General features: G+C 69.7%; 88 protein-coding genes and 1 tRNA gene (2 of these 89 running past the window's edge). 50 read left to right on the plus strand and 39 right to left on the minus strand.

Annotated features, from left to right (window positions below):
- Together TR33_RS19505 and TR33_RS19510 are read left to right on the plus strand one after the other, a co-directional pair.
- Positions 1-569, plus strand: partial view of an aspartate kinase gene (locus TR33_RS19505; RefSeq protein WP_014910675.1) — the 3' portion only. It extends 703 nt beyond the left edge of the window; 569 of the gene's 1,272 nt are visible here — the last part of the coding sequence; the start codon falls outside the window, past its left edge; the stop codon is at positions 567-569.
- On the plus strand, positions 566-1,627 hold the full coding sequence (locus TR33_RS19510) for an aspartate-semialdehyde dehydrogenase (RefSeq protein WP_042284614.1): 1,062 nt from the start codon (positions 566-568) through the stop codon (positions 1,625-1,627). Before TR33_RS19505 ends, TR33_RS19510 begins: the two co-directional genes overlap by 4 nt.
- A 103-nt stretch (positions 1,628-1,730) precedes the next feature.
- Here the strand turns inward: TR33_RS19510 and TR33_RS19515 are convergent, their stop codons facing one another.
- Positions 1,731-2,456: a GntR family transcriptional regulator gene (locus TR33_RS19515; RefSeq protein ID WP_014912880.1), complete on the minus strand. Its 726-nt coding sequence runs from the start codon at positions 2,454-2,456 to the stop codon at positions 1,731-1,733.
- 348 nt (positions 2,457-2,804) lie between these two features.
- Here TR33_RS19515 and TR33_RS19520 point away from each other — a divergent pair, with 348 nt between their 5' ends.
- Positions 2,805-3,173: a PLD nuclease N-terminal domain-containing protein gene (locus tag TR33_RS19520; RefSeq protein ID WP_017536052.1), complete on the plus strand. Its 369-nt coding sequence runs from the start codon at positions 2,805-2,807 to the stop codon at positions 3,171-3,173.
- Between the two features lie 241 nt (positions 3,174-3,414).
- A complete protein-coding gene (locus TR33_RS26695) occupies positions 3,415-3,576 on the plus strand; it encodes a sensor histidine kinase (protein ID WP_159068805.1) in 162 nt (53 codons plus the stop codon).
- 73 nt (positions 3,577-3,649) lie between these two features.
- On the opposite strand, the gene TR33_RS19525 is transcribed toward TR33_RS26695, so the two are convergent.
- Both TR33_RS19525 and TR33_RS19530 read right to left on the minus strand, forming a co-directional pair.
- Positions 3,650-3,829 (minus strand): DUF397 domain-containing protein, encoded by a 180-nt coding sequence (locus tag TR33_RS19525; RefSeq protein ID WP_017536051.1) that lies wholly within the window; start codon positions 3,827-3,829, stop codon positions 3,650-3,652.
- Positions 3,826-4,095 (minus strand): Scr1 family TA system antitoxin-like transcriptional regulator, encoded by a 270-nt coding sequence (locus TR33_RS19530; RefSeq protein WP_267880667.1) that lies wholly within the window; start codon positions 4,093-4,095, stop codon positions 3,826-3,828. Before TR33_RS19530 ends, TR33_RS19525 begins: the two co-directional genes overlap by 4 nt.
- Before the next feature lie 290 nt (positions 4,096-4,385).
- Here TR33_RS19530 and TR33_RS27295 point away from each other — a divergent pair, with 290 nt between their 5' ends.
- Entirely contained in the window at positions 4,386-4,790 is a 405-nt protein-coding gene (locus TR33_RS27295; RefSeq protein ID WP_234305891.1) for a helix-turn-helix domain-containing protein, read from the plus strand.
- A complete protein-coding gene (locus TR33_RS26700; RefSeq protein ID WP_042284618.1) occupies positions 4,730-5,005 on the plus strand; it encodes a hypothetical protein in 276 nt (91 codons plus the stop codon). The genes TR33_RS27295 and TR33_RS26700 overlap by 61 nt, the downstream gene beginning before the upstream one ends.
- Positions 5,006-5,012: 7 nt before the next feature.
- Here TR33_RS26700 and TR33_RS19545 read toward each other — a convergent pair whose 3' ends face one another.
- A complete protein-coding gene (locus tag TR33_RS19545; protein ID WP_042284619.1) occupies positions 5,013-5,384 on the minus strand; it encodes a DUF952 domain-containing protein in 372 nt (123 codons plus the stop codon).
- Between the two features lie 588 nt (positions 5,385-5,972).
- Here TR33_RS19545 and TR33_RS19550 point away from each other — a divergent pair.
- From TR33_RS19550 to TR33_RS19610, 13 genes are all read left to right on the plus strand, one after another.
- The gene (locus tag TR33_RS19550; protein WP_026124961.1) at positions 5,973-6,830 is read left to right on the plus strand and encodes a 3-hydroxyacyl-CoA dehydrogenase family protein; all 858 of its coding nucleotides are present in this window, start codon (positions 5,973-5,975) and stop codon (positions 6,828-6,830) included.
- Positions 6,831-6,881: 51 nt separating this feature from the next.
- Complete coding sequence (locus tag TR33_RS19555) at positions 6,882-7,901, plus strand: HAD-IIIC family phosphatase (RefSeq protein ID WP_234305902.1); 1,020 nt, start codon at positions 6,882-6,884, stop codon at positions 7,899-7,901.
- Between the two features lie 31 nt (positions 7,902-7,932).
- Positions 7,933-8,187: a phosphopantetheine-binding protein gene (locus TR33_RS19560; RefSeq protein WP_017534292.1), complete on the plus strand. Its 255-nt coding sequence runs from the start codon at positions 7,933-7,935 to the stop codon at positions 8,185-8,187.
- Positions 8,180-9,328, plus strand: a complete 1,149-nt coding sequence (locus tag TR33_RS19565) for an acyl-CoA dehydrogenase family protein (protein WP_042284621.1) — start codon at positions 8,180-8,182, stop codon at positions 9,326-9,328. Before TR33_RS19560 ends, TR33_RS19565 begins: the two co-directional genes overlap by 8 nt.
- 60 nt (positions 9,329-9,388) lie before the next feature.
- Entirely contained in the window at positions 9,389-19,456 is a 10,068-nt protein-coding gene (locus TR33_RS19570; protein WP_234305892.1) for a non-ribosomal peptide synthetase/type I polyketide synthase, read from the plus strand.
- Positions 19,453-20,700, plus strand: coding sequence for an ACP S-malonyltransferase (locus TR33_RS19575; RefSeq protein WP_042284624.1), 1,248 nt, complete (start codon positions 19,453-19,455; stop codon positions 20,698-20,700). Before TR33_RS19570 ends, TR33_RS19575 begins: the two co-directional genes overlap by 4 nt.
- Positions 20,697-25,268: an SDR family NAD(P)-dependent oxidoreductase gene (locus TR33_RS19580; protein ID WP_042284625.1), complete on the plus strand. Its 4,572-nt coding sequence runs from the start codon at positions 20,697-20,699 to the stop codon at positions 25,266-25,268. Before TR33_RS19575 ends, TR33_RS19580 begins: the two co-directional genes overlap by 4 nt.
- A 36-nt stretch (positions 25,269-25,304) precedes the next feature.
- Positions 25,305-29,945 (plus strand): SDR family NAD(P)-dependent oxidoreductase, encoded by a 4,641-nt coding sequence (locus TR33_RS19585; protein WP_042284627.1) that lies wholly within the window; start codon positions 25,305-25,307, stop codon positions 29,943-29,945.
- A 5-nt stretch (positions 29,946-29,950) separates the two neighbouring features.
- The gene (locus TR33_RS19590; RefSeq protein ID WP_234305893.1) at positions 29,951-36,799 is read left to right on the plus strand and encodes a non-ribosomal peptide synthetase; all 6,849 of its coding nucleotides are present in this window, start codon (positions 29,951-29,953) and stop codon (positions 36,797-36,799) included.
- A 90-nt stretch (positions 36,800-36,889) separates the two neighbouring features.
- Positions 36,890-40,177 (plus strand): non-ribosomal peptide synthetase, encoded by a 3,288-nt coding sequence (locus tag TR33_RS19595; protein ID WP_042284631.1) that lies wholly within the window; start codon positions 36,890-36,892, stop codon positions 40,175-40,177.
- Positions 40,161-46,130, plus strand: coding sequence for a type I polyketide synthase (locus tag TR33_RS19600; protein WP_042284634.1), 5,970 nt, complete (start codon positions 40,161-40,163; stop codon positions 46,128-46,130). Before TR33_RS19595 ends, TR33_RS19600 begins: the two co-directional genes overlap by 17 nt.
- A gap of 20 nt (positions 46,131-46,150) precedes the next feature.
- A complete protein-coding gene (locus TR33_RS19605) occupies positions 46,151-46,888 on the plus strand; it encodes a thioesterase II family protein (RefSeq protein WP_108914158.1) in 738 nt (245 codons plus the stop codon).
- A gap of 32 nt (positions 46,889-46,920) precedes the next feature.
- The gene (locus TR33_RS19610) at positions 46,921-47,661 is read left to right on the plus strand and encodes a methyltransferase (protein ID WP_042284735.1); all 741 of its coding nucleotides are present in this window, start codon (positions 46,921-46,923) and stop codon (positions 47,659-47,661) included.
- 74 nt (positions 47,662-47,735) lie between these two features.
- On the opposite strand, the gene TR33_RS19615 is transcribed toward TR33_RS19610, so the two are convergent.
- The gene (locus TR33_RS19615) at positions 47,736-48,500 is read right to left on the minus strand and encodes a TetR/AcrR family transcriptional regulator (protein ID WP_234305894.1); all 765 of its coding nucleotides are present in this window, start codon (positions 48,498-48,500) and stop codon (positions 47,736-47,738) included.
- A 329-nt stretch (positions 48,501-48,829) separates the two neighbouring features.
- Here TR33_RS19615 and TR33_RS19620 point away from each other — a divergent pair, with 329 nt between their 5' ends.
- The 6 genes from TR33_RS19620 to TR33_RS19645 all read left to right on the plus strand — a co-directional run bounded on the left by TR33_RS19620 (position 48,830) and on the right by TR33_RS19645 (position 54,213).
- On the plus strand, positions 48,830-49,747 hold the full coding sequence (locus TR33_RS19620; RefSeq protein WP_234305895.1) for an ABC transporter ATP-binding protein: 918 nt from the start codon (positions 48,830-48,832) through the stop codon (positions 49,745-49,747).
- Positions 49,740-50,540: an ABC transporter permease gene (locus tag TR33_RS19625; protein ID WP_014911462.1), complete on the plus strand. Its 801-nt coding sequence runs from the start codon at positions 49,740-49,742 to the stop codon at positions 50,538-50,540. The genes TR33_RS19620 and TR33_RS19625 overlap by 8 nt, the downstream gene beginning before the upstream one ends.
- Before the next feature lie 10 nt (positions 50,541-50,550).
- Positions 50,551-51,558, plus strand: coding sequence for an NAD-dependent epimerase/dehydratase family protein (locus tag TR33_RS19630; RefSeq protein ID WP_017534304.1), 1,008 nt, complete (start codon positions 50,551-50,553; stop codon positions 51,556-51,558).
- An 80-nt stretch (positions 51,559-51,638) separates the two neighbouring features.
- Positions 51,639-53,000, plus strand: a complete 1,362-nt coding sequence (gene ccrA / locus TR33_RS19635; protein WP_042284638.1) for a crotonyl-CoA carboxylase/reductase — start codon at positions 51,639-51,641, stop codon at positions 52,998-53,000.
- Between the two features lie 89 nt (positions 53,001-53,089).
- Positions 53,090-53,428, plus strand: coding sequence for a helix-turn-helix domain-containing protein (locus tag TR33_RS19640; RefSeq protein WP_014910002.1), 339 nt, complete (start codon positions 53,090-53,092; stop codon positions 53,426-53,428).
- A 17-nt stretch (positions 53,429-53,445) separates the two neighbouring features.
- Positions 53,446-54,213 carry an ImmA/IrrE family metallo-endopeptidase gene (locus tag TR33_RS19645; RefSeq protein WP_017534305.1) on the plus strand — a complete coding sequence of 256 codons (768 nt, stop codon included), beginning with the start codon at positions 53,446-53,448 and terminating at the stop codon, positions 54,211-54,213.
- A 150-nt stretch (positions 54,214-54,363) separates the two neighbouring features.
- On the opposite strand, the gene TR33_RS19650 is transcribed toward TR33_RS19645, so the two are convergent.
- From TR33_RS19650 to TR33_RS19670, 5 genes are all read right to left on the minus strand, one after another.
- Positions 54,364-55,464, minus strand: a complete 1,101-nt coding sequence (locus TR33_RS19650) for a hypothetical protein (protein ID WP_042284640.1) — start codon at positions 55,462-55,464, stop codon at positions 54,364-54,366.
- 163 nt (positions 55,465-55,627) lie between these two features.
- On the minus strand, positions 55,628-56,911 hold the full coding sequence (locus tag TR33_RS19655; RefSeq protein ID WP_014912256.1) for a dihydrolipoamide acetyltransferase family protein: 1,284 nt from the start codon (positions 56,909-56,911) through the stop codon (positions 55,628-55,630).
- 10 nt (positions 56,912-56,921) lie between these two features.
- Complete coding sequence (locus TR33_RS19660; RefSeq protein WP_014908958.1) at positions 56,922-57,935, minus strand: alpha-ketoacid dehydrogenase subunit beta; 1,014 nt, start codon at positions 57,933-57,935, stop codon at positions 56,922-56,924.
- 16 nt (positions 57,936-57,951) lie between these two features.
- Positions 57,952-59,055, minus strand: coding sequence for a pyruvate dehydrogenase (acetyl-transferring) E1 component subunit alpha (pdhA, locus tag TR33_RS19665; RefSeq protein WP_042284642.1), 1,104 nt, complete (start codon positions 59,053-59,055; stop codon positions 57,952-57,954).
- A gap of 499 nt (positions 59,056-59,554) precedes the next feature.
- Positions 59,555-60,232: a GntR family transcriptional regulator gene (locus TR33_RS19670; protein WP_014911282.1), complete on the minus strand. Its 678-nt coding sequence runs from the start codon at positions 60,230-60,232 to the stop codon at positions 59,555-59,557.
- 740 nt (positions 60,233-60,972) lie between these two features.
- Here TR33_RS19670 and TR33_RS19675 point away from each other — a divergent pair.
- The 3 genes from TR33_RS19675 (at position 60,973) to TR33_RS19685 (ending at position 64,661) form a co-directional block, all read left to right on the plus strand.
- Positions 60,973-61,728 carry a phosphatase PAP2 family protein gene (locus TR33_RS19675; RefSeq protein ID WP_036568029.1) on the plus strand — a complete coding sequence of 252 codons (756 nt, stop codon included), beginning with the start codon at positions 60,973-60,975 and terminating at the stop codon, positions 61,726-61,728.
- 186 nt (positions 61,729-61,914) lie between these two features.
- Positions 61,915-63,963, plus strand: coding sequence for a heavy metal translocating P-type ATPase (locus tag TR33_RS19680; protein ID WP_042284644.1), 2,049 nt, complete (start codon positions 61,915-61,917; stop codon positions 63,961-63,963).
- 413 nt (positions 63,964-64,376) lie between these two features.
- The gene (locus TR33_RS19685; protein ID WP_014908637.1) at positions 64,377-64,661 is read left to right on the plus strand and encodes a hypothetical protein; all 285 of its coding nucleotides are present in this window, start codon (positions 64,377-64,379) and stop codon (positions 64,659-64,661) included.
- Positions 64,662-64,867: 206 nt separating this feature from the next.
- Here the strand turns inward: TR33_RS19685 and TR33_RS19690 are convergent, their stop codons facing one another.
- The 11 genes from TR33_RS19690 to TR33_RS19740 form a co-directional block, all read right to left on the minus strand.
- On the minus strand, positions 64,868-65,740 hold the full coding sequence (locus TR33_RS19690; RefSeq protein ID WP_042284646.1) for a polyphosphate polymerase domain-containing protein: 873 nt from the start codon (positions 65,738-65,740) through the stop codon (positions 64,868-64,870).
- A complete protein-coding gene (locus TR33_RS19695) occupies positions 65,737-66,336 on the minus strand; it encodes a DUF4956 domain-containing protein (protein ID WP_014912105.1) in 600 nt (199 codons plus the stop codon). The genes TR33_RS19690 and TR33_RS19695 overlap by 4 nt, the downstream gene beginning before the upstream one ends.
- Positions 66,337-66,449: 113 nt before the next feature.
- Entirely contained in the window at positions 66,450-67,109 is a 660-nt protein-coding gene (locus TR33_RS19700) for a response regulator transcription factor (protein ID WP_042284648.1), read from the minus strand.
- Positions 67,106-68,737, minus strand: coding sequence for a sensor histidine kinase (locus TR33_RS19705; protein ID WP_014911494.1), 1,632 nt, complete (start codon positions 68,735-68,737; stop codon positions 67,106-67,108). Before TR33_RS19705 ends, TR33_RS19700 begins: the two co-directional genes overlap by 4 nt.
- Positions 68,727-69,101: a superantigen-like protein SSL4 gene (locus TR33_RS19710; protein ID WP_014912455.1), complete on the minus strand. Its 375-nt coding sequence runs from the start codon at positions 69,099-69,101 to the stop codon at positions 68,727-68,729. The genes TR33_RS19705 and TR33_RS19710 overlap by 11 nt, the downstream gene beginning before the upstream one ends.
- Positions 69,102-69,253: 152 nt before the next feature.
- Positions 69,254-69,658 (minus strand): type II toxin-antitoxin system VapC family toxin, encoded by a 405-nt coding sequence (locus tag TR33_RS19715; protein WP_017534309.1) that lies wholly within the window; start codon positions 69,656-69,658, stop codon positions 69,254-69,256.
- The gene (locus tag TR33_RS19720) at positions 69,655-69,885 is read right to left on the minus strand and encodes a hypothetical protein (RefSeq protein ID WP_014911946.1); all 231 of its coding nucleotides are present in this window, start codon (positions 69,883-69,885) and stop codon (positions 69,655-69,657) included. Before TR33_RS19720 ends, TR33_RS19715 begins: the two co-directional genes overlap by 4 nt.
- 184 nt (positions 69,886-70,069) lie before the next feature.
- Positions 70,070-70,606 (minus strand): DUF1062 domain-containing protein, encoded by a 537-nt coding sequence (locus TR33_RS19725; protein WP_017534310.1) that lies wholly within the window; start codon positions 70,604-70,606, stop codon positions 70,070-70,072.
- 294 nt (positions 70,607-70,900) lie between these two features.
- On the minus strand, positions 70,901-71,572 hold the full coding sequence (locus TR33_RS19730) for a response regulator (protein ID WP_014913384.1): 672 nt from the start codon (positions 71,570-71,572) through the stop codon (positions 70,901-70,903).
- Between the two features lie 286 nt (positions 71,573-71,858).
- A complete protein-coding gene (locus TR33_RS19735) occupies positions 71,859-73,379 on the minus strand; it encodes an amidase (protein WP_017534311.1) in 1,521 nt (506 codons plus the stop codon).
- Positions 73,380-73,405: 26 nt separating this feature from the next.
- Entirely contained in the window at positions 73,406-74,434 is a 1,029-nt protein-coding gene (locus tag TR33_RS19740) for a D-2-hydroxyacid dehydrogenase (protein ID WP_014912812.1), read from the minus strand.
- A 326-nt stretch (positions 74,435-74,760) separates the two neighbouring features.
- Between TR33_RS19740 and TR33_RS19745 the strand changes: the two genes are divergently transcribed.
- From TR33_RS19745 to TR33_RS19760, 4 genes are all read left to right on the plus strand, one after another.
- The gene (locus TR33_RS19745; protein WP_026124966.1) at positions 74,761-75,243 is read left to right on the plus strand and encodes a DUF3830 family protein; all 483 of its coding nucleotides are present in this window, start codon (positions 74,761-74,763) and stop codon (positions 75,241-75,243) included.
- Between the two features lie 95 nt (positions 75,244-75,338).
- Complete coding sequence (locus TR33_RS19750; protein ID WP_014910575.1) at positions 75,339-76,178, plus strand: maleate cis-trans isomerase family protein; 840 nt, start codon at positions 75,339-75,341, stop codon at positions 76,176-76,178.
- An 88-nt stretch (positions 76,179-76,266) separates the two neighbouring features.
- A complete protein-coding gene (locus tag TR33_RS19755; protein WP_014911557.1) occupies positions 76,267-77,013 on the plus strand; it encodes a maleate cis-trans isomerase family protein in 747 nt (248 codons plus the stop codon).
- Positions 77,014-77,109: 96 nt separating this feature from the next.
- Positions 77,110-77,808 carry a GntR family transcriptional regulator gene (locus TR33_RS19760; RefSeq protein ID WP_014911865.1) on the plus strand — a complete coding sequence of 233 codons (699 nt, stop codon included), beginning with the start codon at positions 77,110-77,112 and terminating at the stop codon, positions 77,806-77,808.
- Between the two features lie 66 nt (positions 77,809-77,874).
- On the opposite strand, the gene TR33_RS19765 is transcribed toward TR33_RS19760, so the two are convergent.
- The gene (locus TR33_RS19765; protein ID WP_017534313.1) at positions 77,875-79,338 is read right to left on the minus strand and encodes an NAD-dependent succinate-semialdehyde dehydrogenase; all 1,464 of its coding nucleotides are present in this window, start codon (positions 79,336-79,338) and stop codon (positions 77,875-77,877) included.
- Between the two features lie 160 nt (positions 79,339-79,498).
- Here TR33_RS19765 and TR33_RS19770 point away from each other — a divergent pair, with 160 nt between their 5' ends.
- From TR33_RS19770 to TR33_RS19780, 3 genes are all read left to right on the plus strand, one after another.
- Positions 79,499-80,752 carry an aspartate aminotransferase family protein gene (locus TR33_RS19770; protein WP_042284650.1) on the plus strand — a complete coding sequence of 418 codons (1,254 nt, stop codon included), beginning with the start codon at positions 79,499-79,501 and terminating at the stop codon, positions 80,750-80,752.
- Positions 80,753-80,911: 159 nt separating this feature from the next.
- Positions 80,912-80,987 (plus strand) — tRNA-Arg (locus tag TR33_RS19775).
- A gap of 103 nt (positions 80,988-81,090) precedes the next feature.
- Positions 81,091-81,297, plus strand: a complete 207-nt coding sequence (locus TR33_RS19780) for a hypothetical protein (protein WP_152472843.1) — start codon at positions 81,091-81,093, stop codon at positions 81,295-81,297.
- 290 nt (positions 81,298-81,587) lie between these two features.
- Here the strand turns inward: TR33_RS19780 and TR33_RS26960 are convergent, their stop codons facing one another.
- Complete coding sequence (locus tag TR33_RS26960) at positions 81,588-81,998, minus strand: hypothetical protein (protein ID WP_199806161.1); 411 nt, start codon at positions 81,996-81,998, stop codon at positions 81,588-81,590.
- Between the two features lie 361 nt (positions 81,999-82,359).
- Positions 82,360-82,512: a helix-turn-helix domain-containing protein gene (locus TR33_RS26965; RefSeq protein WP_014910387.1), complete on the minus strand. Its 153-nt coding sequence runs from the start codon at positions 82,510-82,512 to the stop codon at positions 82,360-82,362.
- A 154-nt stretch (positions 82,513-82,666) separates the two neighbouring features.
- Here TR33_RS26965 and TR33_RS19800 point away from each other — a divergent pair, with 154 nt between their 5' ends.
- Entirely contained in the window at positions 82,667-82,909 is a 243-nt protein-coding gene (locus tag TR33_RS19800) for a hypothetical protein (protein ID WP_042284741.1), read from the plus strand.
- 25 nt (positions 82,910-82,934) lie between these two features.
- Here the strand turns inward: TR33_RS19800 and TR33_RS19805 are convergent, their stop codons facing one another.
- Positions 82,935-83,426, minus strand: a complete 492-nt coding sequence (locus TR33_RS19805; RefSeq protein ID WP_042284657.1) for a hypothetical protein — start codon at positions 83,424-83,426, stop codon at positions 82,935-82,937.
- A gap of 936 nt (positions 83,427-84,362) precedes the next feature.
- Here TR33_RS19805 and TR33_RS19810 point away from each other — a divergent pair.
- Genes TR33_RS19810 through TR33_RS19835 form a run of 6 tightly spaced genes read left to right on the plus strand, consistent with a single transcriptional unit; the run spans position 84,363 to position 89,135 of the window.
- On the plus strand, positions 84,363-84,665 hold the full coding sequence (locus TR33_RS19810; RefSeq protein ID WP_017534318.1) for an urease subunit gamma: 303 nt from the start codon (positions 84,363-84,365) through the stop codon (positions 84,663-84,665).
- Complete coding sequence (locus tag TR33_RS27570; RefSeq protein WP_017534319.1) at positions 84,662-85,195, plus strand: urease subunit beta; 534 nt, start codon at positions 84,662-84,664, stop codon at positions 85,193-85,195. Before TR33_RS19810 ends, TR33_RS27570 begins: the two co-directional genes overlap by 4 nt.
- Entirely contained in the window at positions 85,192-86,901 is a 1,710-nt protein-coding gene (locus TR33_RS19820) for an urease subunit alpha (RefSeq protein WP_017534320.1), read from the plus strand. Before TR33_RS27570 ends, TR33_RS19820 begins: the two co-directional genes overlap by 4 nt.
- A gap of 8 nt (positions 86,902-86,909) precedes the next feature.
- The gene (locus TR33_RS19825) at positions 86,910-87,626 is read left to right on the plus strand and encodes an urease accessory protein UreF (RefSeq protein WP_017534321.1); all 717 of its coding nucleotides are present in this window, start codon (positions 86,910-86,912) and stop codon (positions 87,624-87,626) included.
- Between the two features lie 40 nt (positions 87,627-87,666).
- Positions 87,667-88,368, plus strand: a complete 702-nt coding sequence (gene ureG, locus TR33_RS19830; RefSeq protein ID WP_042284743.1) for an urease accessory protein UreG — start codon at positions 87,667-87,669, stop codon at positions 88,366-88,368.
- Positions 88,365-89,135 (plus strand): urease accessory protein UreD, encoded by a 771-nt coding sequence (locus TR33_RS19835; RefSeq protein WP_014909026.1) that lies wholly within the window; start codon positions 88,365-88,367, stop codon positions 89,133-89,135. Before ureG ends, TR33_RS19835 begins: the two co-directional genes overlap by 4 nt.
- 54 nt (positions 89,136-89,189) lie before the next feature.
- Here TR33_RS19835 and TR33_RS19840 read toward each other — a convergent pair whose 3' ends face one another.
- Genes TR33_RS19840 through TR33_RS19855 form a run of 4 tightly spaced genes read right to left on the minus strand, consistent with a single transcriptional unit; the run spans position 89,190 to position 94,266 of the window.
- Entirely contained in the window at positions 89,190-89,879 is a 690-nt protein-coding gene (locus TR33_RS19840; protein ID WP_014909806.1) for an ABC transporter ATP-binding protein, read from the minus strand.
- Positions 89,863-91,635: a dipeptide/oligopeptide/nickel ABC transporter permease/ATP-binding protein gene (locus tag TR33_RS19845; RefSeq protein ID WP_042284661.1), complete on the minus strand. Its 1,773-nt coding sequence runs from the start codon at positions 91,633-91,635 to the stop codon at positions 89,863-89,865. The genes TR33_RS19840 and TR33_RS19845 overlap by 17 nt, the downstream gene beginning before the upstream one ends.
- Positions 91,628-92,671: an ABC transporter permease gene (locus TR33_RS19850; protein WP_042284665.1), complete on the minus strand. Its 1,044-nt coding sequence runs from the start codon at positions 92,669-92,671 to the stop codon at positions 91,628-91,630. Before TR33_RS19850 ends, TR33_RS19845 begins: the two co-directional genes overlap by 8 nt.
- Positions 92,659-94,266 carry an ABC transporter substrate-binding protein gene (locus TR33_RS19855; RefSeq protein WP_042284667.1) on the minus strand — a complete coding sequence of 536 codons (1,608 nt, stop codon included), beginning with the start codon at positions 94,264-94,266 and terminating at the stop codon, positions 92,659-92,661. The genes TR33_RS19850 and TR33_RS19855 overlap by 13 nt, the downstream gene beginning before the upstream one ends.
- 196 nt (positions 94,267-94,462) lie before the next feature.
- On the opposite strand from TR33_RS19855, the gene TR33_RS19860 reads away from it, so the two are divergent.
- Complete coding sequence (locus TR33_RS19860) at positions 94,463-94,777, plus strand: ArsR/SmtB family transcription factor (protein ID WP_020379952.1); 315 nt, start codon at positions 94,463-94,465, stop codon at positions 94,775-94,777.
- 157 nt (positions 94,778-94,934) lie between these two features.
- Here TR33_RS19860 and TR33_RS19865 read toward each other — a convergent pair whose 3' ends face one another.
- From TR33_RS19865 to TR33_RS19905, 9 genes are all read right to left on the minus strand, one after another.
- Positions 94,935-96,626 (minus strand): choice-of-anchor I family protein, encoded by a 1,692-nt coding sequence (locus TR33_RS19865; protein ID WP_042284669.1) that lies wholly within the window; start codon positions 96,624-96,626, stop codon positions 94,935-94,937.
- 128 nt (positions 96,627-96,754) lie between these two features.
- Complete coding sequence (locus TR33_RS19870) at positions 96,755-99,544, minus strand: DEAD/DEAH box helicase family protein (protein ID WP_042284670.1); 2,790 nt, start codon at positions 99,542-99,544, stop codon at positions 96,755-96,757.
- Between the two features lie 54 nt (positions 99,545-99,598).
- Positions 99,599-101,953 (minus strand): FtsX-like permease family protein, encoded by a 2,355-nt coding sequence (locus TR33_RS19875; RefSeq protein WP_042284672.1) that lies wholly within the window; start codon positions 101,951-101,953, stop codon positions 99,599-99,601.
- Positions 101,950-102,675 (minus strand): ABC transporter ATP-binding protein, encoded by a 726-nt coding sequence (locus TR33_RS19880; protein WP_017534329.1) that lies wholly within the window; start codon positions 102,673-102,675, stop codon positions 101,950-101,952. The genes TR33_RS19875 and TR33_RS19880 overlap by 4 nt, the downstream gene beginning before the upstream one ends.
- Positions 102,672-103,196: a PadR family transcriptional regulator gene (locus TR33_RS19885; protein WP_014908322.1), complete on the minus strand. Its 525-nt coding sequence runs from the start codon at positions 103,194-103,196 to the stop codon at positions 102,672-102,674. The genes TR33_RS19880 and TR33_RS19885 overlap by 4 nt, the downstream gene beginning before the upstream one ends.
- Positions 103,197-103,354: 158 nt before the next feature.
- Entirely contained in the window at positions 103,355-103,816 is a 462-nt protein-coding gene (locus tag TR33_RS19890; protein ID WP_017534330.1) for a hypothetical protein, read from the minus strand.
- Between the two features lie 428 nt (positions 103,817-104,244).
- Positions 104,245-104,991 (minus strand): hypothetical protein, encoded by a 747-nt coding sequence (locus TR33_RS19895; protein WP_014908656.1) that lies wholly within the window; start codon positions 104,989-104,991, stop codon positions 104,245-104,247.
- A 146-nt stretch (positions 104,992-105,137) separates the two neighbouring features.
- Positions 105,138-105,899 (minus strand): L,D-transpeptidase family protein, encoded by a 762-nt coding sequence (locus tag TR33_RS19900; protein ID WP_014913200.1) that lies wholly within the window; start codon positions 105,897-105,899, stop codon positions 105,138-105,140.
- A gap of 123 nt (positions 105,900-106,022) precedes the next feature.
- Positions 106,023-107,222: a DUF418 domain-containing protein gene (locus tag TR33_RS19905; protein ID WP_017534333.1), complete on the minus strand. Its 1,200-nt coding sequence runs from the start codon at positions 107,220-107,222 to the stop codon at positions 106,023-106,025.
- 326 nt (positions 107,223-107,548) lie between these two features.
- On the opposite strand from TR33_RS19905, the gene TR33_RS19910 reads away from it, so the two are divergent.
- From TR33_RS19910 to TR33_RS19935, 6 genes are all read left to right on the plus strand, one after another.
- Positions 107,549-108,544, plus strand: coding sequence for a dihydroxyacetone kinase subunit DhaK (locus tag TR33_RS19910; RefSeq protein ID WP_017534334.1), 996 nt, complete (start codon positions 107,549-107,551; stop codon positions 108,542-108,544).
- Between the two features lie 14 nt (positions 108,545-108,558).
- Entirely contained in the window at positions 108,559-109,197 is a 639-nt protein-coding gene (locus TR33_RS19915; protein WP_193789607.1) for a DAK2 domain-containing protein, read from the plus strand.
- Between the two features lie 114 nt (positions 109,198-109,311).
- Positions 109,312-110,055 (plus strand): SDR family oxidoreductase, encoded by a 744-nt coding sequence (locus TR33_RS19920; RefSeq protein WP_036568032.1) that lies wholly within the window; start codon positions 109,312-109,314, stop codon positions 110,053-110,055.
- A gap of 144 nt (positions 110,056-110,199) precedes the next feature.
- Positions 110,200-111,006: an ABC transporter permease gene (locus TR33_RS19925; protein ID WP_042284674.1), complete on the plus strand. Its 807-nt coding sequence runs from the start codon at positions 110,200-110,202 to the stop codon at positions 111,004-111,006.
- The gene (locus TR33_RS19930; protein WP_042284677.1) at positions 110,999-111,859 is read left to right on the plus strand and encodes an ABC transporter permease; all 861 of its coding nucleotides are present in this window, start codon (positions 110,999-111,001) and stop codon (positions 111,857-111,859) included. The genes TR33_RS19925 and TR33_RS19930 overlap by 8 nt, the downstream gene beginning before the upstream one ends.
- A 3-nt stretch (positions 111,860-111,862) precedes the next feature.
- The gene (locus TR33_RS19935) at positions 111,863-112,870 is read left to right on the plus strand and encodes an ABC transporter ATP-binding protein (protein WP_042284679.1); all 1,008 of its coding nucleotides are present in this window, start codon (positions 111,863-111,865) and stop codon (positions 112,868-112,870) included.
- 217 nt (positions 112,871-113,087) lie between these two features.
- Here TR33_RS19935 and TR33_RS19940 read toward each other — a convergent pair whose 3' ends face one another.
- Positions 113,088-114,842 (minus strand): GAF domain-containing sensor histidine kinase, encoded by a 1,755-nt coding sequence (locus TR33_RS19940; RefSeq protein WP_042284683.1) that lies wholly within the window; start codon positions 114,840-114,842, stop codon positions 113,088-113,090.
- Between the two features lie 313 nt (positions 114,843-115,155).
- Between TR33_RS19940 and TR33_RS19945 the strand changes: the two genes are divergently transcribed.
- On the plus strand, positions 115,156-115,343 hold the start of the coding sequence (locus TR33_RS19945; protein ID WP_017534341.1) for a hypothetical protein. Its footprint extends 643 nt past the window's final position; 188 of the gene's 831 nt are visible here — the first part of the coding sequence; it begins with the start codon at positions 115,156-115,158; the stop codon falls past the right edge of the window.

The raw sequence follows: 115,343 nt of genomic DNA on the forward strand, positions 1-115,343 counted from the left end.
AGAAGACCGGAACGTGGATCGTCTCGGAAGTCGAGGAAAGCGAAGGCATGGAACAGCCGATCATCTCCGGGGTCTCCCACGACCGGAGCGAAGCCAAGATCACCGTCGTCGGCGTCCCCGACAAGGTCGGTGAGGCCGCCACGATCTTCAAGGCGCTCGCGGACGCCGAGATCAACATCGACATGATCGTCCAGAACGTGTCGGCGGTCTCCACCTCCCGCACCGACATCTCCTTCACCGTGCCGAAGGACTTCGGCAAGCAGGCCGTCTCGGCCCTGAAGAAGGTCGAGGAGCAGGTCGGTTACGACTCCCTGCGCTACGACGACAAGATCGGCAAGGTCTCGCTGATCGGCGCCGGCATGCGCTCCTACCCGGGTGTGACCGCCCGCTTCTTCGACGCGATCGCCACCTCCGGCACCAACGTCGAGATGATCTCCACCTCGGAGATCCGCATCTCGGTCATCGTCGAGGAGGACCAGGTCGACGCCGCGGTCCAGGCCGCGCACAGTGAGTTCCAGCTCGACGCGGACCAGGTCGAGGCTGTCGTCTACGGAGGTACCGGCCGATGAGCAACCGTCTTCCCACCCTCGCCATCGTCGGCGCGACCGGTGCCGTCGGCACCGTCATGCTCGACATCCTCAGCAAGCGTGAGAACGTGTGGGGCGAGATCCGTCTGATCGCCTCCCCGCGCAGCGCCGGCAAGGTCCTGCGCGTCCGCGGCGAGGACGTCGTGGTCCAGGCCCTGGCCCCCGAGGTCTTCGACGGCGTCGACGTCGCCATGTTCGACGTTCCGGACGAGGTGTCCAAGGAGTGGGCGCCGATCGCCGCCGCCCGCGGCGCGGTCGCCGTCGACAACTCCGGCGCCTTCCGCCTGGACCCCGATGTCCCCCTGGTGGTGCCCGAGGTCAACGCGGACCAGGTCCGCAACCGCCCGCGCGGCATCATCTCCAACCCCAACTGCACGACCCTGTCGATGATCGTGGCGATCGGTGCCCTGCACCGCACCTACGGCGTCAAGGAGCTCGTGGTCTCCTCCTACCAGGCCGCCTCCGGCGCCGGCCAGGAGGGCATCGACGTCCTGCGCGACCAGATGGCCAAGGCCGGCGGCGACCGTTCCCTCGGCGACACCAAGGGCGACATGCGCGAGGCCGTCGACGAGCTGGGCCCGTTCCCGGCCCCGCTGGCCTACAACGTCGTGCCGTGGGCGGGTTCGCTCAAGGACGACGGCTGGTCCTCCGAGGAGCTCAAGGTCCGCAACGAGTCCCGCAAGATCCTGGGACTGGAGGACCTGCGCGTCTCCGCGACCTGTGTCCGCGTCCCGGTGATCACCACGCACTCGCTGGTCGTGCACGCGACCTTCGACCAGGAGGTCACCGCGGACGCCGCCCGTGAGCTCCTGGGCGGGGCCGAGGGCGTCGAGGTCCTGGACGACCCGGCCAAGGGCGAGTTCCCGACCCCGAACGACGTGGTCGGCACCGACCCGACCTGGGTCGGCCGTATCCGTCAGTCGCTCGACGACCCGAAGTCGCTCGACCTCTTCCTGTGCGGGGACAACCTGCGCAAGGGCGCCGCGCTGAACACCGCGCAGATCGCCGAGGTCGTCGCCAAGGAGTTCACCCAGGCCTGACCCGGTCGTCTCGCGTGTGAAGCGGTAAGAGCGGTGGCCCCTCTCCCAGCGTGGGGGAGGGGCCACCGCCTTCGTCGTTTCCGCTTCGTGGTCGGGGCCGCCGCTATCCGCGGATACGCGGGCGGCCGAGGGACAGTTTGTAGAGGAGACGGCACTGTTCGGCCGCGCCGATGAGGTCGGAGGTCTCCACGGGCCGATCACCGCTGAAGTGGGTGCGCTCGACCACGAGGACGGGTACCCCGGGAGCGGAGTCCAAGAGGATGGCCTCGGAGTCGTGCAGCGCGCGAACGCCGACCTCCTCCACGACCCGGTCCACGGGGTAGCCCGCCGCGCCGAGCCGTTCGAGGGGACCGACGTCGGCGGCGTCGAACGGTGTGCGCAGGGTGCCCGCGGTGAGGACCGCGGGTTCCCAGGAGCGATGCAGGGTGACCGGTCGGTCGGCGGAGAGCCCACGTGAGGTGGTGCGGTAGACCGGGTCCCCGTCGCGGAGCCGCAGCCGTGCGCCGAGACGGCCGGAACAGCGTTCCTGTTCGGTGCTGATCCGCTCACGTCCCAGCCGCCCCAGGCCGGAGCCCGAGGTGGCGTCGGTCCGGGACAGTCGGAAGATCTCGGGGACGGTGCGGACGAAGTAACCGGAGCCGGGTCGGGACTCGACGAGGCCCTCGGTCACCAGGAGCCGCAACGCGGTGCGCGAGATCTGCTCGCTGACCCGGTACGTGCGCGCCAGGCTGGTGCGGGAGGGAAGCCTGGCCCCCGGGGCCATCTCTCCGTCGAGGATGGGTCGGCGTAGTTGTTCGGCCAGCCAGAGATATCGGGGTTGCCTGGCCACCGGTCACCCGACCTTCGAGGTCGGCGGCCGATACGCCCGAGCCGTTCTCGAAGGGGGTCGGTGGTCGAGGATGTCAGGGGCCCGGTGGTCGCCGGTGCCGACGCCGGGCCTGAGGGAGGGAGTGAACCTGCCAGATCGCCGAAGCTCGCCCATGGTTCCAGTAAAGCAGCGGAAAAGCCTGGTGGGGGGTGCTCTCGGAAAGTGATCGTCCCTGCTCGGGTCGGGGGCGGTGGTGGACACGGGTGGAACGTGGCCGGGGAAACGCCCGAAACCAAAGGAATGTACGCTCCTGACCACCCCGATTATTACCCTATGTATTGAGGCAACTACGCATTGCTTGGGGGAGTCATGTTCACGAACCTGTCGGAGCTGTCGCGTCTGGCGGAACCGGGTGGCCGGGAGATCACCTGGCTGGGCGGTATCGCCGGCGTCCTCGTCCTGATCGTGTTCCTGGCCGTCCTGGTGCTGGTGATCGCGGCGATCGTCTCGACGTTGATGGACGCCGACACCTCCGGCGGCGGAAAGCTGCTCTGGGTGGTCCTCATCCTCTGGTTCCCCCTGTTCGGGGCGATCGCCTGGTTCGTGGTCGGGAAGAAGGGCCACCTCAACCGGCTCCTCGGCATCGACAAGGGGAAGGCTCGACACACGATTCCCACCAGTGTCGGCCAGCACAGCAACGTCGCGCCGCCCGACCAGACCGGGCTCGGCAACGCCTGACGCGACTCGCCCGGGCGAGCGTGTAGAGGCCCCGGGGCGGAGGGAGGCCTTCGCCCCGGGGCCTCGTCGTGTCGGCGTGTTCTGTCCACAGCCTGTGGGCAGAACACGCGGAGTCTTGACGCACCCCTGGCCGAGCTGCCGGTGGAGGTGAGGGCGACCATGCGAAACGCATGGTGAAGTCATGCGGAGTGCCCTTCTCCGGGCAAAGGAGAAGGGGAGAGGCTCCCGGAGAAGGTGGATCGTGCTGTCGGTGGCCGACGATGGGGCCCCGGTGACGGGGGAGATCGTGCCGGGCACGGGGTTGAGGAGCATCGCCGAGCGCTGTGCCCGTCTCGGCGGGGAGATGAGGGTGGAGGCGGATCAGGGCGGTCGGTTCACCTTGACCTGCCGCGTCCCCGGGTGAAGGCCGGTTTTATCCGGCGGCCGACAACACGACGCCCCCGGCTGGTGCCGGGGGCGTCGTGGGTTCTGGTGGTTCAGGCCTGCTCGATGTGGGTGGTGGTGAGCAGGGCGGTCCATTCCTCGGTGGGGAAGGAGAGGTGGCCGAGGTCCCTGTTCTGGGTGTCTCGCATGTGCACGATGGTGGGCGTCTCCCGGACCTCGACGCAGTTATTGGTTCCGCCGCTGTACGACGACTTGTGCCACTGCTGATTCATGCCTTGTCCAACCTCTTGATCTCTTCCCGCACACGCTCTATGGAGCTGTCCGGGGCCGGCGCCACGGCTTGGAGCGCGGCGAACAGCATCCGGCGGTGTGCCACCTCGTCGGCCTCGGTGACGGACTGTCCTTCGCGGGCGTTCTCCACGTACCCCGAGTCTGGATTGTCCTGCGTCACGAGCACGCTGAAAGCTCTAGCGTTTCCTGGGTGCTTAGGGACATCCAGAGGGGCCACCTGAAGGTTCACGCGCTCCCGCTCCGCCAGTTTCGTGTTGTGTGCTCAGAATCCTTCGTGATTCCACACTCATGTTCGATGTCGCTCACAATCACGTTCGCACTTACGCCCATGTGACCAGGTCATCCATCATGTGAGTGTGCTTCAGGGAAGGTCTCCCGTGGAGGTCGGTGCGCTGTGAGAAAGAACGTGAAATGGATTCTGAAAGAGTCGAAAGTGAGCGATATCGGGGTACTCCGAAGTCGAGTGGAGGGTTTCCCTCAACTGATTTCTAAATCCGGTGGCCTGGTGTCCCGACGGTCCCTCTCGGGGGTATCCGCATGAAGAGTTCCAGCGATCGAGGCAAGGGGAACCCGGGTAACCCGCAGGGAGGTTCCGAGGAGGAGTGGGCGCGGTTCGGGCTGCGGGTGAGGGAACTACGGGAAGCGGTCGGGCTCAGCGTCGGTGACCTGTCCACCAGGGAGATACGTGAAGGCTCCACGGTCCAACGGATCGAGAAGGGCGACACCGACGTCCCCCTCTACCTCGCCGAGTACCTGGACCGAAGGCTCAAAGCCCAGGGAAGCCTGGTCAACGCCTGGGCGCGCACGAAGCCCGACATCCATCTGGCCACCGGCGGCCGTCCCCATGACCGGTCGAGACCGCCACCCTGTGTGCGAGCGAGATGGTCACCAACCCCAGGCTCGCCCACCGCATCGAGCACGGGATCCTCCCGCAGTGGATGAACGTGGCGCGGGAACGCCGGGAGCGCGAGGTCGCCGCCATGAACGCGGCGCCCCCGCCGCCCCTGCCTCCACAGACCCTGACCCCACCCCGCCGGGCACGAGCACGGGGACGTCACCGGGCCCCGAGCCGATGGTGCCGCCGGCAGGCCCTGCTTCAGGGAGCGCTGTCGATGCTCGGGGCGATGATCGCCCCGAGCGTCGGGCCCTTCCCCTGAAAGCACCTCAGGTCTGCTCCGGGTGCCTCTCCAAGGCGGTGTAGGTTCCCTGGGCGTCGCGGACCGGGCGCAGCACCTCGGTCACGGCGGCGCGGGGGATCGGCCCATAGACATGGGGGAAGAGCACCTCCGCGCCGACCCCGGGCGGGGGAGCGGGGTCGGCTGCCTCCCAACGGACCTCGGCTTCGAGGCGATCCGTATCGACCGCCAGGACCACCATCGGCTCCGCGGTCCGCGTATAGAACCGGTTCGCCACCGCGAGCATGGTCGGCTCGTCCGGAGAGGCGTGCAGGAACCCCTCGGTGGCGAGCGACTCCGCCTCGATGTCCCCGCCGGCGCGCCAGTGGGACAGTTCGGTCAGGTGCAGGATGCGAGTCATGAGCCGGACGCTACACGTTCGGGTGCGGCCCTGACGTGGGGTCCGCTCGCCCCCGGCGGTCCAGAAGTGAGCACGGGCGTCGGTGCATCGGGGCGCGTTCTCCGGTCGGACGGTGGAGGGAGAACCCCCTGCCCGGCCGCTTCGGACGCGCTCGAACCAGCTGATAACGCAGGTGGAGGCGTGATTCACGTCTCGCCGTCCCACTCCGTCGGAATCCCGGTCCAGGGACGGTCGCCCCGTTCGCTCTCCCCGAAAGGACACGGGTCGAGGTTTCCACATCTCGGAGTCACTTCTCGGACATTTGCTCGACTCAAGGGGGGATCGTCACTCGGCGTCATAAGGGGAATTCCTTATGTAATTCCAATAATTGACGATCCTGGATTGTCGCGGTCCGCGTGCCCAGGGCCAGCGATAACTCCCGCAAGAGCGTCTGAATCACGCTCTGGAAGATCAATTCAAACCGAAGGAGTCTTGAATCCTCTCTTCCCTGGCGCAGTGGACGACGCTAGGCTGCCAATCGCCGAGTGAGGGTTTCGCGGGGCGTCATTGGAACAGTCGCATGATCCTGCCAAGGGAGGTGAGGTGGCGATGTCCGTTGTCGGGATCATTGGATCCGGAGTGATGGGTAAGGACGTGGCCGTTACTTGCGCCGCCAGCGGGTATAACGTGGTGCTTTACGATCACGACCCCGGTGTTCTCGGGGCGGCCGAAGGTGACATACGCACCCTCGTAAGGCGTTACCGGATGACGGCTCCAGAAGATCCTCGGTGGCGTGACAAAGGCATTCCCGACCGTATTCGTATCACCGATGACATGGCGGAGTTCGCCGGGGCCGACCGGATCATCGAGAATGTCGTCGAGGACGCCGCCGTCAAGGAGGAGGTCCACCGCGAGCTGCGGGAGGTGTGCGGGGAGGGCCCCCTGATCGCGGTGAACACCAGCTGCGTCTCGATCACGAGGCTCGCGGCCCTGGCCGCACGGCCCGAGTCGGTGATCGGCATGCACTTCATGAACCCGGTACCGCTCATCGAGTGCGTGGAGCTCGTGCGAGGTCACCACACGTCCGACGAGACGGTGAAGCTGGCCGAGGGTTTCGTCGACTCGCTGGGGAAACGGCCCGTCGTCGTGCGCGATAGCCCCGGGTTCGTCTCCAACAGGCTGTCCCACCTGTTCATGAACGAGGCGGCGTTTCTCGTTCAAGAAAGGGTCGCCGACCCTGAACAGATCGACGAGATATTCACCTTGGGCTACGGGCACAAGATGGGGCCGCTCGCCACCGCTGATCTGATCGGTCTGGATACCGTCGTCGACTCTTTGCGGGTTCTGTACGACGATCTACAGGATCCGAAGTTCCGCTGCTGTCCGCTATTGAAAAAGATGGTCGACGCCGGACTGACCGGTCGTAAGAGCGGACAGGGTTTCTACACCTACGGTGTTTCTCGTTGAACGTGAAAGTCATGTGACGGTTCGCGCATGGGAGTGAAGCAGTCGGTGAAGATGGCGAAATGTGTCGTGTGGGATCTCGACGATACGCTCTGGAAGGGAACCCTCTCATCGGGTGACGAAGTGGTTGTGGATCCGCGGATTCTCGAGACCGTCAAGACGCTGGACGAGCGCGGCATCCTACAGTCCATAGCGAGCAAGAACAACCACGACGACGCCATGCGCAAACTCGAGGAATTCGGTCTCGCGGAGTACTTTCTCCACCCGCAGATCAACTGGAACAGCAAGTCCAGTTCCCTGACCGAGCTTCAGGCGAAGCTGAACATCGGTCTGGACACCTTCATCTTCATCGACGACCAGGAGTTCGAACGTGACGAGGTCGCCTTCGTTCACCCGGACGTCGAGACGATCGACGCCGCCGACCGGTTCCTGCTGACGGACCTGCCGCGGTTGTCCCCGGTCCACGTCACCGAGGACGCGAGGCGCAGGCGCCTGATGTACCGGGAGGGCGAACAGCGCGACCGGTCCGAGCTCGCCTTCCAAGGACCCCACGACGAGTTCCTGCGCAGCCTCGACATGGTCCTCGACATCTCCCCGGCCGGAGGGGACGACCTGCTGCGTCTGGAGGAGCTGACCCACAGGACCAGCCAGCTCAATTCCACCGGCATCCACTACTCGTACGACGAACTCGAGAAGCTCATCGACGATCCGGGCCATGACCTGTGGGTCTGTGAGCTGACGGACCGCTATGGCTCCTACGGCAAGGTCGGGATGGCGCTGGTGGAGAAGTCCGGCGACCAGTGGACGATCGCGCTGCTGCTCATGTCCTGCCGAACGGTCTCCAAGGGCGTCGGAACGGTGCTGTTGCAGTTCCTGGTCAAGCGGGCCGCGGAGCGCGGAGCCCGCCTCTTCGCCAGGTTCCGGCGTACGGACCGCAACCGCCAGATGCTCCTCACCTACCGGTTGGCGAACTTCCACGTCGTCTCACGTGACGGAGTGGACCACCTGTTCGAGAACGATCTCGAGATCGTCCGTGACTACCCCGACCACGTAAGGGTGAACGTCGATGCATGACAGCGGAACACCGGTCGATGCGGCTCCCGACATGGATGTTCGCGAGAGCATCCGGGGCTACATCAAGGACAACATCGCCTCGCTGGGCGAGGACGGCCTTCGAGACGACGACAACATCTTCGAGAAGGGTTTCGTCACCTCGATGTTCGCCATGCAACTTCTGGCCCACATCGAGAGCGCCTTCGACGTCGAGGTCCCCGACGAGCACCTGAACCTGCACCGTTTCAGCTCGGTCGAGCGGATGGCGGAGATGGTGTCGGAGCTGAGAGCGGTGCGCCGTGAGTGACCGTTCCCCGGATTCCGTCCTGAAGCGGGCCGAGGCCTTCGCCGTGGAACTGGCGCCCCGCGCAGGTGAGTTCGACCGCGAGGAGCGGCTTCCACGCGAGGTCGTCGAGCGGATGGCGGACGAGGGTTTCCTCGGAGCGACGGTCCCGGTCGAGTGGGGCGGCCTGGGCCTGACCCCGATCGAGTACGGCGAGCTCACCGAGATCATCGGCAAGGCGTGCGCTTCGACCCGCGCGCTGCTGACCGTTCACGCGTCCCTCGTGGCCCAGACCCTGGCCGGCAGGACGTCCCGAAGGATCAAGGAGAAGTACCTGCCCGACCTCGCGCGAGGCCGGAGGATCGCCTGCTTCGCGTTGTCGGAGGCCGAGTCCGGGTCCGACGCGGGGTCCGAGGCCGGAGGGATGTCCACGAGGTACACGCGGAAGGGCGACGTGTTCCTTCTGAACGGCCGCAAGAAATGGATCTCCTTCGCCGGGATCGCCGATGTATTCCTCGTCTTCGCCGTGGACAACGGCGTCGTCAGCGCCTTTCTCGTCGACCGGGACATGCCGGGGGTCGAGACTTTTCCGATGTCGGGGATGCTCGGAAACCGGGCTACGCACATGGCCGAGATCGTCCTCTCCGACGTAGAGGTCCCGGCTGAGAACCTCGTTTCGGGAATCGGTGCGGGATTCGCCTTCGTCGCCAATACGGCACTGTTCCACGGGCGCTACAGCATCGCCTGGGCGGGTGTGGCGCTCGCGCAGGCCGCCCTGGAGGAGATGTGCACGTACGCGGTCCGGCGTCGCCAGTTCGGCAGCAGGATCGGGTCGTTCCAGCTGGTACAGGGGATGATCGCGGACGCGGTCACCAGCGTGTCCGCCGCACGCGAGCTGTGCGTGAGGGCCGGGAGGCTGAGCGCCGAACGCAGCCCGGACGCGATCGCGGCGACGAACATCGCCAAGTACTTCTCTTCGACCGCCGCCTGCCGTGTCACTTCGAACGCGGTTCAGGTGCTCGGTGGGAACGGGTGTTGGAACGGATATCCGGCCGAGCGTCTTTTCAGGGAAGCGAAGATTCTGGAGATCATTGAGGGGACCTCGCAGGTGCAGGAGACGCTCATTGCTGATTTCGGTCTCAAAACTTTTTCCAGGAAAGGTTGACTCGGGAAAGATGTACAGCTTCTGCTTTCTGGTCGCCTCCGGGTACGGGCGGCGGTGTCGATGACGACTCCATGGGTTCTGAGCGCACCGAGTAAGAGGGCCCTGCGCGATCGCGCGACACGGCTCCTGAGGAAGGTCGAGAAGGGGACGGCCGGTTCCTCGGACGCGGCCGACTCCCTGGTGTCGACGCGCCCGGCACGCGCGCACCGGGCCGTCCTGCTGCCCCGCGGAGACGACTGGCGGGAGCCTTTGACCGCCGTGTCCAAGGGACACGAGGACCCGCGGGTGGTGTGGGGCGTCGCCGACCGTGACGAGCGGCCGGTGTTCATCTTCCCCGGGCAGGGCACGGTCTTCCCGGGGATGTGCGTCGACCTGTTGGAGGCCTCTCCCGAGTTCGCCCGGCGGATCGGCGAGTGCGCCGACGCTCTCGCCCCGCACGTCGACTGGTCCCTCGTGGACGTCCTGCGCGGCGCGGGCCCGGAGTCGGAGCTGCGGCGGCCCGACGTCGTGGAACCGGTCCTCTTCTCGATCATGGTCGCGCTGGCCGGCCTCTGGCGCTCCCATGGCGTCGAGCCGGCGGGTGTCCTCGGTTTCAGCCTCGGTGAGATCGCCGCGGCGTGCGTGACGGGTGCTCTGCCGCTGGACGAGGCCGCGCGTGTCGCCGTGCTGTGGAGCAGGGCGCACGTCCCGATGGTGGGCCAGGGCGGTATGGCGATGGTCGGACTGACCACCGAGGAGGTTCATGAGCGTTTCGGTTCCGGCGGATCCGACGCCATCGACGTCGCCGGGGTGTTCGATGCCCGTTCGGTGGTGATCGCCGGCACCGATCCGGCCGTCGACCGCATCGTCGAGGACCTGCGCGACGAGGGGATCTACGCCCAGAGGCTGTCCGTCGAGTTCCCCGCGCACTCTCCAAGGGTCGAACCGCAACGCGAGTCCCTGCTCGCCTCGCTCGGTCGTGTCTCCCCGCGGGAGACGGAACTCCCCTTCTACGCCGGTACCACCGGTGGACGTATCGACACCGCGGAGCTGGACGCCGAGTTCTGGTACCGCAATCTACGCAGTCCGGTGATGTACGAGCGGGCGGCTCGTGCCGTGCTCGCCGACGGCCACCGGACACTGGTGGAGCTCAGCGCCCACCCGGTGCTCGTTCGTCCCACGAAGGAGGTCGTCGCGGATCTCGGGAGCGACGCGCGGGTGATCGGCACCCTGCGTCGTGACCGTCAGGGGGCGTCCCGTTTCGTCGTCTCCCTGGCGGAGGCCTGGACGCACGGGGCGCCGGTCGATTGGAGCCGACCGCTGCCGGTGGACGACGACGCCACCGGGCCGACCGTGTCCACCGGGTCGGACGCGCCCTCCGAGCCGGTCGCGGCCGGCAGTGAGCTGGTCGACGCGATCGTCTCGTACATCGTCGGCGAACTGGAGGGCGGGTCCGCCGACGACGTCCTCCTGGACCCGGCGCTGCGCGAAGCGAACCTGTTCTCCCTCGGCCTCGACTCGATCCGGTTGGTCTCCCTACAGGCCAAGCTCGAGCGCAGGCTCGACATTCGCCTGGAGAGCACGTGCATCATCGACCACCCCGAGCCGATGGCGTTGGTCGAGGAGATACGGCGGACGCTCGATCCCCCCGACCGGGCGAGGGAACCGGCCCCCCGTCCGTCTCCGTCCCCCGCTCCGGCGGCGTCGGGCGGACCCGTCGCGATCGTCGGTATGGGGATGCGGCTGCCCGGGGGCATCGACGATCGGCGACGGCTCTGGGACGTGCTCATCGAGAAGACCGACGTCGTGGAGCCGATCCCCGAGGACCGATGGGCGCAGAGCTCCTTGGACACCGCTGAGGTGACCACCACGCAGGGCGGCTACCTGCGCGACGTCGACCGGTTCGACCCGGCGTTCTTCGGTATCTCGCCGAGCGAGGCCGAGCTGATCGACCCGCAGCAGCGGCTGCTCCTCGAGCTGACCTGGGAGGCCTTCGAGGACGCGGGCCTCGACCCGTACGCCGCGGGTACCGCCGGCCGGGTCGGAACGTTCGTCGGCATCTACAACAACGACTACCGCCAGGTCGGGCAGGACCTCGGATACTCCCACGAGGCGTACACGTACACCGGCAACATGGCCAACGCCGCCGCCGGGCGTATCTCCTACACCTTCGGTTTCCGGGGCCCCAGCATGGCGATCGACACGGCGTGCTCGTCCTCGTTGTACGCCCTCCACCTGGGCGGTCAGGAGCTGAAGCGGGGCGGATGCGACCTCGTCGTGGCCGCGGGCGTCAACCTGATCCTCAGCCCCGAGGGGCACCTGTCGTGGTCGAGGCTGGGCGCCCTGTCGCCATCGGGCCGCTGCCGCAGCTTCGACGACGGGGCCGACGGCTACATCCGCAGTGAGGGTGGCGTCGTCGTCATCCTCAAGCGGCTGGCGGACGCCGAGCGTGACGGCGACGACGTCCTCGCCGTCCTGCACGGCTCCGCGGTCAGCCACAACGGTCGCGGCGGCGGATTCACCGTACCCAGCAGCGTCGCCCAGAGCCAGGTGATCAGGGACGCGATGGCCGAGGCCGGGGTGGGGGTGGAGGACGTCTCCTACGTCGAGGCCCACGGATCCGGAACACCCATCGGTGACCCTCAGGAGATCAACTCCCTGGCCAGGGTCTTCGCGGGCCGTACGGAGAAGGTCGGCGTCGGCAGCGTCAAGTCGAACCTGGGGCACCTGGAGTCCGCCGCGGGCATGGCGGCGCTCTGCAAGGTCGTGACCAGCCTCCAGCACGGGCGTCTGCCGGCCACACTGCACTTCCGCGAAGGAAACCGCCTCATCGACTGGGACGACGCCCCGGTCGAGGTCATCACCGATGACGTTCCATGGGAGCCCTCGAACGGGCGCCGTGTGGCGGGGATCAGTTCGTTCGGCGTCAGCGGGACCAACGCCCACGTCATCGTCGCGGAGCACGAGAAGCGGCGGGAGGAGACACGGCCCACCCTCGGCGCTTCGGACACACCCCGTTTGCTGCCGGTCTCGGCGAATTCCGCCGAGGCGCTCCGCAGCGGGCTGCGCGGTCTCTCCGACTGGAGCGCCCAGAGCACGGCGGACCTCGGCGACGTGGCGCACACGTTGGGCAGGCGGCGCGGCCTGAAGTACCGGAGGGCCCTGGTCTGCGCCTCGATGGAGGAGATGCGGACCGTCGCCGGAACGGAATCCGCCGGAGAGATGGTCAAGGCCGACCCGCACGGGTCGGGGCCGGTGTTCATGTTCTCCGGTCAGGGGACGCAGTACCCGGGCATGGCCCGTGAGCTCTACGACCACGCGGAGGAGTTCCGGCGCGAACTGGACGAGCTCGACCGGGAGTTCCGCAGGGTCGCCGACATCTCCCTCCTGGAGGTCATGTTCGCCGAGGAGGAGGACGAGCGCTTCCGGTCGCCGATGTACACCCAGCCGATGATCTTCTCGGTCGGGTTGGCGCTCGCCCGATACTGGGCGAGCCGGGGCGTCACCCCCGCCGCGGTCATGGGCCACAGCATCGGCGAGTACGCCGCCTCCTGCTTCGCGGAAGCCATGAGCCGCGAACAGGCCGTCGAACTGGTCGTTCACCGGGCGCGCGTGGTCGCGGACTCTCCGGCCGACGGTTCGATGGCGACCCTTCTGTGCTCCGCCGAACGGGCGAGGGAGCTGCTCGCCTCCGCCCCGGACGTCTCACTGGCGGCCGTGAACTCCTCGGAGAACGTCACCGTCTCAGGCCCGGCCGACAGCCTGGCCGCGGTCCTGAAGGCCGCGCGTCGGAACCGCGTCTTCGTGGAGCGGCTCGACGTGTCGCATCCCTTCCACTCGGCACGGATGGCCTCGGCGGCGGAGAGCCTGCGGGATCGGATCCGCGGATGGGACTTCGACGCCCCGTCGATCGAATGGATCTCCACGCGGACCGCGAGGCCGGTCGAACCCGGTTCTCCGGTCGACGCCGACCACTGGAGTCGGCACATGGTCGAACCCGTCCTGTTCAAGGACGCCGTGGCCTGGGCCGTCCGGGCGGGTCTGCGTACCTTCGTCGAGATCGGCGCCACGGCGACGCTGGGCGGGCTCGTCGCCCAGGAGTTCGGTGACGACGTGGTGGTCCTCCCGAGTCTGCGCAAGGGCAGGTCCGACGTGCGGCAGTTCCTCGAGGGCGTCGGCCGGCTGTGGGAGCTGGGCGCCGAGCTCGACCTCGGCCGACCGTCGGGCACGGGGCGGCTGCTCCACGACCTACCGCACACCCCGTTCGACAGGCAACGGATCTGGTATCGAGACCGCACCGGAGAGGGTGGCGCGACCGTGGACGTCCGAGCCGACGACACCGTGACGGCCGACGTCACGCCGAGTGGTCCGACGAGCGGCTCCGCGGGGGACACCGCGGCCGTTCCCGCCGACGCCCCCCGCAGGCACGCCGAGGAGAAGGCCGTGGCGGAGGTCATCACGCGGGCGCTGAGCGAGGTCACCGGCGTGGCGACCTCGGAACTGGACCCGGACGTGGAGCTGTTCTCGCTCGGTGTCGACTCGCTCATGCTCGTGCAGCTCGGCAAGCGCATCGAGAAGCACTACGCGCTCGACATCCCGATCACCACGTTCTTCGAATCGCTCCACACGGTGGGACGGGTGACCGACTTCGTCCTGCGGAACCGTCCGGAGCCCGAACCCTCCCCGGAACCGGCGCCGGCGCCTTCGGTGCCGTCCGTGCCCGATCCGCGGCCGGGCGAGGCGTCGTCCCCGCCCGTCGCCGGGCCGGGCGGTACCTCGGCCTCCGGGATCGAGGCGGTGGTCCATTCCCAACTGGCCCTCATGCGGGAACAGCTCCAGGTGCTCGGGGGCACGGCGCCCGCTGCCGGCGCGGCCGGCGCACCGGAGCCGGACCTCGAGGCCGTGCCGCGGCGCCGGGCGCCGGGCAGGTCTCGCAAGGTCGGCGCGTACACCAACAACATCTCGCTGAGCGGCAGCAGGCTCACCGAACGGCAGCGGCGGTTCATCGCCGACTTCGTCGCCCGTTACACCGCCAGGACCGCGGGGTCGCGGGCCTATGCCGACTCCCACCGCCGGCACATGGCGGACTGGATCAACTCGCTCAACTTCGACACGGACCTGAGGGACACCTCCTATCCGTTGGTGTCCTCCCGCTCCCAAGGCGCCGCGTTCTGGGACGTGGACGGCAACCGGTACGTCGACACCGGGATCGGTTACGGCGTCCACTTCTTCGGACACCAGCCCGACTTCGTCGTACGCGCGGTGCGCGAGCAACTCGAGTCGGGGTTCGAGCTGGGCCCCCAGAACAGGGTCGCCGGAGAGGTCGCGGAACTGATCCACGACATGACCGGTGCCGAACGGGTCGCCTTCTGCAACACCGGTACCGAGGCGGTGATGGTGTCGCTGCGGCTCGCCAGGGCGGTCAGCGGACGGGACAAGATCGTACGGTTCACCGACTCCTACCACGGCGGTTCCGACGCGGTCCTGGCCGAGAGCGACGGAACCGATAGCGTTCCGCTGACCATCGGTATCCCCCCGGCCATGGTCGAGGACACCGTGGTTCTCCGCTACGGGGCCGAGGAGTCGCTGGAGCGCATCCGCCGGCAGGGCGGTGACCTGGCCGCCGTGCTGGTGGAACCGGTGCAGTCCCGCAATCCGGGCCTGCGACCCGCGGAGTTCCTGCGCGAGCTCCGACGGATCTGTACCGAGCACGGGATCGCGCTGATCTTCGACGAGATGATCGTCGGCTTCCGGCTCGCACTGGGCGGAGCCCAGGAGTACTTCGGGGTCGAGTCCGACATCTCGCTGTACGGCAAGCTCGTCGGCGGCGGTATGCCGGTGGGCATCGTCGCCGGCAAGAGCACCTATCTCGACGCCGTCGACGGTGGAGGGTTCTCCGACGCCGACGATTCCCGGCCGGCGGTGCCGACGACCTTCTTCGCCGGAACGTTCTGCAAGCACCCCTTGACCATGGCCGCCTGCCGTGCGGTGCTGACCTTCCTCAAGGAGAACGGCGAGGAGCGGCTCGCCGAGCTGAACAGGTTCACGGACGACTTCGTGCGGAGGGCCAACGACTTCTTCGATCGGGAAGAGGTACCGATCCGGCTGTCGCACTGCGCCTCGATGTACAAGTACGAGAACGTGGCGCAGCGCGACATGGCCCTGATGACCCTGACCACGAACCTCTTCTTCAAACTGATGGCCCACCACGGCGTGTTCGTGTGGGAACGCCGGTCGGGGTACTTCTCGCTGGCCCACACCGAAGAGGACAAGGAACGCGTCCTCGAGGCGTTCCGGACGGCCGTGCGGGAGATCCGGGCCGGGGGCTTCGAATTCCGGCGTTCGCGGTCGGTCTCCCGCTCCGGTTCCGACGCGGTGGGCACCGGGACGGAGCCCGCGGCCACGCGGAGCGGGCCCCGATCCATGGCGCTCTCCGCGGAGGAGAAGCGGGTCTACGTGAACTCCCGTATGCGTGGCGGGAACGAGGCCTACCAGGTCCCGGCCCGCCTCCACTTCGACGGATCGCTGGACCCGGACCGGGTGGACGCGGCCTTTCGCGCCATCGCCCGAAGGCACCCCAAACTGCGTAGCCGCTACGAGATCGATTCCGGAGACGTCGTCTGCCGTGTCCTCGAGGACATCGATCCCGAGGCCCACCTCTTCGACGGGGCGGGAACGGAGGAGATCGCGGACGTGATGAACGCTCCGCTCGACATGACCCGGGCGCCGCTGTGGCGCTACGGCATCGTCGTCGGCGAGGACGGCACCGATGACCTCGTCGTCTCGTTCCACCACATCATCGTCGACGGCCGGGGGTTGGAACTGATCATCGGCGAGCTCGCCGACCATCTGTCGAACGGGCGTCCGACCGACACCGAGGAGCCCGCGGGCTACGAGGAGTACGTACGGATCCGATCCGAGCTGCCCGATCGACCCGATTACCAGGACCACCGGCGGTGGTGGCTCCGCGAGTTCGAGACACCGCCCCCTCCCCTCGCGGTCCCGACCGACGAGCCCCTCCCCGCCATCAACGACTTCAGCGGGGGCCACCACTACACGCGCATCGACCCCGAGGTGCACGAGGCGGCCACGAAGGTCATCCGCGAGCACCGGACGACACCGTTCTTCTTCTACCTGTCGTTGTGGTCGGTACTGCTGGCCAGGACGAGCGGCGAGAGCGACCTGTGCGTCGGAGTGCCGTTGGATCAGCGTTCCCTGGGCTCCTTCGAGGGCACGGTCGGGATGTTCGCCCAGTCGCTGCCGCTGCGGCTGAGGCCGGACTCCGGTACCCGCCTGTCGGATCACCTTCGGCGGGTACGCGACACGGGTCTCGCCGCGATCGAACACGCGCACTACTCCTACGAGACGTTGATCGAGGAGTTGGACCTGGAGCGCGACCACGGACGCAACGCCCTGTACGACACGATGTTCATCTACACGAACGCCCGGGGGCGCGCGCACAGGTTCGGTGATCTCACCGCCACCACCGAGGACTTCGGCATGCGCGGCTCGATGCTCGCCCTGACCCTGGAGATCACCGAGCGCGACGGTGGTCTGTTCGTCGACCTGAACCACTCCGGCGTGTTCGGCGAGCGGAGAATCGCCGATCTGATGGCCCGGTTCCACGCACTCGTCGCGCAGGCCGTGCGGGACCCCGATCGCAGGATCGGTGAGATCCCGCTGATCGACGACGACACGACGGAGCGGCTCCTGTCCTGGGGCTCCGGTCCGCGTACGACCGACGTGCCCGGCCTCGCGGAGCTGTTCGACCGGGTGTTCACCGAGCACGCCGACCGTCCGGCGATCCGTTTCCAGGACGAGGTGACGACGTACGCCCAACTGTCCGAGAGGGCCGGGCGGCTCGCCGCCCTGCTCCGTGACTCCGGGGTCGAAAGGGGGGATCCGGTCGGGCTGCTGCTGCCGCGGTCGCCGGACCTCGTGGCCGCCATGCTGGCCGTCCACCGGGTCGGTGCCACCTGGCTGCCGTTGGACGTGACCGATCCGCCGGCGCGGCTGCACTCCGTGATCGAGGTCGCGAAGCCGACGAGGATCCTGTGCCTTCCCGAGAACGAATCGGTCCTTCCACCGGACGGGAGGGCGCTGACGATCCGTGACCGGGACCTCCCGGAGACGGTCGTACCGGAACCCTCGGAGGACGACCCCGACGGTCTCGCGTACATCATCTTCACCTCCGGTTCTACCGGTCGCCCCAAGGGCGTCACGGTCGCCGACGACGCGCTGGCCAACTTCCTCTGGGGCATGCCCAAGGCGCTGGACTGGGAGGAGAACGTGACGACGGCGTGCCTGACGACCCCGTCGTTCGACATCCATCTCCTCGAGACCCTGATGACCCTGGTCACCGGTGGAACCGTGGCGATGGCGGGCGAGGGGGAGGCACGGACACCGGCGGAGATCGCGGAGTTCGTGGCCGCCAACGGCGTCGCCTACATGCAGATGACGCCGAGCCGCCTGCGCATGCTGTGCGCCGACCCGGACGCGGCGCGCAGGGCACTGGCGCCGTTGGAGAGGCTCGTCGTCGGAGGCGAGGCCTTCCCCGAGGACCTGTTGCCGGATCTGCGGGCCGGGACGTCGGGCCGGATCTTCAACGTGTACGGGCCCACCGAGACCTGTATCTGGTCCAGCGTCAAGGAGCTCACCGGCCAGGCCCCTGTCACCATCGGTAGGCCCATCGCCAACACCACCTTCTACGTGCTCGACGACGACCTCCAACTCGTCCCCGAGGGCACCGAGGGCGCCCTGTGGATCGGTGGCCGCGGAGTGTCGCCCGGGTACCTGTACCGTCCCGAGCTCACCCGTGAGGCCTTCCGCGACGACCCCTTCCGAGAGGGCCGGATCTACAACAGCGGGGACCGCGCCCTGTGGCACGACGGTGAGGTCCGCTGCCTCGGTCGGCTGGACAACCAGGTCAAGGTCCGGGGGCACCGCATCGAGCTCGAGGAGATCGAGCAGGCCCTCACCGAGCACGTACACGTGGTCGGGGCCGGGGTGATCGTGGACGAGGTCTCGCCGGGGAACCGGGTCATCCGCGGGTTCTACGAAGTACGCGAGGACGCGGAGGTCGGGCCGGAGTCGCTGAAGGACTTCCTGAACGGGAGACTGCCCGGCCACATGGTCCCGGCCACGCTCACGGCGGTCCCCGCCGTGCCGATGACGACGAGCGGCAAGATCGACCGCCCGGCCCTGGCCCTCCTGGAGGCCGTACCGGTCGGTGGCGGCCGGCCGGACGAGCCCTCGGAGGTGAGCGAGGACCTTCTCATGGCGTGGAGGTCGGTGCTCGGCGACGTCCCGTTCGGCCCGGACGAGAGCTTCTTCGACCTGGGAGGCAACTCGTTCAGCCTCATCCTGCTGCTGGAGAAGCTGAACGCCGCCTTCCCCGGGACGCTCGACGTCAGCGACCTGTTCGCCGAACCGACTCTCGGAGGGCAGCAGGAACTCCTGGAGCGGAGATCGGCGCGGAGCCGCCCGGCCGACGCCCCGACCGACAGCGGTGTGCGGCCGCCCGAGGACTGGTTCGTGCCGGGCCGGGGCGTCGACGGGACCGCGGAGGTCGCCCTGCCGGACCGGGTGCGGTCCGCGCTGCTGCGGCACGGCACGGGCGACGGGGCCACGGCGCGGGCCCTGGCGCACGCCGCGTTCGCGCTGACCGTCGGCAAGGCACTGTCCTGTGACGACGTCACGCTCCACGTGGCGACCGCCCCCGGACGGGTCGCCGCGGTCACCTTCGACCTCGTCGGCCGGACCGACCTCGCCGAGCTGGTCGACGATCACCTGCGATCCGTCGGCGACGCCGACCGCGAGGTGGAGCTCGACCGGATACGCCCGGGTCGCGGCGACGGCGCCAGGGTGACCATCGCGTGCACCGATCGCGCACGAACGGAGGAGAGCGAGCTCCTCCGGTACGCCGACCTCGTTCTGGGGACCGACGTGACCGCGCGGCCGGCGACCGTGGCGCTCGCCCACCGGGGGGAGATCGCCCCCGAGGCCGTACACGGACTGCTCGACGGCTACGTGCGGCTGCTGGGGCTCCTCGCCCCGCCCACCGGAGACTCCGGTTCCCGCACCCCTCCCCGTGCGGTCGACACCACAACTGGACACGCGCACGCACCGGACCGGAAGGATCAGTCATGACCAACCTCGCGCTCCTGTTTCCCGGCCAGGGGTCCCAATTCACCGGAATGGGTCGTTCCTGGTTCGAGTCGGAGAGCAGCGTTCGAGAACGCTTCGACCAGGCCTCCGAGATAGTGGGTTACTCGCTCGCCGATCTCTGCTTCACCGGACCCGCGTCCGAGCTCACCCGGACGCGGCACGCGCAGGTCGCGCTGCTGGTCCTGAGCTTCGGTATGTACGAGGTGATCAGTAGGGACCGCAGGCTGCCGGTCACCCACATGGCCGGGCACAGCCTGGGCGAGATCACCGCGCTGCTCGCGGCGGGAGCGATGGGCTTCGAGGACGCGGTGCGGCTGGTGAAGGTCCGGGGCGAGGCCATGGAGGCCTGCACCACCGCCGGTGACACGGGCATGATCGCCGCGCTCCGGACGCCGGCGGCCCAGGTCGAGAAATGGGCCGAGGAGTTCAACTCCGACGGCCACGCGGTACAGGTGGCCAACTACAACGCCGAGCAGCAGACCGTGCTGGCCGGCACGCTCGAAGAGCTGCGGGGGATGGCCGGCCTGCTCGAGGAGCGTGGCGCCAGGGTCGCCTGGCTCAACGTGGCGGGCGCCTTCCACAGCACGCACATGGCCGACGCCGTCCCCGCGTACGCGGCGGAGATCGGGAGGATCGGGTTCACGGAGCCGACCGTCCCGGTCTGCAGCACCGTCACGGGCCGGGTGTACGAGAGCGTCGAGGAGATCAGGGGAGCCCTCTCCGAGCAGCTCACCAGCCCGGTCCGGTGGGACGCCGTCATGTCGACGCTGACCGCGGACGGTGTCGGGCTGTGGATCGAGGTGGGGCCGAAGAACGTCCTCGGCAAGATGGTCGCCGGTGCCGTCGAGGACGCGCGTGCCCACAGCCTCGGCGAGGACGCCGAGGGGACGTACGCGGCGCTCGATCGGGCCATCGAGGAGCGGAGGAACCGCCCCGGTCTCGTAGGCCTGTGCCTGGGAGCGGCCGCCGCGACCCGGAACAGGAACTTCGACGACGACGAGTACGCCTCCGGTGTCATCGCGCCCTACCGCCGGCTCCAAGAGCTCGCCTCCACCGAGGACGAGGAGCTCACCGACGCGGGGAAGAGGGAGGCCCTCGACCTGCTGCGCACGATCATGGGGACGAAGGGCGTCCCCGAAGCCGAGCAGCGGGAGCGGATCACGTCGATCCTGCGGCGCACCGGCGACTCCGCGCTGCTCGAGCCGACCGGAGGGGCCGTCTCATGAATCCCCTGCTGTCCATCGGCGACCTGGACCTGGCCGACCTCCCCGAGGACGCCGAGGTGCGGATCGACCACTCCGGGGTCGGGAGTCGGGACACCCCGATCGCCATCATCGGGATGAGCGGGCGGGTGGGCGACGCCGCCGATCTCGACGAGTTCTGGGAGATGGTCGTGCGAGGCGAGCGCGGCCACCGGGAGCTCTCCGAGGAGCGGCGCGCCGACGTCGACGCCTACCTGGCCGCCCGGGGGGCGCGACGACCCTCCCCCGAACGCTACTGGAACGGCACCCGCCTGCCCTCGGTGGCCGGATTCGACTACCGGTTCTTCTCCATGTCCCGGCAGGAGGCCCGGGCCGTCGATCCCGACCAGCGGATCTTCCTCGAGACAGCCTGGGCCGCGCTCGAGGACGCCGGGCACCTGAACACCGAGATCCAGGGCCGGAGGGTCGGGGTCTACGTGGGCATGTCGAGCGACTTCGGCGAGGACTATCGGACGATGATCCAGGCCGTTTCCCCCGACGCCCCGGAGATCTCCGTCGCCGGAAACGTCAAGTCGATCATCGGGAGCAGGATCGCGTACCTGCTGAACCTCCGGGGCCCCTCGATGCTGGTCGACACCGCGTGCTCCTCGGGCCTGGTCGCCGTCCACACCGCCTGCCGCGCGATCCAGCGCGGGGACTGCGGCATGGCGATCGTCGGAGCCGTCAACAGCGACCTGCTCCCGGTCGTGGACGACGGCTCCGGGATCGGCATCAAGGACCTACAGGACACCTCGTCCCGGGACGGCCGCACGCGGACCTTCGACCGCAGGAGCGATGGGACGAGCGCGGCCGAGGGCTGCGTCGTCTTCGTCCTGAAGGCGCTCGATCGGGCACAGCGCGACGGCGACACCGTCCATGCGGTCATCCTGGGCGGCGCGGTCAATCAGGACGGCGCCTCCAACGGCATCACCGCGCCCAACGCGGACGCCCAGGGCGACCTCATCGACGCGGCGCTCGCCGACGCCGGTGTCCCCGCGGAACGGATCAGCTTCATCGAGGCGCACGGCACCGCGACCCGCCTGGGCGACCCGGTGGAGATCGGGGGGATCGAGCGGGCGTTCTCCCGTCACACCACGCGGAAGCAGTTCTGCGGGATCGGCACGGTCAAGACGAACATCGGCCACATGGACAACGCCTCCGGACTGGCGGGCCTGGCCAAGCTGGTGTTGTCGATGAGACATCGGACCCTGCCGGCGAGCCTCGGGTTCGAGGACCCCAACCCCAACATCTCCTTCCCGACGTCTCCGGTGTACGTCAACGACCGCACGGTGCCGTGGGGCGGCGACCCGGACGAGACCCTGTACGCGGGCATCAGCAGTTTCGGCCTGAGCGGGACCAACTGCCACCTCGTGGTACGCAGCGCGGACCCGGACCCCGGACCCGAGCGGGTCGCCGCGACCGGTCCGATGCTGCTCCCGTTGAGCGCGCCGGACACCGAGGGCCTCAAGCGGCTGGTGGAGCGCTATCGGCGGTTCCTGGGCGGACGTGACGTGCACCTGGCGGATCTGTGCCACACCGCGTCGACGGGGCGCATGCACCACCGGTCCAGGGCCGCCTTCGTGTGCGAGGACCGGGAGGAGTTGCTGACCCTCCTCGAACGCTTCGCCGACGGCACGGACGGCACCGACGACATCGCCACCGGGGAGTTCCGACTCGCGGCCGCCGGCGGCGAACGACGCGATCCCCGCGGCCTCACCGCCGACGAGAGGAAGCGGCTGAGCCGTGAGGCGGCACGGTCGCTCGACGGAGGGGCACCCGACCGCGACGGTCTGCGGCGCCTCGCCCGCCTCTACGTCCGCGGCGCCGACGTCGACTGGAACAGGGCCGCCTCCCCGGGCGCCCGCCGGATCCCGTTGCCGACCTATCCGTTCGAGCCGTTGCGCTGCTGGCTCAAGACCGACGGCGGGGAACGCCGCGGCGGGCCGGGCGCGGAACTCCACCTGGTGCGTTCCCTGGAGTCGGACATCGCCATGTGCGAACTCTCCCCACGGCGGTTCTGGGAGCTGTCCGAGCACCGGATCGACGGGGTCGGCGTGCTCCCCGGCACCGGGATCCTGGAACTGCTCGTGCGGGCCGCCCGCGGCCTCGGCCACGGTGGTTCCGGGATGAGGCTGCGCGACCTTCGGTTCCTCACGCCGCTCGCGGTCGACGACGGTACCGAGGTCGAGGTCCACATCGTCTTCGGGCAGGCCGATACGGATGGCGGCGTCCGCCAGGTGACCGTCGCCGCACGGGGCGCGGACGGCGCGTGGGTGCGCAACGCCACCGCCGAACTCGTCACCGAGCCGGACATCGCGGTACCGGAGCCGGTCGACCTCGCGGGGGTGCGGAGCCGAATGAGCCGCGCACTGCATTACGACGACCGGCTCGACCTCTCCAACGGACTGACACTGGGCGAACGGTGGACCGGGAGCCTGCGGGGCGGTCGGGCGAACGCCGACGCGACCGAGATGCTCTACGAGCTGGAACTGCCATCGCGGTACCACGGTGAGACCGACGACTACTTCCTGCACCCGGCGCTGCTCGACACCCTGATCAACGCGGCCAACGGCCTCTACGACGACGAACGGCTCTACCTGCCGCTCTCCTACGGCGAACTGACGGTCCACGGGCCGCTGCCCGCCCGCGTACTGGCGCACTTCCGCAAGCGTCCCACCTCGGTCGAGGGACGGTTGTACGCGTTCGACGTAACGGTCACCGACCCCGACGGTCGGGTCGTACTGGCGGTGGACAACTACTGCGTCAAATCGGCGGTCGGCCTCGACCTGGGCGGCTCCGGTGGATACGGGCACGTGCAGGGCTACCGGAAGGCCTCACCACCGGTCGAGGTCGGAACCGGGGACGCCCTGACGGGGACGGTCCTGCTCTGCGGCGACTTCGGGCCGATGCTCGACGACCTCACCGACGAGCTCCGGTCGGCCGGTCACGACCACCTGCACGTGGCCGACACCGCCGCCGTCGACCGGATCGACGAGGGCCGCGCGTTCGCCTTCGCGATCCTCGCCGGTGTTCCGGAGGACGACGGCACGCCCTTGGCCGAACGGGCGGTCGAGCCCGTGGAGAGGACCGTCTCCCTGCTGAAGGGGCTGGCCGCTCGTCGGCCGGAGCTCGGCGCGGGTCTACTGGCCGTGACCCGGAGCGCGCTCGCCGTCACCGGTGAGGAGTCCGTCGATCCGGGGCAGGCCGGTGTGCTCGGCCTGACGCGGATCGCCGCCCTGGAGTATCGGGCCCTCGGGATCCGCTGCGTCGACATCGACGAGCACACCCCGCCGAAGGCCCTGATCACGGAGGCACGCGCCACCGATCGGCCGCCGCTGCTGTTCTATCGCGGGGAGCGGCCCCACGAACCGGTCGTCGAGCGGCACGCCGTGGTGCCGCGGGACGAGACGCCGGGGCCGACCCCTCCGGACGGTGCCGTCATCATCTCCGGTGGCACGGGCGGCCTGGGCGCCGCGGTGGCGCGGGACCTGGCAGGGCAGGGGTTCCGGAACCTCGTCCTGCTGGGCTCGGAAGGGCGGGACCCCGCCTCCGCTCCTCCGTTCGGACCGCAGGACGACCCCGCCGTCGCCGAGGTCCTCCGCCTGGACATGGGAGACCCGGAGGCGGTGGAGCGCACCGTCCGCGAGATCAGGGAAAGGTACGGACGGATCGGGGGAGTGATCCACCTCGCGGGACGGCCGGGCGTCGGATTCCTGCACACCAAGACCATCGACGAGTTCATGGCCGTGTACCGACCGAAGGCGCTGGGCGGTATCGCCCTCCATGAGGCGACCCGGGACGACGATCCGCGCTTCTTCGTGGTGTTCTCGAGCGTCTCCGGGCTTCTGCCGATCCACGGCCAGACCGACTACACGGCCGCGAACCTGGTGCTCGACAGCCTGGCCCAGTACCGCGGCGCGCGGAACCTGCCCGCTCTGAGCGTCCAGTGGCCCGCGTGGCGGGAGGTCGGGATGGCCGAGCGCCTGGGCGCCGTGGACGAGGACGAACTCTTTCCTCCGTTGGACCCCGCCGAGGCGACCGGCCTGCTCCGGGAGCTCATGGCGGGTGAGGGACGGCCGCCGGTCATCATGCCCGGCAGGAAACGGCCGGCGGCGAACGTGGCGGAGCCGGCACGGCGGGCGGACGGGCCCGGCGCGGCCGGGGACCGGCCCGTCTCCCTCTACGGCCTGGACCACGTCGGGGAGATCGAGCGGGCCGTCGCCGAGATCTGGGCACGGACGCTCGACGTCACGGAACTGGACGCCTACGACGAATTCGTCTCCCTCGGCGGCAATTCTCTGCTGACCTCGCAGATGTTGAAGCTCTACGACGAGCGTTTCCCCGGCCTCATGGACATCACCGACCTGTTCCGATTCCTGACGATCGCCGACCAGGCCGCGTGCGTCGCCTCCCGCCTCGGCGCCGGAGGGGACGGCACGGGCGGCGGGGCGACGCCGACGGACGACACGGCAGGCGCCGACGACCTCGACCGGCTGCTGGACATGGTGGAGCAAGGGGAGATCACGGTGGAGGAGACCCGTGGACTTCTGTAGCTGGACCGCGCTATTTCGACAGAATCGGGATGCCAGATGGACAAGGTGAAGGCTTTCATCCTCGAGCAGGTCGCGCAGCGGCGGATCGGCAAGGAGGAGGCGAAGACGCTGTTGCAGGAGGTGACGACCTCGTCGTCCCCCCGGCCCGACATCGCCGTCATCGGGATGGCCGGACGCTACTCCGCGGCCGGGAACGTCGACGAGTTCTGGGACTTCCTACGGGAGGGCAGGAACAGCGTGCGCGACTTTCCGCGCTCCCGCAAGGAGGACATGTACGAGGTCCTGCGGAACCCCTACTACTCCGAGGTCATCCTCGGTTCGGTGGTGGACGGAGCCGACCTGGACCGCATCTATTCGAAGAGCGGTTATCTGGACCGGATCGACCGGTTCGACGCGCGCTTCTTCGGTATTCCGCCGCTGGAGGCGGATTACATGGACCCGTACCAGCGGATCGGACTGGAGACCGCGTACGAGGCGCTCGAGAACGCGGGATACGGCGGCGACGGCGTCCGCGGCACGCGGACCGGGGTCTTCCTCGGGCGTGACCAGACGAACTACTCGTACTACCGCATGTTCTCCGAGCGTGATCCGATGCAGCTCTCCGGTTCGTGGGAGGGGCTGGTCGCCAGCCGGATCTCCTACGTGCTGGACCTGACCGGCCCGTGCCTGATGACCGACACCGCCTGCTCCGCGGGCGCGGTGAGCATCCACCAGGCCGTCCAGTCGTTGCAGGCCGGCGAGTGCGACATGGCGCTCGCCGGTGGGCTCAACATGTCGCAGGTCGGTGAGGTGAAGGCCGCGTACATGTCCGGGGCGACGATGGACAGCGTCGAGTCCCACGACGACACCGTGCGCACCTTCGACGCCCGGGCCGACGGGACCGTGTGGGGCGAGGGCGCCGGCATGGTCGTTCTCAAGCCGCTGGCGCGCGCCTTGTCCGACCGGGACCACGTACTGGCGGTCATCAAGGGTTCGGCCATCAACAACGACGGTATGTCCAGCGGGATCACCGCGCCGAGGGCCGAGCAACAGGAGCGGGTCATCCTCGACGCCTGGTCGAGGGCGGGCGTCGACCCGGAGACGATCACCTACGTCGAGGCCCACGGCACCGGTACCGCGCTCGGAGACCCCATCGAGATCAAGGGTCTGTCGGACGCGTTCCGTCGACACACCTCGCGTCGGCAGTTCTGCGGGGTCGGGTCGCTGAAGACCACCATGGGACACATGGTGGGCGCCTCCGGGGTGGCGGCCGTCACCAAGGTGGTCAAGGCCCTCGAGACGGGCGTGCTGCCCCCGACGGCGAACTTCGAGGTACCCAACCCCTACATCGACTTCCCCGAGAGCCCGCTCTACGTCCACGACCGTCTTTCGAGTTGGGACACCCCCGCGGGGACCCCGAGACGCGCCGCGGTCAGCTCGTTCGGCTTCGTCCGGACCAACTGCCACCTGGTACTGGAACAGGCCCCCGCGTACCGCCCCGCGGAGCAGAGCAGACGGCGCTACTGCCTCACCGTCAGCGCCCGGACCGGCGAGGCCCTGGACGAGCTGCTCGAACGCTACTCCGCGATGCTCGCGGAGAGCGCGTGGTCGCTCGCCGACATCTGCTACACGTCCAACGTCGGGCGCGCGCACCACGAGCACCGGCTCCTGATCACGGCGGAGAGCAAGGAGCAGCTCGCGGAGGCCGTGGACCGGGTCCGCGCCCGGGGCCTGGGCACCGACGAGGACCAGGGCGTCCACTACGGGGCGCACACCGTGGTCAGCGACAAGAAGGGCGTGTTCTCTCCCGGGGACGTCACCCGGCAGTCGCTGGAACGCCTCTCGGCCGAGGCCGACGCGGTCGTCGCCGATCGGACGTCCGGCGAGGAGAAGACGCTCGACAGGCTGGCCTCCCTCTATGTGCGGGGCGCGCGGGTCGACTTCGCCGCGTACCACCGGGGGGACGCCCGACGGCGGGTTCCGCTGCCGACCTATCCGTTCGCGCGGACCCGCCATTGGGCCAGGCCGCTGCGGACCCGGGTGCGGGACTTCAGGAGCTCGGAGGCCCACCCGCTGCTCGGCACCGAGGTCGGTCGGACGGACACCGGTGCCGTGTTCGAGAACACGCTGTCGGTCGAAAGGCACTGGGTACTGGCGGACCACCGGATCGATCGCAGGGCGGTGGTGCCGGGCACCACGTACCTGGAGATGGCCAGGGCCGCCTACGCCGCCGTCGCCGGAGCCGGAGCCGTACGGTTCCAGGACGTGGTCTTCCTCATGCCGCTCTCCGTCGACGCCGGCTCCGAGGCGGCCGTCCGGACACGGCTCGACCGGTCTGGCGACGACTACACGTTCCAGGTGCTCAGCAAGGACGGAGAGGACTGGATCCCGCACGTCGAGGGCAGGGTGGGCGGGGCGCCCGCCGAGGAACGGCCGGGCACCGTGGACGTCCCCGCGGTGCGGAACGCGGCGGCCCGGACGGTCGACCCGGTCGCTTTCGAGGCCGACACCGGCGTCTTCCGGTTCGGTCCGCGCTGGGACTCCGTACGCGCGGAGTGGCGGGGCGAGGATCGGACCCTGGCGTTGCTGCGGCCTCGGGAGGGCGTCGACGCCGAGACCGAGGTCTACGGACTGCACCCGGCGATGCTCGACAACGCGGTCAACGTCAGTTCGCAGAGCGAGGGCCGGACCTACCTGCCCTACATGTACAAGGACTTCGTCCTGCACCGGTCGGCACCCGAGTCGTACTACTCGCTGGTGCGCACGGTCCGCGGTGCCCCCGGCGACGAGACGATCACCTTCGACATCGACCTGCTCGACCTCGACGGCGCGGTCTTCGGAAGGATCGGCGGCTACACCGTCAAGAAGGTCGACTGGACACGCTTCAGCGTCACGGGACCCCGTCGCTTCCTGCGGGTCGGCTGGACGGAGACCGAGCCGCCCGAGGAGCGGGAGGACCCGGACGCCGTCTGGGGGGTCGTGGTGGGCGAGACCGCGGCCGGCCATGAGCTCATCGGAGCGTTGACCGAGGCGGGGGTGCGGGTCCTCCCGTGCCACCTGGGATCGGGCGCGCCCGACGAGGACGACGTACGGGCCCTGTGCGCCCGGCTGCGTTCGGAAGGGGCCCAAGGCCTGCTGTTCGCCGCCGACCTCACCGCCGACGAGGGGCTCGCCCACGCGGACCGTCGCGGCGGCGGCGTCGACGCTCTGTTCGAGCTGTACAAGCAGCTTTTGACCCACCGGGTCAAGCTCCCCCTCGGGCTGCGGGTGCTCGGCGGCAACGCCTGGCGGGTGACCGACGACGACACCGCCACGGACCCCTACGCGGCGGCCACCGCGGCACTGGCCATGGTGATCGGGCAGGAGCACCTGCCGGTCGGCGTCCTCGACGCGCCGCCGGGTACGGACACGGATCTGCTGGTCCGCGCGTGCCTGGGCGCTCCGGGACCCGTGCCGCGGGCGATCCGCGGGACCCGTCTGTACACCCGGCGCCTGGAGCGCGTCACGGCGGTCGAGGACGAGGTCTCCGAGAACCCCTACGCCGGAGGCGCCTTCCTCGTCACCGGAGGCGCGGGTGGACTGGGTCTGAACATCGCCGAGGAGATGGCGGCGCGGGGGGCGGAGAGGATCGTCCTGACCGGACGCTCGGAGTTGGGCGAGGCGACGAAGCGGCGCTTGGAACGGCTCCCCGCGGCCGAGTACGTGCGCTGCGACGTGTCGCGGGCCGAGGAGGTCCGCGGTCTGGGCGAACGGCTGAAGGCCGACGGGGTGCTCCTGACCGGCATCGTCCACGCGGCGGGCGTCGCCGGCGACGGTTTCCTCGGCTCCAAGCGGCGGGAGGTCTACGACGCCGTCCTCGCCCCGAAGGTCGACGGAAGCGTCGCGCTGCTGGAGCTCGCCTCCGAGCATCCGGACCCGTTCGTGGTGCTCTTCTCGTCGATCACCGCGGTCACGGGCGGATTCGGGCAGGGGGACTACAGCGCGGCGAACGCCTTCATGGACTCCCTCGCGGCCGGGGCACGGGCGGAGGGCGCACGTGTCCTGTCCGTCGACTGGCCGACCTGGACCGGTGCGGGTATGGCCGTCGACCACGACGTGGACGCGGACGACGCCCCGTTCACGCCCGTCTCGATCCAAGGCGGCCTGGCCTGGCTGGCGTACTTCCTGCGCCATCCGGTCGACGGAGCCGTTCCGGCCGACTTCAACCTGCCGGTACTGGAGCGCGAGTGGGACACGCTCCCCTTCACCGTCTCGGCCGAAGTCGCCACGGCCGCCCGCAACGCGGCCAAGGAGCCGTCGGAGACCGGCGAAGCGGGCGGTGACGCCGTCCTGGCCGGAGTGTCGGATCCGACCCCGACCCAGCTCCGGATCGCGTCCATCTACGGTTCGGTGCTCGGCCTCACGGAGATCGACGCCTACGCCGGCTTCCAGGAACTCGGCGGGAACTCGCTGATGACCGCGAACCTGCTGTCGAAGGTCGAGCAGGCGTATCCCGAGACGGTGGACGTCGCCGACCTCTTCTCGTACTCCACCGTCGTCGACCTGGCCGCCTACATCGACGAGCAGCGCGGCGCGGACGCCGGAGGGACGGACGACCGGGAAGGCGACCGGTCCCTGCGGGAGGCACTGGCCGAGATCGGCGACACGGAGCTGATCTCCGTCTTCGACGACATCGAGGACAGCGGAGAGCGATGGTGACCGGGGTGCGGGAACGGACACGCAAGGAGCTCCTGAAGTACCTGCTGACGCAGGTGCGGGAGGAGCGCCTGGGCGTCGAACGGGCGAAGGAGTTCATCCGCGCCATCGAATCCCCCCAGAGCGCGGCGGGCTCGGGAGACGACCCGATCGCCGTGGTGGGGATCGCCTGCCGCCTTCCGGGCGCGTCGAACAAGGAGGAGTTCTGGGACAACCTCGCGGCGGGACGTGAGTCGATCGGCGACTTCCCCCCGGCTCGCATGGAGGATCTGCGCCGGGTCCTTCCGAACCCCACCGACCTCAGCCGGGGCGGGTTCCTGGACCGTATCGACCTGTTCGACCCGGAGTACTTCGGGATCCCTCCGCGCGCGGCCATGGAACTCGACCCCTACCACCGGCAGGTGCTGGAGGTCCTCATCGAGACGATGGAGGACGCGGGTCACGCCCGTGACTCCATGGACGGCGCTCCGGTCGGTGTCTTCGTCGGCAACGACCACTCGCACCGGTTGAGCATGTCCTATCTGCCGTTCCTTTCCGAGACGGACTTCGCGGCGTTCACGGGGTCGTGGCCGGGCATGCTGGCCGGTCGGCTCTCCTATCACCTGAACCTGCGGGGGCCCGCCTCGGTCACCGACACCGGCTGCTCATCAGGGTTGGTGGCGCTCGACTCGGCGATGAAGGCCATCCGCCAGGGCGACTGCGACAGCGCCCTCGTCGCCGGGGTCAACCTGTTCCTCTCCCCGGGAAGCCTCGGTAGCGAGACCGAATCGGGAGACCACGTGCGGGCGTTCGACGCCCGTGCGCGAGGCACGGTCTGGAGCGAGGCCGTCGTCGGTGTCCACGTCAAACCGCTGGCCAGGGCCACGGCCGACGGAGACCACGTCTACGGGGTCATCCTCGGCAACGCCGTGAACAACGACGGTCGAAGCAACGGCATCACCGCCCCCAACGCCCGGGCCCAGAAGGAGGTGCTCGTGAAGGCCTGGAAGCGGGCCGGCGTCCCGCCGGAGTCGCTGTCCTACATCGAAGCGCACGGAACCGGAACGGCCCTCGGGGACCCCATCGAGGTCAAGGGCCTCAAAGCCGCGTTCGGCGAGTTCACCGATCGCAGGCAGTTCTGCGCTCTGGGATCGGTGAAGTCGAACGTCGGGCACACGGTCGGGGCCGCGGGGCTGGTGTCGCTGGTCAAGACCGTCCTGTGCCTCGATCGCCGGAAACTCCTCCCGTCGTTGCACTTCGACGTCCCCAACCGGTACCTCGACCTCGTCGACTCGCCGGTGTACATCAGTTCCCGGTTCGCGGAATGGGAACCGGGAGAGACGCCCCGGCGGGCGGGTGTGAGCAGCTTCAGCCTGACCGGGACCAACACCCACGTGGTGCTCGAGGAGGCGCCTCCGCTCCCGCCACGACCGAGGACGGACGGGGAGCCCCACCTCTTCGTGATCTCGGCGCGCGACGAATCGCTGCTCGCACGGTCCGCGGCGCGGCACTTGGAGTTCCTCGACAGGAACCCCGAGTACCACCTCGACGACATCTGCCACACCATGCGCGTGGGCCGTGAGCACCAGCCGGTGCGGGCCGCCGTCCTCTGCGAGGATCGCGCCGCCCTGCGGGCCGGCCTGGAGCGCCTCCTCCGTCCGTGCGATGAGCACGAGGAGCCGTTCCCCGACGGGCGTACGGCCGTCCTACGCGGGCGCCCCGAGGCCTCCGCCGCCGACCGTGGGCGGCGGAGCGGAGGAGCCGCCCTCCCCTCCGGCGACGGAACCGACCGATGGACCGACCTCCCCGAACGGTTCCGGCGCCATCGGGACGTGGTGACCGCCTATCTCCTCCGTCGAGCCAGGCCCTTCGAGGCCCTCGAGGAGAGCGGCCGCCGGGTCCCGCTTCCCCCACAGCCCTTCGACCACGCCCGCTACTGGGACGAGACCGTGGTCGCGGCCTCGACGCCCCCCATCGGGGGCGGCGAGGGAGACGCGGCGGGCACGGGCCGTCTGCGGGAGGTCCTGGAACGGTGGGCACGGGGCGTGGACGGCTCCGGCGACGCGCCCGAGCCGCTCACGGCGCACACCGTCGTCGCGGCGGTGTGGTCGGAGGTCCTCGGCCACGCCGAGATCGGCGGAGACCAGGACCTCTTCTCCCTCGGGGGCGACTCCGTGTCCTCCCTGAAGATCGTCCAGTTGCTGAACGCGGAGTTCGACCTCGGAGTACCTCCGCCCCTGCTGCTGAGGACGCCGGTGTTCGACGACTTCGCCACCGCCGTCGCCGAGGAGTTCGGTCTCACCGAGGAACGGATCCGCGCCCACCTCGCCCGCGCCCCGGAGACCGCCGGAGACGGTGACGGCCCCGTCGGCGAAGAGCCCCGGGAGTACGAGCTCCCGCTCACCGCGTCCCAGCGGTCCATGTTCCACTCCTCCGACCTGGTGGCCGACTCGGTCGCGTACAACATCACCGGGCTGACGATCAGTGACGAGACGATCGACATCGCCCGTCTCGAAGCGGGTATGCGCGATCTCGTGCGCCGCCACGACAGCCTTCGCGCGACCTTCCACCTCGTCGACGGCGAACCGGTGCAGCGCGTCCACGCCGACGTCGAGGTCTCGGTGGAACATCGCCTCCTGGACGCCCCCGGCCCCGGAGAGAGCCACGAGGACCGGGCCCGGGAGCAGATGGCGTCCTTCGTGCGGCCGTTCCGGCTCGACCGGGGCCCGCTCTTCCGCATCGGCTGCTTCGACTTCGGTGACGGCGTGAGCTGCGTGGCGATCGACTTCCACCACATCGTCACCGATGGCACGTCGATGGGGATCCTCTTCCGCGACCTCGCGGCGATCGTGGAGGGGGCCGAGCTCCACGCGCCGACCCGCGGCTACCGTTCGGCGGTGATCGGACTGCTCGAACTGGAGGAGTCCGAGGAGGTCCTGCGCGGGCGCCGGTACTGGCGGGACCGGTTCGCCGACGGTGTCCCGGTGCTGGACCTGGTCACCGACCGGCAGCGGACCGACGCCGTCTCCGGGGCGGGGGCGACCCTGTTCACCGAGGCGGACGCCGCGACCCTCGACGCGGTGAAGGAGTACGCGCGAGCCCGTAACCTGACGCCCTCCATGGTGTTGCTGGGGGTCTTCCAACAGCTGCTGAGCCGGCTCGGCGGGCAGCGCGACGTCGTCGTCGGCATGCCCGTCCACGGTCGGCCGGACGCCGGCTACTCCGATGTCGTGGGCATGTTCGTGAACACGCTGCCACTGCGAACGTCCGTCGAAGGCGACCACGGTGTCGGTCGGTTCTACTCCGCCCTGCGGTCCACGGTGCTCGAGGCGTTCGAGCACCAGAACTGCCCGCTGGAACTGATCATCGAGGACCTGCGGCCGCCGCGTGAACCCGGGCGCCGTCCGCTGTTCGACACCTGCTTCGTCTACCAGAACACCGACATGGGTCTGGAGCACTCCGGGGAACGGGTGGTGACGTTCGACGACGGCAGCGCCAAGTACGACATCACGCTCAGCGCCCGCGAATCCGGCGGACGGCTGCTGATGGAGTGGGAGTACTCCACGGCACTGTTCCGGGAGGAGACGCTGCGGCTCTACGCCGACCGCTACATGACGCTGCTGCGCTCCGTCCTCGCCGCGGACGACTCGGACGCGTTGGGCACGCTCCCCCTGGTGCCGGAGCGGGAGACCGAGCTGATCCGGAGCTTCGCCACGACACCGTCTCCGCGGCCGGAGGAGCACGGTGTCGCGGGGCTCTTCGAGCGACAGGCCGCCATCGCACCCGAGCGCACGGCGCTGATCGCCGGTGACGAGCGGGTCTCGTACGGCGAGCTCAACGCGCGGGCGAACCGGGTCGCGCACCACCTGGCCCGGCAGGGGGCCGCACCGGGGTCGCCGGTCGCGATCCTCGCGGACCGCTCGCCGGAGATGGTCGTCGCCGTCCTCGGAGTGCTGAAGGCCGGGTGCTACTACGTGCCCCTCAACCCCGAGTTCCCCGGCGAACGTCTCGGCCTGATGTTGCGGGACTCGGGCGCGGAGTTCGTCGTGACCACGGCCGGACGGGCGGAACGGGCCGCCGGGTTCGCCGACGAACGGGTCCGGATCGTGGAGTCGGCCACGGCCGAGTCCACGGCCGGTCCCGAGGACGCCCTCGACCCGGGCCTGTCGGGCGGCGGCGAGGATCCGATCTACGTCATGTACACCTCCGGCACCACCGGTGTCCCGAAGGGCACGGTGATCCGGCACGAGAGCGTGCTGCGCGTGGTGCGCGGATCGGTGTTCTACACCGCAGGCCCCGACGACGTCTTCCTGTTGATGTCGGACTACTCCTTCGATGGGGCGGTCTACGACATGTTCGGCGCGCTCACGAACGGTGCGTCGCTCGTCGTCCTGGAACGGGCGCAGGTGCTGGACCTCGACCGGCTCGGTTCGGAGATCGAACGTCACGGCGTCACCAGCTTCTTCATCACGGCCACCATGTTCCACGCCCTGATCGACAACGTTCCGGAGCGCCTGGGAGGCATCCGTAGGTTGATCTTCGGGGGAGAGGCGGCCTCGCCCGCCCACGTCGAGCGGGCCTTCCGCCTCCTCGGCCCGGGACGGATCGCCAACGGCTACGGGCCGACGGAGTCCACGGTCTTCGCCGCCGTGCACGTCTTCGACTCCTATGAGGAGCGGGAGGCCGTACCCATCGGCCGTCCCATCAACGACACCTCGCTGTACGTCCTCGACGAGGCTCTGAGGATGCGGCCGATCGGGGTCCCCGGCGAGCTCTGCATCGGCGGCGCGGGGTTGGCCGACGGCTACCTGAACCAGCCCGGGCTGACGGCCGAGCGTTTCGTGGAGTCGCCCGACGTCCCCGGCGTCCGGCTGTACCGGACCGGTGACCTGGCCACCCTCCGGAGCAACGGGCTGTTCTTCTACACGGGCCGTATCGACCAGCAGGTCAAGCTGCGGGGCCACCGCGTCGAGACCGCCGAGATCGTGCACGCCGCGGTCGACGAACCGGACGTCCGGTGGGCTCACGCCGCGGTCCACGAGGCCGGCGAGGGCGGCGGAAGCCTCTGCCTGTGGGTCCGCTACGAGGACGGTGCCGAAGCCGACGAGGCGCGCCTGCGCTCCGTCCTGAGCCGACGGCTGCCCGACTACATGGTGCCGTCGTTCATCGTCCGGGTCGACGAGGACGTCCGCTTCACCGACAACGGCAAGCTGGACGTGGCGGCGCTGCCGGCTCCGGACCTCTCCGCGGCGGCGACCGCGACGCCGCCGCGGACCGGGGCCGAGCGGCGGATCGCCTCGGCATGGGAACGTGCCCTGGGTGCCGAGGTGGCCGACATCGACGCGAACTTCTTCGCCCTCGGCGGGGATTCGATCAAGGCGATCCAGATCGCGGCCGCGCTCAAGCGAGAGGGGCTGGTGATCCGGGCATCGGATCTGCTCGAGAACCAGACCGTGCGCATGCTGGCCGGGCGGGCGTCCGTCGACCGGGGCGAGGAACGGCTCCACGACCAGAACCCCGTGTCGGGGCCCTTGGTCCCCAGCCCCGTCCAACAGGAGTTCGTGGACGCGGTCGACGACCGCCACCGGGTCTTCACCCAGAGCGTGCTGCTCACCTCCGAGACCCCGCTGCCCGAACGGGCCCTGGTGGAGGCGGTCGAGCGGCTGGTCCGCTTCCACGACGCCCTGCGCGTTCGACTCGACGGTGACGCGCTGGTGCTGTGCGATCCCGACGCGGAACGATCGGTCCATTCCGAGACGGCGCCCGCCGGCCTGGCCGGGGAGGAGCTCACCGACTACCTGAGGACGCTCCAGAGGCGGGTGGACGTGGAATCCGGCCCCGCCGTCGCACTGGCGACGGGGCTCGGGGAGCGGGGCGAACAGTGCGCGCTGGCCGTCCACCACCTGGCCGTGGACGTGGTCTCGTGGGGGATCCTGATCGAGGACCTGCTGTCCTGCCTCGCGGACCCGTCCGCTCCGCTCGCCCCCAAGACCGTGTCGTTCCCGTCGTGGACCGCGGAACTGGCGGCACACGCGCGGGAAGGGGGATTTCGCGATCAGAGGCCGTACTGGACCGGCCTGGCCCGGCGGGCCGACGCGGCGGGAAGGATGTTCGACGAGGACGACGTCCGGCGCGCGGACACCGTCTCGGAAGTGCTCCGCTTCCCGGCGGCCGAGGTCAAGGAGGTGTTCGACGCGGCCCGCACGTCCCACGGAGTGGAGCCCGGTCAGACCGTCCTCGCCATCATCGCCCGTGCCCTGGGCGCCTGGCGGGACCGCGACCGGATCCTGGTCGCCCTCGAAGGGCACGGGCGGGAGCGGTTCTCCGAGGAGCGGGACCTGACCCGGACGGTGGGATGGTTCACCTCCGTCTTCCCCCATCTCGTGCGGGTCGAGGACGGGGTCGCGGACACCCTGCACGCCGTCCGCCGCTCGTTCGACCGGCTTCCCGGCAAGGGGTCCGGTTACGGTCCTCTGCGCCGATTCGACCCGGGGACGGGTGAGGACGGTGCCCTGCTCACCGGAATCCGTCCGCAGGTCGGCGTCAACTACCTCGGCGAGCAGGGCGGGCGCACGGAGGGTGTCGAGGTCGTCCATCTGCCGGCGGAGGTCACCGTCGACGAGGACCTCCGTTCCCCTCGGGTCCTCGACGTCATCGCCTGGCGTAGAGAGGGGGATCTGCTGATCGAGCTGCGTCATCCGGCGGCGTGGCGGGCCCGCGGAGACGACCGGGCCCTGGCCGACGCCGTTCGGAAGGAGTTCCACACCGTCCGTGACGCGGTGACGGCACCGGACCGGCCGGGCTTTCGCACCTCGTCCTCGGTCCGGCCGGGTGTGCTGGACGACATCCTCGCCGGTCTCGGAGGTGGAGAGCGGTGACGGTCACCGCCGGGCCCCGACCGGGCACGGACCCCTCCCCCTCGGAACCCGCGTCCTCGCCGCACGTGGCGTACAGAGAGAGCTCAGTTCATGATTGACACAGAGAACATCGAATCGGTCTCCGGCCTCGCCGCGATGCAGAAGGGCATGTTCTTCAGCTACGCCGTCGACACCGGATCCGACGCGTACGTGGAACAGTTCGACTTCACCGGTACCGGCGACGTGGACGCCGACCGGCTGCGCGAGGCGCTCGTGGCCACCTCGCGCCACTACAGCGTGCTGCGGACGGTCTTCTCCTTCGAGCGGACCGACGACCCCTACCAGCTGGTCCTCAAGGAGTGGCCGCCCCGGTTCGAGGTGATCGACCACCGCGACCGGGAGGACGCCGCACAGGCGGTCGAGGAGTTCAAGGCCGCCGACCGGGCCAGGGGCTTCGACCTCGGTGCGGACGTGCTGCTGCGGGCGGCGCTGCTGCGGACCGGCGACGGCCACTGGCACCTGGTCGTCACCTTCCACCACATCATCCTGGACGGCTGGTCGCTGGCACCGCTGTTCCAGACCTGGTTCGGGTACTACGACGAACTGGTCCGCACCGGTTCGCTCACCCAACGGTACGAGGACCGCCCGTACTCCGACTACGTCTCCTGGTACGAGGACCGGCACGACGAGGACGAGGCGCGGCGGTTCTGGACGGAGGCGCTGGACGGATACGAGCGTCCCGCGTCGCTCCCTCGGGACCGTCGCGGCGCGCCGTCCGCGGTGCCCGAGAGATCAGCGGACTACGTCGACGCGACCCATCGGTTCGAGCTGCCGCGGCACCTCCACGACGGTCTGGTGTCCCTCGCGCGTCGGCTCTCGGTGACGCCCAACAGCGTCTTCCAAACGGTGTGGGGCGTGGTGCTACAGAAGTTCACCTACACCGACGACGTCGTCTTCGGCAGCGTGGTCTCCGGGCGCAACGCCGACATGGACGGCATCGAGGAGATGCTCGGCCTGTTCACCAACACCCGGCCGGTGCGGGTGACGGCGGGGGAGGACACGGGGTTCGCGGACCTGTGCCGTGCGGTGCACGCGGACTCTCTGAGGGCGAGCGGCCACGAGCACTTCCCGCTGCACGAGGTGCAGAGCCTGTCGCCGCTGCGCAACGCGCTGTTGAACCACGTGATCGCCTTCGAGAACTATCCGCTGTCGGAGCGGCTGCGGGACTTCGGGGCGGGAGAGGGCGGTGGTCCTCGCCTCCACGGCGTCGAGGTCTTCGAGCGGACCGATTACGACTTCAACATCGTGGTCACCCCCGGCGCCCGCCTGGGTGTGGCCTTCCTCTACAACGCCGCCGTCCACTCGGACGGTCTGATGGAGACGCTGGAACGGTGCCTGGTCGCCGTCCTGTCCGCCGTGGTCCGGGACGCCGACGTCCGGGTCAGGGACATCGGAATGTGGGAGCCGGAGCCGCACGTGTCGGAGCCCGCGCCGACCGGCGCGGGTCGGATCCCGATCGATTCCTCCCTGGCGGAGGTGTTCGGGGAGGTCGTCCGTACGCGCGCCGACCGGACCGCCATGGTCTGGAGAGGCACGGAGTACACCTACCGGACCCTGGACCGCTGGTCGGACGCGGTCGCCCGGACCCTCATCGACCGGGGCGTCGGCGGGGGCACCGGGGTCGGGGTCCTGGCGGACCGCCGTCCCGAACTGGTGGTGGCCCTTCTCGCGATCCTCAAGACCGGGAACCACTATGTCCCGGTCGACGTCAAGGACGCCCCGGTACGCATCGAGACCGTCCTGGCCGACGCCGGGGTGCGACACCTGTGCACCGTCGCGGACTTCACCGACCTGGTCCCGAGCTCGGTGGAGGCCCTCCTGGTCGAAGGGCCCGGAGAGGACACCGGCCGGGACGCCCCGGAGCCGCCGAGGATCAGTGGCGAGGACCGCGCCTACCTCATGTACACCTCCGGGTCGACGGGCGTGCCCAAGGGCTGCTACATCACGCACCGCAACGTGCTCCGGCTCTTCGCCGACCAGGAGTTCGTGGACTTCCGCGAGGAGCAGTCCATTCTGTTCGTCAACTCGCCCGCCTTCGACGGAAGCACCCTCGAAGTGTGGGGGGCGCTGCTGAGCGGGGGGACGCTCGTCCTCCCCGACGACGAACTGGACCTGCTCGACGCCGATCGCTTCCGGGACACGATCGTCCGGCACGGAGTCCGGAACGTCACCATCCCGACGGTGCTCTTCAACCAGCACGGCGACCACGATCCGAAGATCTTCGCGCCGCTGCGATACCTGTGCGTAGTGGGCAGCGCGCTGTCGGTCCGACACGTCGCGAAGGTGGCCCAGGCCTGTCCGGACGTGAAGCTCGTCAACGGATACGGGCCGACCGAGAACACGGTGTTCTCCACGACGCACACCATCCGGCCGGAGGACCTCGAGGGTGCGCGCGTCCCCATCGGCCGGGCGATCGCCCATTCGACCGCCCATGTCCTGGACAACGGCCTGAACCCTCTGCCGCCGGGCGCGGTCGGAGAGCTGTGCGTCGGAGGAGAGGGCGTGTCCACCGGCTACCACGACCGGCCGGATCTGAACCGCGAGCGGTTCGTCTCCCTCGCGAGGATCCCCGGAGAACGCCTCTATCGCACCGGGGACCTGGTTCGCGAGCTTCCCGACGGCACCCTGGACTGCCTCGGCCGCATGGACGACCAGGTGAAGGTCGGCGGATTCCGGGTCGAGCTGGGCGAGGTGGAGAACGCCCTGTGCTCGGTCGAGGGAGTGAAGGAGGCCGTGGTGACCACCGTCGAGCTCGAGCACGGCACACGGCTCGCCGGATACTACGTGGCCGACGGGGAACTGACCCCCGACCGTGTGCAGCGGGAGCTGGGCACGAAGGTGGCCGGCTACATGATCCCCGCCTCGGTGACGCGGATCGAGGCCGTCCCGATCAACCGCAACGGGAAGGTCGACAAGGAGAGGCTGGAGAGCTCCCGTCTTCGCGCCGTGGCCGACCGCGCCCGCCGGGACCCGGGGCCGGCCCACGGCACCGAGCGGATCCTGCACGAGATCGTGGCGGACGTCCTCGAGGTCGACAGCGGTGACGTCGACGTCGAGCGGAACTTCTTCGACCTGGGAGTGACCTCGTTGACGCTGTTGGCGATCAGGAACCGGCTGCGCGCGAAGGCCGACCGCGATCTGCCGTTGACGTTGTTCTTCGAGTTCACCTCGATCTCCGCGCTGGCGGAGCACCTCGACTCGGGTTCGGTCGCCGGACCGTCCGTGGACGAGGAACCCGAGGACGAGCCCGAGCAGGAGCAGGCGGTAAGGACACAGCTGTTGATGGCCCGGATGATGGACGACAGTGAAGGGGGCGTCGACGATGTCCGACGCGACTGAGCCCGACTACCGGTACACCGGACTGGAGATCGCCGTCATCGGCATGGCGGGTCGGTTTCCCTCGGCCGCGTCGGTCGAGGACCTTTGGAGCAACCTGCTCGCCGGAGTCGAAGGGATCTCCCGGTTCGATGACGACGAGCTGATCGAGATGGGGGTCTCCCCGAAAGCGCTGGAGGACGAGCACTACGTTCGGGCGAAGGGCGTCTTCCCGGACATCGAGTATTTCGATTCGAGGTTCTTCAACTACACGCCCGCCGACGCGACCGTGCTCGACCCGCAGGTACGCGCCCTGCACGAGGAGGTCTACCACGCGCTCGAGGACGCCGGTTACTCCGCCGAGGGACGTAAGGAGGCCATCGGCCTGTTCCTGGGCGCGACGAACAACATGCCCTGGGAGGTCGACACCCAGCGGAGGTTCAACGAGGACGCGGGCTCGGCCTTCTCCGGCATGCAGCTCAACGACAAGGACTTCGCCGCGACCCGGATCTCCCACTCCCTCGGTCTGAGGGGTCCGGCCTTCACTCTGCACACCGCCTGTTCCAGCTCCCTCGTCGCCATCGACGTGGCGTGCCGCAACGTCTGGACCGGCTCGTGCCAGATCGCGCTGGCCGGCGGGAGCGGTCTGAGCCTGCCCCACAAGAACGGCTACCAGCACCGGCCCAACATGGTGCACTCCCCGGACGGGCACTGCCGGGCGTTCGACGCGGCGGCCGGCGGCACCGTCGAGGGCAATGGCGTCGGGATCGTGGTCCTCAAGCGGCTGGAGGCCGCGCTGCGCGACGGAGACCGCGTCTACGCGGTGATCAAGGGCTCCGCGGTCAACAACGACGGCACCCGCAAGGTCGGCTACACCGCGCCCAGCATCGAGGGGCAGGCGGAGGTCATCCGCAAGGCCCATCGCGTCGCCGGGGTGCAACCCTCCGAGATCTCCTACGTGGAGGCGCACGGCACCGGCACCGCCCTCGGCGACCCGGTGGAGATGGAGGCGCTGTCCAAGGCGTTCGGCCCCGGTGAACCGGACTCGTGCGGCGTCGGCTCGCTCAAGGCGAGCATCGGGCACCTCGACACCGCCGCGGGGGTCGCCTCGTTCATCAAGGCCTGCAAGGTGCTCAAGGAACGCACCATCCCGCAGAGCCTGCACTTCGACACGCTCAACCCGGGGATCAGGCTCGACGGCACTCCCTTCTACATCGCCGGGGAGCGACAGGAGATGCGGCGCAAACGGTCCGAGTCGGGGCGGGAACTCCCGCTACGGGCGGGCGTCAGCGCGTTCGGCATCGGCGGGACCAACGCCCACCTGGTGCTGGAGGAGGCCCCGGAACCCCGGCGTCCGGCCTCCGACGGCCGCGCCCACAACACGTTCGTGCTGTCGGCGGCCTCCGCCGAGGCGATCACGCGGATGAAGCGGGACTTCGTCGACCATCTGGCCGCGAACCCGGACATCGACGGCGCCGATCTCGCCTGGACCCTCCAGAATCGCCAGCGCGACCTGCCGTATCGCTACGCCGTCGGTTTCGGGGGGATCGGTCGGCTGAGGGAGCGTCTACAGGAGTCGTTGGACGCCGGAGACGAACCGGCGCACCTGCCCAGGAACGGGCGGCGCGACGTCTACCTCCTCTTCAGCGGGGCGGGCGCGCAGCACCTGCGTATGGCCCGCGGCCTCTACGAGACCGAGAGCGTCTTCCGGGCCCGTGTGGACGACTGCCTGGCCATCACCGACGAACTCGGAAGCCCGGTGGTGCGGGAGGTCTTCTTCGGCGAGACGGTGGCGCAGGAGAAGCAGCTGAACAACATCGCGGTCAGCCTGGTCCTGCTGTTCGTCGTCGAGTACTCGATGGCGCGCACGCTCCTCGACTGGGGGATCCGGCCGCGCGGGATGATCGGGCACAGCACCGGCGAACTGGTGGCCGCGTGCGTGGCCGGGGTGTTCTCCCTGGAGGACGGGCTCCGGCTGGTGCTGACCCGGGGCTCTCTGGTGGACACCACCCCCGAGGGCGCGGTGACCTCGGTGAAGGCGTCCGAGGACACGATCCGGCCGATGCTGACCGACGAGCTCTCCATAGCGGCGGTGAACGCGCCGGAGGACTGCACCGTCAGCGGCGCCTCCGCCGCGATCGCCGCGTTCGAGGAGCGGTGCGCCGAGCAGGGGATCACCTTCACCCACGTCGAGGCGGCCCACGCGTACCACTCGCAGTACATGGAGCCGATCCTGGAGGAGTACCGAGAGATCGCCTCGTCGGTGGACCTCAGAGCGCCCGAGATCCCCTACGTCTCGAACGTGACGGGTACGTGGGTGACACCGGAACAGGCCACCGATCCCGACTACTACTGCGAGCACATCCGACGCACGGTCCGGTTCAAGGACGGCGTGGAGACGATCATGGAGCGGGGCGACGCCCTGTTCGTCGAGGTCGGGCCGGGGAAGTCACTGTCGTCGTTCGTACGCGGTACCGCCCGGGGCACGCGGACCGGTGCGATCAATATGCTGCGCCACCGGTTGGAGGAGGTCGACGACGGCGAGCACCTGGCCACCGCGATCAGGAAGCTGTGGGAGGCGGGCGTCGCGCTGGATTGGCCGGCGTTCCACAAGGGCCGAGCGCCGAGCAAGGTGCGGCTCCCGCTCTACGCCTTCGACCGGACCGAGTACCCGATCGACATCGGCGAGTTCCAACAGCTCCTCTCCACGGCCGACGACCGGCCGCGCCCCGTCGTCGAACGGCGGCCGGTGTCCGTTCCCGCCACCGGAGCACCGCGGCACGCGCTCCAGCTGACCTGGTCCTCCGCTCTGCTCCCGGACTCGGGTGAGAGCGGCAGGCACAGGGTGCTCCTCGTGTTCACCGAGGACCGGTCGCGGATCCGGCGCGTGATGGACGAGGTGCCGTACTGGACGCCGCTCTACGTCGAGTTCGGCGGGGAGTACCGGTTCGACGGGGCGGTCGGCGCCCGCGTTCGTCGAGGCCATGAGGACGATCTGCGGAGGTTGGCCGCGGACCTGGAGGAACACGCGCTGGTCGGGGACACCGTGGTGGTCCACCATCGGCCGGGCGCGGACGCGTCGGTACTGGTGCGGCGGCTGTGCGACGTCGTATCCGGTCTGCGGGACAGGCCGGTGCGCGATCTGGTGCTCTTGGAGACCGTCGCCCCCGCCGGCCCCGAGGGTCCACCGCTGCCGGAGATGATCGGCCTGAACCTGGAGTACCCGCACCTGCGGGTCCGGGCGCTCGGATGCGACACCGCGCTGACCGCTCCCGGCGGCCCGAGGGCCTGGAGCGAGAGCCTGCGCAGGGAGCTGGAGGCGGAGAGGGAGGAGGCCGTCGCCGCTCGTTACCGGGACGGCGGCCGGTTCGTTCCCGCGATGGTGCCGCTGCACGGTCATCGTGGTCGGTCCGCGGCCCGTTCCGGCCGGACGGTGGTCGTGTGCCCGGTCGACGCGGTCGACGACGTGCTCTCGGCGACCGGCCCCGAACGCAGCGTCGACGTCCTGCCCTTCGCCGTCGGCGCGGACGGGCCGACGGAGGCCGGGGCCCGGACGGAGGGACGGAGCACCGTCATGGCCGCCGTCACCGGACGTACGGGGGAGGACACCACGGAAGGTCTGATCTCCCGGCTCCGCGCTCTGAAGGGGACGACGCACCTGGTGCTCTGGGACACGTCGTTGCGGGACGCCGCCCGTACCGGCTCCGACGCCTCGGACGCTCCGGACCCGGGGACGCTGTCGCGCCGCCTCCGCGAGGCCGGGGACGAACTGGGAACCTCGTACGGCGTGGTGTCGCGTGCCGACCTCGACCGGTTCGAGTGGAACGCGGACGTCACCGCCCGGTTCGCCCGGAACGCGGTGACCGACGCGGAGGCCGACGGCGTGCGACTGTACTCGTTCGGGCGGCTCGATGACGGGGACCCGTCGGTGCTGGACCTGCTGTACGAGATGCGTGTCTCCGGCATGCGGACGGGCTACCACGGGCTGGACCTGCTGGAGACGGCGGCGACACGGAAGGCGATCGGGGAGCCGGAGGAGTCCGGCGCGGTCGACGAACGGAGCTCCGTCGCGGCGGTGATCGAGCGGGAGATGGCCGACCTGCTCGGCCTGGAGGGGATCGACGCGCGCGCCGATCTGTTCGACACCGGGCTCGACTCACTGAAGCTGATCCAGTTCACCAGCGCCCTGGAGCGGCACGGTTACACCGTTCTGGCCAGCGACGTGCACAGCCATCCGACCATCGGCGAGCTGGCCGGGCTGCTCGCCCGATCGGACAAGCAGGTCAATCAGGAGTGCGACTCGCTGGAGAGCGCGGCGGCCCTGCTCGGAGAGCGCCTGGAGAGCGGATGCGCCCTCTATGAGATCACCGCCGGAGCCGACGAGGAGGAGTTGGTCGTCCTGTTCGTCGACGGCTTCCGCGAGGAGGACCGGGTGTCGATCGTCAGGAGGATCAACGAACTGCGATTGCCACAGGCCTTCACACCGCACTACATCCTGCCGAGGGAGGCCGAGCGGGACTTCCTGGCCGGACGGGACTTCGCCTCCCTGCGGCTCGGCGGCGACCCGACCCGGGAGGGAGGCCTGGACCGGCTGTTCGGCGAGATCGACCGGCGACAGGAGGACATGCGGCGCTCGATCCTGTCCCGGCCGGTGCGATGGACCTATCCCATCAGCGGGACCCAGAAGCACTACTTCTCACGCGGGGCGCGCCCGCAGTTGTACCTGGTGCAGTTCCGTGAGCTGATCGACGTCGACGTGCTGGAGCGTGCGCTGGGCGACGTCGTCGGACGCCACGGGCTCATGCGCAGTGTCCTCGTCAGATCCCTCGGACGGAGGATGTGGAAGGAGCACGAGCCCCCGATGACGTTCACGCTGCCCCGGATCGATCTCTCGGCGCTCCCGCTGCGACGCCAGGAGGAAGTACGGGCGGAGCTGGTCAAACGTGAATGGAATGTCGACCTCAAGACCGACACGATCCTGTACCAGGCGGTGCTGGTCAAGTACAACGAACGCAGCTACGACATGATCTTCCAGTTCGACCACTCGATCTTCGACGGTGCGTCCGGTCAGGCCTTCCGCGCCGACCTGGTGAAGCGCTATCAGGAACTGGCGGAGGGGACGACCCGGGCGCTGCCCCGCACGCGTAGCTTCCGGCACCTGAAGGAGCAGACGGGCAAGGGCCCGGTGGGTATCGGCGCCGACGAGATCATCGAGAGGTTCGATCTCGAAGCGTGGGGGCGGTACGGCAAGGAGATCCTCGCCGCGTCGGAGGGCCGGGGGACCGGCCGGATGTGCGACGTCCGCTACTCGGTCGACCTACGGCGCCTACAGAGCGGTGACGGAGAGGACGTCGAGCCGTTCTCCCTGGTCCTGTACCTCTACGCGCGTCTGGTGGCCCGACTGCTCGGCGTCGACAAGGTCGCGCTCGACCTGGTCTTCAACTCTCGTGTGTACGAGGACGTGGACTACTCCGGGGTGATGGGGATGGTGGCGGACGTCCTGCCCCTGGTGGTGTCCGGAGAGCAGGGCGTTCGTGAGGACCTGGAGGTGCTCATCCAGCAGAAGTTCCAATCGATGAACAAGTTCAACGTCAACTTCTCGAACCTCGTCACGGGCCCGCTGACGGCGCTCAAGTACGGGAAGGTCTTCCAGACGACCAAGGAGGCCCGGGGGACCGGGTTCCGACCGTCGTGCATGCTCAACTTCGCGGGCAGCACCGAGGCCGAGTACGACGCCATCTGGGACATGACCCTCGAACTGCTCACCGAGGACCAGGACACGCTCGACTACGCCGACTGCTACTGCGTGTCCAAGGTCAGCGGGACCCGACAGGACATCGTGATCCTGTCCACGTGGGTCGAGGACCCCGCCGAGGTGGTCTCCATCCTCGACGAGGAGGTCGAGTATCTGGCGCGGAGGGCCGCGGCCGAGTCCGGGGAGTCGGACGTGAACGTCGAATCGGAAGGTGCCCGGTAATCCTTATGGACAGTATTTCGATGGTGTGTTTTCCGCACGCGGGCGCCGGCAGGTTCTACTACAGCCGGTGGCAGCAGGCGTTCAGTGGAATCGTGGACCTGAACATCGTCCAATACCCCTTGCGCGAGAACCGGTTGAACACCCCGATGCCCGAATCGGTCGGTGAACTCGCGGAAGACATTTTCGAAGAGTTCGAAGACGTGCTTCGCGGTCCTTACGCGATCTGGGGTCACAGCATGGGCGGCGTCCTCGGTTACGAGGTGGCGAAACTGTGCCAGGATCGGCTGGGAAACGCGCCGTTGACGTTTTTCAGCTCCGGCTCCTCGGCGCCGTGCCGGGCCCGGTTCAGGAGGGTCGGGAACCTGGACACGCCCGAGGGCTTCCGGGACGTGTTGCTGCGCTACGGCGGAGTGCCGGAGGAGTACCTGCGGGACGCGGACTTCATGACGTACTTCGCGCCCGCGATCAAGGCGGACCTGCGCCTTTTGAGTGCTTATCAGGACACCGGGCGCGTGCCCCTGCGCTGCCCCCTCGTGCTGATGCTGGGGCGCGGCGACACGGTGACCCCCGATCAGTGGGAGCACTACACAGATCACTCGCTCGAGGTCAACGAATACGAGGGCGGGCACTTCTTCCTGGATCGACACCGTGAGTCGATGGTGGCGCTGATGGAGTCGAGGCTCCAGTTGGCGTGGCAGCTGAGGGAGACGCGTACGGCCGTGGGCGCGCCTGCGCGCCCGGGGGGAGAGGTTCTCTGATGGTTCGAGCGCGGGCGACGGAGGGACGGAACATGGAGAACGCCCTTGCGGCCGAGGTGGGCGATTGGCTGCTGTCGCGAACGGAGGGTTCGGACGGCGCGAGGTCGACCACGACCCTGATGGGGATGCGATGGGACGTGCTGCCCGGGGTCTGGAAGCCCAATCCGGGGACACGCCTGTTCACCTCGTGGTTGCCACTCGCCGAGGGCTCCCGGTTCCTGGAGGTCGGCTGTGCCGCCGGCGTCACCTGTGTGGTCGCGGCCAAGAGCGGCTGCACGCGGGTGGTGGGCCTGGACGTGGTCCCCGCCGCGACGGAGAACACGAGGCGCAACGCGGCCCGGCACGGTCTGGCCGGCCGGGTGGAGGCGTTGACCAGCGACCTGTTCGCCGAACTGGACCCGGACGACGAGTTCGACCTGGTCTGCTCGAACCCCCCGCTGGTCAGGGCGCCGGAATCGCGTCGACACGCCACCGAGGTGGAGCGGTCGGTCTTCGACCCCGGGTACGCGCTGCACCGGCGCTTCTTCCAGGAGGTCAGGCCGCACCTGGCCGACGGAGGGCGGATCTACATGTTGACCAGTGAGACGCTGGGCGACCCCGCGGGGCTGCGGACACTGGCGGCCGACGCCGGTTTCTCGGGCCGGGTGTACCGCAGTGAGTCGATCGGGATCCCCGCGGTGCTCATGGGGTCTCCGCCCGCCGCCACCGCCGCCGCCGACGAACAGGGCGTCGTCCACGTGGACTTCACCATGTTCGAGTTCCAACGGCACTGACCCGCACGCGCGGAGCCCGTCGTACGGGTCTCCGGCCGTGCCCGCCGATCGGCGGGCACGGCCGGAGATCAGGCCTAATCGGAGGTGTCCGACTCCGACGTGCCGTCGTTGATCAGCCGTTGCACCTGCTCGACGGTGGGCAGGATCGAGGTGTGATCGGACCGGTCGGTGGAGCCGCCCGAGTCGCCGAGCAGTCGCCGCATCCCCAGGCGCAGCAGAGAACCGTCGATCGAGGAGATGCCGCTGAGGGCGAGGACGGACACACCCTGCTCGAGAGCGGCCATGAGCCGGGCGATCTCGTCGACCTCGAGCTCCTCGTCGGGTGCCCGGTGGGTGACCACGACGCGCTGGTAGGCATCGAGCAGAGCCTGGATCCGGGTGCGCAGAGCCGGGACGAGCGCGTCGTCCCGGGCGGCGGTGGTGATGAATTCCAGCGTCGCGAGCTCGAATCCGCGCACCAGCTTCTCGGCCTGGTCCCGGTCGTCGAAGATCTGGCCGGGGAGGGCCTCCCCGGCGGAACCGGCGAGGGAGAGAGGGTCCCATTGTTCCCCGCGCAAGATGCTGAGATTGTAGTCCAGGACCGCGAGAAAGAGTTCGGATTTGCCTCCGAAATTCGAGTAGACCGCCCCTTTTGAGAATCCTGCGGTATCGGCGATCTCCTCCAATGAAGCGCCATGGTAACCGTCACGGCTGAAGGTCAAAAGACCCGCCTCGATCAGAGCATTGCGGGTTTCCTGCTTCTGCTCGGCCCGCGTTTTTCGTTTCCTTCGAACGGGCGTCAGCCGATTTTGATCCATGTTCTTATTGTAGCCCTTGGCGTAATCCCGTTCGGAGCTCATCCTGAAAGCCCGGAGGGTCGTCGTGGATCTGGCGCGATCACGTGCCGTGCGCGGCACGCCGCCCGAGGGCTCATGGAAGTTCGTCCGGCCACGGGGTCTCCTCCTGTCCGACGCCCCTTGGAGAGCGCCCTCCGCCGGTCACGCTCGGGTCACCTCTCATTCAACGGTAGCAGTCTTGACGTTCCATCGGTACGCTCCTACTGTTGTTACGAAGATACCAGCGGTATTTCAAGTCTGATGGTTTGTGAGCCGCGAGGAAGCTACGGAGGTGACGCGTGGGTGACGCGATACTCGAGATCGAGGGCTTGACTCGGCGATTCGGTTCGGTCGTGGCGAACGACGAGGTCGGCCTGCGGGTCAGACCCGGAGAGGTGGTCGGTCTGCTGGGGCACAACGGTGCCGGCAAGACCACCCTGGTCTCCCAGGTCGTAGGGCTGCTCCGACCCCACGGCGGGTCCATCCGGGTGGTGGGGGTCGACGCCGTCGCCGACCCCGGTACGGCGCGTCGCTGTGTGGCTCTTCAGGCCCAGGCCCAGGCGCCACTGGACGGATTGACGCCCAAGGAGGCGATCGTGATCGCCGGGCGGCTGCGCGGCATGTCCCGTTCGGCCTCTCGGGACGCCGCCGAGCGCATGGCCGATGAGCTGGACATCCGGGAATGGATCGATCGGCGGGCCACTCCCGACGGCGGGGGGATCTCCGGCGGGGTGCGCCGTCTGACCGCGTTCGCGATGGCCGCGGTCGCACCGGTGCCGCTGATCATCCTCGACGAGCCGACCAATGACGTGGACGCGGCCCGCCGCAGGCGGCTGTGGAACATGGTCCGCCGGCTCGGTGACGAGGGAGCGGGGGTCCTGCTGGTCACGCACAACGTCGCCGAGGCCGAACACGTGATGGACGAGCTGGTGGTGCTCGACCGCGGTCGAGCGGTGGCCTCCGGGTCGCCGAGCCAGTTGCGCGGAGCCGAGGGAGACGAAATGCGTCTCGAGCTCTCCCTGCCCCTGGACGCCCAGGACCCGTCCTCCCAGGAACCGCCCTTCCGGTTCGTCCGCCGAGTCCGTAACGGGCGTCGGGTGCTGTTGAGCCTCGCCGAGTCCGACGCCGCGACCGCGGTCGCCTGGGCGACCGCGCTCCGTGCCTCCGGTCGGGTCGAGGGATACACGCTCACACCCACCACGCTCGAGGACGCCTACCTCGCAGCCACGGCCGACGCCGAATCGATCCACGAGGAGTCCGCCCATGTCTGAAGCGATCACGCGCGAGCGCCGTGAGGGTCAAGCGCTCCCACCGATCCCCGAGCGCGCCCACCTGGGGATGACGGTCTGGACCCTGTTGCGCTGGACGATGGCCCAGACCGGGGCGATGATGCCGTTGTTCATCGTGGTCCAGGCGGCCATCGCGGGAGCGGTCGTCGTCGGGTTCGGGCTCCTCGTCCCCGATATCGACGCCCCCACCGCCGAGCTGCTGTCCACGGGCGCTCCCACGATCCTGATCCTCGTCATCGGGTTGGTCCTGTGCCCGTGGGGGGTGGCCGGTGCCCGGACCAGCGGCACCTTGACCTATCAGCGGGCGCTGCCCGTTCCGCGTCCGCTGCTGCTGGTGGCCGATCTGGTGGTCTGGCTGGTCATCGCCCTGCCCAGCATTCCGGTGACGGTGCTGGTGGCCCGCCTGCGCTACGGGATCGAGTACTCGATCGACTGGCCGCTGCTGGTGGGGGCGTTCGTGCTCGCCACGATCATGGCCGTCTCGGTGGGCTACGCGACGGCGATGTTGCTGTCACCGATGATGTCGCAGCTGGTCAGCCAGGTGATGGTGTTCTTCGTGATGCTCTTCTCGCCCGTCACCTTCCCGAAGGAGCAGCTGCCCGAATGGTTCCAGGCCGTTCACAGCGTCCTTCCCTTCCAGGCCGCGGCCGACCTGCTGCGCGCCGGTCTGCTCTCGGACAGGTTCGAGCCCAGCGGCCAGGGCCTGGTGGTGCTCATCGTGTGGTGCCTGCTGGGGCTGATCATCAGTGTTCGCGCCGTGATCCGACGTGGTTAGGAGTGACGAAATGAGTCGTTGGTTGGTACTGGGCGGTACTCAGTTCCTGTCCCGAGAGGTGGCGGCCGCCGCGGTGGCCCGCGGACACGAGGTGGTCTGCGCGGCGAGAGGTCGGTCCGGGCCCGTCCCCGAGGGCGCCCGACTGGTGAGAGTGGATCGTGACGACGAGGACGGACTGGCTCCGCTGCGCGGCGAGAGGTTCGACGCCGTGGTCGATACGGCGATCATCTCCTACCGGTGGGTGCGCGAGGCCCTCGCCGAGTTCGCGGATACGGCCGGGCACTGGACGTTCGTCTCCACGATGAACGTGTACTCCGACCTGTCCCGTCGTGGCGGCGGTGTGGACGACCCCCTGTTGGAACCGCGTTACGCGGACCCGGAGGGCCCCGAGGACTTCGGCGCCTACGGGTCCATCAAGGTCGCCTCCGAGAAGGCGGTCGTCGAGACGGTCGGCGACCGCGCCCTGGTGGTGCGGCCCGGTCTCGTCTGCGGCCCCGGCGACCCGTACGACCGGTTCGGGTACTGGCCGGCCCGGTTCTCCCGCGGCGGGCGGGCGCTGGTTCCCGACGCACCCGACCAGCCGTGCCAACTGATCGACGTGCGCGACCTCGCGGAGTGGATCGTGCTCTCCGGAGAGCGCGGACTCACCGGAACCTTCGACGCGTCCGGTCCGCGGACGACGCTGGGGTCGGTGCTGGAGGGGATAGCGGACGCGGTCGGCGCCTCCGACCTGGAACGGGTTCCGGTGTCACCGGACCGGCTCTTCGAAGCGGGCGTGATGCCCTGGCAGGGGCCGCACTCGCTGCCGCTCTGGCTCCCCGAGAGCCATCACGGAGTGGTCGACCGGGACACCGCCCCCGCCCTGGAGGCGGGGCTGTCCGTCCGTCCTCTCGCCGAAACCGCCGAAGCGACCCTGGCGTACGAAAAGGAGGCCGGGCTCGATCGTGAACGGCAGGCCGGTCTGACCTCGGTGGAGGAGACCGAACTGCTCGAAAGGATCGACACCGCCGTTCCCTGACCCCGGGTCGCGGACCCTCGTGGCTCGGAGAACAAAGGAGAACGCCCCCAATGCCGGAAATCGTGAAAGGGACAGGTCGAATGCGGGAAATCGCGGATTATCTTGCCTCAGGTGACATCGACGCCGACACGGTCGCCGGCATGGGCGTCCCGGAGAGCTACAAGGGGGCGGTCGTTCTACGGGAGGACACGGAGATGTTCTCCGGTCTGCCGTCGCAGAGCCGGGACCCGGCCAAGTCGCTGACCCTCCGCGAAGTGCCCACACCCGAGCCCGGTGTGGGGGAGGTACTCGTCGCGGTCATGGCGAGCAGCATCAACTACAACACCGTCTGGAGTTCGATCTTCGAACCGGTTCCCACGTTCGGCTTCCTCCGGCGGTACGCGAGTCAGGTCCCCTCCGCGGGGATCCACGACCAGCCGTTCCACGTGCTCGGTTCGGACATGTCCGGTGTCGTGTTGAGGGTCGGAGCGGGCGTACGGCGATGGAAGCCCGGTGACAAGGTGGTCGCGCACTGCCTGTCGGTCGAACTGTCCGAAGCGGACGGTCATGACGACAGCATGCTCGACCCTGAGCAGCGCATCTGGGGATACGAGACCAACTACGGTGGGCTCGCTCAGCTCAGCCTGGTCAAAGCGAACCAGTTGATGCCCAAGCCCGCCCACCTGACCTGGGAGGAGTCGGCGGTCTCAGGGCTGGTGCACTCGACCGCCTATCGTCAGCTCATCTCCCGCAACGGGGCGCGTGTGAAGCTCGGAGACGTGGTCCTCATCTGGGGGGCCGCGGGTGGACTCGGCTCGTACGCCACCCAGTTGGCGCTGCGCGCCGGGGCCACCCCAGTGTGCGTCGTCTCCAGCCGGGCCAAGGCCGACCTGGTGCGGTCCCAGGGCGCGGAGCTGATCATCGACCGGGCGGCCGAGGGCTACCGGTTCTGGAGCGACCCGGACACACCGGACCCCAAGGAATGGAAGCGTTTCGGTGCCCGGATCCGCGACCTGACCGGCGGCGACGACCCCGATGTGGTGTTCGAGCACCCGGGGCGGGAGACGATGGGCGCCAGCGTGTACGTGGCGCGGCGCGGCGGCACCATCGTCACCTGCGCGTCCACCTCCGGTTATCAGCACCAGTACGACAACCGTTATCTGTGGATGGGGTTGAAGCGGATCGTCGGTACGCACTTCGCGAACTACCGCGAGGCGTGGGAGGCCAACCGACTCATCGCCAAGGGCGTGATCCACCCGACCCTTTCCGCGGTGTACGGATTGGACGACGTGGGACTGGCCGCTCGTCGGGTGCACCAGAACGAGCACAGCGGCAAGGTCGGTGTGCTGGCCCTGGCACCCCGGCCGGGTCTGGGAATCGACGCTCCCGAGTTCCGGGCCTCGCACGTCGAGCAGATCGAACGTTTTCGTGAGGGCGACGCGCATGACACGGTCTCCGGTTGATTCCGCTCTTTTCCGGAATCGGGAAATTCGTGATTCCTCTACTGATCTGATGGCCGTTGGTAATGATTCACATTGGTAGGTCGGTGGCAATGTCGTTGACGGATATCGGTGCACGGATCGAGCGAGCCCGGGCGGCGGCGGGTCTGAGCCAGCGTGCTCTCGCCGATGCCACGGGCATCTCACAGTCCACCCTGTCGCGGATCATCTCCGGGAATCGGGAGGCGAAGACGGCCGAGATCGCGGCGATCGCCTGGGAGACCGGGTGTACGGTCGCCCAGCTCACCGGGGTCGGGACGGTGGCCGAGCGGGTTCAGTGCGTGCCCCTCCTCACCACCGGTTCCGCGATGAGCGGCATGCGCCAGACACTGCTGGACTTCCTGGAACTGGACGCCTACCTGGACGACCAGGCCGTCTCCGCCACAACCTGAAACCGGACGGTCGAAACGTGAGCGCAGAAGTCGAAGGCCGCACCGCGGCCGAACGGTTCCGGGAGGAACGGAATCTCGGTGTGCAGCCCTTGGGCGACCTCATCGCGATCATCGAGCGGGCCACGGGGATCAACGTGGCCGCGCTCGAAGCGGACCAGGACCATCACGGCATGATGGTGCGGGACCGGCAACGAGACGTCATGTTCATCGGTGTCGCGTCCACTCGTCGCCCCATGCGGCAACGCAAGACACTCGCCCACGAACTGGGCCATGTCCTGTTCGGGGACGCGATGGGCGGTCCGGCGGGCGCCTGGGGTCACCCCCCTTTCGAGGAGAGCCGGGCCGACGCCTTCGCACGGCATCTGCTCGTCCCCCTCGACGGCCTGCGCGAGTTCCTCGGTGAACGAGGATCACCGGCCAAGGCCGAACTCTCCGAACTCTCCGAGGTCGTCCAGCGCTTCCTGGTCGCACCGCCGATCGCCGCGATCGCGTTGTGCCAGGCCGGCTACATCGACGACGCCACCAAACGGGCGTGGCTGTCGCCCACCACGCCGCAGTTGGCGACGCGGTTCGGGTGGAGCGATCAATACCGTGCCCTGCGGGAAGAGTCCGCCCGGCGCCGGGCACCGCAACGACTCCTCGGCCGGGCCGTCAACGCCTACGCCGAAGGCGTCCTGTCGGTACAGGCCATCGCCACGTTGCGCGGTATCACGAGGCAGGAGGCCGAGATGGAACTGCGGGACGCGGGCGTGGTTCCCGTACGGCGTCCGCGCTTCGCCGGTTGACCCGCGGACCCACGAGGGCGGCCGCCGAACGGCCACGCCCCGGCCGCTATCGGCGGCCGGGGCGGTGGTGGCCGGTGGAGGGATCGGCCCACGGACGCGGGGGAGGGACGCACCTCCGAGCGCGGACCATGGTGGTCCTTCCGGTTCCGGTCAGGGGTTCTCGGTGACGGCGAGGCCGTAGTCGCTGATCCGGTAGTCCGTGTGCGGGCCGTCTCCGCCGGGGTTGGGGATACGACCGCCGTTGTCGGTCAGCGACAGGCCCTCCGGAGAGGCGATGCCCAGAGCCTCGGCGGTCTCCAGGACCAGCATGGCCAGCCGCACCGCGTTGACCTCGTCGTACCGGTAGCTCGGCGCGAGGTAGGCGATCTCCTCCTGGAGGTGCCGCGCCTCGGTGGCCTCGGTCCAGCCCAGCTCCTCGGGATCGGGCATCTCGGGGGAGCGCTTCATGATGTCGGCCGCGGCCTCGTCCAGCCCCAGCTCCACGTCTTGCCCGAGCGCCAGTTGGAAGACCCAGGGCCCTCCTTCACCGGGGATGTCACCGTGCAGGCCGAAGGAGCGTTCGAACCCCAGGGCGGTCAGCTCGGCGGGCATGGTGCGCAGGACGTCGACCAGCCGGCGCGCGTAGCCCTTCCAGTCGTCTCCCCTGGTGATCCCGGCGATGGTCATACCGGCGATGTCCCCGGTGAGGGAGACCCCGAGGAAGCCGCCCACGAGGCCCGCCCCGTGTTCGCGGTCGTACCGGTACCGGCCCTCGGCGGGAGAGGTGGGCAGCAGTGACAGCACGGGGTCTCCCCTTCCGGAGACCCGCAGCTCCAGGCTGTTGGCCCGATCCCTCCAGCGCAGGAAGGGCGCGCCCCACTCCGGGGCCGAACCGTGCAGAGGATCGTCGGGATCGTCCGAGCCGATGACGTTCGGTTCGCCGAGCCGCTCGCGGAGGACACGACCCGTCTCTCGGAAGGCCTCGACCTGCTCCCGGACACCGCCCTCGACCCGTCCCAGCGGGAAGTGCAGCCCCGTGTACTCCTCGGTGGTCACGTGGATGTCCATGTGGTCTTCGACGGGCAGCAGCTGCCCCTCGCCGAACGGTCGGCCCGTGTGCAGGATCGGTCCGAGCTCTCCCGCGCTCCACTCCCAGCCTTGGGCGACCGCCCCCTGGGACAGGTCCGCCTCGGTCCACTTGCCCGGGCGGAACCCTCGGAGGAGGACGGCGAGTTCGGCGACCCGGTCGGCCGGCCAGAGGGTGTTCGTCATGGGTGTCCGTTCCTTTCGGTGACGAGAAGATCCTGCCAGGGGCAGGGGACGAGAACGCCTTGAGGAATCGGGGAGCGGGCCCGACATGACGACGGACGCCCCGACCGGAAGGTTCCGGCCGGGGCGTCCGAACGCCGCGACGTGCTACGACGTCACGACATCCCTACAGGATGATGCGCATCGGCTCTTCGAGGATCTCGGCGAGGTCCTTGAGGAAGGCGGCGCCGACGGCACCGTCGACCGCGCGGTGGTCCACGGACAGCTCCAGCGAGATGCGGTTGCGCACCCGCACCTCACCGTCGACGACCACGGGCTCCTGGCGCATGGCGCCGACCGCGAGGATGGCGGCCTCCGGCGGGTTGATCACCGCGGAGAAGCTGTCCACGCCGAACATGCCCAGGTTGGACACGCTGAACGTGCCGCCGCTCATCTCCTGCGGCTTGAGCTTGTTGTCGCGGGCCTTGCCGGCCAGCTCACGCGTGCGGGTGGAGATCTCCGACAGCGTGGCCTTGTCGGTGTCGTGCAGCACCGGAACGACCAGGCCGGCGTCCACGGCGACCGCGACACCGACGTTGACCCGGTGGTGCTGGAGCAGCTTCTCGTCGACCCAGGAGGTGTTGACGGCCGGGTGCAGCTTGAGCGCGGTGGCACAGGCCTTCACGATCAGGTCGTTGAAGCTGATCTTGACGCCGGTACTGGACAGCTGCTCGTTGATCTGACCTCGGAAGGCCTTGAGGGCCTCGGCGTCGATCGTCCGGCGCAGGTAGAAGTGCGGGACCGTCTGCTTGCTCTCGGTCAGACGGCGCGCGATCACCTTGCGCACGTTGTTGATCTTGAGCTCTTCGGAGTCGCGACCATCGTCGAAGGCCTGAGCGGCCGGGGCCGGAGCGGACTTCGCCGCGGCCGGCTCGGGGGCCGGGGCGGCGTGCTCGGCGGAGCCGTCCTTGGCGGCGGCCTCGATGTCGGCGCGGACGATCCGACCCTTGGGTCCGGAGCCCTTGATCTTGGTGATGTCCAGGCCGTACTCCTTGGCCAGCCGGCGGGCCAGCGGGGAGGTACGGGGACGGTCCGCCGGAGCCTCGTCCGACGAGGCCGCGGGGGCGGTCTCGGCCGGAGCGGCGGGGGCGGGCTTCTCCTCGGCGGCGGGCTCCTCGGCCTTCTCCTCGGCCGCGGGGGCGGCCGGGGCGGGGCTCTCCTCGGGCACGGCGTCCGGGGAGTCGGCGATGAGGCCGATGACCTCGCCGATCGGTACGGTGTCGCCCTCGGAGACGTTCTGCTTGACGAGGTAGCCGTCCTCGTAGGCCTCGAACTCCATGACGGCCTTGTCGGTCTCGATCTCGACCAGCACGTCACCGGCCGCGACCTTGTCCCCCACCTTCTTGACCCAGGTGGAGATGACGCCCTCCTCCATGGTGTCGGAGAGGCGCGGCATGTGGATCTCGCTCATTGAAACTCCTCTACCCGACCCGTTTGCCGACGGCGCTCAGGGTCTCCTTGATCGCGGTGGTGATCGACTCGACCGACGGCAGGGCCGCGGTCTCCAGCGGCTTGGCGTAGGGCATGGGAACCTCCGCCATGGCCACCCGGCGGACCGGGGCGTCGAGGTAGTCGAAGGCCCCCTCCTGGATGGAGGCGGCGATCTCCGCGCCGATGCCGTAGGTGAGCCAGTCGTCCTCGCAGATCACCGCGGCGCCGGTCTTCTTGACCGAGTCCACGAAGGTTTGGCGGTCGAGCGGGCGCAGGCTGCGCAGGTCGACGACCTCGACGCTGATGCCCTCGTCGGCCAGCTTCTCGGCGACCTGGCCGGCGACCATGGCCATCCGGGAGTAGCCGATCAGCGTGATGTCGCTGCCCTCGCGGGTGACGGCGGCGCGGCCGATGGTCGCGACGTTGTCGTTCTTCGGCTCGGCGTAGTCGTCGGGGACCTCGCCCTTGGAGTTGTACAGACCCAGGTTCTCCAGGAACAGGACCGGGTCGTCGTCGCGGATGGCCGCGCGCAGCATGGAGGAGGCCTCGGCCGGGGTGCTGGGAGCCATCACCTTGAGACCGGGGATGAAGGAGTAGAACAGCTCGATGTTCTGCGAGTGCGTCGCGCCGAGCTGCTGGCCACCGCCGCCGGGGGTCCGGATGACCAGGGGAACGCTGGTCTGACCACCGAACATGCCGTAGATCTTGGCGGCGTGGTTGATGATCTGGTCGATGGCGATCAGCGAGAAGTTGATCGTCATCAGCTCGACGACCGGGCGAAGGCCCAGCATCGCGGCACCGATGGCGGCGCCGACGAAGCCCTCCTCGGCGATCGGGGTGTCCTTGACGCGGCGGGGCCCGAACTCCTTGAGGAGTCCCTCGGTGATCTTGTAGGAGCCCTCGAAGACTCCGATCTCCTCGCCGATGACGAGGACGTTCTCGTCGCGCACCATCTCGGCGCGCAGGGTGTCCCGCAGAGCCTGGCGGTATGTGATCACGGACATGTGACTGGTTCCTTCCCTACTCCGCGAACACCGGGTCGGCGGGCATGCGCCGCGACTCGTTGGGGACCGGGGTGGCGTATGTGTAGTCGAAGAGCGTGGACGGGTCCGGCTTCGCGCTGTTCTCCGCGAAGTCGGCGGCCGCGGCCACCTCGGCCTTGACGGAGGCGGCGATCTCCTCGCGGAGCTCGTCCGTGAGGATGCCGGCCTTGGCGAGCTGGTCGCCGAAGGTCAGGACCGGGTCGTTCTCGTCGGCCGAGGCCAGCTCGCGCTGCTCGTCGGTGCGGTACTTGGCCGGGTCGACGACCGAGTGGCCCTTCTTCCGGTAGCTCCAGGCCTCCAGGATGAAGGGGGTCTGCTCCTCGCGGGCGCGCTCGATCAGGCGGGAGGCGGTGTCGCGGACGGCCAGGACGTCACGGCCGTCGACGCGCTCGCCCTCGATGCGGTAGGCGGAGCCGCGCTTGTACAGGTCGGGCTCGGCGGAGGACATCTCCACGGTGGTGCCCATGCCGGTGAAGTTGTTGATCACCACGAAGACGATCGGCAGGTTCCACAGCTTGGCGATGTTGAGGGACTCGTGCCAGGCGCCGATGTTGGTGGTGCCGTCGCCCATCTGGCACATGACGACCTCGTCGCCACCGCGGTAGGTGACGGCCAGGGCCGCGCCCGTGGCCAGGGGGAGCTGGCCGCCGACGATGCCGTAGCCACCGAGCATGCGGGTCTCGGTGTCGTACATGTGCATGGAGCCGCCCCAGCCCTTGGACACGCCGTCGACGCGTCCGTAGAGCTCGGCCATGACCCGCTTGGGGTCCATGCCCTTGCCGATGGCGTAACCGTGGTCACGGTAGTTCGTGAACAGGTAGTCGCGCTCCTGGAGGGCCGTCATCAGACCGACGACGGTGGCCTCCTCGCCGAGGTTGAGGTGGCAGTAGCCGCCGATGCGGGCCTGCGTGTAGGCCTGGCCGGTGCGCTCCTCGAAGCGCCGGATGAACAGCATCTGGCGGTAGTAGTCGAGAAGGGTCTCCGGCGTCTCGTTGCCGAGGCCGTTGGTGTCCTTGCGGCTCCGGCGCCTGGACCCGGAGGCCCGGGCGCTGCCGCCCTTCGGCTTGGCCGTGTCAGCCATGGTGTGCCTTTCTACGTGCGAGAAGGCCCGCGTTCCGGCCTGTGGGACGGGTGGCGAGGCCTGCCCGGGCCCGCTGTCAGGCGTGGCCCTGGCGTGTGTCGCCGCCGGGCTCATTCGGCGACGACACCTGTGGCTGTTGCGGGGCGCGTCCGTTCGGGCCGTGGCGGGGACCGAGGACGGACGCGAAGCGAATCGGGTCGCGTGTGCAGTTGTGGCGCCGCGACCCTTGAGGGCATTGCTTCCCGTTGCGGAGAGCGGTAAGCATGTCCGGTCTCGCTCACCAGCCGGATGAACGATCCCGTACCACCAGGGGGCACGCGCGCATGGATGTGACGTGCGTCGCGCACACTCTACGGTCTGATCGATGATCGATCAATACAACTTTACGTCAGATGCCCGTTTTTTTGTGTGGAGGGTCAGGTGGTGACGATCGGTGAGGGAAGGGGTGTCGGCAGGTCAGAGCGCGGATCGAGTGGGACGGGGGTCCGCCCCACCGCTCCTAGCGTCCGCCCCCGTGGGTTCTGAGGGCCGCCTCGACGTAGTTCAGGACATGCTCGCTGAGCATCTGACCCACGGCCGGATCCCCCTCGCGGAAGGCCCGTGTGATCTGTGCGTGGTCGGCGGCCTTGGCGTGCAGCTCCATGTCGAGCCAGCGCACCGACAGCGCGGTCCACACCTCCACGCCCAACGACTCCCACGTGTGCAGGAGCACGCTGTTGTCGGCGGCCTTCACGATCTCGCGGTGGAACTCCACACTGTGGCGGATCTGCTCGGTGACGTCCCCGCGGGCGGTGGCGTCCTTGAGCGCCTCCACCTCGTGTTCCAGGGCGGAGGGGTCCTTGGCCAGGCGAGGAGCGGCCAACTGCGCGGCGACGAGCTCGAGGCCCGCGCGAACGGGGTAGATCTCGGCCATGTCCTGTACACCGAAGGCCCTGACCCTGGCACCCTTGTTCGGCACCGTCTCGATGAGACGCAGGGTCTCCAGTTCGCGCAGAGCCTCGCGGACCGGAGCCTGGCTCACGTTGAGCTCCGTGGCGATCCGCCGTTCGACGATGCGCTCGCCGGGCTGCCATCGGCCGGACAGCAGGCCTTCGACCAGTACCTGCCGGATCTGTTCCCTCAGTGGTTCTCGGGCCAGTTTCGAGGGGTCGTCCGGCAACCGCGGGAGGTCGACCATCCAGGGCCCTTCCGTTCTCCGTCCCGTACGCGAGTGGCACACGGGTCGACGCACTCTCTTGTCTGACAAGCTCTTTGAAGAGTGCCACATGCGGACGGGTCGCCTGGACGAACGGCCACGGGCCACTAACGAAACACTCACGAACGGATCGCGCCCCGGTGAAGCGGAGGGATCCGGGAGGGATGCCTCGGGCAAAGTCCGAGGCAGAAGGGTCACACTCGGCCCCCGAGACCACCAATGGAGGGGTGTGTCCGGGTAGGCTCGTCTGTCGGCGATATCCAGACAAGGCCGTACGGAGTGTAGTCCACGTCACGGTCCAGGCCCGAGAGGGCCGACCTGACCTGCGCGAACAGAATCGGAGTGGGAGCGAGTGCCGGTGCGGCGCCGCTCGACTGCCGGTTCCGTCCCTCGGAAGCCGGACCTGCGAACGCCCGGTCGCGAACCACGCGAACCGGTCGGAAGGTTCGGCCGTCGAACCAGGGTGGAGGGGAGAGTCCCCTCGGCACCCTACCGACACCCGGTGTCGACCCCGAGGACGTCAGAACCAGTCCCGACAACCGCGGCTAGCCCGTCCCCCACGCCTGAAGCAGTGCCACAGGCAAGCCCACGACGTGTGAGACAGCACTGAGCACATGACGCATTCTTCGAGGACCAGGCACGCAAGGTCCGGACAGACGACCGAGCATCACGAACCGGAACGGAGTAGACCCGTGCCCGGTCCCTACAGCGGTCCCATCCCCGTGGTGAGAGCCAAGGAGTACGCTCCGGGGCCGCCCGTCGTGCGCGCGGTGAAGTGGCCGAGTGTGAGCGAGATCGCCTGGGGGCTCGCCTCGGATCGGATCGCGATCATCCTCTTCGTGGCCCTCATCGTGGTGACGATGCTCGCGGCGGGACCCCTCCACCCGGTCGACAACTTCCTCAACGAACTGCCTCGGCCCTACTGGGACACGCTGCGCGAACCACTGATCTTCTGGCCCGACAACGTGGCCTCCCGTTACGTGGCGCTTCCGGTCCTGGGGGTGACCACGCTCCAACTGGCCTACTGGCATCGAAGCTGGCGGCCCATCATCCTGGGGGCGGGCGGCGTCTTCGGGATGATGTCGATGGTCTCGGTGATGAAGCTGTTCTTCAACCGGGGGCACGCCAAGTACTTCGACCCCGACTTCTTCGCCGGGATGGGGAACGTGGCCTTCCCCTCGGGGCACGGGGCCAACGCGATCCTCATCTACGGGCTGGTGCTGTTCCTGATCATCAGGTTCGGGGCGGCCCGGCCGCACATCATCAAACGCCTGGGGTACTGCATCGTGGGCATCGCCCTGTTGCAGTCCACCGTCTCGATCTACCTGCACTTCCACTGGTTCACGGACCTGGTGGCGGGGATGATCGCGGGGGGTTTCGCGCTGCGGCTCACGATCCGCCTGGACCGGATGATCCCGCACGGGCACACCGTGCAGTGGTGGCCCTGGTACGGCAAGGAGTCGGAGCTCAAGACCTGAACGGACCGCACGAAGAGGGGCGCTCGTCGAAGATCGACGGGCGCCCCTTCTCGTGTCCGGACGAGGTGTGTGACACGCGGAACTCGCGGACATCCCCGTAACGGATACCCCGGTCGGGTACTGGATGGGTGGGGAGGAAGGGCCGGGCGAAGTACGGCGCGACGACAGGCTCGGACCCGCGCACACATGGATCACGGCGCACACGACGAACACGGGCACGGGGGAGAGGAAGACGCGGGCCACGGTGACCATGGCGGCCACGCGGGGCACGGCGACCACGCCGCGATGTTCCGCCGACGCTTCTGGTGGAGCCTGCTGCTGAGCGTCCCGGTGGTGTTCACCAGCCACATGATCTCCACCTGGCTCGGCTATGAGGTCCCCGAGGCCCTCACCTGGATCCCCCCGATCCTGGGGACCGTGATCTTCCTCTATGGAGGATGGCCGTTCCTGTCCGGGCTCCCCGCCGAGTTGCGCGACCGGCGCCCCGGCATGATGACCCTGGTCGCGATGGCGATCACCGTCGCCTTCGTCTCCAGCATGCTCGCCACCCTCGGGGTGGTCGGCATGCGTCTGGACTTCTGGTGGGAGCTCGTCCTCCTGATCGTGGTGATGCTCCTCGGGCACTGGTTGGAGATGCGCGCCCTCGGGCAGGCCTCCGGAGCCCTGGAGGCCCTCGCCGCCCTGCTGCCCGATCGGGCCGAGCGGGTCGACGATCAGGAGCGGATCGAGGAGGTCGCCGTCTCCGACCTGCGGCTCGGGGACACCGTCCTGGTCCGTTCCGGAGGACGGGTGCCCGCGGACGGGGACGTGGTCCGGGGGAGCGCGGCCGTCGACGAGTCGATGATCACCGGTGAGTCCCGCACCGTCACCCGGTCCGAAGGGGATCGGGTGGTGGCGGGCACCGTCGCCACCGACTCCTCGATCAGGGTCCGGGTGGACGCCGTCGGCGACGACACCACCCTCGCCGGGATCCAACGCCTGGTGAGCGAGGCGCAGGCCTCCAGGTCCCGGTCCCAGGCCCTGGCCGACCGGGCCGCGGCGCTGCTGTTCTGGTTCGCCCTGTCCGCCGCCGTGATCACCGCGTTCGTGTGGGGAGTGCTGCTCGGCGAGAGCGGCCAGGCCGTCGAACGGACCGTCACCGTGCTGGTCATCGCCTGCCCGCACGCCCTCGGTCTGGCGATCCCCCTGGTCATCGCGATCTCCACGACCCTGTCCGCGCGCAACGGCATCCTGGTCAAGGACCGGTTGGCCCTGGAACGCACCCGTCTGATCGACACGGTGCTGTTCGACAAGACCGGGACCCTGACCAAGGGCACGCCGGCGCTCTCGGGGACGATCGCCGCCACGGGGCGCCGGAGCGAGGACGTCCTGGCCCTGGCCGGCGCGGTGGAGTCCGAGTCCGAACATCCGCTGGCCAGGGCGATCGTCCGGGCGGCGGAGGAGCGGGGGGCGGTGCCGACCGCCACCGACCTCCGTTCCCTCACCGGACGCGGGGTCCGGGCCACCGTGGACGGGGTCGAGGCCTACGTGGGCGGACCGGCGCTGCTGGAGTCCCTGGGGCTCGACGAGCCCTCCGAGCTGGTGGAGGGCGCCCGGACCTGGCGGGACCAGGGGGCGACCGTCCTGCACGTGGTCTCCGACGGAGAGGTGGTCGGCGCTCTGGCGCTGGCCGACGAGATCCGCCCGGAGTCCGCCGCGGCCACGCGCGACCTCCAGGCGCAGGGCGTCCGGGTGGCGATGGTGACCGGTGACGCCCGCAACGTCGCCGACACGGTGGCCGAGCGGCTCGGCTTGGACGAGGTCTTCGCCCAGGTCCTGCCCGACCAGAAGGACGCGGTCGTCCGTGACCTCCAGGAACGAGGGCACCGGGTCGCCATGGTCGGCGACGGGGTCAACGACGCTCCGGCGCTGGCCCGAGCGGACGTGGGGATCGCCATCGGCGCGGGCACCGACGTGGCCATCGAGTCCGCCGGTGTGGTGCTGGCCTCAGACGATCCGCGCGGGGTGCTCTCGGTCCGTCGGCTCTCGGAGGCGGGCTACCGGAAGATGATCCAGAACCTGGCCTGGGCGGCCGGCTACAACGTGGTCGCGGTGCCGTTGGCCGCCGGCGTCCTGGCCCCGATCGGGATCGTGCTGGCGCCCGCGGTCGGCGCGGTGCTGATGAGCCTGTCGACGATCATCGTGGCGCTCAACGCCCAGCTTCTGCGGCGGCTCGACCTGAGGCCGGCCGACTGAGGGACGCTCTCTCGACGGGAGGGGCGCGACGATCCCGTCGGACGTGATTCACGGCCGGCGGCGGGATCGTCGCGCGCCTCCATCCGCTTCGCCCAGGGAGGGCACGATCTCGACCCGACGCCCCGCCCGGTGCCGAAGGCGGTGATCGTCTCCTCGCCCACGAAAAGTTCGCATGAGTCCCTGCCGTCACAGAGGGCACTTTGTGAACACCCACCTCAGAGCGGTCACTTGTCCCGTTCCACACCTCCCGACTCCGGAATGGCCTTAGTCTCGGCACGAACGAGGCGGGGAGGAGCTCTCATGTACTGCGACTACTGCGGAAGCTGGAACGGCGGAGTGAACCAGAAGTGCAGGAACTGTCAACGCCCACTCGGTGTTCGTTCCGGAACATCGGCGGGGAACGGGCGGTCCTAGTGCCCCCTGCCACCCCCGACCCCACCGAGGTCATCGAGGCCTGGATCCCGCACGACGCCCGATGGCACGCCCAGGCGCGTCGGCACGCCCACAGGGGCTCCGACCACCTGCGGAACTATGTGACCGAGCTGGTGCGCGACCATCGCGACGGCCACATACCCATCACCGACGACTGGGATCTGCGCACCCTGAAGGCGGTGGTGGAGGACCTCCGGTGGGGCGGTCTGGGCGACGTGGACTGGCGTCGGGTCGCGCGGGCCCTCACCGATCCCGGGTTCGTATGACTTTCCGGTTCCACCTTCGTCGGTGGTCTGGACCCGCGTCACCGCGACTGCGACCATGGTGAGGTCGTGATCGCCCTCTTGTAGCGGGAGGGGCACGCGATGGGGCCGCCGCCTCGACCGGTTACGAGGCGGCGGCTCTCTTCGAGAAGGAGCCGGAGAGCGGCGGATGTTCCACGTGAAACATCACGCGCGTCCGTGACCTCCTCCTATGCCCCACGCCTCTCGGCGAGGAGATCGCGACGTGGTTCGGGGTGGTCCAGGCAGAGCCCCATCGCCCGCAGCCAACGGTTGCCGCGCAGTCCCGGCTCGAGCGCGGCCAGCGCCGCGGCGTACTTGCTGAAACGGGCCTCACGGAACCCGAGTTCGTGCAGACGACGCTCGGTCGGGGTCAGTCCACCCCGGGTCTTGATCTCCAGCAGCACCACGTCCGGCCGCATGCGCACCATGCGATCCCCGCGGTACCCCACCAGCCCGGTGTCGACGGTCACCCGCTCCAGCCCGGAGAGGGAGACCACCGTGCTCCGGCGGTAGTCGGTCACCGCCGACGCGGTCAACGTGTCCGGGGATCCCAGCCGGCACCGGTCGAGGGTCCGATCGAGGAACCGCCGGGTCCGCGGGGTGAGCCGATCCTCCGGCGTCTCCATCGGCAGCTCGATCCGTACCTTGTCGGTGATCCCCCGCGCGCCCTTCGTCTTCACCTCGAACATCCTCGTGCCCGTGTCCAGGTAGGTGCGGGTGCGCACCTTGTACCGGAGTCGGCGTCCTTGCCGGTGGTCGTGGAAGGTCCTCAGGTCCGGTGTGTCCAGGTAGGTCGACGAGTACAGGAAGGAGGTCCGGCCGCCGATCTCCAGCACCCCGAAGTCGCGCTCGGCCCCCGCGAAGAGGTCGGACATCGAGCTCACGGGCACCAGGTACTTGCGGCAGGTGCGGGTGACCAGGGAGGCGCGTTCGTTGGTCTCGGCCAGGGACAGGGGGCGTAGCCGCTCCAGTCCGGGCGGCATCGGCCCGAGCGGGGAGGGGTCGAGGTCGTTCCCGGCGGTGAGGGACCCCGTCGGGGCGGGGGAGGGACGGACGCTCACCGGCCACCCCACAGCGTCGCGAGGGGGCGGGTCCGCTGCCCGGTACGGGGGACCGACTCGGGAGGGGGCACCTGGAAGCGGACGTCCAGCACCATGAGGTCGCGCACGTAGTCCACCTCGGTGACCTCCACGTGCCGGACCTTGCCGCGAAGGCGACCCTCCAGATCCTGGCGGAGCGCCAGGGGGTCCTCGTGCACGACGTCCAACGTCATGATCCGACGCTGGGTGCGCGGCAACAGCCTCGGGTGTCCGGCCACGTACAGCACCCCCAGCAGCAGGACGTTCAGACCGACCATCACCAGAGGCGGCGCGATCGCGTTCACCAGGCCCAGGGAGATCGCCACGAAGTAGTAGCCGATCTCGCCCTGGCTGATCAGATCCGAGCGCAGCCGCAGGATCGACAGGACACCGAACAGGCCGAACCCGACCGCGAGCCCCACCTCCTGGCGGGCCATCATCGCGACCACGGCGAAGATGCCGACGTTGAGGGCCACGTAGGCCAGCACCAGATCACGACGGCCGTGCCGACGGAAGTAGAGGACGTAGGACAACACGGTGATGGCGGCCAGGTCGACCGCGAGAGCGAACCAGATCATGGCCATCATCCTGTGGGGCGGTCGTGAGACGTCCATGAGCCTCGGATGAGGAAATCCTCATGAACGCCGCACGACCCCGGAACGAACCCTCGAAGCGCTCCGGCACCCGCGGATCAGCCGGTCAGCCGGTACCCCATGCCCCGCACCGTCACGATCCGCTCCGCGCCCACCTTGCGACGCAGGGCGCGCACGAACACGTCCACCACGTTGGAACCGGGGTCGTAGTCGTAGCCCCACACGTGCGACAACATCTGCTGTCGGGTCATCACCTGCCCCGGATGGCGCATGAGCAGTTCCAACAGAGCGAACTCGCGCGCGGTCAGGTCCACCGTGGCCTCCTCCACCGACACCCGACGGGTCCTCAGGTCCAGTGACAGGTCTCCGACGCGCAGTACCGTCAGGTCGGCCGTGCGCTCGTTGCGCATCCGCAGCCGGACCCGCGCCAGCAGCTCCTCGAAGCGGAACGGTTTGGTGACGTAGTCGTCCGCCCCGATCTCCAACCCGGTCACGGTGTCGCGCACCCCGTCCCGGGCGGTCAGGATCACCACGGGCAGATCCACCCCCATGGCCCGGAGCCGACGCAGGACGTCGAAACCATCGGTGTCCGGCAGCCCCAGGTCCAACAACATCAGGTCGAAGCCGCCGGTGACGGCGTAGTCGACCGCGTCGGCCCCGGTCCCCACCACGGTGGTGGTGAACCCGTTGGCGGTCAGCCCCTTGCGGACGAACGAGGCGATCCGTTCCTCGTCCTCGACGATGAGTACGCGACTCAAGCCTGTTCCCTTCCGATGCTTCCTCCCGCGGGCCGATCGACCGGCAGGACCAGAGTGAACGTGGACCCCTGACCGGGGGCCGAACGCAGATCGACCCGGCCGTGGTGGGCCTCGGCGATGGCCCGTACGATCGCCAGCCCCAGCCCGGCGCCCCCTTCGCCGCGTTCCGTGCGGCGGCCCCGGGAGAAGCGCTCGAACACGCGACCATGGTCCTCGGCGGGGATCCCCGACCCCTGGTCGGACACCCACAGACGCACGTCCGAACCGACCAGGGCCGAACCGATCCGGACGGTCGAACCGGCGGGAGAGTAGCGGACCGCGTTGGCCGCCAACTGCACCATCGCCTGGGTGACGCGCTGCGGGTCCAGCCTCGCGGTGCCGTCGGCGATCGCCTCCAGCCGCCACGACCGGTCTCCCAGAGGACGGACCTTGGCGTCGATGTCGCTGGTCAGCTCGGCCAGGGAGACGGGTTCGGGGCGGACGAAGTCGGGCTGCTGCGCCTTGGCCAACAGCAACAGGTCCTCGACGATACGGCCCATCCGGTCCAGCTCGTCGGTGACCAGCCGGACCACCTCACGACGCTCCTCCGGATCGTCGCCCATGAGCTCCAGGTGGCCGCGCACGATCGTGATGGGGGTGCGCAGTTCGTGTCCGGCGTCGTCGACGAACCGACGTTGGGCGGTGAACGCGCCCTCCAGCCGGTCCAGCATGCTGTTGAACTGCTCGGCCAGGGCCGCGATGTCGTCCCGCCCGGACACCTCGATGCGCTGGGTCAGATCCTCCTCGCCGATGGCCGCGGCGGTCTGGCGGACCAGCCGCACCGGGGCGAGGATGCGCCCGGCCACCCACCATGCCGCGGTGGCCGCCGCGAGCAGGCCGAGCCCGCTCACCAGGGCGATCGTGCCCATCGTGGAACCGATGGTGTCCTGTTCCTCGGCGGTGAAGTAGCCGATCACGAACCATCCGGCCGGGCCGTCCCGCCCGTCCGGCGGTAGCACGCGCACCTTCTCCCAGCGGACCGGGCCCGCCGGGGTGTCCAGGGAGCCGCGGGCGTCGGGGGAGTCCAGGATCTCCCCGACCGCCTCGGGGTCGGCCGACAGGTCGTGCGGAGGCTCCTGGCCGTGCCGGAGCCGCCCGGAGTCGGCGGGCGGGGCCTCGCCGCCGGGTGCGCCGCCGCGCTGCCGTGAGGACTCGCCCGTGCTCTCGTCGACCCAGCCGAAGAGGATCTCGGCGTCGTCCGGGTACTGACGCTCCAGGTAGACCCGGATGAGCGAGGAGACGTCGGTGAAGGGCTCGCCGGTGCGGGGGTCGACCCCGATCGAGGCGAACTCCTCGAACTCCGCGGTCTCCTGGCTCAACGCCCGGTCGACCCGTTCCTCGCCTCGGGTGGTCAGGGCGCTCCAGGTCACGACGTTGACCAGGACCAGGACGGCGGTCATCAGCAGGACCAGCCACGCCATGATGAGCAGGCGAGCGGGGATCCGCCGCCGTTGGGGGAGTTCGGGCTGAGGTCCGCGGATGACCATCGTCGGGAAGAGCGAGGTCGCGCCGGACCCGCCCCCGGGTCTGCCTCCGGGGGGTATCCGCACGGTGGTGGAGTCGGGGGATTCGTCGGGGTCAGTCGTCATCGTCGTCCTCGAACCGTGCTTCCAGGCAGGCGTCCCACCAGCTCTCCCATTGGTCCTCTCCCCAGTTCTCGTGGCCGGAGGCGCCGTCGAGGCAGTCGACGGGGAAACCGGTCGGCGATGGGGGAGGTTCCGTCTCCGCGGGCTCCGACGGTCGTTCGCTCGCCGCGGGCTCCTCCTCGCCGGTGACGGTCGAGGGAGGCGACACCACGCCCTCGTCCGTGGGGTCGGGCGACGCGTCCTCGGGCGAGGTCCCGATCACCACCTCGGAGACGGGTGTCGACTCCGGAGCGCGCAGGAACAGCACCCAGACCAGAGCCGCGGAGGCCACGAGGACGACCGTCAACGCCCCTGTGACCAGTGGCATCAAAGGTGATCTCATATTCGCCGAGCCTGCCCGATCCACACGAAGTCCTCATGAAACGAAGATGAGGAGATCTTCATGTTCCCAGGTCGCGCGCGGGGGGGGAGGGGAGGCCCCTCCGCTCCGGAGGGCCCCGCCCGGGGGTTCATGCGTCGTCAGAGGACCTCGATGGTGGCAGTGGTTCGTGCTCCGCGTTCGATGCGCCGGTCCGCGGTGACGAGAGGTACGTCCAGTTGTTCGGCCAAGGCGACGTACGCGGCGTCGTAACCGGAGAGGTTGTTCGCCAACTCTCGCATTCGAGGCCACAAGGGGTGGAGACCGTAACGAACGATGGTCAAACGTTCGAAGGCGTTCATGGCCAGGTCGCGGTCATGCCGAGGTAGTCCGGCGGCCCGACCTCGTGAGGGCTTCGACAGAGAGAGCAGGACCGAGGAGACCTCCCAGTCGATGAGGGCGGGCGCGGTCAATTCTTCGGAGCCGAGTCGATCGCGGGCGACCTTGCCGATCTCTCCCTGAGAGGTGAGCGCGTTGATGAGGGCCGAGGTGTCGACGACGATCAACGGCCCTCCCTTATCTCGGATATGGCGTCTGTGACGTCTTCCCTGGTGACGGAGGTCGTCATGCTCCCGCTGCTCTCCTCGAACACCTGGGCGTTGGCCCGGGTGACGTTGACCGGGTGAAGGATGACGGTGCCGTCCTCGGCCATCTCCACTTCGTAGTACTCGCTGGTGAGGATTTTTTCTCCCAGGGTGATACGCCCTCGGCTGCCTCTCTTGACCAGTTCCATCGTGCCACTCCTTCCCTGAATCCCCATGTGGGTAATACCCACAATACCCGGTCGAGGTTCGGGCAAGAGAAGGGTGACGAGAGAGTGGTCGCGCGCGGGGGGAGGGGAGGCCCCTCCGCTCCGGAGGGCCCCGCCCGGGGCGACCCGTGTCGACGGGCCTCCCCGGGCGGGACGGGTCCCGTCCTCAGACGGGCATCAGTGTGAACGCGAAATCGGTGTTCCTCGGACGGCGCAGTGAGACGTCGGCCTTGATCCGGCGCGCCACCTCGCTCCGGCTCAGGCCCAGACCTCGGGCGAGGAGCCGATCGGGACGCAGCGGCACCGGAGCGTCGAAGACGACCTTCGACCCGATCGGCCACGCATGGTCGATCGGCACCGTCGGGGCGTCCAGCCGCCAGGCGTCACGCCAGTCCAGTGTGAAGTGGTGGCGCCGTGCCAGAGCCGGATCCAACAGCCGGGACGTCACGAGGTCCAGGTCGTTGGCGTGGTATCCGTCCAGCACGGCCGGGTCGAAGGAACCCACCGCCGCGCGCTCGTGCACGGTCAGCTTGTTCGTGCGGTCGCAGCCCACGCAGCGGACCAGCAGCCACACGTCCAGTCGTCCGCCGTTGGCGTTGACGCGGAACCTGCCCTCGCCGGTGGTGGCCGATTCCGATCGGCAGTCCACGCACCGCAGCGACAGCAGGGGCAGCCCGGTCCGACGGACGGTCCAGGACGGCACGGTATGAGGTTGTGAAGACATGAGTGCTCTCGAACCTGACACGAGGCCGATTACGCGCGGCCTCGAACGCTGTACTACCGGGCGCTCGAAGGCAGCCCGGCGGAGCCGACGGCATGGTCGGCCTCACGTTGAGCGAAAGGTGTCAGGTCAAAGGGCAGGCGGGGTCACGCGGGTACTTCCCCTGTCTTCACGATGAACGGTCCCGGGCAACCTACGAGGCTCCGGGGCCGACTTCAAGGGGTTTTCCGGCGTGTGCGCGAAGGCCCTCGCGTGGAAGGGGCGAGGGGCGGACCGTCAGTAGCGGCGGCCGCGCAGCTCGGCGACCAGGACCGCGGCCTGGGTACGGCGCTTGAGGTCCAGCTTGGCCAGTAGGGCCGAGACGTAGTTCTTCACGGTCTTCTCGGCGAGGTAGAGGCGTTCGCCGATCTGCCGGTTGGTCATGCCCTCGCCGATGAGGTCGAGGATCTGACGCTCCTGCGGGGTGAGTTCGGCCAGCGGGTCGGGCTCGGCCTGGGCGCCGCGCAGGCGCTCCAGCATCGCTCCGGTGCTCCCGGAGTCCAGCAGCGAGCCACCGGAGGCGACGGTGCGCACCGCGCCCACCAGATCGGCGCCGTGGATCTGCTTGAGCACGTAGCCGGCGGCACCGGCCATGACGGCGTCGTAGAGGGCGTCCTCGTCGGCGAATGAGGTGAGCATGAGGCAGGCGATCTCGGGGTGGTCGGAGCGGATCTCACGACACACCTGGACCCCGGAGCCGCCGGGGAGGCGGACGTCGAGCACGGCGACGTCGGGCAGGACGACGGGGATGCGCGACAGGGCCTGCTCGGCGGTCCCCGCCTCGCCGACCACGGTCATATCGTCCTCGGTCTCCAAGAGCGAGGCGACACCGCGTCGAACGACCTCGTGGTCGTCGACGAGGAAGACCCTGATCCGCTTCTGAGGCCTTTCGGTCCCACCGCCCGCCATCGGTTCTCCCTCTTCCCGTCTCCTGAGGCTCGCGACATCACTCCGAGAAAGACGTTAATACGTGGACGAGGTCCAGCGGGGGTCTTAGGGCATCGAAGTGACCTGCCAAAAGTCCTATTTCAGGACAAAGTGCATAGCGACCGTTCAAAGCCCCTGTTCACCCACGGTTCGGACGTGGTGGCCGCGGTGCCGAAGTCAACCTATCGCCCCTCGGCCCGGCCGACCGCATCCGGTCGCGAAAACGCCCGCCCCGGAGCGGATCCGGGACGGGCGGCGGCGGTGAGGATCAGGGCCTGAGGCCGGCCCACGGGCGGGCCAGCTCGAAGGCGCGGCAGGCGCGCAACACCCGGGCGTCCGAGTGGCGGGGACCCACCACCTGGAGTCCGATCGGCAGTCCCGAGCCGCCGAACCCGCAGGGAACGCTCGCGGCCGGCTGCTGCGTCATGTTGAACGGGTAACTGAACCCGGCCCAGGACGTCCACCTGCGGTCGTCCGACCCCGGAGGCGACTCCAGGCCCGCCTCGAAGGCCACGATCGGCATGCTCGGCGTCAGCAGCAGGTCGTAGGTCTCGTGGAAGCGCCCCATCCGGGCGCCCATGGCCATCCTCAACGCCATCGCCGTCAGATAGTCCTGAGCCGAGTAGGTCAGACCCTCCTCGATGATCTCCCGCAGCCCCGGATCCTGGAGTTCGCGCTGGGCGTCGGTGAGCGCCTCCGTGGCCTTCGCGGCCCCCGTGTACCAGAGCACGTGGAACTCGTGCCTGGAGTCCGGCAGCCCCGGGTCGACCTCCTCCACCTCGGCGCCCAGCTCCTCGAACACGCGCACCGCGTCGGCGACCACCCGGGCCACCTCCGGGTCCACGTACTGGCCGCCCAGGGTCGGGCTGTAGGCGATCCGCATACCCTGGACCAGCGCCCTCGGGTCCTCGCCGCGCCCCGCTTCGGCCAGCCCCGGGGGCGGGGTGGGCATGGCCATCCAGTCCCGGGAGTCGAAGCCGGAGATCACGTCGAGCATGAGCGCCAGGTCGCCGACGGTCCGCGTCATCGGCCCGGTGTGCGCCAGCGAACCGAACGGGCTGGCCGGGTAGTGCGGGACCAGCCCCCAGGTGGGCTTGATGCCGCAGATCCCGCTGAAGCTCGCCGGGATCCGGATGGAACCGCCTCCGTCGGTGCCGGTGGCCAGCGGACCCATGCCGGCGGCGACGGCGGCGGCCGAACCTCCGCTCGACCCTCCCGGGGTCGTGGACGGGTCCCACGGATTGCGGGTGATACCGGTGAGCGGGTTGTCCGTGACCCCCTTCCAGGCGAGCTCGGGGGTGGTGGTTTTGCCGACGAACACGGCGCCCTGCTCGCGCAGGCGGGCCACCACGGGGGAGTCCTCCTCCCACGGCCCCTCCGCGGAGGAGGCCCTCGACCCCTTGCGGGTCGGCCACCCCTTGGTCAGGTGGATGTCCTTGACCGAGGTGGGCACTCCGTCGAGCCGTCCCGCGGGCTCGCCCCGTCGCCACCGTTCGGCGGAGGCGCGGGCGGCCTCCAAGGCCTCCTCCGGGCGGACCAGGCAGAACGCGTTGAGCGCCGGATCGTCCTGCTCGATACGCGCGAGCACCGAGGCGACCGCCTCCACCGGGGACAGCTCCCCGGTGGAGTAGGCGCTCAACAGTTGCTCGGCGGACAGGTCGGCCGGTGTGCGGTCGCCGGAACGCGCCCTGGGGACGGTGTGGGCGGCCCCCGGCTCGGTTCCGGTCGGGGCCGCACCGAGGCCCGAGCCGGTGTCGTCGGCCCCGGCTCGGTCGGAACGGATCGTCACTACAGCCTCCCAAGTCACGCGAGGGGTCAGCCGGGTACGTAACCCCGGTCCTTGTCCACGGCATTGCGCAGTTCCCGCCCGCCCAGGTAGCGGTCGAGATTGTCCAGGAACAGCTCCCACAGGTCGTCGCGCCAACCGATCACGTCACCCGACATGTGCGGTGAGACGACGGACCCGGGCAGGCCCCACAGTGGATTGATCGCCTTGAGCGGTTCCCGTTCGAAGACGTCCAGGGCCGCCCCGGCGATCGAGTTCGCCTCCAGGGCTCGGACCAGGTCGGACTGGACGACGATGGGGCCGCGGGCCACGTTGATCAGCCGCGCGGTGGGTTTCATCAGGTCGAGGAAGGGCCGGTCGACCAGACCTCGTGTGGAGTCGGTGAGCGGCGCCGCGACGACCACGTAGTCGGCCTCGGGGAGCGCTTCGCGCAGGCCGGGGCCGTGATCCGGGTCGAGGTGGGAGGCGTACACACGGCCGAAGTCGGGGTCGCCCTCCCGGGCGTGGCTGCCCGAGGCCTCGACCCGCATCCCGATGGCGGTGAGCTTGCGGCCGATCGCGCGGCCGATCGGGCCGGTGCCGACGACCAAGGCCCGTTTGCCGGTGACGCGTTCGGTCTCGCGGTGCAGCCAGTGCCGTTCTCGCTGGAGCTCCCAGGAGCGCGGGAAGTCCTTGGCGAAGGAGATGATCAGCCCGAGGACGTATTCGGCGATGTGCTCGTCGAAGACACCGCGCGAGTTGGTGACGACGACGTCGCTGTTCACGAGCCCGGGGAACATCAGGTTGTCCACACCGGTGGTGGCCGCGTGCACCCACCGCAGCGAGTCGGCCTTGGGCCAGGCGGCGGACAGGGCCTCGGTGAACAGGTCCCAGACGAGGAGCGCGTCCGTTCCGGGGAGCGCTCCTGCGAGTCCGTCGGCGGTGGTGTGGACGACCTCGCCGAGTCCGGGGTGGTCGTGGAGACGTTCGAGCCCCGACGGGGTCTCCTCTCCGTGGAGGACGAGGAGCCTGGGCCGTTCGGGTGCGGAGACGGTGGCGGTACTGGGCGGACGGTTCACTGGCGTGAGCTTTCCGGTTGACGGGTTCTGGACTGGTGCCGTCGGGGTGAGGGTTCGCCCTGCACGGAGAACGCTAGGGAGCCCGCATAGGATTGTCAACAATCCACAAAAGGACTGTCGTACGACAAAGCTCCACCTCATACCCGGTCGGCGATCTGGGGATACCCGTACTAGACGGGTCTATTGCCGCATTCGGAGGGTTGATCATAAGATTGTCGACAATCAACAGTGCCGTGACCCCGCAGGCCCGGAACAGGACCCCGGGCCGACCGTCCCACAAAGGAAGCACGTAGGCCCCGCCGAAGGGATCCCACTTGCCCAGGTACATGACAGTCACGCTCGCCCGACGCGGGGTCTCCTGCGTCGCCGAACTCCTCGACGAGGACGCGCCCCGCACCTGCGAGGCGGTATGGAACGCCCTCCCGCAAGGGGACGCGGTCCAACACGCCAAGTACGCGCGCAACGAGGTCTACACGATGGTCCCGAGGTTCGCCGATCCCGAACCGGGCCAGGAGAACCCCACCGTCACACCCATCCCCGGGGACATCGTCTACTTCTCCTTCGACTCCGGCATGCTCGACCGCTCCTTCAAGGAGGACAAGGGCATCGGCCACCTTCCCGGAGTGATCGATCTGGCCCTCTTCTACGGACGTAACAACCTGCTGCTCAACGGCGACGTGGGCTGGGTGCCGGGCAACGTGTTCGCCACCGTCGTGGAGAACCTGCCCGCCATGGCCGAGGCCTGCAACGACGTCTGGCGCTCCGGCAGCGTCGGTGAGCGTCTCCTGTACGAACGGCTGGAACGCTGACCGGCCCCGTGGCGCCGAGACGGCACGAGACCGACGAATCGACCGACACACCCGAACGATCACCACAGAGCACATCAACGGGAGGTGAGTGACCGATGCGAACCGAGGGAAACGGACCGAACCCCGCGGGCGGCTTCGACCCCATGACCCCGGCCGTCCCCGTACAGCCGGAGACGTCCGAGATCGTCGAACTGTCGGCGTCGACGACGACACCCTGGCAGGCAGGGGTGGGCGTCATCGCGCCCTACGACTTCGCTCTCGACCGCGAACTATGGCGGTGGACGCCCGACGACGTCTCGCTCTTCATCACCCGCCTGCCCTACGTGCGCGTTCCGGTGACGGTCGACCAGGCCGCCGCGCTCAGCAAGGGCAAGAGGGTGGGCAAGGCGGTACGCGAGCTCATGGCGCCCGAGCCCCTGGCCATCGGCTACGCCTGCGCGTCCGGAAGCTTCGTCCACGGAGCCCACGGGGAGCGCACGCTGCGCCACACCATGCTGACGGCCGGGGCGCCCGAGGCCGTCACCACGTCGGGGGCGCTGATCAGCGCCCTGGAGACCCTGGGCACCGACCGGATCGCGGTGGTCACCCCGTACGTGGACAGCGTGACCGACCGGCTCCTGGCCTATCTGGCCGAACACGGCGTCGGGGTCACCTCCAGCGTCGGGCTGGGGTTGCTCAGCCACATCTGGAAGGTCACCTACTCCGAGGTCGCCCGCGCGGTGCACGAGGCCGACCGACCGGACGCCCAGGCCGTCTTCATCAGCTGCACCAACGTCCTCACCTACGACATCATCGCGCCCTTGGAACGCGAGCTGGGCAAACCCGTCATCGCGGCCAACCAGGTCACCATGTGGGCGGTCATGCGGGCCGCCGGCCACCGGGCGGTCGCCCACGGACAGAGCCTGATCGGCATGGCTCCCACCGGGGTCGGCTGAACCGACCGTTCGACCAACGACCCACCGGGGCGGTCCCGACCTCGACGGCCGGCCGCCCCGGTGGGCCCCACAGACCTTGAGGAGAAGCATGACCCGCGTCGGAATCCTCTACCCCGGCTTCAGCGCCGAGGACGACTACCAGACCTTCGCCTCGCAGATCGACGACGTCGAACTGCCCCTTGTACACACGCTCATGCGCGAGGACGCCCACCGGGTCGACGCCCTACTGGACGTCGGCAGCGAGGAGGTGCTCTCGAAGGGGGCCGAGGAGCTCTCCGCGATGGAGATCGACTCCGCCATCTGGGCGTGCACCAGCGGAAGCTTCGTCTTCGGCTGGGACGGGGCGCGTCGGCAGGTCCAGGGGGTGCGCGACGTCGTCGGCGTCCCCGCCTCCAGCACCTCCTTCGCCTTCGTGCACGCCCTACGACAACTGCGCCTCTCCCGGGTCGCGATCGCCGCGACCTACCCCGACGACGTCGCCCGACGCTTCGAACGGTTCCTCACCGAGGCCGGCGTCACCGTCCTGTCCCTGGCCAGCCACGGCATCGTCACCGCCGCGGAGGTGGGGCGGCTCGACCCCGATGAGGCGCTCGACTTCGTCATCTCCAACGACCACCCGGGCGCCGACGCCGTGCTGGTCCCGGACACCGCCCTGCACAGCGCCGACCTCATCGACCCGATGGAGGCCCTGCTGGGCAAGACGGTGCTCACAGCCAACCAGGTCAGCGTCTGGGAGGGGCTGCGTCTGGTCGGCCGCTGCGAGTCGCGTCCGGGGCCCGGGAACCTGTTCCGCTCCGGAACCTCCACGGTCCGCGACGCCTTCGAACGGCGATGACCTCGGGGACCCATCCGTGCCGATTCGTCCATTGATGTCCGGCACGTCCCCGTATTCTCGATCGAGTTCAGACCACGTCCCGAGAAGGGAAGTCCCATGTCGGCCCCCGGCCAACTTCGTCCCGTCCCACGGCGGTCCACCGCCGAGCTGATCGCCGACCAGCTCCGCGCCGCGATCATGTACGGCTCCCTCTCACCGGGGGACCAGCTCGGCGAGGCCGACCTGGCCGGACGGTTGGGAGTGAGCCGGGGTCCGCTCCGTGAGGCGATGCAACGCCTGGTCCAAGAAGGGCTGCTCCGCAGTGAACGGCACAGGGGCCTGTTCGTGCGCGAGCTGACACCCGACGACGTCCGGGACGTCTACGTCGCCCGGCTCGCGGTGGAGAGGACCGCCTGCGAGCTGATCATGCGGGGCAACAGGGGTGAGGCCGTGGCCCGCCTCACCCCGGCCCTGGACCGGCTGGCCCGGGCCGCCGCGGCCGCGGACCGCCACGCGATGAGCGAGGCCGACCAGGAGTTCCACGAGACCCTCGTGAGCTGTTCGGGCAACTCGCGTCTGGAGCGCATGGCGCGAACACTGCTGGTCGAGACCCGTATGTGCCTCACCGTGATGCAGGACGTCTACCCCGAACCCGAGGAGCTCCTGGAGGAACATCGCAGGATCCTGGACGCGATCGTCGAGGGCGAGGAGAACCGTCTACTCGGCCTGATCGAGACCCACATGCTCGACACCGTCGACCGGATCAACGGCGAGACGGCCGACGAGGCGACGGCCGAGGACGAGACCTCGGACTGACCGGAACGACGAACCCGACGGGCCCCGACCACGGTCCGTCGCGGTCGGGGCCCGTCTTCGCGCCCTCTAGAGCCCGCCGATGCCGACGTACTTCGACTCCAGGAACTCGTCGATGCCGACCCGACCGCCCTCACGGCCCAGGCCGGAGTGCTTCACCCCGCCGAACGGGGCCGCCGGGTTGGACACGACACCCTGGTTCAACCCCACCATGCCGGTCTCGAGCGCCTCGGCCACCCGGAGCGCCCGGTTCAGGTCACGGGTGTACACGTAGCTGACCAGCCCGAACTCGGTGTCGTTGGAGGCCCGCAGCACCTCCTCCTCCGTCTCGAAGGGCATCACCGGGGCCACCGGACCGAAGATCTCGGTGCGGGACAGCTCCGCCGCGAAGGGCACGTTCGCCAACACCGTCGGCCGGTAGAAGTGCCCCGGACCGTCGCCCGGTCCGCCGCCCACCAGTACGTTCGCGCCGAGGTTCACGGCGTCGTCGACCAGGTCCTGCACCTTCTTCCGGGCCTTGTCGTCGATGAGCGGGCCCACGTCGACGTTGTCCTCCAGCCCCCGGCCCAGGCGGAGCGCGCCCATGCGCTCGCTGAGCCTGCGGGAGAACTCCTCCGCGATACCCGACTGGGCGTAGATGCGGTTCGCGGCCGTGCACGCCTCACCGATGTTGCGCATCTTGGCGAGCATCGCCCCGTCCACCGCGGCGTCCAGGTCGGCGTCGTCGAACACCAGGAACGGCGCGTTGCCGCCCAGCTCCATGGAGGTGCGCAGCACCTGACCCGAACTCTGCTCCAGCAGCCTGCGGCCGACCGCCGTCGAACCGGTGAAGGAGAGCTTGCGGATCCGCCCGTCGGTGAGCAGCGGCTCGGTGATCCCACCCGGGTCCGTGGTCGGCAGGACACTGAGCACACCCTCGGGCAGCCCCGCCTCCGTGAGGATCCCGGCCAGCGCCAGCGCGGACAGCGGGGTCTGGTGGGCCGGCTTGAGGATCATCGTGCAACCCGCGGCGATGGCCGGGCCGATCTTGCGGGTCCCCATCGCCATGGGGAAGTTCCACGGGGTGATGAGCATGCAGGGCCCGACCGCCTGCTTCATGATCAGGAAGCGCGACTTCCCGTCCGGTGAGAGGGAGAACCCGCCCTCGATCCGCACCGCCTCCTCGGAGAACCAGCGGAAGAACTCGGCCGCGTAGGCGATCTCCCCACGCGCCTCGGCGAGGGGCTTGCCCATCTCCAACGTCATGAGGGTCGCCAGATCCTCCTGGCGCTCCATGAGCAGGGCGTAGGCCCGGTACAGGATCTCGCCGCGCTCGCGCGGAGCGGTCCGCTGCCAGCCCGGCTGGGCCTTGGCGGCGATGTCGAGGGCCTCCATGGCGTCCCGCTCGCCCGCGTCCGAGACCTCGCACAGCACCTTTCGGGTCGAGGGGTCCTCGACGGCGAAGGAGGCACCCGAGGCGGGTTCACGCCACTTCCCGCCGAGGAAGAGCGCCTTGTTCACCTGTTCGACGACCCGTACTTCCCGATCCGACATGTTTCGCTCCTCAGTCGACGGGCCGACCCGACGGGACGGCCTGTGGTGTCAGAACTGCCCGGCGTGCGTCCTCTGGACACCGCCGCTCCCGGATGTTTCCATAGCAGCGTCGATTGTCAACAATCCTACGGAACCCGATACAAGGAATTGAGGCCATCGCATGGCGGAACTCTCCCCGGTTCTCAAGCAGGCGACACCGGTCATCGCCGCACGAGGCGAGGGTGTCTACCTGTACGACGAGGACGACCGCCGTTTCCTCGACTTCACCGCCGGCATCGGGGTGACCAGCACGGGCCACTGCCACCCCAAGGTGGTCGCCGCCGCCCAGGAGCAGGTCGCGACCCTGATCCACGGCCAGTACACCACCGTGATGCACCGGCCCCTGCTGCGACTCACCGAACGTCTCGGCGAGGTCCTGCCCGAAGGGCTCGACCGCCTGTTCTACGTCAACTCCGGCAGCGAGGCCGTCGAAGCCGCCCTGCGCCTGGCACGCCAGGCCACCGGGCGTCAGAACGCCGTCGTCTTCCAGGGCTCCTTCCACGGACGCACCATGGGCGCCGCCTCCCTCACCACCTCCGGGACCAAGATCCGCGCCGGCATCGGCCCGCTCGTCCCCGGCGTCGTGGTCACGCCCTTCCCGTACGCCTACCGGCTCGGCATGTCCGAGGAGGAGGCCGTCGCCTACGCGCTGCGCGAGCTCGACTACCAGTTCGCCACGGTGACCTCCCCGAAGGACACCGCGGCCGTCTTCATCGAGCCCGTCCTCGGCGAGGGCGGCTACGTTCCGGTCCCCGACGCCTTCCTCCAGGGGCTGCGCGAGCGCGCCGACCAGCACGGGTTCCTGCTGGTCCTCGACGAGGTGCAGACCGGCTTCGGCCGTACCGGCACCTTCTGGGGCCACGAGCCCTCCGGTGTGCGTCCGGACATCGTCATCACCGCCAAGGGGCTGGCCAGCGGCTTCCCGATCTCCGCCATCGCCGCCCCCGCCGCGATCATGGACAAGGCCTGGCCGGGCTCCCAGGGCGGCACCTACGGCGGCAACGCCGTCGCCTGCGCCGGAGCCCTCGCCACCCTGGAGGTCATCCAGGAGGAGGGCCTGGTGGAGAACTCCGCCCGCCAGGGCGAGCGCCTCCACCAGGGGCTGGCCAAGATCGCCGAGGCCCACTCCGCCATCGGCGACGTCCGAGGCCGGGGCCTCATGCGGGCCTGTGAGTTCGTCAAGGCCGACGGAACCCCCGACGGCCAGTCCGCGCAGAAGGCCCAGCAGGCGGCCGCGCAGAACGGCCTGCTCCTGCTGACCTGCGGCCCCGCCGGCAACGTCGTCCGCTTCATCCCGCCGCTCATCGTCGATGGCGACCAGGTCGACACCGCCCTCGAACTGTGGGCGGCCTCCGTCGAGGAGACCGTCTCCTAGCCACCAGGGCCCCATGGGGGCGCCGTCCGAGGTGGCGGCGCACCCATGGTCCGGGTCACACCGGAAAATGGCGCAAAGGCACTCCGACACCGTGATAGAGTCGGAGACGTCGCAAGGGAGAGCGCAGAGCCCGCCCGGGCGACACACAACCGAATACCTGCACTCGTAGCTCAATGGATAGAGCATCTGACTACGGATCAGAAGGTTGGGGGTTCGAGTCCTCCCGAGTGCGCCACCTTGAGACAGTGGAGAAGACCGCCGGACCTGCACACCACACAGGCCCGGCGGTCTCTTTTCCGCTGTCGAGAGTCCCTCACCCCCAGAGCGGAGCCCGAACGGTGAACGACGGAGCCGAGAGCCCGGGGATGATGGTCCTCTACGGATGCATGGTCGTCATAGGGGTGCCGTCGGCCATCGTCATCTGGGTCGTGGAGGGTCGTTTCTCCTGGATGTCATGTCTGGGAGTGTCGGTGGGGGTCTGGAAGCTGGTCGAGGCCTACCGAGCCCGGAGAGCGGCCGCCTCCGAAAAGGGCCCCACGTCGTAGCCGCCGCAACGGGGCCTTGACGGTTCAGCCGCTCGAGCGGTTCAGGATCTGTCGGGAGTGGGCCTCCAACGCAGGGATGGTCCGCTCCGCCTCTCGGGCCGGGGGCTTGCGCGAGTGGTCCGGCCCGGGTTGTCTTATCGGTAGGGGGCGGCATCAGCGTCACCCCCACGGCCACAGAGCGGGAGCCCCCACCCGATGAACGACACCGGATCAGTGGATCGCTGGATGGTCCTCAGGCATGGAGTGCCCAACCTGGCCGTCTTTCTTCTGCTCTCCTACGCAGGATGGGCTTACGCCCTCGCGGCACTGCTGCTCTGGTACACCCCGATGTTCATATGGGTCGCCCGGGAGAGGCGCCGACACGCCGCGGACTCCCATCGGCTCACCTCCTCGGCAGAAGGAGAGTCGGCGATATAGCCGCACGCCGGTGTACGTCCCCGCGGAGTGGCCACCTCTTCCGAAGGAGAGGGCCGGCCCACGCTGAACCCGAGGTCGACGAGAATGACCAGGCCGCGGTGCCCGAGAGTCTGTTCGACCATCTTTCGGAGGTCTTTTCGGGGGTGGACGGGATCGGCTATGACGGTGAGTTCCTGGATCCGGATGAGACCGTTCCGACGATTCTCGACGAGGTGTTCACCTGGACCTGTCATCAGGCTTGCCAGGGCCCTACATAGAGGTTCGAGCAGCTCGAACGAGAGCACGTGAGGACACGTTGGGCAGGAAGGAAGGTGCCTGATCGGGGGATTCGCGGTCCAGGTGGCCCACGATCTCGCCCGACAGCAGGACGTACAGACGTTCAGGCATCATCGTTCCCATCTCCGATGGGCAGACCCTACGATGCTCGGCGGGCCTCCGATGCGTAGCGTGGCTCGGTGTGGGCCCGGTCCTGCGGTGGTTTCGGTGGGGGACCCCTGCCCCTGTGGAGGCCTGGTCGGGTGGCGGGTCCGTCTCCTGAACGCTCTCGGTGGTCGATCTCAGGATCAGCGTCAGGTCCAAGGCGTCGAGCAATCGGAGCAGGGGTTCCAGCTCGACACCGCGGTGCCCCGCCTCGACCCGGGCCAGTCAGGAGCGGGCGACGCCGGCCTGTGAGGCCACGGTCGCTTGGCTGAGGCCTTTGGAGAGTCGGGTGTCTCTGACCAGCCCGCCCAGTTTGGACCACCCTGTCAGAGCGAACTCTTCGACCATCGTGACCACCCCGTCCTCGAACGAGGACAAGAGGTTGTTGTCCTCGTTCGAGGACACTGCGGTCGCCGGAGAGGTATCGCTCTTCCCAAAGACTCGAGATTGTGAGGGCCACCGGGGAAGATGGTCTGATTCGGTGGTGGGCGCTGTGGACCCACGTCGTAGCCGGGGAACAGGAGTGCTCGTGATGGAGAATCTCAGCGCTCAGGGACTTCTGGTGATGAGGGTGTGCGGTGCGCTGATGTTCGTCGGCGCCCTCACGATTCTGGTGGCCGCGGGCTCTCTGATGGGGGAGCCGATGTGGTCATGGACGGCGGTCGGTGCGGCGGCCCTCGTGATGGCGTCCTGGCTGTCCCTGCTGTGTCATCGGGAGGCCCGGCATCGTAGCCGGGCGGCCTTCTCTGAAAAGGGAGGGGCGGCCCGACGGTGATGGCGGGCCGCTCGGGGGTTTCCGGCTACGAGCCGAAGAGGACGTCGCGCTGTTCGTCGAGGATCACCATCATCGCGTCGGTGTGCTCGGGGCAGTCCTCACCGACGTAGGTCATCAGGAATCGACGTGCGGACTCCTCCACCTCCTCGCCTTTGCCCACGGCCGCGAGAGCGCCGGCCAGGCCGATCTGCATCACCAGGGTCCGGGTGTAGGACATGGACTGCGCGCCGTCTTCGATCTCGCCGTAGGTGATCTCCTCGTCGGCGACGGAGCACAGGTCCGCGGAGCCACTGTGGACGAGGTCGAGTTGTTCGTCGGTGAGGCCCTCGTACCAGGGGTCGCCCTCCATCGCCTGTTCGACGGCCTCGCGTGTGGTCGCGGGGGTGGGGGCGGATTCCGGGCTCGATGCCGTCCGGTCCGTGGCCGTGTCCGTGGTGTCGTCACCCGCGTCGGCCGGGCCACAGGCGGTGAGGGTGAACAGAAGCGCCGCGCAGGCGGCGATGGAGGAGGAACGCATGGGGGATGCTCCTTGTCGTCGATCTCCTCTGGACTGTAGGGCGCTGCTGTTGTCTATGTGCTGATTTGTGGGCTGGTGACCGATTTCAGCCATGGAGGCAACGGAACGGTCCGCTCGGGCGTCCGGGTGGGTCGTGCGCGGTGGTTCGGTGGCCTTCTGTGGAGAATTCTATGCTTGTCCGGTCGGGAACAAGGGAATTGCGCGAGGGCTTCTCGGGGCGCTTTCGTTTCGTTTCGGGGCGGCGGTTCTCCATGACCTCGGAGGGGCGCGTTTTTCCGACATCGTCGCTGTTCCCGGGCTTGACGAGGAGATGGGGACGTAGGGGCGGGGCGCCTGGTGGCGGCCCTGATCCGAGGGAGGTCTCCGCCCAACAGGCCTCTTCGGCGAAGGGCGGGATCGGCTTCTCCTCGCTTGCCGGAATTCCCTTTCCGGGATCTCTTCACGCGGGTGTAACGGCGGATTGATCGGCGTGAAATCGGGGTGCTGTCGTGTGTTCTCTCGAAAGGACCTCGTGTGGTCCGTCCGCGGACGCGTCGCTCCGGCCGTCGGGGCGGGCGGGTCGCCGGAGCGGGGGAGGAGGCCTCGCGGGCCCGATGCCGTGGAACGTCGAAGGGGGTGACCGAGCCGTCGGAGGGGATGCCGAACGACCCCGTCGGAGCCTTCGAAAGAACGCGAACGCGCGCTCGTCCCGGAGGCGTCCCGATCACTCCGTCGGAGCGGGGCGGAGGGGGTCATCTCGCCAAAAAATGTACCAGCGTTTGTCGCACCTCGGTCGCGGTGTTTTCCCTTGTCCGACAGGGCTTCCCGGTACACCGAGAGGCATCCTGAGGCGTCTCTCTGGCGAGGGGTGGGCTTGCCGCACGCCTCTCACGTGCTAAAACCTAGATGGGTTGGTTTTTGCTACCAAACCCATAACGAATCGTTGAGAGGTGGTTCATGCATCTACTTCCCTCCGATACCGAGAAGCTGCTCCTGGCCGTCGCGGGCATGATCGCCCGGGATCGACGGGAACGGGGCGTCAAGCTCAACCAACCGGAATCGGTAGCGCTGCTGTCCTGCTGGGTGATCGAGCGGGCACGAGAAGGTGCCAGGGTCGCCGAGCTGATGAGCGAGGGTCGCAACGTCCTCACCAGGGACGAGGTCATGGACGGGGTCCCGGAGATGATCCCCAACGTCCAGGTCGAGGCCACCTTCCCCGATGGACGCAAGCTCGTCACGATCACGGAGCCGATCCAATGATTCCCGGTGAGATTCGTACCCGCTCCACCCCCCTCGACCTGAACGACGACCGCGAACGGTTGTCCCTCGTCGTCGTCAACACCGGTGACCGCCCCATTCAGGTGGGCTCTCACCTGCACTTCCCGGACGCCAACCCGGCTCTGCGCTTCGATCGCGAACAGTCCCAGGGGTTCCGTCTGGACGTTCCCGCCGGTACCTCGGTCCGCCTGGAGCCCGGCGTGAGCCGCACCGTCGAACTGGTCGCCTTCGGCGGCCGACGGTACGTCCCGGGTCTACAGATCCACGACCTGAGCAAGCAGCCCGAGACCGGGGAGCGTACCCCGCGTCCGGTGGTCCCGTTCGGTACCCCGGGTGTCGACGTGCCCGAGCCGGAGCGCGCCTCCGGTACCGCGATGCGCGTCGGTGAGGTGGACGCGCACGACGGTGACCCGGCCGAGGTGGTACCCACCGAGGCCCCGCCCGCCGAGAACGCCGATCAGGAAGCGGACGCCGAGGAAGCGACAGAGGACACAGAGGAGCAGCAGCCGTGAGCCGCATCGACCGCCGTGAGTACGCACAGCTGTACGGACCCACGGTCGGGGACCAGATCCGCCTGGGCGACACCGATCTGTGGATCGAGGTCGAGGAGGATCGCACCGCGGGTGGAGACGAGGTCGTCTTCGGTGGCGGTAAGACCATCCGTGAGTCGATGGGGCAGGGCATGACCCTGCGTTCCGAGGGAGCCCTGGACCTGGTGATCACCAACGTGGTGGTCCTGGACCACTGGGGGATCATCCGAGGTGACGTGGGCATCCGCGACGGTCGTATCGTGGCGATCGGCAAGGCCGGTAACCCGGACGTCATGGACGGTGTGCACCCGGATCTGCTGATCGGTCCGGGCACCGACGTGATCGCCGGTGAGGGCAAGATCCTCACGGCGGGCGCGGTCGACACCCACGTGCACTTCCTCAGCGAGATCGAGATGCACGAGGCGCTCACGACGGGCACGACCACGCTGATCGGTGGCGGTACCGGGCCGACCGAGGGTTCGAAGGCCACCACGGTGACCCCGGGCGCGCACGCGCTGCGGACGATGCACCGCGCCCTGGACAAGTTCCCGCTCAACATCCTGCTGTTCAGCAAGGGCAGCACGGTGTCGATGGAGGCGCTCGCCGAGGACGCCCTGGCCGGGGCCGGCGGCTACAAGGTCCACGAGGACTGGGGCGCGACCCCCGCCGCGATCGACGCCGCGCTGCGCGGCGCCGACGAGTTCGGTCTCCAGGTGGCCCTGCACGCGGACTCGCTGAACGAGACCGGTTACGTCCAGCACACGCTGGAGGCGATCGCCGGTCGCGGTATCCACGTCTTCCACTCGGAGGGCGCGGGCGGTGGTCACGCGCCGGACATCATCATCACCGCCGGTGAGTCGAACGTCCTGCCCGCCTCCACCAACCCCACGCTGCCGTTCACGGTCAACACCGTCGACGAGCACCTGGACATGCTGCTGGTGGTGCACCACCTGAACCCGCGTGTTCCGGAGGATCTGGCGTTCGCCGAGTCCCGGATCCGCGCGTCCACGATGGCGGCCGAGGACGTCCTGCTGGACATGGGCGCGATCGCGATCACCTCGACCGACGCCCAGGCGATGGGTCGTATCGGTGAGCTGATCTCCCGCACGTGGCAGGTGGCGCACGTGATGAAGAACAAGTTCGGTCCGCTCCCCTCGGAGCTGCCCGCCGACAACGCCCGTGCCCGCCGGTACGTGGCCAAGTACACCATCTGTCCGTCGGTGGCCCACGGCGTCGATCACGTGATCGGCTCCATCGAGCCCGGGAAGATGGCCGACCTGGTGCTGTGGGACCCGGCGTTCTTCGGTATCCGGCCGACCGCGGTGATCAAGTCCGGGGCGATCGTCGCGGCCCCGTTGGGCGACCCCAACGGCGCGGTCCCCCTTCCGCAGCCGGTGCTGGTGCGGCCGACCCTGGCCGCGCAGGCCACGTCGGCGGCCGACCTGGCGGTGACCTTCGTGTCCCCGATGGCGATCGAGGACGGGTTGGCCGAGCGGCTGGGGCTCCAGCGCGAGCTGGTGGGCGTGAAGCCCACCCGCGACATCACCAAGGCGGACATGCCGAACAACACGGCTCTGCCCGATATCGACGTGGACCCGGAGACGTTCGCGATCAGTATCAACGGCGAGTTCGTGAAGCCGCAGCCCGTGGACGTCGTACCGCTCGCGCAGCGGTACACGATGTTCTAGGTCCTCGTGTGAGCACGGGACTGGGCACACTGCTGCTGGCCGACGCCCGACTGCCGGTGGGCGGTCACACCTATTCGGCCGGACTCGAACCCGCGCTCCTCGACGGCCTGCCGGTGGAGCGCATCCCCGCCTACATCGAGGCCCGGATGCGCACGGTGGGTCTGGCGGAGGCGGCGGCCTCGGTCCTGGCGTATCGAGCGGTCGGGGGCGCGTTCGTCCCCGGCCGGATCGAGGCCGGACCGGAGGGGCTCGGCGTGGACGCCGATGCCCTCGCCGACGTGCACGAGGCGTTGTTGGCCCGTTCGCCGAGCGCTCCGCTCCGGGAGATCTCGGGGCTTCTCGGCCGTGGGCTGGTCCGTCTGGCCGACCGTCTGTGGCCGGAACACCCGGCGGTGAAGGCGCTGCGCACGTTGGGACGGGCCCCGCAACGGCCGATCGCCCTCGGGGTGGTGGCCGCCGTCATGGGGTCGGAGGAGGCCGAGGTCGCCCGGGTGAGTCTGTACGACGACGCCCAGACGGTGGCCTCCGCCGCGCTGAAGCTCGCACCCGTCGACCCGGTCGACGCCGCCGGGTGGGTTCTCGGGGCCGAGGGGGTGATCTCCTCCGTGGTCGCCGAGGCGCTCGCGGTGGAGGGGATCGACGACCTGCCGGCCCGTACCGCTCCTCAGATCGAGGGGTGGTCTCTCGAACATCAAGTCAAGACCAGGAGGATCTTCGTTGCCTGAGCAGACCGAAGGAAACGCGACCACCGGCACCCGCCGCGCCATGCGCCTGGGTGTGGCCGGGCCGGTCGGTACCGGTAAGAGCACGCTGATCGCGACCCTGTGCCGCGAGCTCGCCGACGAGCTGAGCATGGCCGTGGTCACCAATGACATCTACACCGACGAGGACGCCCGCCTGCTGCGCGCGGCCGGGGTCCTGCCGATCGAGCGGATCCACGCTGTGGAGACCGGCGCGTGCCCGCACACGGCCATCCGTGACGACGTCACGCCGAACCTGCTCGCCGTGGAGGACCTGGAGGCGGAGTTCGCTCCGTTGGACCTGGTCGTCGTGGAGAGCGGTGGCGACAACCTCACCGCGACGTTCAGCCCGGCGCTGGCCGACGCGCAGATCTTCTGCCTGGACGTCGCCGGTGGCGGCGACGTGGCCTGTAAGGGCGGCCCGGGCATCGAGCGCGCCGACCTGCTCGTGGTCAACAAGACCGACCTGGCCCCGCACGTGGGGGTCGACGCCGAGCAGATGGTCACCGACGCCAAGGCCTCTCGCGGCGGGCTTCCGGTGCTGGCTCTGAGCCAGCACGACGAGGTCTCCATCAAGGCTCTGGCCGGGTGGGTGCACCAGGTGCTGGCGGACTACCGTTCCGGCACCCACGTGCCCCGCGACCCGGGCCCGATGGCCCCGCACAGCCACGCCGACGGCACCACGCACACCCACGAGGGTGGCGAGGACGGCCACGAGCACGCATGAGCGGGACCGTGGCGGCTCGGATCACCGTCGAGCGGGTCGGTGGTCGTGTACGCATGACCGACCTGGTCGGTGGAACGTATCTGAGGGCCCAGCCCCTGGGTGTTCGGGGCGGGGCCGCTCGGGTGGCCCTGCTCGGGACCTACGCCCTGCTGTTGGCCGGCGATGACCTGCGGATGGAGGTCTCCGTCGGCCCCGGCGTGTGGCTGGAGCTGGTGGAACCGTCGGGGATGGTCGCCTACGACGCCCGTGGCGGCTCCGCGAGTTGGCGGGCCGATCTGCGGGTGGCCGACGGCGGCTGTCTGGTGTGGCGCAGCGCCCCGTTCGTGGTGACCTCGGGCGCGGACATCACCCGGAACATGAACGTCCACCTGTCCGGCTCCGGTCGGGCGTTGGTGCACGAGACCCTGGTGATGGGCCGTAGTTACGAGTCGTCCGGGGGGCCGTTGCGCTCGCTCACCCGGGCGGACGTCGACGGACGGCCGCTGCTGGTCGAGGACCTGGATCTGCGCGATCCGGTGCTGGCCGGGGCCCCCGGGGTCATGGGCGGCAACCGTGTCATGACCTCGACCTTCCTGCTCGGAGCCCGACCGGAACGGTCGGTGGGCGTGCAGGAGACCCTGTTGCACGGTCCGGGGGCGCTGTCCCGGGCCGTGGCCGGCCAGGCACACGAGGCCGAGGCCGCGGTCGCCGACTCCTGGGGGAGATGGCGGTCGGGGTTCGCCGACCCGGTCGGTTATGAAGAGGAGAACGAGGACGAGGCGGCCTGAGCCTCGTCGAGATCGCCGAGGGCCGAGGAGCGCGCTCCCCGGCCCTTCGTCGTGTCATTCCGCGGTGTGGTCCGCGAGCGGTTCGGCCGCGCGGGAGGTGGTCTCCTTCAGGTCCACCACCTCGTCGGCCCAGGCGTTCAACAACGCGTGGTCGTGGCTGATCGCGAGGAGGCCGACCCCTTCGGCGGCGAGTTCGGACAGCAGGTGCGCGATGGTCGCGGTGGAGGCGGCGTCGAGCATGGCGGTGGGCTCGTCGCAGATCAGGTAGCGAGGTGAGGCCGCCAGCGCCCGTGCCACGCACGCCCGTTGGAGCTGGCCGGCCGAGACCCGATCGCCGTGACGGTCGAGCAGGTCCGGGGTCAGGCCGACCTTCCGGGCCAGTTCGGCGACCCGGTCGTCGGCCTCCGACCCGCGTGGCCCGGAGCGACCTCGGGCCGAGAACGGTTCCGCGATGATCCTCCGCAGCCGCATCCTCGGGTCCGTGGCGGCCCGGGGCGACTGGTGCAGCAGCCCGACGCGGCCGTCCATCCGCCCTCGTCGGGTGGTCACCGGTTCGCCGTCGACCAGCACCGTCCCCCCGTCGGGGGGACGCAGCCCGGTGAGGATCCGGGCCAGGGAGGACTTGCCGCTGCCGGAGGGGCCGGTGAGCCCCAGGACGCGGCCGGGTTCGAGGGTCAGGCTCGCCTCTTCGAGGACCACGTGATCCCCGTAGCGGCAGGTGACGCGGTCAGCGGTCAGCGACATCGGTTCCTCCCGTCCGGTCGGCGAAGGAGTGGTCGTCGGGCAGGTCGGTCAGTTCCGGCGGCAGCCCCGGGAGCGGGTGCAGTCCGTGCGCGGGAAGCGCCGCCATCAGCGCCCGACCGTAGGGGTGTTCGGGAGCGGTGAGCACGTCGCGCGCGGGACCCTGTTCGACGATCCGTCCCGCGTACATGATCGCCATCCGGTCGGCGACGTCCGTGGTCTCCAGGACCTGGAGGTCGTGGGTGATGACGAGGACGGCGGTGCCCGCGTCGGCGACCCGGCGGAGCAGGAGCAGGATCTGCGCGGCGAGCTCCGGGTCGAGCCCGGCGGTGGGTTCGTCGGCCACGAGTACGGCCGGTTCGCCCGCGAGCGCGGCGGCGGTCACGGCCCGCATGGCCATTCCGCCGGAGAGCTCGTGCGGGAACTTGTCCGCGGTGTCGGCGGCCAGGCCGACCCGTTCCAGGAGTTCGGGGACGGAGACCTCGGTGCCCAGGGCGTCGATCACCTCGGCGATCTGCGGTCCCACCCGTCGCACGGGTGTGAACGTCTCGGCCCCGGACTGGGCGGCCAGGCCGATCGTCCGGCCTCGGAGTCCGCGCCAGGCGCGTTCGTCGGCGTCGAGCATCTCCCGGCCGTCGATCGACACGCTTCCCGACGATCGGGTGCCGGCGGGCGACAGCCCGCACAGGGCCGAGGCGAGGGTGGACTTCCCGGAACCGGACTCGCCGACGAGGGCGGTCAGTTCGCCCGCGCGCAGGTCCAGGTCGACCCCGGTGGCCGCGTGCACCCAACGATCGTCCTCGGTGGGCAGCCGCAGGGTCAGGGAGCGCACTCGGACGAGCGGCGGGGTGGCGCGGGGTGTCCCCGTGCCCTCGCCGTCCCGGTCGGATCCTTCCGTGACGATCCCGGCCAGCGGGTCCCGGCCACGCCCGCGACCGAGGGCGGATCGGCTTCGGCCGCCGAGCGCGTTGCTCAGCCCGGCCACGGACAACGTGGTGGCCACCAGCACCCCGGCCGGGGCGGCCAACGTCCACCAGGCCCCGGTGAACACGTCTCCGCGCGCCACTTCGAGGAGGGTTCCCAGGCTGGCCTCGTCGGGGGAGAGCCCCAGACCGAGGAAGCTGAGCGTGGACTCGTGCCAGACGGCGTGCGGGACGAGCATGACCAGACCCACCGCGGCCTGGGGGAGCGCCGCGGGCAGCAGGTGCCGGTACAGCACCTGACCACGGGAGGCGCCCCACAGATAGGCGGCCTCGACGTACTCGGAGGAGCGCACCGAGAGCATCTCGGCGCGGACGACACGGGCGATCTGCGGCCAGTGGGTGAGCGAGATCGAGGCGATGATCGCCGTCAGCGACCCGGGGTAGAGCGCCACGATGACCACACCGATCAGAAGGTGGGGCAGGGCGTTCACCCCGTCGGTGGCGCGCATGAGGAAGCGGTCGATCCGGCCGCCGACGGTGGCGGCGACGGCCCCCACGGCCACACCGAGGACCGTGGCCACCACGGCGCAGACCAGGGCGATCAGGAGCGACACCCGTAGCCCCTCGGCGGAGCGTACGAAGAGGTCGTAGCCGGAGTGGTCGGTGCCGAACCACTGTCCGGGGCCCGGCGGTAGCAGGGCCTGGGAGAAGTCGGCGGTCTGGGTTCCCGCCCACCAGGGTGTGAGGACGGCGTAGCCGATGAGGATGAGCAGCGTCGCCACCGGCAGAGGACGCAGGGCCCGGCGTCGGCGGGGTCGCGTGGTCGGTTCAGACATCGGCGCTCACCCTCGGATCCAGGAAGAGGTAGGCGGAGTCGGCGAGCAGGGAACCGAGCAGCACCACGGCGGTGGTGGCCACGGTGAGGGCGGCCAGCAGGGGGAAGTCGAGCGACTGGGCCGAGGCCACCAGGGCGGCGGCGATTCCGGGCCAGGCGAAGATCTCCTCCACCAGGACCGCTCCCACCACGAGCTCGGGCAACCGGGCGCCCACGATCGTCACGAGGGGTGCGAGCGAGACGGGCAGCACGTGCGCGGTGATCACCGTGGCCGGGGGCACCCCGCGCGCCCGGGCGGCGCGGACCGGTTCGGAGCCGCGGGCCCGGGCCACGGCGGTGCGCACCGCCAAGAGGAGCCAGGGGAGCTGGGTGAGGGCGAGGGTGCAGGCCGGCAGCACCAGGTGGGTCGCCACCCCGCCGAGCGTGTAGGGCTCGCCGGGCTCGGCGGCCCCCGCGACCGGGGCCCAGCGCAGGATCACCGCGAACGTGGTGACCGAGCCCAGGGCGAGGACGAACGGGGGCACGGCCTGCACCAGTACGCCGAGGCGGGTGATGATCCGGTCGGACCACGACCCCGGGCGCAGACCGGCGACCGTGCCCCAGAACAGGGCGAGGACGATGGCCAGGGCGAGGGCCGTGCCGGAGAGCAGCAGGGTCCAGGGGAGACGTTCGGCGAACACCTCCGAGACCGGCATCGAGTACCCCCGTGACCAGCCGAGATCGCCTCGGAGCAGGTCGCCGGCCCAGGACCACCAGGCCTGCCACCAGGGGACGTCGAACCCCAGGGCCCGGCCGAGGGACTCACGCTGCTCGGCGGTGGTCCACTGATAGCCCGCGCCCAGGTAGGCGGCGAGAGGGTTGAACGGGGAGCGCGCGGCGAGCAGGAACACCAGCGCGCTCAGTCCCACGAGCATCGGGAGTCCGATGGCGACGCGGCGCGCCACCAGTCCCGCCAGCTCACGGCGGCGATCCCGCCACCGGGTCCGGCGACGCCGGTCCTGTACCCGGTGGGCGGGATCGGAGCTCATCGACGCCATGCGGCGAGGTTCCACCAGGGGCCCCAGGAGACCCCGTGGGCGTGGGGTTCGAGCACGAGCGGGCCGCGATCCCAGTCGTCCTCGGCGGCGATGTAGGTGTGGTCGACGAACGCCATGAACACGTAGGTCGGGTTCTCGATGTAGGCCCGCTGGACCTTGCGGTAGGCCTCGACGCGCTCGTCGGGGTCCAGGGTGGCCCGGGCCTCTTCGAGTGCCTCGTCGACTCCCGGGATGGAGAAGTCGCCCGGGTTCTCGTAGGTGGAGGTGCCGTCCTCGCGGCTGTGCAGGGTGGCGTAGACCTGGGTGTCCAGGTCGTAGGGCTTGTCCCCGCCGCCGAGGAGGATGCCCGCCTCGGTGGTGTTCTTCTCCATCTCGTCCCAGGAGGCGCCCTGGATGTCCACCTCGATGCCCAGGGGCAGCATCTCGGCGGCGAAGGCCGTGGCCAGGTCGCGACGCAGGTTGTCCGAGGCGAGGTAGTAGAGGGTGAACTCGGCGCGGTCGCCGTCGCGGACCCGGATCCCGTCGGATCCCTCCTCCCAGCCGGCCTCGTCGAGGAGGGCGGCGGCGGCCTCGGGGTCGTACTCGAAGACGGCGTCCGGGTCGTGCGCCTCACCGTAGACGTCGGGGATCGGCGTGTGGGAGGGGCGCCCGTGCCCGGCGAGCACGTTCTCCACGACACCGTCGCGGTCCACGGCCAGGTTCATCGCGAGCCTGGCGTCGGGGTCGGAGGTGAAGGGGTTGTCCGAGGGAAGGGAGAGACCGCGCCACTCGGCGGTGCGGACCGGGAGGACCTCGGAGCCGTCGACGTCGGCGAAGGTCGCGGCGGTCACCGGTGGGAGGACGGTGCCGTCGATGTTACCGGCGCGCATGCGCTGGGCCCGGGTGTTGTCGTCCGGGATGGAGAGGACGACCATCTCGGTGACCTCGGGCTCCGGGCCGTGGTACTCGGGGTTGACCTCGAAGACGGCCTGGTCGGCGCTCAGGTCGGCCAGCACGTAGGGGCCGGTGCCGATCGGGTTCCGGTCGCGCCCGGAGTCAGCCGCCGGCCCGGAGGTGATCTCCTCCGACGAGGTGATGCCCAGGGTCAGCCGCGCGGGCATCGCGTAGTAGGGGGCGTTCAAGGTGAAGCGCACGTTGTGGTCGTCGAGGGCGGTGACCGACTCGATCATCGAGTAGGAACCGGCGACCTCCGAGGCGGTGTCGGGGTCGAGCACGGCGGAGTAGGTGGCCACCACGTCCTCGGCGTCGAAGGCCGAGCCGTCGGAGAAGGTGACGTCGGTGCGCAGCTCCACGTCCCAGACGGTGTTGTCGTCGTTGGGTTCGGGAGGGGCTGCGGCGAGGGCCGGTACGAGTTCGGGGAGCGCGTCGTCGCCGGTGGACTCGGGGCGCAGGAGGCCCTCGAAGATCGGGGAGACGCCGAGTTCGCCGTAGCCGTTGACGGGGTCGAACTCACCGACGGGTTGGGCGTCGGCGAGGACGATGCGGGTGGGGGTTCCGGAGGCCTCGGTCTCGGCGGCGCCGGAGCAGGCGGTGAGGAGAAGGGTCGGTACGAGAGCGGTCGCGAGGAGGGCACGTGTAGGGACGGTTCCGGTCATTCACTGCTTCCTTGTCGGAGTCGTGGCCTTTCGATGGCTAATAGTTGACCATCTGATCAGATGATAAGGTATGTCCCGTTCGCGTCGGCCACGCGGTCGACCACAGGGCCCTCGATCCCGGTTCCGGCGCGTGCCCCTTTCGGGGGGATCGGAGACGACTGTCACCCTTCGGCCCGGATCGGGGATAATGGACCCGATGACCTCCCGCAGTGAACGACCTCCTACGGATGCCCAGATCGACATCGGAGCCTGGGCGGACCGGTTCCGCCTGCTCGGAGACCCGACCCGGTTGCGCCTGCTGGCCGCGATGCACCACGCCGGACCGGCCAAGGCCTCGGTCGGCGAGCTCGCCGAGATGGCCGGGATCACCGACGTCGCCGCGTCCCAGGCCCTGAGGACCCTGCGTCTTCAGGGATGGGTGCAGGACGAGAGGGACGGGCGCACCGTGCGCTACACGCTGGTCGACACCACGGTGCACGCCTTGTTGCACCAGATGGGCGCCGAACACTGAGAACGCCGACGGGGCCGCCCGGCCGCCCTCGACATCTCACGTCCCCGCGCGCATGGGCACACCCGCCCACCTCTCCCAGCGCGCGAACCTCGGGAACGCCGACGGGGCGGGCGCGTCACAGGTGACGCACCCGCCCCGTCGGCGGTCGATGCCGGTTCTAGGAGTCGATGCGGAACAGCGTGGTGGTGCCGGAGACCTCGTTGGCCACGGCGAGCACCGGGACGCCCGGGATCGGTGAGTCGCCGCCGCTGATGAAGGTCAGACCCTCGGCGCCCAGGTCACCGGCCTCACGGCTGCTCGGGTCGGCGCCGAAGTCACGGTTGTTGACGTAATCGGTGAAGGTCACGTTCCGCGGGTCGGTGACGTCATAGATCATCACCCCGCCCACACGCTCCAGGCCGATGAACGCGTAGGTACGGCCCTTCACCTTGCCCAGGACGAGGCCCTCGGGCTCGGGGCCCTTGTCGTCGCTGCGGCCGTCGAAGTTGTTCTCGCGGTGGTTGGAGTTGAAGAACTCGGGGGCCGCCTCGGCGGTGATCCGCTCGAAGTCGGAGCCCGAGTCGAACAACAGCTCGCCGTCGTCCCCGAAGATCGAAAAGGAACGGCCGCCGAAGGAGTGGATCTCCTCGTAGCAGGAACCGTCCTCGCGCAGACCCTCGGCGGCGCTGACCGAGAGTCGGCCCAGGTTCTCGTCGGCGGTCAGTTCCTCGACGCTCTCGATCCCCTGATCGTTGTTCTCCAGGAACTCCTGGACGCGCGGGGAGTCCTCGCACACGTCCAGGTTCTTGAGCCGGCTCTCCTCCGAGTAGCCGTCCCAGTCGCGGGCGTCGCCCTCGTTGGCGGTCACCAGGAGGGTCCGTCCCCGCCACCGGTAGCCGTCGAAGCCGTCGGGCTGGTACATGCCGAGGACCGGCCAGTTCTCGATGGCGATCTCGCCGTCCCGATCGGAGGCGTCGAACCCGTTCCCCGGCTCCATGTGGTCCTTGACGCCGAGGGGGACGATGTCGGTGATCTCGGCGGTGCGCAGGTCGAGCACGCCGAAGGCGTTGGCCTCCTGGAGCATCACGTGGGCGGTGTGGGGGCTGTCCGCGACGATGTACTCCGGCTCCAGGTTCCGGGCGACCCGCCCCGGGGTCCCGGGCTCGCCGGTGGACAGGTCCGGGCCGTAGACCCGCACGTCCGGGTGGAGTTCGCGGCCCTCGTCCCAGGCGCGGAAGTCGGCGGTGCGCACGTCGTCCTGGGTGAGCGAGGCGGGCCTGCGGTTCACCGCGATCACGCTGACCGAACCCTCGGGGTCGACCGTGACCTCGTCGTTCGGCTCGCCCTCGTTGGCCACCAGCAGGGTGCGTCCCTCGGGGGTGAAGGTCAACATGTCCGGCAGGGCACCCACGCGGAGCGCGTTCACCGACCGGCCGGAGGTGTCGAAGAGGACCACCCAGCCGTCGTCGGTGCGGTCGGCGGCCTCCACCGCCACGGCCACCACGTTCCCGTGGACCGCGACGGAGTTGGCGGCCCCGCCCCGCTCCACCACGGAACCGTCGGCCGCCCGGACCCCGGCCGTCTCCAGGTCGAAGAGCTTCTCGGGGTTCTCGGGGTCGGACACGTCCAGGACCTCGACCACGGCCGCGGCGGCGTTGACCACGAACAGGCGCTGGGTGCGCGGGTCGTGGGCGACGATCTCGGCCCCGGAGGAGTCGAAGACGTCGGTGTTGTAGGTGCCCAGCACGGAGAGGCCGATGGCCTCGGTGGCCTCGGGGGCTCCGTAGGAGGGGGCCTCGTCGGCCTGGACCGGGGAGGCCAGGGTGAGGCCGAACGCGAGGGCGGCCGCGGCGGTGAGGGATCTGCGCATGGTGTTTCCTGAGGTTCGTGAGAGGGGGATGCTCACGAACCCAACCATCTCGGGACGAGGGGAACCCGAACATCCGATGACCTTCGGGTGAAGGGGCGTACCCGATACCCCTCGATGTGCTGTCCGATTCACTCCCAGGTCAGGCGGTGGGCGGTCGACACCTCCAGCGGGGCACTCCCTCGGTGGGCGGACAGCAGGGCGCGGCCCGCGTCGGAACGGGTGTGGACCACCTCGCCCGGACCGACCCACCGGTTCCACGCCCGCTCGAAGGCGAGCGCGTGTTTCCGGTTCCGCCCCGAGGCCGACGGCACCGCGTGGAAGACGGCCACCGTCTCCTCATCGGAACCGGTGAGCACGTAACGGGGGACCAGATAGCGCGGTTCGCCGACCAACGGCCCCAGGACCTCGTCGAGGGCCTCGGTGAACAGCGCCGCCGCCTCCGGGGCGTCGAGGGTGAACCGGTAGACGCCATCGCCGTCCACATGGATCCGCACCCCTCGCGCCCCCGTGCCGGAGAGACCGACCGAGCGCAGCGCGTCGGCCACGGCACAGGCGTAACGGGCCGTCTCGACCGGAGCGCGGGCCAGGGCGCGGAGCCTCTCGGCCTCCCGGGCGGTACGCCCGAACGCCCGCCACCACGAGGCCCCGGCGAGCACGGCGGCGGCCAGGGCCGGCGCCCACAGCCAGGGCAGGAGGAGGCCGGCCACGAGGAACACCGCCATGACGGGACCCGCGATCCAGACGAGCCCCAGGTCGCGCGCGGCCGGCAGCCTTCTCGGAACGGGCACGATCCCGCCCTCGCCGACCGTCACCTCGGGTTGCTCCGGACGGGCCACCACCCCGTCGGGTCCGTGGTCGACCGGGGCCGAACGCGGGCCGCGCACCCGGAGCGTGGGCAGCAGCACGTCCTCGTAGCCCGCACCCAGGCGCCAACGCGCGCGGGTCCCCTCCCGGTCGGCCGCGCGTTCGATCATTCGGAGGTTGATCCGGCCCGGGTCCTCGGGCGGTTCGTAGGGGGAGAGCTCCGGATCCACGTGCGCGATCCCGCTCATGATCCCGCCGTCCGCGTCCACCCCCAGATAGCCCTCGTGCTTGCGGACGAAGCGGTCCCAGTCGGCCGCCCCGCGCGGATGCTCACGGCTCACGCACACCACCGTCCAGGTGTGCGCCACCTTCTCCGGCCACGTGGGATCCAGCCGCAGGGCCCGCCCCCGGCTCTGGACGACCGCCGTCGGGGTGGTCGCGGTGGTCAGGTCCACCACCGTGTTGACCCCGCGGGCGTCCCACCCCTCCCCGAGCAGGGCGCGCGTGCCCACCAGCACGTGCGACCGGCCGCTCTCCAGGAAGCGCGTCACCGCGCCCACCCAGGAACGCGAGGTCCACGCCCCCTCCAACACGTGCAGCCCGTCGACCTCGCGGACGACCGGGTCCACCGAGGGGAGTTCCGAACGGACGAACTCCACCAGCGCCGCCGAGGTCGCCGGTCCGGTCGCCACGGTCCGACCCGTGACCAGCACCGGCTCCAGAACGCTCGTGCGGGGATCGGCGGCGAGCCGGACCACCTGGAGCCAGGCCGAACCGGCGTCGTCGGGGATCACCCCGCGCAACGCCGCCGGGGCGCGGGAGGAGGCGCGTTCGTGGTCGCACAGCACCAGGGCCCGCAACCGCGGTCCGATGGCCTCCCACTCCGTCGCGAGGATGTCCACCGTGGCCAGGGACTTCGCGGCGCTGCGGGCCAGGACCCGGTCCACCGGTGAGGCGCCCTTGCGGACCCCCTTGCGGGTGAGGTGGTGGCCCACGGACGGCAGCGCGGCGCGGATGCGTTCGCGCGCCTCACGGTCCCGAGGGGAGTCGGGGTCCAGACAGTGCCGCGCGTAGTCGCCGATCAGCGCGGTCCAGTCCTCGGCCCTCGGCGGATGCCGGTGCCGCTCATGGAGGCGGGCCCCGTCGGGCAGCGCGATGAGGCCCTGATGGTGCAGGCGGAGTACCGCGTCGGTGAGCGCGGGGTCGCGTGCGGCGAGCGTCCCCCAGGCCACACCGCCGCCCTCCTCCGCGTCCCGCGAGACGAAGCGGGCGTCCAACCATGGGAGGAGATCGGTGTCCGCGAACCCGGGTTCGAGCAGATCGGTGCAGAGGGCCGCGAAGCGGGCGCCCTGCCCGGCGAGGTACTCGTGCTCGGTCAGGGTGGGCTCGGTGACGTGCACCAGTTCGGCGAAGGGCGCCAGATATCCGTCGCGCACCAGGGCGGGCAGGGAGGCGCCGACGATCGGCGGCCCGAACAGCCGGTCGACCAGGTCGCGTTCGGCGGCGGTGAGGCTTCCGGCGGGGGTGCCGGTCAGCCCGATCACGTGGGCGTCGGGCAGTTCGTCGAGGATCTCCGCGAGCAGACGCCCCCAGACCTGGAGCAGGTGGTGGCATTCGTCGAGCAGCAGGGTCAGTGGTCCCGCGCCGTGCAGGGCGGCCACCAGGGCCCGCCCGTTGGCGTGCAGCCTGTCGCGGACGGGGGTGGCGGAGCGTCCCTCCTCGTCGGTCTCGGCGTCGGGGTCGAAGACCGCCAGAGACTGGTAGGTGAGCACGTTGACGGCGTCGCCGAGAGCCCGATCGTCGCCCGCGTCGCACCCTTCGGGGCGCTCGAAGGCCCTCCAGTGGCGGATCCATTGGCCCTGGATGGCGGTGTTGGGGACCAGCACCACGGTGCGGCGCCCCAGCCGGCGCGCGGCCTCCAACCCCACCAGGGTCTTGCCGGCGCCGGGCGGCAGCACGATCCAGGTCCGCCGGTCGCCCTCGGCCCAACGTTCGTCCACCCGGGCGAGCGCGTCGTTCTGGTACGGGCGGGGTTCGCCCGGCCAGAAGGCGCCGCTCAGCGGGGCCGTGCCCGGTGACGGTCCGGCCGCGGTCGGTTCCCCGGTCTGCGACATCCCCCCAGACTAGCCAGGCCGGGACCGCCTCCTCGGCGGCCCCGGCCCTCCCGCTCACTCCGAGCGCAGCCCCTCCGGGCTCATGGTCCGCAGCAGGGCCGGGACCGCCAGGAGCGTGGTCAGCATCGCGACCACCACACCCGCGCCGGTGATGATGAGGATGTCGACCGGGGCGAAGGTCACGGGGAGGTCGACCGCGATCAGGGCCAGCGCTCCCAGGGTGGTCCCGGCCACCGCGGCCAAGACGATGCCCAAGAGCACGGGGAGCGTGGTCTGCCACAGCACCGAGGCGATCAGGGTGCGTCGCCGTGTGCCGAAGGCGGTCAGTACCGCGTGCACCCTCTTGCGTTCCCTGACCTGCTCGATCGTGCCCACCACCAGCCCGGCGGCGATCATCGACAGACAGGCGAGGGCGCCGGCGATGAGCGCGTCACGCATGTCGAGCATGTCGGGGTCGGCGACGAAGGCGACCGGGAAGAGCAGGCTGGAGGCGGGGTCCAAGGCCCTGATGGAACCCTGGAGCTCCTCCTGCATCTCGGGGACGGACGGGTCGCCCCGAAGCCACACTTCGCCCCGGACGGAGAGGCCTTCCGGTAGCCTCATGGCCTCCGGGGTGGCGAGGACGGCGTCCGGCACGGAGGCCTCCGAGTACCAGGGGTGGTCGAGCGGAGGTCCCTCGAACGTGGACCACCGCGGCACCGTCCACTCGGCGGGCTCCACCTCCTCCCCGGCGCCGACCAGCAGGGTGTCGCCGGCCTCCACCCCCGCCACGTCGCCGAAGACGTCTCCGGGGGAGCACCCCGGCAGGTCGGCCATCTCGCGCAGGGACGGGCAGTCGGCGATCACGATCCGAACGTCGGAGCCCTCGGCGGTGGCGCCCCACGTCTCCTCGTAGGCCAGGGCCTTCTCCAGCCCGGGGACCTCCGCCACGAGGGCGTCGACCTCGGCGGAGGTGGGGACCTCGCGCAGATCGGCCTGGAGTTGGTACCCGGCCGCTCCGAACTCCATCTCCTCGTACGCCTCCTCGACGGACTCCGCCTGGAACACCGTCAGCTGTTGCCAGGCGCCGGCGTACAGGCTCTGCAACGCGATGGCGCCCGCGACGGTCACCACGATCCCGGCGACGGCGCGGACGGGGCCGTCGCCCGCCGCGGCCAGACGGCGCAGGGCCAGCTGGAGGGAGAGCGGGCCGCCCGAGGCCCGGCCGAAGAGCCGGTCGAGCAGCCAGGGGAGCACGGCCGTCGTGCCGAACAGCGCGGCCAACAGGCCGGTCGCCATCAGCGGCGCCCATCCGACCCCGCCCAGATCGATCCGCATGCTCAGGAGGATGAGGGCGATGCCCGCCACGAACAGGAGGAGCCGCCACCACAGTCGAGGGCGGCGTCGCTCGGCACGGCGGACGGCGCCCAGCGGTTCGATCACCACACGGCTCAGGGAGACGAGCACCACCCACAGGGCCAGCAGGGGCACACCGAGAAGGACCAGGAGGGCGAGCACGGGATGCGGGACCACGTCGGCGGTGTACAGGCCGCTCGAGACCGGCACCGCCTCCACGATCGGGCGACCGGCGAGGAAGAGCCCGGCGCCCAGCAACAGACCGAGCGCCATCCCGGGGAGGGTCTCGCCCGCGGCGATGCGCCGGGTGGCGCCGCGGTCGGCCCCCATCAACCGCAACGCGGCCAGGCGACGGTCGCGCTTCTCACCACCGAAGCGCACCGCCGCTCCGAGGAAGACCACCACGGGGGTGAGCATGACGACCACGCCCACCACGCCGAGCAGCAGGATGACGGGTTCGTCGCTGGATCCTTGTTCACCGCCGAAACCGGGGAGCCGGCCGGCGCCGTCGTCCAGGGTCAGGTCGTCGTCGCCGAGGTAGTAGGCGAGTTCGTGCGGCCCTATGAGGCCTTCGGGGCCGATCTCTCCGATGACGGTGTGGTCGTACCCGCGTCGGAGCGCCGACCGTTCCGGGTCGTCGAGGAGTTCGGCCAGGGCCGGGGAGAGCACGATCTCTCCGGGGCCGGGGAACGTCTCCACCCCGGGCGGGAGCGGCGGGTCGTCCCCCTCCGCCCTGAGGAGTCGCCCGCGGATCATCGAGCCCTCGTACTCGGTGTCGGTGACCTTGAACAGCAGGGTGTCGTCGCCCGGGGGAGGCGGCGGGTACTCCGCCACCTGGTAGTCCATACGCTCGGCGTTCCGTTCCCCCAGGTTGTCCAGGATGACCGGAAGGGAGGCGGCCAGGAGGAGGGCGGCGGTGGCGATGCCCACCCCGAGCGCCGTCAGCAGGGTCCTGGCCACGACCTCACGGCCTCCGCGCAGCGAGAGCCGCGCGCCCAGCCGGAGGTCCTTGAGGAAGGACGATCGGGACCGTCCGCGTCGGGCCCCGGTGGGCGGGTCCTCGCGCGGGCTCATCCGACCCCTCCGAGGTCCCGGGTACGGCCGTCGCGCACGACGACCTCCCGGTCGGCGTAGGCGGCGACCCGGGCCTCGTGCGTCACCACGACCACGGCGGCCCCGCTCTCCCGGGCGGCGTCGGTGAGCAGGCGGATCACCCGTTCGCCGTTCAGGGAGTCGAGCGCGCCGGTGGGCTCGTCGGCGAAGACCACCCGGGGGCGGGTGACCAGGGCCCGGGCCACCGCGACCCGTTGGCCCTCGCCGCCCGAGCACTCGCCCGGGGTCTTCGCGGCGAGGTCGCCCACGCCCAGGCGGTCCAGCCAGTGGGCGGCGGTGCGTTCGGCCCGGCGTCGGGACTCCCCGTCCAGGCGCAGGGGGAGCGCGACGTTCTCCAGACAGGAGAGCTCGGGGACGAGCTGACCGAACTGGAAGAGGAAGCCGAACTCGGTCCGACGCAGGGCGCTCAGTTCGGTGTCGGAGGCGGTCGTGAGGTCGGTGCCGTCGTATTCGATCCGGCCTTCGTCGGGGCGCACCACACCGGCGAGGCAGTGCAGCAGCGTGGACTTTCCGGAGCCGGAGGGGCCCATGACGGCCACGATCTCTCCGGGGTAGAGGGTGAGGGAGGCGTCCAGCAGGGCGGGTGTGGGGCCGAAGGAGCGGCTCACCCCGGAGGCGGTGAGCAGGGGGACGGCGGAGGAGGAAGGGGTTCCACCGGGGTGGGGGGAGAGGTCGGTGGTCACCGGCGGACCTCCTTCGCCAGGTCGTTCAGCCGGGCGGCGGTGAGCTCCAGCCAGCGCAGGTCGGCCTCCAGATGGAAGAGGGCGTGGTCGCAGATGAGCTGCTCGGCGAGGTCGCCCTCGCTCTTGCGGCGGGTGAACTCCCGCATCCGACGCAGATGTTCGACGCGTTGGACGTCGAGGATCTCGTCGGCCGGGCGGCCGGTGAGCAGGGCGAGCACGACCTTCGTGTAGAGGGTGCTCTGGAGGTAGGGCTCGGGGCTCTCGGGTCGGGACAGCCACCGTTCGACGTCGGTGACCCCCGCGTCGGTGACGGCGTAGCGCTTGCGTTCGGGGCCCGAGCCGGCCTCGACCGATTCGATCTCCACCAGACCGTTCTTCAGCAGGCGGGAGAGGGTGGCGTACACCTGCCCGTAGGCGAGGGGGCGCCTGGTGGCGAAGCGTTCGTCGTAGGCGTTCTTGAGGTCGTAGCCGTGTTGGGGGCTGCGCTCCAACAGGCCGAGGAGGGTGGTTCCCAGGGACATGATCGTGACTATACACAACGTCTATACACATCATGTATAGCTGGCTGCGGGTGGATCGGGCGCACGTCGGTGAGGGGGCGGCCGGGCCCGAAGGTCACGTGGGCGGGGCCGTGGTGAGAAGGCCCGCCCCGGGCCGGCGAGGCCCGGGGCGGGAGGGATCAGCGGGGGTCGGTCCGGTTTCCGGGCAGCCCGTGCAGGTGGGGTCTGGCGGGCTCGGCGGCACGGGCCGCGCGGCGCAGCCGGTGCCAGGAGGTGGCCCAGCGCAGACGTTCGCCCTCGTCGGTGCCGACGCAGGCGGTCACGAAGGCCATGAGGAACACGTAGCCGGGCAGCTCGGTGCCCTCCAGAGCGCGCTGGAACTTGTCGGCGGCGACCACGCCGCCGCACTTGTACTCCAGTTCGAGATAGGACCAGCCGCCCGCCCAGGCGAGATAGCGGCGCATGGTCAGCAGGAACTCCTCCGGAGTACGGGCGTCCGCCGGGTTGGGGCGGTCGTCCGCTTCGGGGGTCTCGGGTTCCGGTTCCGATCTCACGGGTTCGATATGGGCACGCTGGGGCCGACCGTCCCGGGAGAACGCTCGGTTGGGACCGGTCGGTTCGAGGACGCCAGGGACACTCACTCGGTCTCCTTTTCGGCGGTCACCACGACGGCCGAGGACATGGAAATACACTCACCCGCACCCGTGATACACGGGTGGGGACAAAGGGGGTTCTGTGATCACCGATCGGCGGATGGGGATGTTGTGGCGTGAACACCGACCGATCGGTTACAGGGAAATCTACCGGATGAAGGCGACACACGAAAGCGCCTGGTGTCCGGGTCTGTGAGAGGCGTTGGTCTCTTTCGCTCGGGCCCTACGGTCCGCTAGGGGGCCCTCTCTCGATCTTTTTTCGGGAAAGAACACCAAAGGTGACCTGGGGTGCCACGGAAAGTGATCACAAAGCCGAGTGTATTCATTTACCCGTCCCGCTCGGGCGTGTCGGGAAAGACGATCTTTCTGAACTCTAGAAAAGGTTGACCGAAACCATTAATTAAGGACGACCGAAACTAGGGGGTCCACCAGAGCGCGGTGGCGTCGTCCCGGACCTTGCCCCGGGGGAAGCGACGACACGTCGGATCGTCCGACTCCAAGGCGCGGACCCGCTCCACCAGAGCCCGGGGCCCCAGGTCACGGGCCATGGCGAAGGCCTCACGCCAGGACAGGTCCCCGAAGACCTCCACCGAGCGACTCGCCCCGTCGGACATCGCGAGAAAGGGACCTCGGGGGAGGGTTCCGGTCAGGGCCTCCTCCGCCGCGCGAGGGTCGGCCCCGGCGGTCCAGAAGCCCCCGGGGACGTTCCGCCACGCGCGGATCGCCGTTCCGGGCTCCACACGGGGCCGCAGATCGTCCAACCGGGTATCGGCCACCAGCCTGAGTCCGCCCCGCTCCTCGGCCAGCAGCACCGAGTCGGACAGCACCAGGTACTCCAGTTCGTCCCCGTCGATCCGGACGGCGATCACCGTCGCCGAGGGGGTCTCCCGGTTCCCGAGGTCGCAGATCCCCTCGTGCGACGCGGACACCGTGGTGATCGCCTCCGCCAACGCGTCCCGCAGGTAGAGACCCGCGTCGATCCCGGCCAACAGCAGCGCCCCGAGTCTGCGAACGTGCCAGGCCACCCCGTGGGAGCAGCCGTTCTCGATGTCCGTCGGAGCGCTGACACCGTCGAGCAGTACCGCCGCGGAGGCGGTCACCGCGGCGAAGTCCTCGTTGGGGCGGTCGGGGGAGGCGGCTTCGGTGGCGAGGAGGAAGGGCACGGGCCACGTCCTACCCGAGGGGAGGGATCGCACTCTCCCCGAAGGGGGTCGTCCGGCTCACATCGCCTTCGATACGGGCGATGCGGGCACCGCGCACAACGAGGGCCGCCCCTCCCGGCGAGGGAGGGACGGCCCGGGGTCGAGGGTCAGCGCACCACCACGGTGGCGTGCTCTTCCAGGTGGCCCTGCTCCCAGAGCCAGTCCATGGCGGCCAGGCTCACCCGTGCGCAGCCCTTGGAGGCCGGCTGGGCGGGGACGCTGGGGTAGCCGTGCACGGCGATGCCGCCGTTGAAGTACTTGGGCCGGTACAGCGCACCGTAGGGCCCCGGGTCCCAGGAGTCGACGCCGCGGAAGACGGCGAAGGTGCCCTCCGGGGTGGTGGCGATCCGCTCATCGCCGTCGGAGCCCTCATAGGGCTGTCCGGAACCGGTCGACGTGTGGATGACACTGTTCAGTTCACCGTCGACGACCACCAGCAGGAGTTGGCGCTCGAGGTCGATCTCCACCGCCGTTCCCGAGGAGGTGGGGGTGGGGACGGTGCCCTCGGCGAGCGCGGCGCGGGTGGCCGGACCCACGATGCCGTCCCGGTCGATGCCGGCGGCCTTCTGGAGGGCGATGACGGCGTGCTCTGTGTGCATGCCGAACTGGCCGTCCACGCCGTCGATCCAGTAGCCGAGTTCGCTCAGGCGCTCCTGAAGGGCGGTCACCTGGTCGCCGGTGTCACCGGTGCGCAGGTCCGAGGTGATGGCCGAGGCGCTCTCGGCGACGGGGGAGGAGGCGGGGGCGGTCGGGGCGGCGTGCGCGGGGGAGGCGAGCAGCGCTCCGCTCAGGGCCAGGGCGCAGGCCGGGCCGAGGAGAAGGGTCGTTCGGGCGGCGTTCCGTCTGAAGGGGGTTCGGGGGGAGACCATACGTTCCATTTACCCACAGAACCCGTTCTCTCGCCCCCTCGACCCCCGAATCCGTGAGAGGCGGAACACCCGGCGGAGCGAGGGATCCGGAGCCTCGAGAGGTTCCGGATCCCTCGGCGCAGGTCAGGCCCGCGCCTCGCTCTTCGCACGGCCGCCGTGGACGCAGCGGCGCATCAACAGGTCCAGAGGGCCGGGTCGGCCCCGGGCCGCGAGGAGGGCGGCCAGCACGAGGGAGATCGACCAGACGAGAGCGGCCACCAGGAGGGCACCGGCGGACCCCACCTCGGAGCCCAGACCGACCAGGTCCGGGTGGAGGAGGATCGCGACCAGCACCGAATTCAACAGGTAGAAGGTGAGCGAGCGCTTGCCCATCGCCGCGACGGCCCGGACCGCCGGCCCCGGGTCCGCCTCCAGCCGGGTCCCCCAGAGGGCGAACAGGGCCGCGTAGCCCGCGCCGCCCAGGACACCGGTGAGCACCTGCGCCCCCATGAACAGCCCACCGGTGACCGCGTCCGGGGACAGGTATCCGAGGGAGGTGAGCGCGGAGGGCACCGCGCCCAGCACGGACAGGCCGACGCCGAACACGGCGACCTTGACGAGCAGGCCCCGGTGCGCGGCCGGGTCGTCCAACAGACCCGCGCGCCCGGCCAGGTAACCGAGGACCACCAGCAGCAACAGCGGGAAGGCGACCGCGATGAACAGGGGGCCGAACGGCAGGAAGACCAGACGTTCGATCCAGTCCCCGGCGGTCAGGTAACCGGGCAGGGCGAACTCCACCTCGCCGCCCTGCGACTCGCCCATGTTCATACCGATGAACGCGAGCGGCACGGTGGCGACGTAGAACACCGCGAACACCACCGCCGCCCGCACGATCGTCCGGTTCGAACGCAACAGTAGCCGGCCGGTCACCAACGCGGCCAGCCCGTAGGAGGCGAGGATCTCGCCGGGGAAGACGAGGAAGGCGTGGACGGCACCGAAGAGCAGGAGGAAGAACCCCCGGCGGCGGAGCAGACGGCGGATCTCCCGCTCGGAGGTGCCCCGGGCGCTCTGTCGGGCGACCATCCAGGCCATCCCGTAGCCGAAGAGGATCGCGAACATCGGGAAGGCCCGATTGTCCAGGAAGAGTGTGGTGAACAGGGCCGCGATCCGGTCCTGGAGGGGGTCGGCGGACACGTCCGTGCCGAAACCACCGCCCGCGTACACACCGGCGTAGGCCATGGCGATGAGCAGGAGCATGGCCCCGCGCGCGAGGTCCGGGGCCAGGCGACGGGGCGAGGCGGGTGGGAGCCCGGGGTCGACCGGACCGCCCGCTTGTATCGACATGTCGACTTTCCTCTCTCGTGGCGGGTACCGCACCCTGTCTTCGCGTTCCGGCGGAGGGGCCCGAGGGGCGGGCGCGCGGCGGTCTCCACCGGAGCTCCAGTGTCCCGACGGGGCGCTTCGGAGGCATCGGTCGACCGGCCGGCCCTTCGACCGGTTCGACGGGCGCGCGGGTCGGTCGTTCGGCCACGGGGGACGGCCGGTCGGAGCGGTGAGGACGGTTCGGGGGAGACGGGTGGGGCGATCGGTGGAAAGCGGGTAGATCGAGGGAACGGCGTCCGGCCAACCGAGCGCCGGTCCGAGGGATCCCCGACGACCCGGGAGGCGGCATGAGCCGGTTCTTCATGAACGAGCGCGAGACCCTGGTACGACAGGCGGTGGAGGGCCTCGTCGAGACCCACGGCGACCTGGTCGACGCGCATACGGACCCCCTGTTCGTCACACGACGCGAACCGGCCGCCGGGAAGGTCGCCCTGATCTCGGGCGGCGGGTCCGGTCACGAACCCCTGCACACCGGGTTCGTGGGGTACGGCATGCTCGACGCGGCCGTACCCGGCGAGGTGTTCGCCAGCCCCACGGCCCTCCAGGTGCGCGCGGCGATCCGGGCCGCCGACTCCGGCGAGGGCACGGTGATGATCGTCAAGAACTACACCGGTGACGTCCTCAACTTCTCCATCGCCGCCGAACTCCTCGCGGAGACGCACCGGGTCGAACGGGTACTGGTCGACGACGATCTCGCCACCCAGAGCGAGGACGACGGAGGCCCCGGTCGTCGGGGGACCGCGGCGGTCGTCGCGGTGGAGAAGATCTGCGGGGCCGCCGCCGAGGCCGGAGCGCCGATCACCGAGGTCCGCGACCTGGGCCGCGAGGTGGTATCGCGGTCGGCGACCCTCGGCATCGCGTTCGAGGCGTGCACCCACCCCATGAGCGGCCTCCGCTCCTTCGACCTGGAACCGGGGGAGATGGAGTTCGGGGTGGGGATCCACGGAGAGCGGGGGATCGAGACCCGGCCGGTCACCGAGGCGGCCTCGATGGTCGAAGCCCTCGTCACGCCCCTGATGGAGCGGCTGGGCGTCCGTCAGGGGGACGTGGTGTCGATGATCGTCAACGGCCTGGGCGCCACCCACGGCCTGGAGTTGTCGGTGGCGGCGCATGAGGCGCGCCGGGTCCTGGGAGGTCGGGGCGTCCGCGTCGCCCGCTCCCTGGTCGGCCCGTACGTGACCTCGTTGGACATGAAGGGGCTGTCGATCACGCTCACCGCGATGACCGACGGGCTCGTGGAGTTGTGGGACGCGCCGGTACGGACCCCGGCGCTGGTCTGGTGAGGGGAGCGGTGGAGATGACCGAGGGAACGAGGGCCGAGGCCGAACTGAGCGGCGAGGCGGCCAAGGCGTGGCTGACCGTGTTCTCCGACCGGGTGGCCGCCGGTGTGGACGAGCTGACCGACCTGGACCGCAGAGCGGGGGACGGCGACTTCGGATGGAACATCGGTTCCGCGCTCGAACGCGCCCGTGCGGGGTTGGACGGTGACGACCGGACCGGGGAGAACCCGGCCCGGGTGTTCCAGACCGTGTCCGACGCCTTCCTGGCCTCGGGCGGAACGAGCGGCCCGCTGTTCGGCCTGTGGTTCGGTCGACTGGGCGCGGGGCCCGAGAGGCCCTGGTCCGTCGTCGATCTGGGAGCGGCCTTCGGCACGGCCACCGAGGCGGTCCGACGACTCGGCGGGGCCGAGGTGGGCCACAAGACCATGGTCGACGCGATGGTGCCGGCCACCGACGCGCTCACCTCCGGTACCTCGGACACCTGGCGCGAGGCCGTGGCGGAGGCGGCCCGCGCCGCCCGCGCGGGGGCCGACTCCACCGGCGGGATGATCGCCCGCAGGGGCCGGGCCAGCTATCTGGGCGAGCGGGCCCAGGACGTGCTGGACCCCGGGGCGGTGGCCGTGGCCTGGTTCTTCGAGGCGGCCGAGGACGTGTGAACGACGACGCCCGGGGGAGCGCGGAGGCCCGTGGACCCCCGGGCGGACCGGCTCGGTAGGCTCCCGTTCGAAAGAGCGAACGAGGGGGCCGACGTGGGTACCGAGGGCAGGACCGTGAACGACCACAAGGTCGTCGTGATCACCGGGGCCGGGGCGGGGATCGGGCGGGTCACCGCTCGCCGTCTGCTCGACGACGGCCACTCCGTGGTGCTGGCCGGCCGTCGACGCGAGACGTTGGAGGAGACCGCGGACGGGCGCCCCGGCGCGAGCGTGGTCGAGACCGACGTGACCTCCTCGGAGTCGGTCCGGGCGCTGTTCCGCGCGGTGCGCGAACGGTACGGGCGGGTGGACGTGCTGTTCAACAACGCCGGGGTGTTCGGCGCGACCGCCTCGGTGGACGAGATCACCGACGAGGCCTGGCGAGAGGCCCTCGACACCAACGTCACCGGATCCCTGTACTGCGCGCGCGAGGCCGCCGCGATGATGCGGGAGCAGGAGCCCGGCGGCGGACGGATCATCAACAACGGTTCCGTCTCCGCGCACGTGCCCCGCCCCTCCAGCGTGGCCTACACGGTGAGCAAGCACGCGATCAGCGGCCTCACCGCCTCCATGAACCTGGACCTGCGCGCCCACGGCATCGCCTGTACCCAGATCGACATCGGCAACGCCGCCACCGCCATGACCGCGGGGATCGGCGCCAACGCCCGCCAGGCGGACGGTTCGGTCCGGCCCGAACCCACCATCGACGCGGGTCACGTCGCCGACACGATCGCGCACATCGTGTCCCTGCCGTTGGACGTCAACGTCCCCTCCCTCACGGTCATGGCCAGGGAGATGCCCTTCGCCGGACGCGGGTGAGCCGGCGGGGGTGGTGGGACGTTCGCCCCACCATCCCCGCCCGAGCCGTGCTAACGTCGCTTCTTCGCGGCGACCCGGACCTGGCCCCTCGGCCCAGGGACGTGCCGAATGCACGTTCTCGATCCGCCAAGGGGAGCCGCGTCCATGCGTGTCCACCTCGCGGTGTACGCCCGAGGGCTACGCCGTCATTCCACCTATCGCGCCGCCACCGCGGCCGGTGCCCTCACCAACGCCGTCTTCGGCGCCATCAACGCGATGGTGTTGCTCGCCGTGTTCGAGGCGCGCCCACAGATCAACGGCTACGACGCCGGTGACGCCGTCACCCAGGTCTTCGTGGGGCAGATGCTCCTGACCGTCACCATGATCATCAGCCTCACCCCCTCCCTCGACCTCGCGGAGCACATCCGTACCGGTGAGATCGCCACCGATCTGCTCCGTCCGCTCTCCCTCCAGGGATGGTGGCTCTCCCAGGACCTGGGAAGGGCCACGTTCGGCCTCCTCTTCCGAGGGGCCCCGGTCTTCGCGGTCGGCCTGATCCTGTTCGACGCGACCCTCCCCGGCGGGGTGGGCGACGCCCTGGCCTTCCTCGTATCGGTGGCGCTCGCCGCCCTGGTCGGCTTCGGTCTGCGCTATCTGTACTCGCTCAGCGGGTTCTGGGTCCTCGACACCCGCGGGGTGTGGATGGTGACCGGTCTGATCGGCCCCATCGCCGCCGGGATGCTGTTGCCGCTGGCGCTGTTCCCCACGGCGATCGGCGACACGCTTCGTCTGCTGCCCTGGGCGTCGATGGTGCAGATCCCCACCGAGATCCTCCTGGGCAAGGACACCCTGCCGGGCGGTGGCGCGTTCGGCGGGCTGGCGCTCCAGGCCTTCTGGGCGGTCGTCCTGCTCGCTCTGGGCGCGTGGCTCACCACCGTCGCCACGCGCAGGGTGGTGGTCCAGGGTGGCTGACACGAACGTCCCCGCCCGGTCGGGCCCGGAGCGTCCTCGTGTCGGGGACCTCCTCCGCCCGTTCCGGGACTACCGGCTGCTGGCCTGGACGTGGGTGCGCTCCGCGGCCCAGTACCCGCTCTCCATGATCCTCATGTCGCTGGCCGTCGCGGTGAGCGTCCTCACCCAGGCCAGCGCGGTGATCATCCTGTTCGGCCACGCGGGCTCCCTCTCCGGGTTCACCGTGTACGAGGGGTTGATGGTGTTCGCCCTGGCGGCGAGCGCCTTCGGGATCGCGGACCTGTTCATCGGCTCGGTGGAACGTCTCGGCCGGCACATCCGCACCGGTTCCCTCGACGCCATGCTCATCCGCCCGGTCTCCCCGCTGATCCAACTGGCGGCGGACGAGTTCTCCCCGCGCAGGCTCGGCAAGGTCGTCCCCGCCCTGATGCTCCTGGGCGTCTCCCTGGTCGGCGCCGACATCGAGTGGACGGTGGCCAAGGCGCTGCTGCTACCGACGATGTTGCTCTCCGGGGTCCTGATCTGCGGGGCGATCTGGGTGATCACCGCCTGTCTCCAGTTCTTCGTCGCCGACGCCCGGGAGGCCGCCAACACGCTCACCTACGGCGGGCAGGCCCTCTCCGAGTACCCCCTGGCGATCTACGGGGCCGAGATCGTCCGGTCGGTCACCTACGTGGTCCCTCTCGCCTTCATCAGTTGGCAGCCGGCGCTGTTCGTCCTGGACCGGTCGGATCCGCTCGGCATGCCCGAGGGCCTGCGTTACGCGGGTCCCTTCGTCGCCGTCCTCCTCTGCGTCTGCGCCGCCCTGGTCTGGCGGTTCGGACTGCGCCACTACCGATCCACCGGGAGTTGAGCCATGACCTCGAACGAGAACACGAACCGGGCTCCCGAACGGGGGCCGATCATCGAGGCGGTCGGTCTGGGGCGAGACTACGTGCGCTCCGAAGGCCCCTTCCTGCGCAGGACCCGACGCCGGATCGCCGCGGTCGAGGACGTCACCTTCACGGTCCGTCCCGGAGAGATCGTGGGCTATCTGGGACCCAACGGCGCCGGTAAGTCGAGCACGATGAAGATGCTCACCGGCATTCTCACCCCCACCTCGGGCACGGTGCGGGTGGCCGGGATGGAGCCCTCGCGCCACCGGACCCGGCTGGCCCGGGAGATCGGCGTCGTGTTCGGCCAGCGCACCACCCTGTGGTGGGACCTTCCGCTGCGCGAGAGCCTGACGTTGACCCGACACCTGTACCGGGTCCCCGCCGACCTCCACGCCGAGCGTCTGGCCGAGCTCACCGAACTCCTCGAACTCGGCCCCTTCCTGGACACCCCGGTGCGGCAGCTCAGCCTCGGTCAGCGCATGCGGGGCGACCTCACCGCGGCCCTCCTGCACGCCCCGAGCCTGTTGGTCCTGGACGAGCCGACCATCGGCCTGGACGTGGTGAGCAAGTCGACCATCCGCGAGTTCCTGCTGAGGATCAACGCCGAGCGCGGCACCACCATCCTCATCACCACCCACGACCTGGGCGACGTGGAGCGTCTCTGCGATCGGGTGATGGTGATCGACCACGGACGGCTGGCCTTCGACGGAGGGCTCTCGGAGCTGCGCGCCACCGTCCCCACCCCGCGGGTCCTGGTGGTCGACCTGGCCGCGCCGGTCCCGGAGATCGAGGTGGAGGGGGCCCGTGCCGTTCGGGTCGAGGGGCCGCGGCAGTGGCTGGAACTGGCCGACAACCCGGCCCGGGTGATCGAGAGGGTGGCGCGGGACCACGAGGTGGTCGATCTGACCCTCCGCGAACCCGACATCGAGACGGTCGTATCGGCCCTCTACCGGGGCGCGGCCCCCGAACGGGGCGCCCTCGCCTCCTGAGGGCCGGCCCGGCGGGCCGGGCGGTGTCGCGCCCGGCCCGCCCCTCTCGGGCCGAACGCGTTTTCGTTGCGTTGTTCCGTCACGACGGAGTCGCGTCACGGACGATACGCGCGTGCCGTTTCGTCGCCCCCGGGGCGATCGTGGCCATTCCGCCCAGGGTGACGAAACGAACGGATCGGGCCCGGAAAGGGTCCGCTCACGCTCGGCTATGGAACGCTCAGAGGGTGCTCACACCGGGCTCCGGGTCCGGAACGGGGACCCGCCAGGTCAGCACCGTGCCCGTGAGCTCGCCGCGCCGCGCGGTGAAGCCGCCGCCCAGCGCCCGGGCGCGCTCGTCCAGATTGCGCAGACCACTGCGGCGCCCCTCCTCGGGCAGCCCCACACCGTTGTCCGTGATCGTCAGTGTCAACGCGGTGGGTCTCCCGGTCACCGCCATCTCCTCCACGACGACCGAGACGTGCACCTCCGTGGCGTGGGCGTGCCGGGCCACGTTGGTCAGCCCCTCGCCCAGCACCGCCAACAACTGCTCGCCGACCTCGTCCGGGACCAGTGCGTCGATCGGCCCGTCCAGGCTCACCCCCGGATGGCAGCCGAGGCTGTGCGCGGTGTTCTCCGCCAACCTCAGGATCCGTCCGCGCAGGGAGGTGTCCCGTCGGCTCGGCGGATTCTGGAGGTCGAAGATGGTCGAGCGGATCTCCCTGATGGTGCCGTCCAGCTCGTCGATGGTGCGCTGGACCCGTTCCTCCGCTTCGGAGGAGCCGATCAGGCGGACCGTGCTCATCAGGGTCATCGCCGAGGCGAACAGACGCTGGATGACCACGTCGTGCAGGTCCTTGGCGATGCGGTCGCGCTCCTCCAGCACCACGAGCCGCTCGGTGTCCCGACGCGCCTCGGCCAGCTCCAACGCCACCCCGGCCTGGGCCGAGAACGAGTGCAGCATCCGTCGGATGTTGGAGTCGAACGGGGCCCGCTCGGTCAGTTTGCCCAACAGCAGGACCCCGCGCGTGTTACCGGGCGTGCCCAACGGCACGAGCAGCCCCGGGCCGTAGCCCCGGTGCGTCAGCATCGGGCAGTTGGCCTGGTGCAGATCGGGGATGGCCATGGCCTCGCCGGTCTCGTACACCCGGCCGCAGGCGGAGTCGTGGATGTCCACGGGGGTCCCGAGGATCTCCTGGGCGATGGGCCCGTCGGCGATCTCGGCGAACAGGTGCCCCCGCGCGTGCGGGTCCGGCAGCATCACCACGGCGGTGTCCGCCCCGGCGATCTCCCGGGCCTGGGCCGCCATGTAGGCCAACACCTCGTTGGTGTCGGCCCCCGACAGCAGCCGGGTGGTGATCTCGGTGGAGGCGCCCAGCCATCGTTCGCGCAGCCGGGTCTCCTCGTACAGGCGGGCGTTCTCGATGGCCACGCCGGCGGCGGTCGCCAGCGCGGTGACCATCGCCTCGTCCTCCCGGTCGAAGTCGCCGCCGTTCTCCTTCTCGGACAGGTAGAGGTTGCCGAACACCTCGTCGCGGACCTGGATCGGTACCCCGAGGAACCCCGCCCTTCCGGGGAGGTCGTCGGAGAGGTGTCCCAGGTCCGAATGGTCGGGAAGGTCGGAGTAGTGGAGCGCCGAACCCCCGTGGGAGGGCGCGCTCGGCACGTTCGGGGCGCGGCCGATCCGTTCGGCCTGTTCCCGGCTCAGTCCGACGGCGATGAACTCGGTGAAGCCGCCGTCCTCGCCGATCACGCCGAGTCCGGCGAACCTGGCGCCCGCGAGGTGGGCGGCGGCCTCCGTCAACCTGCGCAGGACGGTGGCCAGGTCCAGGTCGCCACCGATGGTCAGTACCGCCTGGAGCAGGGAGTCCACCCGTCCTTGGGCGGACAGTCCCGGGTTCGTTCGGGAACGCATCTCGGCGAGAAGCTCGCCCAGGGGTTGTGGGGACACCAGGGGCCGTGGGGACAACCGGTGGCTCTGAGGGATCTCGGTCATGTGTGGGTCAACCTCCGCAGAGCCGTTGAGGGGTTGAGGGCTAATAGTTGAATTGTCGTTGGTTTTTTCCCGTTTTGCCACATCTGGGTGCTCGGAAGTCGGCAGGGAGGGCGGATCAATTCCTTCGGAAACGGGGACGGGGGGCCGGTAATTCATGCTAACGTCGCGGTCAGTCGGCACACGAAGGCCTCTGCGACCTGGTGCCGAACGCCCGGAAGATCATGTTTCCGGTGCCATTCACATGAACCCCCACAAGTTGTCGGCCCCTCGTTCGTCGGGGGAGGACCCACAGCACGGCGGAAGGAAACCCCCGGTGTCTGGATACCACGGTACGGTCGGCGCCACCGGCGTCCGTCCCTCCGTGTGCCCGGAACCACTCCGTAGGGCCCTCCTGTTCGCCGGTCTGGTCATGGGGATCCTGTTCACCGTGTGGCTGACCTCCGGCTCGGCCCAGGCCGAGGAGCTCGTGCTCACCGAACCCGCCCTGCCCACCGGGCCCTC

The organism is Nocardiopsis alba (assembly GCF_000710955.1).
GTDB lineage: Bacteria > Actinomycetota > Actinomycetes > Streptosporangiales > Streptosporangiaceae > Nocardiopsis > Nocardiopsis alba.

Excerpts from the sequence above, each read along its gene's own strand:
- TR33_RS19510 (WP_042284614.1), top strand. The coding sequence starts at position 566 with ATGAGCAACCGTCTTCCCACCCTCGCCATCGTCGGCGCGACCGGTGCC.
- TR33_RS19520 (WP_017536052.1), top strand. The coding sequence starts at position 2,805 with ATGTTCACGAACCTGTCGGAGCTGTCGCGTCTGGCGGAACCGGGTGGC.
- TR33_RS19525 (WP_017536051.1), bottom strand. The coding sequence starts at position 3,829 with ATGAATCAGCAGTGGCACAAGTCGTCGTACAGCGGCGGAACCAATAAC.
- TR33_RS27295 (WP_234305891.1), top strand. The coding sequence starts at position 4,386 with ATGAAGAGTTCCAGCGATCGAGGCAAGGGGAACCCGGGTAACCCGCAG.
- TR33_RS26700 (WP_042284618.1), top strand. The coding sequence starts at position 4,730 with ATGGTCACCAACCCCAGGCTCGCCCACCGCATCGAGCACGGGATCCTC.
- TR33_RS19545 (WP_042284619.1), bottom strand. The coding sequence starts at position 5,384 with ATGACTCGCATCCTGCACCTGACCGAACTGTCCCACTGGCGCGCCGGC.
- TR33_RS19550 (WP_026124961.1), top strand. The coding sequence starts at position 5,973 with ATGTCCGTTGTCGGGATCATTGGATCCGGAGTGATGGGTAAGGACGTG.
- TR33_RS19555 (WP_234305902.1), top strand. The coding sequence starts at position 6,882 with ATGGCGAAATGTGTCGTGTGGGATCTCGACGATACGCTCTGGAAGGGA.
- TR33_RS19560 (WP_017534292.1), top strand. The coding sequence starts at position 7,933 with ATGGATGTTCGCGAGAGCATCCGGGGCTACATCAAGGACAACATCGCC.
- TR33_RS19570 (WP_234305892.1), top strand. The coding sequence starts at position 9,389 with ATGACGACTCCATGGGTTCTGAGCGCACCGAGTAAGAGGGCCCTGCGC.
- TR33_RS19575 (WP_042284624.1), top strand. The coding sequence starts at position 19,453 with ATGACCAACCTCGCGCTCCTGTTTCCCGGCCAGGGGTCCCAATTCACC.
- TR33_RS19580 (WP_042284625.1), top strand. The coding sequence starts at position 20,697 with ATGAATCCCCTGCTGTCCATCGGCGACCTGGACCTGGCCGACCTCCCC.
- TR33_RS19585 (WP_042284627.1), top strand. The coding sequence starts at position 25,305 with ATGGACAAGGTGAAGGCTTTCATCCTCGAGCAGGTCGCGCAGCGGCGG.
- TR33_RS19595 (WP_042284631.1), top strand. The coding sequence starts at position 36,890 with ATGATTGACACAGAGAACATCGAATCGGTCTCCGGCCTCGCCGCGATG.
- TR33_RS19600 (WP_042284634.1), top strand. The coding sequence starts at position 40,161 with ATGTCCGACGCGACTGAGCCCGACTACCGGTACACCGGACTGGAGATC.
- TR33_RS19605 (WP_108914158.1), top strand. The coding sequence starts at position 46,151 with ATGGTGTGTTTTCCGCACGCGGGCGCCGGCAGGTTCTACTACAGCCGG.
- TR33_RS19610 (WP_042284735.1), top strand. The coding sequence starts at position 46,921 with ATGGAGAACGCCCTTGCGGCCGAGGTGGGCGATTGGCTGCTGTCGCGA.
- TR33_RS19615 (WP_234305894.1), bottom strand. The coding sequence starts at position 48,500 with ATGAGCTCCGAACGGGATTACGCCAAGGGCTACAATAAGAACATGGAT.
- TR33_RS19625 (WP_014911462.1), top strand. The coding sequence starts at position 49,740 with ATGTCTGAAGCGATCACGCGCGAGCGCCGTGAGGGTCAAGCGCTCCCA.
- TR33_RS19630 (WP_017534304.1), top strand. The coding sequence starts at position 50,551 with ATGAGTCGTTGGTTGGTACTGGGCGGTACTCAGTTCCTGTCCCGAGAG.
- ccrA (WP_042284638.1), top strand. The coding sequence starts at position 51,639 with ATGCGGGAAATCGCGGATTATCTTGCCTCAGGTGACATCGACGCCGAC.
- TR33_RS19640 (WP_014910002.1), top strand. The coding sequence starts at position 53,090 with ATGTCGTTGACGGATATCGGTGCACGGATCGAGCGAGCCCGGGCGGCG.
- TR33_RS19650 (WP_042284640.1), bottom strand. The coding sequence starts at position 55,464 with ATGACGAACACCCTCTGGCCGGCCGACCGGGTCGCCGAACTCGCCGTC.
- TR33_RS19655 (WP_014912256.1), bottom strand. The coding sequence starts at position 56,911 with ATGAGCGAGATCCACATGCCGCGCCTCTCCGACACCATGGAGGAGGGC.
- TR33_RS19660 (WP_014908958.1), bottom strand. The coding sequence starts at position 57,935 with ATGTCCGTGATCACATACCGCCAGGCTCTGCGGGACACCCTGCGCGCC.
- pdhA (WP_042284642.1), bottom strand. The coding sequence starts at position 59,055 with ATGGCTGACACGGCCAAGCCGAAGGGCGGCAGCGCCCGGGCCTCCGGG.
- TR33_RS19670 (WP_014911282.1), bottom strand. The coding sequence starts at position 60,232 with ATGGTCGACCTCCCGCGGTTGCCGGACGACCCCTCGAAACTGGCCCGA.
- TR33_RS19680 (WP_042284644.1), top strand. The coding sequence starts at position 61,915 with ATGGATCACGGCGCACACGACGAACACGGGCACGGGGGAGAGGAAGAC.
- TR33_RS19695 (WP_014912105.1), bottom strand. The coding sequence starts at position 66,336 with ATGATCTGGTTCGCTCTCGCGGTCGACCTGGCCGCCATCACCGTGTTG.
- TR33_RS19705 (WP_014911494.1), bottom strand. The coding sequence starts at position 68,737 with ATGACGACTGACCCCGACGAATCCCCCGACTCCACCACCGTGCGGATA.
- TR33_RS19710 (WP_014912455.1), bottom strand. The coding sequence starts at position 69,101 with ATGCCACTGGTCACAGGGGCGTTGACGGTCGTCCTCGTGGCCTCCGCG.
- TR33_RS19720 (WP_014911946.1), bottom strand. The coding sequence starts at position 69,885 with ATGGAACTGGTCAAGAGAGGCAGCCGAGGGCGTATCACCCTGGGAGAA.
- TR33_RS19730 (WP_014913384.1), bottom strand. The coding sequence starts at position 71,572 with ATGGCGGGCGGTGGGACCGAAAGGCCTCAGAAGCGGATCAGGGTCTTC.
- TR33_RS19745 (WP_026124966.1), top strand. The coding sequence starts at position 74,761 with ATGACAGTCACGCTCGCCCGACGCGGGGTCTCCTGCGTCGCCGAACTC.
- TR33_RS19750 (WP_014910575.1), top strand. The coding sequence starts at position 75,339 with ATGCGAACCGAGGGAAACGGACCGAACCCCGCGGGCGGCTTCGACCCC.
- TR33_RS19755 (WP_014911557.1), top strand. The coding sequence starts at position 76,267 with ATGACCCGCGTCGGAATCCTCTACCCCGGCTTCAGCGCCGAGGACGAC.
- TR33_RS19760 (WP_014911865.1), top strand. The coding sequence starts at position 77,110 with ATGTCGGCCCCCGGCCAACTTCGTCCCGTCCCACGGCGGTCCACCGCC.
- TR33_RS19765 (WP_017534313.1), bottom strand. The coding sequence starts at position 79,338 with ATGTCGGATCGGGAAGTACGGGTCGTCGAACAGGTGAACAAGGCGCTC.
- TR33_RS19770 (WP_042284650.1), top strand. The coding sequence starts at position 79,499 with ATGGCGGAACTCTCCCCGGTTCTCAAGCAGGCGACACCGGTCATCGCC.
- TR33_RS19800 (WP_042284741.1), top strand. The coding sequence starts at position 82,667 with ATGGAGAATCTCAGCGCTCAGGGACTTCTGGTGATGAGGGTGTGCGGT.
- TR33_RS19805 (WP_042284657.1), bottom strand. The coding sequence starts at position 83,426 with ATGCGTTCCTCCTCCATCGCCGCCTGCGCGGCGCTTCTGTTCACCCTC.
- TR33_RS19810 (WP_017534318.1), top strand. The coding sequence starts at position 84,363 with ATGCATCTACTTCCCTCCGATACCGAGAAGCTGCTCCTGGCCGTCGCG.
- TR33_RS27570 (WP_017534319.1), top strand. The coding sequence starts at position 84,662 with ATGATTCCCGGTGAGATTCGTACCCGCTCCACCCCCCTCGACCTGAAC.
- ureG (WP_042284743.1), top strand. The coding sequence starts at position 87,667 with ATGCGCCTGGGTGTGGCCGGGCCGGTCGGTACCGGTAAGAGCACGCTG.
- TR33_RS19835 (WP_014909026.1), top strand. The coding sequence starts at position 88,365 with ATGAGCGGGACCGTGGCGGCTCGGATCACCGTCGAGCGGGTCGGTGGT.
- TR33_RS19840 (WP_014909806.1), bottom strand. The coding sequence starts at position 89,879 with ATGTCGCTGACCGCTGACCGCGTCACCTGCCGCTACGGGGATCACGTG.
- TR33_RS19845 (WP_042284661.1), bottom strand. The coding sequence starts at position 91,635 with ATGTCTGAACCGACCACGCGACCCCGCCGACGCCGGGCCCTGCGTCCT.
- TR33_RS19850 (WP_042284665.1), bottom strand. The coding sequence starts at position 92,671 with ATGGCGTCGATGAGCTCCGATCCCGCCCACCGGGTACAGGACCGGCGT.
- TR33_RS19855 (WP_042284667.1), bottom strand. The coding sequence starts at position 94,266 with ATGACCGGAACCGTCCCTACACGTGCCCTCCTCGCGACCGCTCTCGTA.
- TR33_RS19860 (WP_020379952.1), top strand. The coding sequence starts at position 94,463 with ATGACCTCCCGCAGTGAACGACCTCCTACGGATGCCCAGATCGACATC.
- TR33_RS19865 (WP_042284669.1), bottom strand. The coding sequence starts at position 96,626 with ATGCGCAGATCCCTCACCGCCGCGGCCGCCCTCGCGTTCGGCCTCACC.
- TR33_RS19870 (WP_042284670.1), bottom strand. The coding sequence starts at position 99,544 with ATGTCGCAGACCGGGGAACCGACCGCGGCCGGACCGTCACCGGGCACG.
- TR33_RS19875 (WP_042284672.1), bottom strand. The coding sequence starts at position 101,953 with ATGAGCCCGCGCGAGGACCCGCCCACCGGGGCCCGACGCGGACGGTCC.
- TR33_RS19885 (WP_014908322.1), bottom strand. The coding sequence starts at position 103,196 with ATGTCCCTGGGAACCACCCTCCTCGGCCTGTTGGAGCGCAGCCCCCAA.
- TR33_RS19900 (WP_014913200.1), bottom strand. The coding sequence starts at position 105,899 with ATGGTCTCCCCCCGAACCCCCTTCAGACGGAACGCCGCCCGAACGACC.
- TR33_RS19905 (WP_017534333.1), bottom strand. The coding sequence starts at position 107,222 with ATGTCGATACAAGCGGGCGGTCCGGTCGACCCCGGGCTCCCACCCGCC.
- TR33_RS19910 (WP_017534334.1), top strand. The coding sequence starts at position 107,549 with ATGAGCCGGTTCTTCATGAACGAGCGCGAGACCCTGGTACGACAGGCG.
- TR33_RS19915 (WP_193789607.1), top strand. The coding sequence starts at position 108,559 with ATGACCGAGGGAACGAGGGCCGAGGCCGAACTGAGCGGCGAGGCGGCC.
- TR33_RS19925 (WP_042284674.1), top strand. The coding sequence starts at position 110,200 with ATGCGTGTCCACCTCGCGGTGTACGCCCGAGGGCTACGCCGTCATTCC.
- TR33_RS19935 (WP_042284679.1), top strand. The coding sequence starts at position 111,863 with ATGACCTCGAACGAGAACACGAACCGGGCTCCCGAACGGGGGCCGATC.
- TR33_RS19940 (WP_042284683.1), bottom strand. The coding sequence starts at position 114,842 with ATGACCGAGATCCCTCAGAGCCACCGGTTGTCCCCACGGCCCCTGGTG.